Here is a 115343-nt window from a genome sequence, read left to right on the forward strand (position 1 = left end):
TCAGCAAAATGCCACGCAAGGCTATGCCACATTGGAGAAAGTGGCCGCGGACCCAGTGGGAGCTTCAGATGCCGCAGACTTGTGGATGGAGACTGTCAAAACCATGACTGTCAGTCCACAAAGCGTGGCGGCGCTGACCCATTTCCTCGACATCTTCTCGTCTGGTCCTCAGGCTAATATCGCCCGTCAAGCATTGGCCAGCCAGCAGGCCATGCTGGCTTCACCGACTTATCAAGCGCGTTTAAGTGGATTGGCAAAAGTAGACAGCGGTGGCGGGGCGGCGGCTATCCCCGCACTAAAACAGGCACTGGCTGCCGCACCTAATGACCCCGAGATACTCGGCGCGCTGGGTCTGGCATATGCCCGTAGTGGTGACCGTGCCCAAGCTCTGCGCTTGTTTGAACTGGCGCAAAAATCAGATAAAGATGGTCTGAAAAGCGACAAGTGGATCAGCCTGATAAAAACCAATCGCTACTGGCTGCTAAATGACGAGGGGGATAAAGCGCTGAAAGCCGGTAATACCGGGGTGGCACAACAGAAATACCAGCAAGCGCGCCATATTGATGGCAGCGACAGCTATGCATTGATTGGTTTAGCTGATGTTGCCGTGGCCCGTCATGATGATAAAACGGCCGAGCAGTATTATCAGCAGGCACTCCGTCTGGACCCATCAAACGGCAGTGCGGTACGAGGGCTAACCCATATCTACCAGCGCGAATCGCCGCAAAAAGCACTGAGTTATCTGAGCAGTTTACCACGCAGTCAACAAGCCAAAATGCATGACACATTAGACAGCCTGCAAGTCGATATGCTGAAACAACAAGCCGAAAATCTGGCGGCGCAGCAACAATGGCATCAAGTAGCGGAAAAATATCGCCAGGCGCTGAAGATGGCCCCGGACGATGTCTGGATAACCTACCGGCTGGCACAAGCGTTAGCGCAAGAGGGGCATTTGGTGGAAGCTGACGCACAGTTCCACCAATTAGCGAGCCGTAAGCCGAAAGATCCCGAGCAGGTATATGCCTATGCGCTGTATCTCTCCAGCACCGGGCGTGATAGTCAGGCATTGGCGCATTTGGCAACACTGCTAACCCTGCACTGGAACGATAATATCCGCGCTTTAGACCAGCGCTTGAAATTTGCTCAGCTACTGACATTAGCTCGCCAACTGCGGGCTAGTGGTGATGAAGTGGGGGCGATAACCCTATTACGTCAACAGCCAGCCAACACTGCCATTGACTTGACGCTTGCTGATTGGGCGTTGGAGCGTGGTGACTATCACACAGCGCTGGTGGGGTATCAGCGAGTTCGGGCGCGCGAGCCACAAAACCCCGATGCTATTCTGGGTGAGATTGAGGCTTATATTGCCGAAGGCCGTCTCAGTGACGCTCGCCAATATTTACAACATGAGCCACTTTCCGGTGACGGGACTAACTCAAGCGCCCAGCGGCGGATAGCCAATGCCTGGTACGGCGTGGGCGAGCCACAAAAAGCGGCAGAGATCTTCCAGCGCTTGAAACCGGCGGCAGCTAAAGGGGGGCCCTCACAGGATAATGCATTGATATTTCGTGATTCAGGTCGATTAGCACAAGCGCAGGGGCAACCCGCTGCGGCACAAGATGATTTCAAACATGCCATGGTAGCCAGTGGTATCACACCGACACTGGCGGCGGATAACGACAGTTATACCTTGCTGACCCGCAATCAGGCCACCGATGACTGGCTTAAGCGGGGCATTCGTTCTGATGCCGCTAACCTTTACCGCCAGCAGGATACCCGTATCACGATTGATCACGACTACCTGCGGTCAAGCGGCACGGAAGGGATCTCTGATCTCCAGGCGCACAACACCATGTTGCAGGTAGATACCTCGCTGGCTGATGGTCGGGCTTTCTTACGAACAGATACGGTGCAGATGGATGCCGGGACCTTTGACAAGAATGCCCGATATAAAGCCGGTACCTGTTACCAGACAGAAAAGCCATGTCAGACTAATCTACATCAACAGGCAACGGGTACCAGTGTTGCCGTGGGCTGGCAAAATGACAGTTGGGAAACTGATCTCGGTACTACACCGATGGGTTTTGATGTCGTTGATGTGGTCGGTGGGCTGGCATACAGCAATAGTTGGAATCATATTGGTTGGACCGCCACGGCGTCACGTCGGCCAATATCCAGCTCGATGCTGGCCTTTGCTGGAGCCAAAGATCCGAATACCAATGTGACCTGGGGGGGCGTGCGTGCCAACGGTGTGAGCCTGGGAGCCAGTTATGACCGAGGTGAGGCTCACGGAGTGTGGAGCGATTTAAGTTATCACTATCTGACCGGGCAGAATGTGGCGGATAACCAGCGGCTGCGCTTTATGACGGGTTATTATTACAAGCTAATCAACGAAGATAACCGCCGTGTTACCGTCGGTTTGAACGGGATGTGGTGGCATTATCAAAAAGACCTCAGCGGTTATACGCTAGGTCAGGGCGGGTATTACAGCCCGCAAAAATATCTGTCACTGGCTATTCCGGTAAATTATCGGCAGCGGACGGCTAACTGGTCGTGGGAGTTGGGTGGGTCGGTGTCTGTTTCACATTCTGCAACTAGCTCACGGGCACGTTATCCACTGCAAAATCTGCTCAACCACAGTATCCAGACTATTCCAGACCGATATGAACCCGATGATGGTGATAGCAGTAATGGGGTGGGTTATACCTTGCGCGCCTTGATCGAGCGCCGGTTGAGTTCGCATTGGACATTGGGAGCTGGGGTTGATATCCAGCAGGCGAAGGACTATACCCCAAGCCATGCGCTTATCTACTTGCGTTACTCTCTGGCTGGATGGCAAGGCTCTCTGGATATGCCACCACAGCCATTGGTGCCATACGCAGATTTTAAGTAATCATTGGGTCGTGATGATTTGCACGAAAAAACAACGTTAGAGTGAGAAATAGCACTCTGACGTTGCGATCCTGATAGGAAAAGACTGAAACCCACGGTATTCTTCCCCTCCGGTTTGGTTTCACCAGATAAAATCTGAACGCGATCGAGTATCATACACCCAAAGTAACTGACTCGCTGTGAGCGAGCCATAAGCTGATGCTGGTTAGTGCTTCGTGAGTGGAGAGCCGCTAACATCGCTGCAACTTCAAGCAAGAAGGGTATACTCAGACAGCATCGACGAGTCGCCATATCACCATGGCACTCTCTTATATTATTCAGTTGGCATTGGCGGAGAGCGAGTTTGCAGGTAAGGCGTTCATTAACGATTAAACAAATGGCGGCAGTGGCAGTTGTGGCACTGGTGACCATCTGTATTTTTATCGTCCTTCAGTTGTTCCACTTTGTGCAGCAGCGCAAAGATGACTACGCCAAGCAGTTGGAGAGCATTGCATATTCGGTTCGCCAACCGTTGTCAGAAGCCATACTAAGTGTCGATGTCCCACAAGCCAAAAAAATCCTCAATAGCTTGTTACCGATTGGTATTCTCAGCCGCGCTGAAGTGATATTACCGAATCAGATTCAGGTATTACATGCTAACTTCCCCACAGAACGGCCTGTTCCACGCTGGGCTAAGCGTATTTTTTCCCTGCCAGTACAGATAACAATACCGCTGTATGCACTGGAGCGGGTATCCGCAAATCCGCAGCCACTGGCACATTTAGTGTTGCGAGCCGACTCATTTCGTATGTATCAGTTCATTCTCAGTGCATTGTCGGCCATGCTATCGACCTATTTGTTACTGGCATTGGTACTTTCGGTCTCTATCGCCTGGTGTATTAATCGCCTGATTATTCATCCATTGCGGGCGATGGCCAAAGAGCTGGAAAAGATTGGTCAGCAAGGTGTGCTTAACCACCAACTGTCCTTACCTGCCCACCATCAGGATGATGAATTAGGCGTACTGGTACACAATTACAACCGTAACCAGCAACTATTAGCCGAAGCTTATACGGATATGACCCGTATAAATACCCGTTTCCCGGTGACTGAACTCCCCAACCGCCCGTTGTTTATGGCTCTACTTGAGCAGGAAATTGCAGCTGGCATGCATGCTGAGAAATTCCACCTGTTAGTCATTGGCATTGAAACATTGCAAGAAGTGTCCGGCGTAATGAGTGAAGAGCAGCACCGGCAGCTCTTGCTGACTATGGCACAGCAACTTGAACAATGCATTGATGAAAACAGCTTGCTGGCGCAACTGAGTAAAACTGAGTTTGCAGTACTTGCCAGAGGGATCAGCCGCCCGTTCCCGGCGATGCAGTTGGCGCGGCGGATTATGCTGCAAATTACTCAACCCTTAGTCTTTGGCAATATGCAACTGCGGCCCAGCGCCAGTATTGGGATTACTGATTACCAATACCAAGATGAAACAGCCGAGTCTCTGATGGGCAATGCCAGCACTGCGATGATGGCCGCTCACCATCAGGGGCGAAACCAGATTATCGTGTTTGAGCCGCATTTGACTGAGAAAACGCAAAAGCGACTGACTCAGGAGCATGACATTTTACAGGCAATTGAAAATCACGACTTCAGGCTGTTTTTACAACCCCAATGGAATATGCAAGATCAGCGGGTTATCGGTGCAGAAGCGTTGTTACGCTGGCCCCAACCGGATGGCAGTTATCGTTCCCCTTCAGAGTTTGTCCCCGGAGCGGAAGAGGGGGGCGTGATGATGCCACTAGGTAACTGGGTACTGGAAGAGGCATGCCGCATTCTGGCTGACTGGAAAGCACAAGGGATTACCCTATCTTTGGCAGTAAATATTTCGGGTTTGCAGGTGCAGAGTGATCAGTTTTTACCGCATCTGAAAACCATCATCGATCAGTATCAAATCGACCCGCGCCAATTATTACTGGAAATAACCGAAACCGCCCGTATTCAGAATCTGGATGAAGCTCTCGGGCTACTGCGCGAATTACAAGGGCTAGGTTTGTCGATCGCTTTGGATGATTTTGGTATGGGATATTCAAGTCTTCAATATCTCAATCATCTGAAAGGCCTACCAATCAGCATGATTAAGCTCGATAAATGCTTTGTGGAGCACCTGCCAGAAGATGATGTAATGGCGCGAATAATCGCCACTATCTCAGAAGTATTAAAGCTGCGAGTGATGGCCGAAGGTGTCGAGACCGATGAGCAACGTCAATGGTTGCTAAACCACGGCATTTACTGCGGGCAGGGTTTTTTGTTTTCGGAGCCGTTACCGCGAGAGGTGTTTGAGGCGCGCTACATCCTTCGTCCTTGACGCCGCAGCGTTGTTAGCTGCACTCGTACGCCAATTCCCAAACGAAATGCAACAAAGTGACCCACCGGTCAGGTACGGATAAAATAGCCGTATTGACCCTGTCGGAGACCCTGTTGCATGAAGGGAAAACATTTGACTCAGCATGAGCGCTTTTACATCGAAAAACGAAAAGCTGAAGGCGTTAATCAGTCCTGCATTGCCAGAGAGCTCGGCGTCTCTCGCTCTACCCTGAGCCGGGAGCTCAGACGTAATACGGACCCCGCCTTCAACGGACTTTACTCCTCCAGACGCGCTGATGCCTTAGCCAGACAACGGCGGGGCGCCACCTCGGCACACAATGCCTGTTTCCCTCTGGGCCAGCAGACACAAGACTTTCTCCGGCAGGCGCTGGCTGTACATACCTCCCCTGAGGTTATCTGTGGGAGACTGAAAATCCAGTTTGATATCGCCGTCAGCAAAAATACCCTCTACCGCTATATCCGTTCGGACAGACAGGCTGGCGGTAAGCTTTACCTTCAGCTCCCTCACCGGGGTAAACGCTATCGCTATGATACGGGTGAGCCCGGACGCACGCCCATCCCGGACAGGGTTGGCATTGAGCACAGGCCTGCTGAGGCTGAACTCAAACAGGTTCCCGGGCATGTTGAAATCGATACGATTTTTGGCAAAGACCAGAAGTCATTCCTGCTGACGGTCGTGGACAAAGCCACAAAGCAGGTCATTATCCGTAAACTCCCCAATAAGTGCGCTGAGAGCGTCGTGGAAGCGTTCAGGGACATCGTGGCGAATACTTTCTGCGAGTTTAAAACCCTGACGGCAGATAACGGACCCGAGTTTGCGAAACATAAGGACATCACTCAGGTAACGGGCGCAAAGGTTTACTTTGCCCGGCCTTATCATTCCTGGGAGCGGGGGTTGAATGAGCATACCAACGGTCTGATACGGCGGTTTTATCCGAAAGGAACCGATTTTAATGGCGTCAGCGATGAAGATATTGCGAGACTGGAGCACATCCTCAACACTCGGGGGCGCAAATCTCTGGAATACAGCTCACCGAATGAGGTATTTTTAGAGTATCTACTCGCTGCATAACGCATGATGGTTTGTTGCGTTTCGTTCGGGAATGGGGCCTTTGGTTGCAAAGAAGGGGGCCTGTTGCTCGAATTTACTTTCCCATAATTTCCCCATTGGTTTGCCATATTCGCCGTGGCGGCTGGTTTCGAGAATACGCCAGTCATAAACATGGGCGTTCCAGAAACCACGAATGAACCGGGCAGTGGCATCACTATCAACACTGAACATCAGGTCATAGTAGGGATAGGCATTTTTCAGTTCATGCACCATCTCTTTTTCACTCGGCCCTTCTGGTTGCAGCGTTTTCAAATCGACAAAGCGATGGCCGCCCCAATAGAGTAAGCCGCTCGGGTCCTGATAATTTTGGAAATGATAACGAACGATATCTTCAGCGCGTTTTTGGTAACGGGCGTCCTGAGTAAGCTGGCTCAGGCCGCTCATGACACGCATCAGATTTTGTTGTGCTGAGAAGTTTGATAACACAGCCCGACGGCCATCGGGGAATATCCATTCCATTTGTTGGCCAGTACGGGGGTCAACACCATCCGCCAATAACGGGCTGGGCTTATCGCCGTGGTAAGTATCTGAAGCTTTGCTTAACACGTTATCGACATACTGTTTCACGACAGTGAGACGATCGGTATCCGCTGCCTGTCCAGCGGGTATATACAGCGTTGCCAGCGCTGCCATACTCAAGAATAACGCTCTTTTTTTCATTACTTGCTACCTGTCAAAAATCGTTATGTGAGGTGTGACCCCCTGAGGTCAGAATCTGATTATTTCAATAATGGATCAGAAGCTGTATTTCACCCCAACGCGATAACGGGTTTGACGTTCGTTGGTATTTTTGCTGCCAGCAACGTTACCCACTGCCATATAAGGAGACCAGTTTTTATCCCACTTGTAAGTCAATTTAAAATCGTGGCTCCAATCGTAGTTCTCGTTATTTGCCAGTATAACCCCAGCTTTATTGGCTTGTTTGTAGTCCAGCTCATAGTCTAATTGATAATCTTTAAAGAATTTATAGCTAACCACGCTCGTCAGATTATAGCCATTTTCAGATGTATCTTTTGGCGTATTAATATTGGCGCTGGTGCGTTTGTAATAAGGACGATAACGGAAGGAAACAGAGAGGTCGTCAACGATATTAGCCTTACCTCGCAGGTAAGGACGATAACTATTGGCTGTGGAGCTTGAATCTAATGAGAAACCTGGTTCAATAGAAAATGTATTATCAATTTTGTATACATAGCTGGCAACGACTTCAGTACCATTGCTGACTGTTTCATTAAATGCTTTATCTTTGTCCTGAGCTCCTTTCCACTTGCCTTCCAGTGACAAACCGAAGCCATTTGCAAAACGATGTGACATTAATAAACGATCTTTGTGGGTGTTACCACTTTGATCTTGCATTTCATGACGATAGTCAATAGTTACCGCCATTGCGCTAGTGCTGATAAGTGATGCCATTGCCAGAGATAGTAATTTAAATTTCATTCCAATTTCCCTTATTTTAATAAAGATAAGTATTATTATGATAAATACAAAAGACATTTATGAAACATAATTCTATTTATTTTGATATTAAGTTCCTAGATCCATGACCGATAGTTTGAAATTAATAAAACCAATATCCATTTATGTGACATGGTTCAAAGTAAATAGTTTTAACCAATGTCTCTCGTCTGTAATAATTCTGCTGTAACGTAGGCATAGCAAGGGATTGTCGCTATTTTAAAGAGGATAATGTGAGGGATAAATAGTCTTGACGTGGTAGGCAATAATATTGTAGGTACAAGCGAATATAAGGCAAATACATCCTAGTCCAATATTTTCATATGGGTATTATTGATAGTTTTAATCACTTTTACACTACAGATGATATTTGCTATTTTCTTGTGGGCAAAGGATTAGTGGATATACACGCCGAACCAAGGTATGACGGATATTTCTTATTAAAAATTAAGGTTAATTAATATAAGAAAAGATAATATCTTGATATTTCCTGCATAGATGAAAGTTCTGATATCTAGCCATATTGCAGTGATTACACCAGCACAATCTGTAGACCAAGAGGAGCAGCCAGCGAATGGCCAATACCACCGGTTACCTCAACCCGTTTTTTGGTAAGCACCAAAACCAACGTTGCAACGGTGCCGCTTTATCTTCAGCGGCACCTCGCCTCCCATAAAGGCCATGTTATTAATTTAATTAAATTTGATACAACAATTTAGTTAATAGTAATTGATCAAGAATACGGCTTTACCATTCGCTTTACCTGGCATGGGGTTCGCTTCTGTTTGAATATAACGAGCCACCAGTGGAACGCGTATCGTAGAACTGCCATCTTTTGGCAGCGTTAACGTTTGTTCTGCGGCAAAGTTAAAGAGTGTTGGCGTCTGGTTGCTCACACCCCAACCGATTTGTATGCCTACACCCGATGCGGCTCCTGATACTGTTGAATCGATAGCCATCACTCCACTTGTCGAATCAATAACATTGCTAGTGGGTGTTAATCGCACACCAATACTGTTACTGGTTGACGTTGCTACAGCACCCGTGCCGGTGCTGTAATCAAACATCAGCGTGCTATTGTTCGCATTATAGAAGCCATAAAAAGTAGGGCAATTTGTCAAGGTAATCGAGGCATCTACCCACGGCGTTGTGGCACCAATAGCCGTAAAGTATTGCCGTTTCTCATAACTCCCCATATTCACATTCACATTCACATTCGGTGTCGTGCAGGTCTGGGCAGAGACCGTTAACTGCCCCTGAAACTTGATCACATTAGCTTTGACCGGAAGCCCTGTTGTTGCAGAGTGAGTCAGTGGGTTAACAATAGAGATACTGGCAGACGGCAGTGTTGACGCATCAAGACTATAATTTCCAGGTGTAATCGTGCCGATTTTGATCAATGAGACATAGACGGTTCTGCCATTCAGGAAAGGTTCATAAGACCCACCCGCTACCGGACTTTGTACATCGGCAGGGAATTGATAGTTAGCCTGGCCCAAAATAGCTGCATCAGCGTTGTTGTTCCGGGATATGGCAATCCCGACACCCGGAATATTGGTCTGATATACCGCACCGCTAAAGGGGCTACCCGTCCAATTAGCCAGTGGCAAAGGGGCTTGCTCAATCCCCCATGCAATATTGAGCCACATAGTGGTATCTACTGGGGATGTGCATTTCATCACGCTAAGGCCAGTGGATCCACTATTCCAGCGCCCCTGATAAATCACCGTTCCGACTGGAATATCTGCACCGGCTGAAATCGCCGGAGGAGTGAGTTGCACCGTATCCGTGCGGGGGGCCCCATTCAGCGGCGCACAAACCACCTCAGCCCAAACGCTATGGCTGGTCATCATGAGTAAAACAAGCCCGGCGATACTTTGTATTATTTTTTTCATTCGTTCACCTTTGGCACAACTACGCATTACGTTCACTATTTTGGCGGTCATCGACAGAACACAAAATTGATTTAAATATACTTTACGCACAGGTTATTCCCCCTTTAGTTCTGTATGCCGTTCTTCTCAGTTTGTGATGGCTCGATGCTCACTGACTTGTCCTTGGGGCACACAGGTCGAGGTAAACCGCATCATCGCGCTGGCTTTACCGTTGGCTAATTGCGGCGGCAGAATATAGTTCAGGTAACATTGCTGCCCGGTACCTTCACCCCAACTGACTTGCAAACGGCCACGCTCTTCGCTCACCCGCGCATAAATCTGACCACCCTGACCGACAGAACCCACTACCTGACCTTTGGTGTCTAATACTTGCGACCCAAACGGCACCGGCTCGCCATCTGACTGGGTGGCATTGACCAATATTGGATAGCCCTTGGTACTTTTATATTTCACCATCACCACCGCACCGGCATTCGGCGCCACTTTCTGACTGGTGGATTCCAGCTCCACGTCATAAGAGGTCCCCTTCGGATCGATGGTTATCTCATTCATCTGATAGGCACTCAGATACGGCACCACGGCATAACCCCGGGAGTCAATTTTCACGCCGGAGTAACCGGACACTTCGGCCCCTTCAGCGCCCTTAGCTTCCACCACCGCAAAGGTCTCACTGCTGTACGGCGTTAATGTCACGCCACCGGGGTGGGCAATCATGCTGCCTGAAATGCCGACCGAGCCACTCTGATAGTCGCGACCGCCACCGTAAGACGCCATACTGGTGGCTTTAGAACCGCGGTACTGACCATTGACACTGCCACTGGCCCCCGAGCCGCCGTTGCTGTTCATGGCGGTTGCCCCATAACTGAACTGGCTTTGCTCGCCAGCACTGCCTGAAACCGATGCCTGTTCGCCCCAGTTGCCCTGACCATTGCGGTTCATTTCCAGTCGCATTTGCGGCACGTTCTGCTGGTCATTACGCCCCAACGGGAAACTCATACTGACCAGATAAGTATTTTGCATCTCGCCAAACCCGGAGCGGCTGCGGTTCACGCTGACGCCGTAGGTCATGCTTTTATAGTTGTTGCTGTAACCCACCTGATACTGCTGGTCACTGCCACCTTTATTCCAGTAATCCTGCAAAGAACCACTGATATACATCTGGCCCCAGCCGTCCGGTAACCCCTGATTGGCGGTCACGGTTAAGCGGTTTTTTGCCCGGTAGATACTGTTGGCGTCATAGCCCTGACGTTCGGCATCAAGGGTTTGCATCGCCGTGGCGAAATCGAGATAGCCCTGAGTCGAAAAGCGGTGCGCCGCCACACTCAGGTTACTGTTGGTTTCAGCAATCACCTTGCTGTAACTGACCTGATAGCTCTGGCCACTTTCATTGCCGTTACGCAGGCGGGTATTGGCCTGGGTCACGTCGACCGCCACCGCCCCAATCGGGGTACTGAACGCAGTCCCGACCTGCACGGCATAGTAGTCTTCACTGGCCTGCGCCCCGGTATAACCGGTAATGCTGTTATTCAGACCACGCTGATAGGTTCCCTGATAAAGACCCGGGGTAAAGGAGAGCGAATCATTGCGCACTTTACCCACCGTCAGGCTGTAGCGCTGCGAACCGGGGCGCAGCAATTGCGCCACTGCCGCAAACGGCACCTGGAAATTCTGTGTGCTGCCGTCGGCTTCACGCACCGTGACATCCAGATTGCCGCCGTAACCGGTCGGATAGAGGTCATCAATGATAAATTCGCCCGGCGAAACCGTGGTTTCATACAATACCTGACCACTCTGGCGCACGGTCACCAGCGCATTGGTGCGGGCAATCCCGCGCACTTCCGGCGCATAGCCACGCAGGGACTCTGGCAACATGCGGTCATCGGTGCTGAATTGTGCTCCAGTGAAAGGCACGGTATCGAATAACTGCCCGGTGGTATTGGATTGTCCCAGCAACACCCGGCCCAGCGCAGCCGGGACATCCCGCTGCACATAACTGTTAATACTGGTGTATTTGCTGTCACCGTCTTCTTGCCAGTTATACGAGCCGTTATGACGGAAATACCATGAGCCGAGGTTTACCCCGGTGTTAATCCCGGCAAAAGCCGAGTTAAATGTCTGTCCGTTGGCGGAGGAGCTGTAGCCATTGAGTGAATAGCCCAACATCCCTGACGTCACGCCGCTGTCCCACAACGCGGGGTTGACGGTGCCACGGGCGGTACGGAGTAACAATGCCTGGGGAATAGCGATATCCAGCCGTTGTTCGCCGCTGTCAAAAGCCACCTGGGCATCGGGGAGCAGCGACGCCAGATCAACACAGCCGTCCTCTTTTTTCAGCGGGGCCAGTGATTCAGGCGGCAATGCTTCTGTCTTGAGATTAAGACTGGCAATGACCGACGAGGATAAGCAGGCATGGACACTTTTATCGTCGCGGGCCTTAAATTCCACATTCTCATTGCCAATCAGGGTATTGTTTAAATAAATGTCAGCCCGGTAAGTGCCGGGTAACACGCTGCCCCCTTTCGAGAAGCGGCTTAAATCAATGCCGGAACCACCGTGTTCGGTATTTAAGTAAATACTGTCAAACTCCACCGCCTGAGGTTTATTAGGCTCAAGTGATACAGTACTCTCTGTTTTTCCAATGCTATCAACAGCAAAAACAGTTGGTGACAAAAAAACGGTAATAACCGCCGCCGCAACGGGTGTTAAACCAACATTGCGGGTACGCCGTTCTGCTGAAAAAGGCATTGCAGGGTGTTTCATTATTCAATTATTCCGTAGTGTACAGACGTATTCCGCCCCCACGAGATAACCAGCGGACGCTGTGTATAACTGCTGTATATAAATTAAATTAAGGTTTAATGGGCTGACTCAGTTTATTGAGTGCGCCATAATCATTAACAAATTCAAAATCAACGTTATTGCCGGTGGTATTTCCCGGTAACGAAAAGGTCAGCGAATTATTAGGGCTAATCATTTGGCCTTCAACCGGCGCTGTTTTACTGCCCGTTATCCCCACCGTGACCAAAGAAACATGAAACGGTGTCGGATTGGTGGCTTTAAGTCCGCCAGGGACTTTGGTCCAGACTAAAGATTGTGCAGCATCATTCGCATTACCCACTAACCCTGCGGGACGGAAAAACAATTTAATACGGGAGCGGTACGCCATCTGCAAATAATTCTGACTGCTACCCGAATCCACTTTCGCGGGAATTTCCAATACGTTCAACCAAAACACCGATTCTTTATCTGTGGGTAAAGAGGCTCCGGTATAACTGATGCGTAATGTCTGGCTTTTATTTGGCTCGACGCGATTGATTGGAGGCGTAAGCACAAAAGGCACTTTCAAGGTTTCCGGGCGGGCATTCACATCCCCATTGTCAATCCAGCTTTGTAATACCACCGGGCCGGTGCCGGTGTTATTAACCTTTACCGTCACTTCTTTTTGTTTTTCCGGATAAATTACCCGGGTGCCGGTAATAACCACACTGGCCTGAACAGAGCGTCCGACAAATAGAATCAAGAACAAGGCTGAAAATACAGTTAATAAAAGACGGTTAGTGCTGTTCATAACAACCTCGACACTTATTGAATGTGTGCATGCTTTAATTTTAGTTATTATCGTCAAAAAGGGCAGATATCTGCCCTTTAAAATTTATATGTTACTCGTTAATACTTATTTGTATTGAATAGAGTAAACCACGTTGCTGATAACTGTACCGGCAGTGGTTGCGCCATCAGCATAATATTGAACCGCATACGGCAGTGAAGCAGAACCCGTAGAAGCATCAATATAAGTCGTGCTGGTCGTCTGGTTGCTGTTACCGGCTTTAATTGGCGTCATGGCGTTAGACGCGTCCAGCAGTTCCAGGCTAACCTGACCGGCAGTACCGCTTACATTTTTCAGGTGACCGGTAACCACATCGACACTTGGGCCTGCTTCAAAGAAAGCAGAAACTGTTTTCAGGGTGCCAGCACAGTCGCTCAGCGCCATGTTAAAGCCTGTGCTACCAGCAACCTGGTTAGCAGAAGTCAACTGGTTGGTACCGACAGTTGGCAGTACCACTGTTGCGTCTGCACCCTGGCCGTCGACGGATACGTCACAAGTAGACGCTGTCAGTTCACCGTTAAAGGTGATGGTACCGGTAGAAGCGGCTTGAGCAGCGTTAACACCCGCGAATGCAGCAACGATTGAGGCAATAATAGCTAACTTTTTCATTTATATTTCCAATTAATAATAGATGTATGAGTTAAATAACTCAGTACTGTTGTGTTAATTTGGTGGTGGTTATTCCACAAGAATCCATTAGATATTTATTTATCGCTGCTGGGCAATAAGACCAGTAATGAGTTTTTTCAACCATCCAATAAATGTCGAAGCTCAATATATATACTAGGTAGCGAAAACGATATTTTAAATATCTTTTAAGAGCGGGAGTAAAGCGGGTTTCTAATATTCACAATGTCCGTGCTGTATATTAAGCGACTTAGAAACCTGAAACACCCTTGTCGCTGTGCTCACTTGCTATGGATTGAAGTATACGCGATCGATTCATCTAGTAAACATCGATATTGCAGATCAATGGTCTGAAAGCAATATTGGTTTGCAGTATATTATACCGAATACTGTCTTTTCCGAAGATTTTTAGATCGTCTACATATAGAAAAGTAATCGTTAATGTGGATTAAGATCATTTTAGCAGATTATTATGTTTTTATTTTAAAGAATAAAATAATCCATTTCCATTTTGGGGGGTAAACAATCCCAAACACCCCGCATTTTAGCCTACAAATAAAAAATAAAATTCCCACAACGGAGTGGGAATTTTATTTTTTATTTGCCTGTGTTAGTACATTTATCCTACATTCATTTAACTTAATTCTCGATAAATACAAACTAACATCATGCTTTTTTTTATAAAAATACAAGGCCCATCTTTTGGTAATTTGCACATAGCCAGTAGTGATAAACTTACCGCTGGCTTCAACGCAATACCCCTGAAATGGAATAACGGCCAGGCAGCCAGCAAACGGCAAATTGGTCGGGAATCTATTTGGACAGCATTTATGCTAGCCCGTAGGATGAGCTGGCTCAAGTCAGTGATTCGGGTGACGAATCTGCCGGGAGCAGATTTGAACGCTGCTTTCAGCGGCGCCAAGGACGAAGGAAACAGCCAAAGTCATTGTCGTTGCAGCCAGGCAGCCAGCAAATGAATCCCGATGAGCTGGCTCAAGTCAGTGATTCGGGTGACAAATCTGCCGGGAGCAGATTTGAACGCTGCTTGCAGCGGCCTCAACGAGGCGAGGCCCAAGGATGGGCCGAGTATACGCCCCATTCCCGAACGAAACGCAACAAACCATCATGCGTTATGCAGCGAGTAGATACTCTAAAAATACCTCATTCGGTGAGCTGTATTCCAGAGATTTGCGCCCCCGAGTGTTGAGGATGTGCTCCAGTCTCGCAATATCTTCATCGCTGACGCCATTAAAATCGGTTCCTTTCGGATAAAACCGCCGTATCAGACCGTTGGTATGCTCATTCAACCCCCGCTCCCAGGAATGATAAGGCCGGGCAAAGTAAACCTTTGCGCCCGTTACCTGAGTGATGTCCTTATGTTTCGCAAACTCGGGTCCGTTATCTGCCGTCAGGGTTTTAAACTCGCAGAAAGTATTCGCCACGATGTCCCTGAACGCTTCCACGACGCTCTCAGCGCACTTATTGGGGAGTTTACGGATAATGACCTGCTTTGTGGCTTTGTCCACGACCGTCAGCAGGAATGACTTCTGGTCTTTGCCAAAAATCGTATCGATTTCAACATGCCCGGGAACCTGTTTGAGTTCAGCCTCAGCAGGCCTGTGCTCAATGCCAACCCTGTCCGGGATGGGCGTGCGTCCGGGCTCACCCGTATCATAGCGATAGCGTTTACCCCGGTGAGGGAGCTGAAGGTAAAGCTTACCGCCAGCCTGTCTGTCCGAACGGATATAGCGGTAGAGGGTATTTTTGCTGACGGCGATATCAAACTGGATTTTCAGTCTCCCACAGATAACCTCAGGGGAGGTATGTACAGCCAGCGCCTGCCGGAGAAAGTCTTGTGTCTGCTGGCCCAGAGGGAAACAGGCATTGTGTGCCGAGGTGGCGCCCCGCCGTTGTCTGGCTAAGGCATCAGCGCGTCTGGAGGAGTAAAGTCCGTTGAAGGCGGGGTCCGTATTACGTCTGAGCTCCCGGCTCAGGGTAGAGCGAGAGACATCCAGTTCTCTGGCAATGCAGGACTGATTAACGCCTTCAGCTTTTCGTTTTTCGATGTAAAAGCGCTCATGCTGAGTCAAATGTTTTCCCTTCATGCAACAGGGTCTCCGACAGGGTCAATACGGCTATTTTATCCGTACCTGACCGGTGGGTCACTTTGTTGCATTTCGTTTGGGAATTGGCGAAGGGCTTAGCTTCCTCAATGCAGGTAATGATCTGATTTATTCCGCCTCTCTGCTTTATAAACATCAGCAGGAGCCAGAGGCATTAGTGTGGGCTAAGCGTTTGGCCTCGCAGTATGTATTGCCACGTGATGCGAAAACCGGTCTTGGTGTTTATCAGTTTACCCAAGCTCTTAAACGGGAAGAGCCAACAGATGACGCAGATACCCACTCCAAGTTCGGTGACCGCGCCCAGCGTCAGTTTGGCCCAGAGTTTGGCCCAGCAGCATTGGAAGGCAACATGATGCTCAAAGGGCGCACCAGCACGCTTTATTCTGAAAATGCGCTGATGCAACTGCAACTGGGTAAAGATCTGGGCAATCAAGGGCAGGATTTATTGAAATGGACCGTGGATGGCCTAAAAGCATTCGCGCAATATGCTTATAACGATAAGGACAACACCTTCCGCCCAATGATTGCTGATGGGCAGGACTTATCCAATTATACACTGCCGCGTGATGGCTATTACGGCAAAAAAGGCACCGTACTCAAGCCGTACAAAGCGGGCAACGAATTCCTGATTTCATATGCCCGTGCTTATGCCATTGATAATGATCCACTGTTGTGGAAAGTGGCTCGCGGTATTGCAAACGATCAGGGGCTGGGTGATCTCGGCACAGCACCGGGTAAAGAGGTGAAGATCAAGTTGGATACCACCAACAGCGATCCTTACGCATTGTTTGCTTTGTTGGATCTCTACCATGCCAGTCAGGTGGCGGAGTATCGGTTATTAGCAGAGAAAATCGGCGATAACATCGTTAAAACCCGCTATATCGATGGTTTCTTTATGGCTTCACCGGATCGTCAATATGCAGATATAGATGCCATTGAGCCTTACGCTTTATTGGCGCTAGAGGCTTCACTACGCAATAAACCACAGGCAGTAGCCCCTTTCCTGAATGGTGCTGGTTTTACTGAAGGTGCTTACCGAATGGACGACGGTTCAGCCCGGATCTCAACCCGTGATAATGAACTGTTCTTGCTCAATGTGGGTGAGAAGCTGCAACCGAACGGCCGTAAATAGTCCCGACAGCGGCCCGTGCTGGGGCCGCTGTTGGTAAAGTGCCGGGCAGTGGCTTCCCAGGGTTGCTTGTCCCGGCGCTTTCCTCTCGGGTTTCTGTGTCGTGATAAAAAGGATAGGTTGATGAAAAAACAGGTTTTAGCCACTCTGGTGTTAGGTTCGTTGTTCTGCGCATCGGGTTATGCCGCGCAGATTGTTGCTGTCACTGCATCGGGTTATGACAGTGAGAAAGGCCATGTTCCGGCGAATATTGCCGACGGCGATGTAAAAACGCGTTGGGCAGCATCGGGAGATAGCTGGATTCAACTGGAATTGGATAAAGCGCAATCCATTGAAAATATTCTCGTGGTTCCATTTAAACCCACCGAACGCAAGCTGAAGTTCTCCATCGCCTATTCCAGTGATGGGAAGAGTTGGCAGCCGCTGGCGCAAGGGCTGGAAACCTCTACGGCGAACAAAAGCGGTGAGAAGCTGACTTTTACACCGGTGACAGCCAAATATATCAAGCTGGACACTTTTGGCACAGATATCAATAAGTGGAGTGCCATTAACGAAGTCGCCATTAACAGTGCTGCCACCGCGCCCACCCGGGCAATTAAATAAGCCTACTGGAAATGGCTAACTCGCCCCCTTGACCAATCATCCTTAAAGGGGGCTATTGCTGCAATACATCGGCTGTTCACGTCGTTCAAAAACCTTCTTTTTCCCCGACACACCATCCCGATTATTTATCTCATTTCTACCCCTTCTGCGGACTAATCATTTTGGTTAATTGTCTGGTTGATCTGTCTGTTTTTCCGTTGTTGCTCTCGCTTGAAGCGTTTCAGTTCTTAATTTCGTGTTAAGGGTGCAATCCAGTGCAACTAATAATTTCCATATTGTTATGAGGGTGTTATTTTCCGCGCAAGCACGGATAAAAAAGAAGTGTCACTCAATCATCACAAAGAGTTAAGCGACAGGCTGCCGTGTATTTACCCAAAAGGACATAGTCATGAAAGTTTCAATATTTAAAAGTCTTTATTTTCAGGTGTTAACGGCGATTACCTTGGGCGTATTGTTAGGGCACTTTTACCCTGACCTCGGCGCTCAGATGAAACCTCTGGGTGATGGATTTGTTAAACTAATTAAAATGATTATCGCACCCGTGATTTTCTGTACCGTGGTTACCGGTATCGCGGGCATGGAAAGTATGAAGGCCGTTGGCCGTACCGGTGCGATTGCACTGCTCTATTTTGAAATTGTCAGCACCATTGCACTATTGATTGGGCTGGTGATTGTTAACGTGGTGCAACCCGGTGCCGGTATGAATATCGACCCGGCAACTTTGGATGCCAAAGCAGTTGCACTTTATGCCGAACAAGCCTCGCAACAAGGGATTGTGCCATTCTTGCTGGATATCATCCCAGGCAGTGTGGTGGGCGCGTTTGCCAGCGGTAATATTCTGCAAGTATTGATGTTTGCTGTTCTGTTCGGTTTTGCCCTGCACCGTTTGGGTGAAAAAGGTCAGCTCATCTTTAATGTTATCGAGAGTTTCTCCCGCGTTATCTTCGGTATCATCAATATGATTATGCGCCTGGCGCCGATTGGTGCTTTCGGTGCGATGGCCTTTACTATCGGTAAGTATGGTGTCGGCAGCTTGGTGCAACTGGGGCAGTTGATTATTTGCTTCTACGCGACCTGTATTCTGTTTGTGGTGGTGGTGCTGGGGTCAATTGCGAGATTCAATGGCTTTAACATCTTCAAATTTATCCGCTATATAAGAGAAGAACTGCTGATCGTATTGGGGACGTCATCTTCTGAGTCCGTGCTCCCGCGCATGCTCGATAAGATGGAGAAAGCAGGGTGTAAGAAATCGGTGGTGGGGTTGGTTATCCCGACCGGTTACTCCTTTAATCTGGACGGCACCTCTATCTACCTGACCATGGCGGCAGTGTTTATTGCGCAGGCGACCAACACCCATATGGATGTTATTCATCAGGTCACATTACTGGTAGTACTGCTGCTCTCCTCAAAAGGTGCGGCCGGTGTGACAGGCAGTGGCTTTATTGTGTTGGCGGCGACCATCTCTGCGGTTGGGCATTTACCACTGGCCGGGTTGGCGCTGATTCTGGGTATCGATCGCTTTATGTCCGAAGCTCGCGCCCTGACTAACCTGATAGGTAACGGTGTGGCAACTATTGTGGTTGCCAAATGGTGTAAACAACTGGATAACGACCAGTTGCAGGCGGTGTTATCAAACAAAACACCACCTAACAGTGAGATAAAAAACGGTCTTTCTTCTTCGTAGCATCAAGTGCGAAAGATATAACCAAGATTCAGTCGATTAGTACGACCAAATCACTACCGGTGGCTTGCTGTCACCGGTAGCACCTCTGCACTATAATCGCGAAAATAATGCCCCGCGATCCATTTTCTGGTGTTAAATACCCTTTAGCTACTATTTTTTACTCTGTTGAGTGACATCGGCAAAAGCATGCGGTCTAACAGAATGGTACACTGCCACCTCCGGTTTTCACGGTGGCGTTGACCGTTGATTTTTCGCCTAATAATGACGGCAGAGCGATCAGTTTGTGATGGCTGGACTGGGGTTATTAAAGCTGGATTGGTTTATGCATGTCTTTATGGCTGCCATATCGATGGCGCTGACAAGTTAAACATGGGCTGTTCGGGTGAAAACACGACTGGCTGGTGTAAATTTGTATCGTTTTAAAATTGGATAGTTTATTAAGTAGGGGTTCACATGCAGGGCACCAGAATTCGTCTCATAGTTGGTGGATTATTGTTGGCTGCCGCCAGCAGTAATGTGCAGGCTGAAGCACTACAACCCGATCCTGCTTGGCAGCAGGGGAAGTTAGAAAACGGGTTCTCATGGCAGTTGCTGGCTACGCCGCAACGCCCAAGCGATCGGATCGAGTTACGTCTGGTTGTTAATACTGGCTCATTATCTGAAAGCGCACAGCAAGTTGGCTTTGCCCATCTGCTACCACGCCTGGCATTAATGAGTAGCGCGAGTTTTACTCCCGCCCAACTTCAGTCGCTGTGGCAACAAGGGGTCGATAACGAGCGCCCGTTGCCACCGGCCATTACATCTTATGATTTCACGTTATACAGCTTAAGTTTGCCCAATAACCGCCCCGACCTGATGAAGGAAGCGCTGGCCTGGTTATCTGATACCAGTGGCAAGCTGGCTGTAAATGAACAAACCGTTAATGCGGCACTGAATGGTGCCACCGATCCTATTGCCACTTTCCCGCAAAATATTCAGGAACCTTGGTGGCGTTATCGGCTTAAAGGCTCTTCTTTGATTGGGCATGATCCGGGTCAACCTGTGGCGAAGCCGGTCGATGTCGAAAAGCTAAAACAGTTTTATGAACAGTGGTACACCCCGGATGCGATGACGTTGTACGTGGTCGGAAACGTGGATAGCCGCAGCATTGCCGCCCAAATTGGTAAAGCGTTCTCTGAGCTGAAAGGGAAACGCGCGACACCTGCACCGATTGCGATGTTAGCGCCATTGCCGCCAGAGCCAGTAAGCCTTATTAATGAACAAGCGGCACAAGATACGCTATCGCTGATGTGGGATACCCCATGGCACCCTATTCAGGATTCCATCGCATTGAGCCGCTACTGGCGCAGTGATTTGGCGCGCGAGGCACTGTTCTGGCATATCCAGCAAGTGTTGGATAAAAGTGATCAGAAGAACCTGAAGCTGGGCTTTGATTGCCGGGTGCAATATCAGCGTGCGCAATGTGCTATCCACTTGAATACGCCGGCTGAAAACCTGACGCCAGGGATGAGTTTTGTCGCCCGTGAACTGGCTAGCTTGCGCGCTAATGGCTTGAGTCAGGCTGAGTTTGATGCGTTGATGGCGCAGAAAAATGATCAGCTAAGTAAGTTGTTTGCAACCTATGCCCGGACTGATACCGACATTTTGATGAGCCAACGTTTGCGTTCACAGCAAAGTGGCGTAGTGGATATCGCCCCGGAACAGTACCAGAAGTTGCGCCAGGCATTCTTGTCGGGTTTGACGCTGGCTGAGCTTAATCAGGAATTGAAACAGCAGTTATCGCAAGATACCACGTTGATTCTGACGCAGCCGAAAGGCGAGCCAGAAGTGAATGTGAAGGCATTACAGGCGGCGTATAACGCAATTATGACACCCCATACGGTGGTGCCAGAGGATGCCACGCCAACAGTAGCGGCAGCGGAAGCAGCACCACCAACACCGACCACTGCGCAGTAATCAAAAAAGCCCGGGCGGTATGTGCCGGGCTTGTCGTTAATGAAATGAATTCATGACGATATGAAGCAGCAGAGGCGGACCGTAGCGACGTCAGTCACCGGCCGCCTGAACCTGTTGGCGAGTATCAAACTGCTGGCATTGCTGCCAGTGGAATGATAGCACCACGATATTGAATCACCGTGCTGGCTGTTAAATGGCCACGTACTGCTGCGTCGTGGGCGCTACCGCCCGTTAAGCGAACCGCCAGATAGCCCGCACTGAAGGAATCCCCCGCAGCAGTGGTATCCACCACTTTCTCTTTCGGCAGTTTGACCGCGGGAACATCATATTGATGGGCTTCAAAACCGTCTTTTACCCAGACGATACACGAGTCCGCACCACGCTTGATGATAATCTCGCTCACGCCCAAAGCCTGAGTGCTTGCAATCACCTGTTCCAGTGGCTTCTCGCCCCACAGCATATCTTCATCATCCAGTGTCAGGAACGCGATATCCGTACAGGCTAACATGTCACGGTAGGCTTCCTGAGTCTCTTGCTTGCTCTGCCACAGGCGTGGGCGGTAGTTGTTATCAAAGATAACTTTGCCGCCGTTGGCACGACAGGCGCGCAGCAATTGCAGCAGACGCTGGCGCGATGCGCTGTCCAGAATGGCCAAACTGATCCCACTAAGGTACAGATAATCAAATTTTTCCAGCCGCTGGCAGATTTCATCGGCTGCCGGGCTGGTCAACCAGAAACGGGCTGCGGCATCATTGCGCCAGTAATAGAAGGTTCGCTCACCGGTGTTGTCGGTTTCGATGAAGTACAGACCCGGCAACTTATTATCCATACGCTGAATAAGATCAGTGTGGATTTGTTCTTGCTGCCAGGCAGCCAGCATCTCTTCACTGAAGTTATCAGTCCCCAATGCGGTCACGTAATGTACATTCAAAGCCTGCTTTGATACCTGACGGGCAACATACACCGCAGTGTTCAGCGTATCACCGCCAAAACCCCGGCTAAGATCGGTACCTTTTTGTGACAGTTCAATCATGCATTCGCCGATAACGGCAATATTTTTGCTGGTCATGGAAAGCGGCCTATTTCTGAATGATGAGTCAGTGATGGGAATGATATTGGGTTATCCCCGGCTAACTTGACGTTGTAGCGTTGTTTGCAGCCGTGCTACAACGCCAATGACTTTGACTATAGTCTCACTGCTGGCTTGGTCGGAGTCAATAGTATTAAAACGACGTTTTAAATTTTTTATGATGTAGGTCGGGAAACTGACAAGTTTCCCGCCACTCAGAACAGAATTATGATGATTTCCGCAGTTCGGTGACGCTTTGACCACCAATACCCCAGTTATCAGTGTCCACTTCATCAATCACGACGACCGTAGTCGCGGGGTTTTTACCTAAGGTATCGACTAATAGTTGGGTGACTCCGGCAATTAGCTGTTTTTTCTGCTCCGCCGTCGCTCCTTCGCGAGTAATTTTAATATTTACATAAGGCATACAGACCTCCATTAACATTAATGGCATTATTGAGTTAACTACTGTAGATGGCTTTAACGTACCGTGCCAGCCCGCTTGGGAGCGATAATCTGTCATGCCGCTATATAAAGTTCTGGTCGCTCGAGTCGATAACATCTCCAGAAAGAAAACCGTTTACCACAGGATGCAATCAGGCTGGCAGCGATATACACTGCCATTACTGTACGGTGTCTTGCAACATGGCGACTAAACTGATGATGACCAATAAAGTATCAGGTTTACTTGCGCCATCCTTTGCCGCTATTGATCGAAATAAAGGACAGAGCTTCTGGCGGCAATGTCAGCGTCGGTACACTTTTCAACCTATCTATCGTACATCTGGTGCGTTGCTGGCAATTGAACTGCTCACGGCTGTTTTTCATCCTTCATCCCCGGATACACGTTTAAATCCAGAGGATTACTTCAGTGCTATTAGTATCCGCGCTCGTTTGGATGTAGTACTGGAGCAGTTGAATATGATTAAGCAGTGGCACGCCATATTTGTTCATCACTCGGTACTGGTTTCGATCAACATTGATGGACAGGCATTGATGGCGATGCAAGATGATCTGCAAGCCAAATTGCTAATCGATGCTATGCCCTATATTCGCTTTGAATTACTCGAGCACGTTGATACCTCCCTTGATACTCCTTTTGCGCGTATTGCTGAAGCTGACCGACTCTGGTTGGATGATTTTGGCAGCGGGCTGGCGAATTTCACTTCATTTATCAGTTGGCGCTATGAGTACATCAAAGTCGCCAGAGATTTATTTATTGTGTTGCAAGAAAGTGAGGTTGGAAACCAACTGTTCTTCACCTTGGTCACCTTAATGGGGCGCTACTGCAAAGGGGTTATAGTTGAAGGGGTTGAGACCTCGCAGGAGTGGGCCATGGTACAACGCTCTGATGCCGCAGCCGCACAGGGTTATTATCTGTCCCGGCCAACTTCATTTGATAGATTACAGACGCTGCCTATGTTGTTTTGTGGTTAATCTTCTCTGAGAAAAAGCACTTCCCTGCCGTGTTGCCTCTGCGCATCACCGGATTCAACTGCCCAAATAATGGATTCTGAACCATCATCGACTATGGTTAGTGTAGTCTTCTGAATCCGCATTATTAATCAGTTAGCTATTTTTATGGCTGATTTTTCGATTAAATTACCGCGAACTGACGTCCATTAAATACGCGCCTGGTGTCGGATTTAGCTTTATCTATTATGAGTACGGGCATGGAGCTGTTATGACAAAAACCGGAAAAGTGCTGACAGGTGTTGGTGGACTTATCGTGCTGCTACTGGCGGCGACGGTGATTTTCGTGATGACTTTTGACTGGAACCGTTTGAAGCCAACCATCAATGAAAAAGTCTCTGCTGAGTTGCAGCGGCCGTTTGCTATCCGTGGCAACTTGGGGGTGGATTGGTCACGTAAAGGGGATGAGCCGGGTTGGCGCGGCTGGATACCATGGCCACATATTCATGCTGAAGATTTGGTGTTGGGTAACCCGTCAGATTTAGTCAGTGATAAAACAGATAATAAAACTAACACGCTAGCCACAGATTTTCCGGCTGGGGAAATGGTCACGTTAAAACGGGTTGATGCCAGTATTGCGCCGTTGGCTTTATTGGCACAGAAAGTGTGGATCCCTCGTATCTGGCTAACACAACCGGATGCCAAGCTGCTTCGTCTGGCTAACGGTAAGAATAACTGGACCTTCAATCTGGCCAATAGCCCTACGCAGGGTGAGGCACCTTCTTCATCTTGGTCAGTGAATATTAACGATATTGTGTTTGATCGCGGTGAAATAACCCTCAGTGATGCCATTCTGAAAGCTGATTTGCACGCCGTGATCGACCCACTGGGTAAGCCATTGCCGTTTGCTGAGGTGACCGGTACTCGTAATGAGACAAAGGATAAACAGGTCACGGATAAGGCGCAGAGCCATACGCCAGATTATGTTTTCGGCTGGAAAATTGACGGTAAGTATCAGAGCCAGCCACTCACCGGCAGCGGAAAAATAGGCGGCATGCTGTCGATGAGTGATGCGAGCGTACCATTCCCGTTGCAGGCTGATGTGCGTTCTGGCTCTACCCGTGTGGTGGTAGCCGGTACCTTAACCGACCCTGGCAATCTGGCGGGATTAGATCTGCAATTGAAATTCTCCGGTGCCAGTCTGGACAACCTCTATCCCCTTATCGGTGTATTGCTGCCCGCGACCCCGCCTTACAATACCGATGGCCGCTTAATTGCCAGCCTAAAGCAAACTGGTGGCGCAGTTTATCGCTATGAAAACTTTAACGGTAAAATCGGTGACAGTGATATTCACGGCAGCCTGACCTATACCGCCAGCCAGCCACGGCCGAAATTAACGGGCAAAATGTCATCAGAAAAATTACGTTTTACTGATTTAGCCCCCTTGATTGGTGCTGACTCCAATCAGGAAAAGGCCAATCGTGGTGAGCGAAACCGGCAGCCTGCAAACAAGGTATTACCGACAGATAAGTTTGATACCAAAAGTTGGGGAGTGATGGATGCAGATGTTACGTATGCGGCTAAGCGTATCGAACGGGATAAATCATTACCTTTGAATAATCTGTCTACCCACGTGGTACTCAATCAGGGTGAGTTACGACTCGATCCACTGCGTTTTGGCATGGCGGGCGGTAACCTTAATGCCACTTTGCGGCTGAATGGCAACAAAGATCCGATGACCGGCAAGGTTGATTTGCATGCCCGTCGCCTGCAATTGAAAGAGCTGTTGCCACAGGTACAGGCGATGCGCAACAGTCTGGGGCAGTTGAATGGCGACGCATCATTTACCGCTACCGGTAACTCAGTGGCTGCGTTGCTGGCAACCAGTAATGGTAACCTGCGCTTGCTACTGAATCAGGGGCTAATCAGCCGTAGCCTGATGGAGTTGTTGGGGCTGAATGTGGGTAACTATCTGGTGGCGAAGCTGTTTGGTGATGATGAGGTGAAAATTAACTGCGCAGTGGCCGATGTGCAGTTGCGCAATGGATTGGCAACACCGCGCCTGTTTGTTATTGATACCGAGAATGCCATTATCAACATTACCGGTAATATCAACTTTGCTACTGAGCGGTTGGACTTATCGGTCAATCCAGAAAGTAAAGGGCTGCGTATTCTGACCCTACGCTCTCCGCTGTATGTGAAAGGAACATTTAAACAGCCTGATGCTGGTGTGAAAGCGGGGCCGTTGATCGCCCGTGGTGCAGTTGCTGCTGTATTGGGTGTCGCACTCACACCTGCTGCGGCCTTGCTGGCACTGATTTCGCCCAGTGAGGCTGATGAAAACCAGTGCACCCCTTTCCTGCAAAAGATAAAGCAAAAGAAATAGAGCAATAAAAGATCTATCGCCAGGCTAATGGGAGCCGGTAAATCAATCAATTTGAACAGGGTAGCGGCTGGGCGGTGAGAGCGAGTAACTAACTGCCCGGCCGTTTTAACTCTACGAAGAAGAGAGCAGCGGCGGCGGCGGTGGAGATAGCAAATTACAGTCGTGATCCTGCAATTCTTCCACGGATGCACGGTGCAGTTTCGTCAGGCTCGCCTGGCTTGCCAGTAGTAAAAATGCCCCATCAGGCAATGCGGTCATGGCTAAACCATAGCGGCCCATACTATCTTTCGCTCCAGCCACCTCATCGGCTAACAGGCGGAATGCACCTGAGTGCTGCAATTCAGCGGCTGTTGTGCGCCGCACCAGATAGTCATGACCTAACAGACCACCTGGCAGGGGCTGCCACTGCTGACGGAAGTTTGCTTCTTGCGCCGCCAGCGCCGCTTTTACCTGTGGTTTCAGGCAAGAAATATGGATATGTAAATGATCCTGACTACGCCCGTATTTTGAATTAATGGTCAGTGAGATATCCGCATCATCAATTGGTGCGCCATATTTATCGGCCATAAAGTGACGGGCTTGCCAGGCATCAAGGAAGTAGTTTGGGCTGCTGCTCGTTAACAACTGTGGGCTTTCCATGCCGCTGATTTTAGCGGTCGGCATCAACAAATACTGCAATGGCCCAACATTCGATTTATACACCACAAAACCAGCCGGTATGTCAGCCGCGACACAAGGCTGCGGGCTATGTTCTGCGACCATATGGGGAACACATTGCTGGCTGACGATTTTCCACAGTGCATCCGCATTGCTAAAACGCAATTTATACACTGTGGCCAGCACCGCAACTGCAAGTAATATCAGTAAAAACCACGGTTTTTTTATATAACGCGACACGGATAGCCCTCTGTTTTTGATAACGGCGGCCAGTGTAGTGATAAGTCAGCGAGGTGAGCAAACGCCATAATGCTTATTTATCATTAATGGGGTATTGACCCTATCTGGTTGGGCTTATTGGGTGGCCTTGTTTCCCCCGCCTTGCGGTAAGGTTTCATCCTCAGCGTAGTGGGCTGTGGCTATCCAGGCGGCACAAAATAACGTTAGCCGGGCAAAAAAGTAGAAAAACGCCATTAAACCAATAACGGAGCCAAAAGCCGCCCCGGACGGCGAACTGGCAAGGCGTGGTAGCATCATCGTCATGACAAACTTAATTATCTCAAAGCCGATAGCGGCAATCAGGGTGCCGCGCAGTAACGCTTTTTTCTTAGGTTTATGGCGCGGCAGAATCCAGAATATCCATAAAAATAACAAATAGTTAGCCGCAATAGAGATCGACAACGCAATCAATGTCATAACGGGCCGTAACCAATCAATTCCCCCCAATCCTAATGCATCAACAATGGCAGATTGTGCAGCACCGGCAATTGACGTCAGTGACAGGGTGATAATCAGTGCGATAACCAACCCGGTCAGCGAGATAAAATCGCGGGCATAACGGTAGTAGAACTTTTCCTGATCCTGTGGATTACGCTCCCACACATCCCGTGATTGAGCACGAATCGCCTCGCGTAAGTTCCCCATCCAACTGATACCGGAATACAGCGCAATCGCTAAGCCAGTCAAGCCGACGGTGGTGCGCTGCTGGATTGCGGTATTTACCGTGTTTTTAAGTGTAGCGGCCAGTGTTGGATCACTGATGGTATTGACAATTTTATTAATTAACTCAGCTAATAAGTCAGGATTAGACGCCAGGACAAAACCGACTGCGGCGAAAGAAACCATCAAAATAGGGATCAGTGACAAAAAAGAAAAATACGTAATAGCTGCACCAAACTGGCTGCCCATCCGGTCATTAAAGCGATCGGTGGCACGGATAATATGAGCAACCACTGGGTAAGCTTTGATGTGGTTACTCAGCTGGGTCATATAGGAAATGGCTTTTTTACCGGTTTCAATCCCCGCCGCCAGTGGGGCTGAGTTGTCTTTCGGTGCGTTCGGCATAATTCTCCTCAGTGGCCTTAATCCATGCCTTATGCAGATGATTATTCTACAAAATATGATACAAAATGGCAGCAACCTGTTGATAATAGCAGAGTCGACGTCTATCACAACCTAACCAATAGTTATGCCAGGGTGTCGGTCGGGATTCTGTATGACCACGGATATCTCGATAGCTTATGTGTGCTCAATCATCATCACCGCAGTGGTATCCACGGCCAGTGCTTCAAAAATATGTTCCACATCAGCAGAATAGCTAATGTAGTCTCCTGCGTTTAACTCAACTGCTTGATCAACTGGGCCGATTCTGGCTTTTCCTGAACTGATAATCACATGTTCAATGGTACCGGGCATATGTGCTCGGGAGCGCCTGAGTTCACCGGGTTGAACATTAATCCGATAGATATCCCGCTGTACCCCTGTGGGGCAGGCAGCCAGCAACGTCGCGGTGTAGTTCGCCTGTTCAGAAACCGCAGTAATCCCTTCATTGGCCCTGATCACCTGAACATGCATGCGCGGCTGGGCGATAAGCCGACTGACCGGAACATCCAGTGCCATGGCTAACGACCACAGTGTTTCCAGACTGGGATTACCGGCTCCACCTTCCAATTGCGATAACGTCGATTTCGCGATACCTGCACGCTTTGCTAATTCCGTTACCGTCAGCCCTAACTTCTCACGTTCCCGGCGAATAGAGGCAGAAAGCAAGCCAATCGGGGTTGCTGCATGGTCTGAGTTATCGGGTATAAAGTGAGTCATTGTTCACCATATCATTCATTTGTTCATCTTGACGAACGACTGATTGTCGTTCACCATAATAGTCACTTGTTCATTTTAATGTATTGTCTGTTGAGTGCCAAGCACTCAAATACAAAAGCATCCTGGCAGCGATTACGGAGAGAGAATGATAAAAATGAAAGCTCGCGGGGCCATGGAAATGGTCGCAGCTATGCTTATTTCCGGTACTGTGGGCTGGCCGGTTATCGCATCAGGGCAACCTGCGGTAACGGTTGTGTTCTGGCGCTGTGTATTTGGTGCATTCGCCATGTTTATCGCTTGTGCCATGCTGGGTTTACTCAAACGCGGTGTGCTCACGCGACAGCATATCGTCATTGCAGTTATCGGTGGTATTACGCTGGTATTGAACTGGGTTCTACTGTTTGGCGCTTACTCTTATGCCTCCATTTCGATGGCAACCGTTACCTACCATACTCAACCCTTTATGCTGGTTGGGCTGGGGGTGCTGTTTTTTGGTGAGAAATTAACAGTAAATGCGCTCTGTTGGTTGCTGGTCGCTTTTGGCGGGATGCTGTTTATCATTATCGGGCAACCGGGGGCCATCACCTCAGGTTCTGACTACCTCTTCGGCATCATTATGGCGCTGGGGGCGGCATTTATGTATGCGGTAACGGCCGCGATTATCAAACGGCTAAAAGGCTTGCCACCACATCTGATTGTACTGATTCAGTTGTTGGTCGGCGCTATTTTGCTGGCACCCTTTGTGTGTTGGTCTGATTTACCGCTATCAGGCAGCACATGGGGATTACTGTTCATTATCGGCGTGGTTCACACTGGGTTAATGTCCGCACTGTTGTACAGCGCGATTCAGAAAATCCCGACCAGTTTGGTTGGCACGTTATCTTTTATTTATCCGGTTGTGGCGATTATTGTCGACTGGTTGGTATTCGATCACCGCTTGAGTCTCGTGCAAATAGCTGGGGCGACCGCCATCCTATTGGCTGCTGCGGGCATGAATTTTGGCTGGAAACTACTAAGGGATCACCCGCGCGAAAGTAAGAAATATTCGCGAGGATAGAATTTAAAACAATAAAAAAGGCTATCAACCCTGCGGTCCATAGCCTTTCTGATCTTTTACCAAACCTTAACGCATGGTTACAAACTCTTCTGCGGCGGTCGGGTGGATAGCGACGGTGTTGTCGAAATCTTTCTTGGTCGCGCCCATTTTCACGGCGACAGCAAACCCTTGCAAGATTTCATCCATACCGAAACCGATACCATGGATACCAACAATCTTCTCTTCCACCCCTACGCAGACTAATTTCATCCGGCATGGCTGGCGGTGCTGAGTCACCGCGCTGTACATTGCAGTGAATGAAGATTTGTACACTTTCACCTGATCGTCGCCAAACTTCTCACGTGCTTGCGGCTCAGTCAGACCAATAGTGCCGATTGGCGGATGGCTGAATACCACGGTTGGGATATTACTGTAATCCAGATGCTCATCCGGCTTGTTATTGAACAAGCGTTCAGACAAACGGCGACCCGCAGCCACGGCTACAGGGGTCAGTTCAACCGCACCGGTGTTGTCCCCGACGGCGTAGATACCTTTGACGTTAGTGTTTTGGAACTTATCAACTTCGATATAGCCTTTGTCATTGGTTTTGACACCGCTGGCAGACAGATTGAGGTTGTCAGTTGACGGTTCACGGCCAATGGCCCAAATCAGGTGGTCAACGGTGACTTCAGTGCCATTTTCCAGTTGCAGCGTTAGGCTACCATCGGCGTTTTTAATCACCGCTTTTGGTACCGCGTCGGTATGCAGTGTTGGCCCTTCGGTGTTCATCACTTCAAGCAGAGTTTCAACAATCAGCGGATCAAAAGTACGCAATGGTGCATGTTTGCGCACAAACAGATGGGTTTCTGTACCTAACCCATTGAGCACCCCGGCGATTTCTACCGCGATATAACCTGCACCTACTACGGCAACTCGCTTTGGCATCTCGTCTAATTCGAAGAAGCCATCGGAGTTAATCCCGTATTCTGCGCCAGGGATATTCGGGTGACTTGGGCGGCCACCGGTGGCGATCAGGATGTGATCAGCAGTGATTTTTTCACCGTTCACTTCCACAGTATGCGCATCAACAAAACGCGCGAAACCATGAATAACATCCACTTTGTTATTGCCTAAACCACGCTCATAAGACTGATGGATACGATCGATGTAAGCAGTACGGTTAGCGATCAGCTTTTTCCAATCGAAATGGTTCACCGTGGTATCGAAACCGTAATCTGGGCCATACAAATGAATCGCTTCTGCAATTTGCGCGGCATGCCACATTACTTTTTTCGGCACACAACCAACGTTGACGCAGGTGCCACCAAGTTGTTTAGCTTCGATCAGCGCACACTTTTTGCCGTACATGGCTGCCCGGTTGATCGACGCGATCCCACCACTGCCACCGCCAATTGCCAGATAGTCGTAATGTTTGGTCATCAGAATCGTTCCCACGTTGTTTAAAATTTGCCTAACAGTTTAACGCTTACCCGAGTTTTGTCGCAAAGGTTGCGTCAATGGCTCTGATTCGCGTGACCAATTGATTTAGGCTGTGTTTATTCTGGCACTACCCACTTCACCAGGGTATGACCATGGCCCGATGGCACCAGCACGTTGTGCAGCCACGGCAACAAGGTATTCATCTGTTGTTCTAGCTTCCACGGCGGGTTAATCACAATCATGCCAGATGCGGTCATACCATGTTGGTCACTGTCCGGGCGCACTGCCAGCTCAATTTGCAAGATACGGCGGATGCCGGTGGCTTCCAGATCCCGTAACATACGTTTGATTTGCTGACGTAAAACTACTGGATACCATAATGCATAGGTACCCGTTGCAAAGCGTTTATAGCCTTCCTGAATACCTTTCACCACATCCTGATAATCCGTTTTCATTTCATACGGCGGATCAATCAGAACAAAACCCCGGCGTGATGATGGGGGCAATTGTGATTTAAGTTGTTGATAACCATCGGCACGTTGAACTTTAGCTCGCTCATCTTTAGCAAACTCATTGCGCAGCAACGGGTAGTCGCTTGGGTGTAGTTCAGTCAGATGAATTTTGTCATCTTCACGCAATAAATGGCGGGCGATTAATGGTGAGCCGGGGTAGTAACGCAGTTTTTCACTACGGTTAAAGTAATTGATAGCACTGATATATGGCGCTAAATCAGCAGGTAAATCATCTCGTTGCCACAGTAGGCCGATACCATCAAGGTATTCACCCGTGCGCTCGGCATGCTCGCCGCTTAACTGGTAGCGACCGGCACCGGCGTGGGTATCCAAATAAAGGAACGGTTTTTCTTTTTCCTTCAAAGACTCAATAATCAGACTTTGAACGGTATGTTTAAGAACGTCGGCATGGTTGCCGGCGTGAAAACTATGGCGATAACTTAACATTTTATTTTAACCAATTGATATTCTAATTTAAATCAAGGATTTAGCGAGAATATATGCTGTAGATTGTGGCAGTGCTTTTTATCTGTGGATGCGACAAACACCCTGGTGAGAAACCGCAGCCAGCACATTATGGCAACTAGTATAAACTGTCTGGTGGATAAAAACTGAATTGCATTAATCTGTGATGAATACCTGATCTCACCTCAATGGATATAATAATGACTAACAAGATAATTGCTGAGCACTACCCAGACGCTTTGCTCTGGTCCTTTGGCGACAGTTCTGAGATGGCAGATGAATTGGCGCAATTGGTCATCAACGGCGCTAAAACAGCGACTTGTTGCTCCTATCGTGCTTATAAATCAGAAGCTTCGCCCAGTGTTGGTGATTACAATGTCATTCTCGATGGCCGAGGCACACCGGTTTGTGTCATTAGAACCATGAGCTTAACGCTGGTCCGCTATTGTGATGTCACCGCAGAAATGGCGGCCAAAGAGGGCGAGGGAGATAAAAGCTTGGTTTATTGGCAGACCGGGCATCGGGCCTTCTTTGAACGAGAGGGTGATTTCTCCCCTGAGATGCTATTGGTCTTTGAGCAATTTAAGCTGGTTGAGGTTTTTGCTACACCAGCAGTGCGAGCTTGATTGCCAAAATCGGTGGGTAATCAATAGTCGTCAGGCCGCCAGCCATTGATTTTCATGTTGATAGACCTCATGTTAATCATACATAGATAATTTATAAGTCGTCGTTGTATTCACCATCGCGGCGGTATTGAAAACGATCATTGATATTCAAAAGAATCATTGATATCCAAAACTATAATCAGGACTGCCCTATGACAAATCCGCTGTTGACCCCGTTCTCCCTGCCGCCATTTTCTGCGATTCGCCCCGAAGATATCGTGCCTGCGGTGAAATCCGCACTGGATGAATGTCGTCAAGCGGTGGAGCGGGTCGTTGCCCAGCCAGGACCTTTCACCTGGGATAACCTGTGTCAGCCATTGGCTGAGTCTGACGATCGCTTATCGCGTATCTGGTCGCCGGTCGGGCATTTAAATTCGGTCAAAAATAGCCCGGAACTGCGCACTGCATATGAACAAAGCCTGCCATTGCTGTCGGAATACGGTACTTGGGTGGGTCAACATAAAGGTTTGTATCAGGCCTATGTCAGTCTGAAGGAAGGCCCGGGGTTTGATGCATTGACAGCCCCACAGCGCAAAGCAGTAGAGAATGCGCTGCGCGATTTCCAGTTATCCGGTATCGGTTTGCAACCCGATCAGCAGAAACGTTATGGCGAAATTGTCGCCCGTTTGTCTGAGCTAGGCTCCACTTACAGCAATAACGTGCTCGATGCCACTATGGGCTGGAGCAAGTTAATTACTGATGTTAACCAATTGCAAGGCTTGCCAGAAAGTGCCTTGGCTGCGGCTAAAGCTATGGCTGAAGCCAAACAGCAGGATGGTTGGTTGCTGACACTGGATATGCCAAGTTATCTGCCGGTTCTGACCTATGCTGATAACGCTAAATTGCGCGAAGAGATGTATCGCGCCTTTGCTACCCGCGCCTCTGATCAGGGGCCAAATGCCGGTAAGTGGGATAACAGTGAAATCATGGCGGAAATTCTGACATTGCGTCATGAATTGGCACAACTGTTAGGTTTTGGCAGCTATGCCGAGAAATCGCTGGCGACCAAAATGGCAGAAAGCCCGCAACAGGTGCTTGGTTTCCTGAACGATTTGGCGAAACGCGCCCGTCCGCAGGCTGAAGAAGAACTGGCACAATTACGTGCTTTTGCTGAAAAACACTACGGCGTCAATGAGTTGGCTGCTTGGGATATCACCTATTATTCAGAGAAGCAGAAGCAGCATCTGTTCTCCATCAGTGACGAGCAATTGCGACCTTACTTCCCGGAACAGCGGGTGGTGGAAGGGTTATTCGAAGTCGTTAAACGTATTTACGGTATTAGCGCCAAAGAGCGCCGAGATGTGGATACCTGGCATCCAGATGTGCGTTTCTTCGAACTCTTTGATGCCAGCGGTGAACTGCGCGGCAGCTTCTATCTTGACTTGTACGCCCGTGAGCACAAACGTGGCGGTGCCTGGATGGATGATTGCGTCGGTAGCCTGCGTCTGGCGAACGGTCAATTGCAAAAGCCGGTGGCTTATCTGACCTGTAACTTTAACGGGCCAGTCGGCGGTAAACCGGCGCTGTTCACCCATAACGAAGTCACCACCTTGTTCCATGAGTTCGGCCATGGTTTGCATCACATGCTGACCAAAATTGATACTGCCGGCGTCTCGGGTATCAATGGTGTCCCTTGGGATGCGGTCGAATTGCCGAGCCAGTTTATGGAAAACTGGTGCTGGGAGCCACATGCGCTGGCGTTTATTTCCGGCCATTACGAAACCCATGAGCCATTACCGCAAGAGATGCTGGATAAACTGTTGGCGGCGAAAAACTATCAGGCGGCGCTATTTATTCTGCGTCAATTAGAGTTCGGCCTGTTCGATTTCCGCATGCATTATGAGTTCGATCCACTGACCGGTGCACAGATCCTGCCGATCCTGTATGAAGTGAAAAAGCAGGTGGCAGTGGTACCGTCACCGACATGGGGCCGCTTCCCACATGCCTTTAGCCATATCTTTGCCGGTGGCTATGCAGCGGGTTACTACAGCTATTTGTGGGCAGAAGTGCTCTCGGCAGATGCATTCTCGCGTTTCGAAGAAGAGGGGATTTTCAATGCTGCGACTGGGCAGTCCTTCCTCGATAATATTCTGTCCCGTGGTGGCTCTGAAGAGCCGATGACGCTGTTCAAGCGCTTCCGTGGCCGTGAACCGCAGTTGGATGCTATGCTGCGCCATTACGGTATTAAGGGCTAGAACGTGTCACAGGTAAGTATCTGTTTATTGTCTGAAGCAGGCGCCGCCCCCGGCGCCTTGTCTATTTTGGCTGAGCGTTGGGGTTTGGTGTCTGACGAGCAGGCCATTATGGCGCTGGTGTTGACACCTGAGCGCCTTGAATTGCGCAAGAGGGATGAGCCGAAGCTCGGCGGCATTTATGTCGATTTTGTCTCCGGCACGTTGGCGCACCGCCGCAAGTTCGGTGGTGGGCGAGGGGAAGCGGTAGCCAAAGCCGTCGGGGTCAAAAAGGGTTATCTTCCCCGCGTGGTCGATGCTACCGCAGGCTTAGGGCGGGATGCGTTTGTTTTGGCGGCGCTGGGTTGCCAGGTGCAAATGCTGGAGCGCAATCCAGTGGTGGCAGCATTGCTCGATGATGGTTTGTGTCGCGGTTATCAGGATGCTGAGATTGGTCCGTGGCTGCGCGAACGGTTGACGCTGTTGCACGCCTCCAGCCTGATAGCACTGGCAGATATTGAACCCCGGCCAGAAGTGGTTTACCTCGATCCGATGTATCCGCACCGGCAGAAAAGTGCACTGGTTAAAAAGGAGATGCGGGTGTTCCAATCGCTGGTGGGTGCGGATGAAGATGCCGATGGTTTATTGGCACCGGCCCGCGCGTTAGCGACCAAACGGGTGGTAGTGAAGCGGCCAGATTATGCCGAGCCGTTGGCAGGAATAGCTGCGCAAGCGGCTGTAACCACTAAAAGTCATCGTTTTGACCTCTATATGCCACTTCCTTGATGTTATTACAGTGTCAGTTTGCCCTATGGCTGTAACACCAATGACTTTGGGTATATTGGTTTCAATCAGGCGGCTGCGCGTTATTGCAGCCACCTGAATCATCGATTCTACCTGGATAAATAGTTATGAAATAAGCGGTGAACTGACAATAAAATCATTGTGGGTGAATTGATGTTTACCGGTGAATTTTATCATCATATCGACTTTGCTTATTTTTGGATCGAAATCAATCATCAGATAGGTAATATTAGCGACATCATCATATTTCTGCATTAATTCTGTTTGACCATTCGCGCTGAATTGATTGACCATAACAATATTATTATTGCCAGCCATAATGAATGATAAATCAATTTTATCTTCACCAGAGGTAAAGTCGATGATGGTATCGGTATATTTTTTGGTGGAATCTCTGCTATTACGGTATTGGAAAATATCATGGCCCTCTCCCCCTTTCATCCGGTCAGCGCCGCGCCCGCCGAATAGCCGGTCATTGCCATTGCCACCGCTGAGCCGGTCATTACCCGCGCCGCCGGATAAGAAGTCATCACCCTTACCACCGGATAGCCTGTCATTACCACGGCCGCCAAATAGCCGGTCATTTCCCACCCGGCCCCATAATCTGTCATCACCACCCCTTCCGTTCAGGGTGTTATTTGATCGGTTACCGTTGATTTCATCATCACCGCTACCCGCGATGGCATTTTCAATCACGACTTTATTTGCGATGGAGACATTGCCTCTCAAGCCACCAATATCAGAGAAACCACGCTTAGTCAGTGTGATTCTTTGGTCTTGATGATAGCCCGAGAAATCAAACGTATCGTTACCACCGGCATCCCACACGCAGAATACCAACTTGTCGTTAGCGTGGGTTGCAGTAAAGTAATCCCTATTACTATTGGAATTGAAACCATAAGTCGTATTACCGATACGGGTACGATTATTGGCTCCGTAAAGGTATTGAAGTGCTAAAATATCATGTAGTTGCGGGGTTGATGCAAAGTTACCCCCGTAGATTGCTCCTGAGTAGAACTCAGATAAATAGCTCATTACGCTGGTTTGTTGTGTTAAGCCTACGGTGTCATGAGTATGTTCCAAGCCGAGTGCATGGCCGAGTTCATGCATAAACACCCGACCACCATAGTTTGATTGCGTGGGGGCTAGATTCTCCTCTATCTTCGCATTAATAAATATGGGGCTGAGGTTACTAGGATTCGGGGGATAGGCATAACCGCCACGTGACCCATCGAGTGAAACATTGGTAATGGGGATGTTAGCTATAACATCATCTTTAGCCTCAATAAATTTAATATTCGCCACATCAGCAATGGCGAGCATAGCGGTTCTTATCTGGTGAATTTGGGCTTCATTAAGGGAATAGGCCGGAACACCCTCAGCTGATTTATAATAATGGTAATCTATTGGTATTCGTTGGCTAAATGAATAAGTGATAATACTTATTCCATTCTTATCTTTATTTTGCCATTTGTTTCTGCTGGTTATCGCTAATAGATTAATCGCCTTTGATTTATTAATATCAATACTATTATTAATACCTACAGTTCTGACATTATTTTTAGTCTGTTCCCTGAGCATTATTATTCCTCATAATTTAAATTATTTACTTTGCTATCGACTCATGCATGGGAAGGATGTTACTGACATCGATAATATTTAAAATAAGCACGTTCTTAAAAAGAACTAAGGATTTTATATATTACTCTGCGGGATATATGATTTTTAAATCTATGAGGATAAAGTTCCCATATTCTTCTGGTATTATTACCTCAAAGAATATGGGAATAGAGTCTTACTTACAACACACCTTGGGCCAGCATTGCGTCTGCCACTTTAACAAAGGCCGCAATATTCGCGCCGTGTACATAGTGGGTTTGCTTGCCTTCGCCACCGTATTCAACACAAGATTGATGAATATCGAGCATGATGTGATGCAGACGGACATCAACTTTCTCTGCCTTCCAGCTCAGGCGGGCCGCGTTCTGCGCCATTTCCAGACCTGATGTGGCAACACCACCGGCATTGGCGGCTTTACCCGGTGCAAACAGCACCCCTGCATCAAGGAAAGCATCAGTTGCCTGAATAGTCGTAGGCATATTAGCGCCTTCGGCAACGGCTTTAACCCCGTTGGCAATCAGTTGACGCGCCGCTGGCAGGTCCAGTTCATTCTGCGTCGCACATGGCAGCGCGATATCAACCGGTACACTCCATGGCTGCTGATCGGCTAAATAGACCAGATTACGTTCACGGGCATAATCTTCAATACGACCATAACGATTGTTCTTAATCTCAGCCAGATGAGCCAGTTTTTCTGGGGTAAAGCCTGTTTCATCAACCACTGTACCACCTGAGTCAGAAGCGGTAATCACTTTGGCACCCAGCTCCATGGCTTTTTCAATAGTGTATTGTGCGACATTTCCGGCGCCGGAAACCGAGACTTTACGACCTTCAAAACCTAAGCCGTGACGTTTTAACATGGCGTCGGTGAAATAGACCAAGCCATAACCGGTGGCTTCCGGGCGAATCAGACTACCGCCGAAGGAGAGACCTTTGCCGGTGAAGACACAAGCGGTGTTATTCGACAGTTTTTTCATCATGCCAGACATAAACGCCACTTCACGGCCACCAACACCAATATCACCCGCCGGAACATCGGTATCCGGGCCGAGATGACGATACAGTTCCATCATCAGTGCCTGGCAAAAACGCATCACTTCAGCCTGACTTTTTCCTTTAGGATTAAAATCAGAACCGCCTTTGCCGCCTCCCATAGGCAGGGTTGTCAGGGCATTTTTAAAGGTCTGTTCAAAACCAAGGAACTTCAGAATTGATAAGTTTACTGATGGGTGGAAACGCATCCCGCCCTTATAAGGACCAATCGCCGAGTTAAATTGAACACGCCAGGCGCGGTTAACCTGAACTTTACCTTGGTCATCAGTCCAGGCAACGCGGAATTGAATAACACGTTCTGGCTCGACTAAGCGCTCGAGTAGGCTTTGTTCACGGTAATGTGGGTTTTGCTCCAGAAAGGGCCAAAGTGACGTGAAGACTTCACGTACTGCTTGGAGATATTCTGGTTGGTTGGCATCACGTTGTTGTAAAGATTCTAAAAACGACTCCAGAGAGGTTAAACCATTCATCACTAATAATTCCTTGTACCAATTAAGACTCTCCCTACACCTTTTTGCGAACTATTATTATTATCCAAATAGTGAGGAGACGATGTTGTGCATCTTCGACTATATCACTGGTTTATATTCATACAGCAAGGGATTTTGACAAAAACTTAGCAGGGTTATCAATGAGTGGCTATCGGGGCTTGGCGGGGGTTGTTGATTAAAAACGCCCGCAAAAGGCGGGCGTTAAAGCTAAACAGGATGACTCTCGCGAAACTTATTCGTCTTCGGCGTCGTCATCGCGCAGTGGCACGATAAGCATATCGACATGTACGGTATTGATCAGTTGGCGTGCTGAAGACATCAATTTGCTCCAGAAATCCTGATGATGACCGCATAATACCAAGTCCATATCATATTTCTTAATGGCATCAACCAGTACCTGGCCCAAATCGCCGCTACCGCTGAGGGTTTGCTCAATTGGGTAGCCCGCATTTTGCGAAAGCTCAGTTAATGCATTATGGGTTTCTTCAGAGATACGTTTTTGCATATCACCAAGATTAACGTCGATCAGACCGGTATAGAGGTCTGAGTAGTTAACATCAACATGGATCAGGGAAACTTTGGCATTGTACGGTCTGGCCATGGAGACCGCCTTTTCCACCAATACCTTACTTTCTGGAGATAGGTCAACCGCAATCAGAATGTGTTTGTAAGCCATAAGTAAACTCCTTCCATAATGTTAATTAATGGGTAAGCAAACATTCAACCTGTTGAACGGGTGCTAACACGGTATCTGCATACTATCATTATGACCCCTAACTGAAGTGTTTCACGGATCACAACGCACTGTTTTGATGATGATCACTAAAGCATCCGTATGTCATTTTGCACCAAATTGCACCAATAAGTGATGAGATTCGCCCGTTAATTGCCTTGGCGCACGGTGAGAATACTTGAATTTAAAGCAGATCATTATCTTAAGTATAGCGCTGATAAATCATCATGATTAACGGAATTTCATATTTGTGATGCAAATATAATTTACAAAAAACAGCAGCCAAATTTATGTAATTCAGTTAAGAGAGATTAATATTTAAGCGGAATTTGTATGGGTTACGAGCATTTATCAGTGACAGATATTCGATATAAGTTAATGCTAATCGATAGTTAACAAATGCCTAAATAGGCTTAATTTAGAGATTATCAGGCTATTTTCCATTTCATTTCCTACACTGATAAAGGGAGTCCTACACGTTCGGATACTGTGTCGAACGAACAACGTATCGAGCATAGTCAGAAAGCGGACGATAGGGGTGTTTTTTGAGGCCCTGGGGGTGTTTGTATCGGCTAGAGTAAGCGATGGCACAGAGGTTCAGGTGATTGACCCAATGTGTGAGATATCGCTGGGAGGATAATTATGATCAGTACCGTCGCGCTTTTTTGGGCTTTATGTGTGGTATGTGTGATTAATATGGCACGTTATTATTCATCTCTGCGTGCTTTGTTAGTGGTATTACGTGGCTGCGACCCGTTGCTGTATCAATATGTTGATGGTGGTGGCTTTTTTACCTCCCACGGTCAGCCGAGCAAACAAATTAGATTAGTGGGTTACATCTTCGCCCAACGTTATCTTGATCACCACGATCCTGAGTTTATTCGCCGCTGTGAGAGGCTACGTGGGCAATTTATACTGACCAGTGCATTATGTGGATTGGTAGTGGTCAGTCTGGTGGGTTTAATGTTGTGGTATTAGTATGAATTATTGGCAGAGAAGCATTTAAAAAGGCGACCTGATAAGGCCGCCTTTTTTATTTACCGTAACCGTTCAATATGTTTACTGCCCGGTCTTATCACAGTGCTAGGTTGAGGCGCACTATGATAGTAATACGTTTCGCTGGGTTTAAATGAATCTTAGAGCCACCCAGTACAACCCACCGGAAAGAAGAATAGATATTGGTAAGGTTAATACCCACGCCAACATAATGTTCTTCACCGTTTTACTCTGAACACCACCGCCATCAACCAACATGGTCCCGGCAACTGCTGAAGAGAGCACTTGCGTTGTCGATACTGGCATACCGGTATAACTCGCAATACCGATGGAAACCGCCGCAGTCATCTGGGCAGAAACCCCTTGCGCGTAAGTCATGCCTTTCTTACCGATTTTCTCACCGATGGTGACTGCCACACGTTTCCAGCCAATCATGGTACCCAAAGAGAGGGCCAGAGCGACGGCAACGATGATCCAGGTCGGTGCATATTCCACAGTTTCCAACAAATCTGTACGCAGATTATTGAGGAAACGGCGGTCTTCAGCACTGGTTTCAGGCAGTTTGGCAACAGTCCCTGCGGTTTCGGCAACACACATCAGCAAGCGACGCATATGGCTGCGTTGATCAACCGTCAGATCGTCATAGCTTTGCAGATTAGCCAGCAACGTTTGGGCATGATCAATGGCAATCATGGCGCGTGAGCTATCACAATGGAACTGTGCCGGTGTATTCGGCAATGTTTCTGGTGCAGGTACCAGCGGTTTCAGCGCGACAGCATGAGGTAACACCTCAACATGTTGCTGATAATATTGTTGCAGATGGGTCACTGCATCGCGGGTGCGGGCAATATCATAACCGGTTGCATTCATATTCACGACGAACCCAGCCGGAGCCACGCCGATTAATACCAGCATGATCAAGCCAATCCCTTTCTGACCATCGTTAGCGCCATGAGAGAAACTCACACCGATAGCCGATAGAATCAGCGCAGTACGGGTCCAGAAGGGCGGTTTACGTTTACCGTCTTTCTTTTCACGTTCAGCAGGTGTCAGGTGAATACGTTGCTGTTTCTTGGACCCGTTCCAGTAACGACGTAGCAGGAACACCATCAAACCGGCAATAACCAGACCCACAATTGGGGATAAGATTAATGACAGGAAGATTTGAATCATCTTAGGAACGTTCAGTGCATCTACAACAGATGTACTGGTCATTAATGCATTGGTTAAACCAATACCGATGATTGCACCAATTAGCGTATGAGAGCTGGAAGCCGGGATACCGAAATACCAAGTGCCCAAATTCCAGATAATCGCCGCCAGTAGCATAGAGAAGACCATAGCCAACCCATGCGCCGAACTGACGTTTAACAGCAGATCAGTAGGCAATAAGTGAACGATAGCATAAGCCACGCTCAAACCGCCCAGCATCACGCCGAGGAAGTTAAACACCCCTGCCATCACAACAGCAACCTGTGAACGCATGGCACGGGTATAGATTACGGTCGCGACCGCATTGGCTGTATCATGAAAACCATTGATGGCTTCGTAAAACAGCACGAACAACAAAGCAAGAACTAACATTAGGCCGGTATGGAAATCCAGGCCAGCGAAAAGATGTAGCATAAGCGTTACGCCAGTTTGTGGACATGAACGCGGCGCATTATCAGTGACAATGGGGGGTGGGGAAAAGGAAAATATGACCTTTTTTTGACATGACCGCAGACGAATTCGTCTTATTGAGCAACATATGCATGTTATATCAGCAGGTTACTTAGTTTTACTGTATGAGACATTTTCTTACTATAGCGATATTCCTGCGAGCGACTTACAATCTCCCGCCGCCAATTTGTCGGTTGAATGCGCTAAATAATATAATAATCAGCCAAAAGCGGGCAATTTTGCAGCGATGATGATTTTACTCAGTGAGGCCAAGTGTGGAACAGTTTGATGTGGTAGTGATAGGTGCAGGTGCTGCGGGGCTATTTTGTGCCGCTCAGGCTGGACAAGCCGGATGTCGGGTGTTGTTGGTCGATAACGGCAAAAAGGCGGGGCGCAAAATACTGATGTCTGGTGGTGGCCGCTGTAATTTTACCAATCTCTTTGCAGAGCCTGCCGCGTATCTGTCACAGAATCCTCACTTCTGTAAATCTGCCTTGGCGCGTTATACCCAATGGGATTTCATCGATCTGATGAATCGCTATGGCATTGCCTGGCATGAGAAAGCGCTAGGGCAGTTGTTCTGCGATGACTCTGCTCAGCAGGTGGTTGAACTATTACTGAAAGAGTGTGAGCTGGGGCAAGTCACGATTCGGTTGCGTAGCGATGTTTTGTCGGTTGAAAAAAGCGGCACCGGTTTCGTATTACAAATTAATAATTTGGAAGTGAGCACTAACTCACTTGTCGTCGCCTCTGGCGGACTCTCTATGCCCGGACTTGGTGCTTCACCGTTCGGCTATAAGTTGGCAGAACAGTTTGGCTTGAAAGTCCTCCCTACCCGTGCGGCATTAGTCCCGTTCACCTTGCACAAACCGCTGCTGGAGCACCTGCAAACATTATCTGGGGTTTCCGTGCCTGCGGTGGTCACCGCCGAAAATGGCGTTAGCTTCCGTGAGAGTATTTTGTTTACTCACCGTGGGCTTTCTGGCCCAGCAATTTTACAACTTTCAAGCTATTGGCAGGCTGGTGAGTATGTGAGCATTAACTTACTTCCTGATACTGATTTAGATGATTTTCTAAACAGTGAGCGAAAAAACCACCCTAATCAGACACTGAAAAATACTCTGGCTCAACGGTTACCTAAGCGGCTGGTGGAGTGCCTTCAGACCTTGGAGCAACTGCCAGACGTTACCCTGAAGCAATTAAACGCGCCGCAGCAGGCCGCGTTAGTCGCCAATCTTCAACAATGGCGAGTGCAGCCCAATGGCACCGAGGGCTACCGTACTGCTGAGGTCACTCTTGGTGGTGTTGACACCCAAGAGCTCTCCTCTAAGACAATGGAGGCCCATAAAGTGCCTGGAATGTACTTTATTGGTGAGGTTGTTGATGTCACTGGCTGGTTGGGTGGCTATAACTTCCAATGGGCCTGGAGCTCTGCCTGGGCCTGTGCGCAGGCATTGGCGGTTGTTCTGGAATAATAAAGTTTGTACACCAAGCTATAGTTAGTCCATCAAGTGGGCTTGTTGCAAATAATGAGCGTCGGTGATTTTACTGATAGATGAGCGGGATAATTAAGCTAAAACCGCCTCAATATGAAAGAGCCGATTCATAAAGGCGGATCTTTCCCGCACTCGATACTCAGGTTCGTCACGGCGTAGCCAAATATCAAATTGACCTTTATTCAGTCGTCGCAATGTTTCAACTCCCTGAAGCGTTGACCCGGCAAGGTTTGGCCGTTTGAAGCCCCCGCCCGCTTTGACTAATTTTTTGATGGGGGCATATTCAATAAACCAACGGTAAATCGTAGAGCGGTGAACGGAAACCCCACGCTCTGCCAGCATATCGCTGACATTGGCATAACTCATCGGGGTTGAGCCGTACCACCGTAAGCACCACAGAATGATCTCGGGTGCAAAATGTTTTCATTTGAAATCGCTAGGGGGCCATGTGGGTTCACTGAAGAAGGGATGAATAGCCTCAGCTTTCATGGTCACTCCATTTTTTGCAACAAGCCCGTCTGAGCGTGGTGAATTATATCACTTACGTGCGACGCAAAAAATCAGCAATGAAACCCTGCAAAAATTGTTGCATGATTTAGATTTGCTGGAAGCGTTATTGATTGAGAAGGAAAGTTAATTTTTCTTCGGTCGGTCATCTTAAGTGATCCGGCTCCTCTCATATTTGGCAGGCAGTTAATATGGCTCTGCTGCGTCTTAATACAACACAACCTTTTCTTGTTATACATGCAACCATCCGCCAGTGTTGGGGCACCTCCTTGTTAATAAAACATCAAGTCATTGGTTCTTATTAATATTATTAAACCTGAATAAGATGGGTTCACTAATTGTTCGGGGCTGTCTGATGCATCATAGGTAATGAAACTGCCGATCAGTGTCGAATCTAGCAATATAGATACGGTAGTTTATCGTTACTCACCTGATTCCGTGGGGGGGGTAGGAAACTAACACTAAAAAATTTTCGTCACTCTACAATATCAAACGAGATTTAGGCAATATTGATTAAATCGCGAGGTTATGTGACGGTTTTTTTACTCGGCTGAGTATAATAAATTGCGTAATTTTTTTTGGACGAAATCACTAAAAACATCCTCGAGTCATGGGTTCACGCGGGCATACGCACTACCACAAACGTTCAGGATTATTGCGTGGATTAATATCCTGTTTCAGTTACTGTTTCCTTTGAGTTTGGCATTTTTACCTGCGGTTGTCGCGTCTTCTTCGTATACTTCGCAAGTCAATACGGTTACAGAGTCTTATATTTTGCAGACCGGTAAAAACATTAATACTGTCGCCAAGTTAGGGGATGAAATTGATGTTTCCGGTAAGCTGCCTTCGTTATCCATTAGTGATGAAAGTTATTCACATGCTGATATTCACATAAATAATAAGCTGGCCGGTTATGCCCAGACCGGTGCTGTCGCATTATCTAATGGCAATGCAGTAAAATCTGGTGAGCGCATGCTCAACTCAGCTGCCAACAATGAATTAAACAACTCCACGCAGCAGTTGCTGAGCCAGTTTGGTACCGCCCGGGTACAAATGAATGTTAATGAAGATTTTAAGCTGGATGGCAGTATGGTCGATGTACTGGTTCCACTTTATGATAATCAGAAATCCCTACTTTTTACCCAATTGGGTGCCCGAAATAAAGACGATCGTAACACCGTTAACGTTGGTGCTGGAGTGCGTACTTTCCAGAATAGCTGGATGTATGGGGCTAATGCGTTTTTTGATAATGATGTTACAGGCAAAAACCGGCGGGTTGGGGTAGGCGCAGAGGCTTGGACCGACTACCTGAAGTTCTCGGGTAACAGTTACTTCGGTACCACCGATTGGCATCATTCACGGGATTTTGCTGACTATAAAGAACGGCCTGCCAACGGCTATGATGTGCGGGCAGAAACTTATTTACCCTCTCATCCCCAACTTGGCGGCAAGGTCATGTATGAAAAATACCGTGGTGATGATGTGGCCTTGTTTGGCAAAGATAACCGCCAGAAAAACCCCTATGCTATTACTGCGGGTGTAAATTACACCCCTATACCATTAGTGACTATTGGGGCTGAACATCGCGCCGGTAAAGGCAGTAAAAACGACAGCAACATTAACTTCCAGCTAAATTACCGACTGGGTGAATCTTGGCAATCTCATATCAGTCCATCAGCCGTGGCAGCAACGCGCACTTTGGCGGGTAGTCGTTATGATTTAGTCGAGCGTAACAACAATATTGTGCTGAATTATCAGGAACAGAAGGTGATACAGCTGATCCTTCCGGCTATGATAAGCGGTGAGGGGGGGACAAGCGTTCCATTGAGTGCAGAGGTATCCACCCGACATGGCCTTGAGCGTATTGAGTGGGACAGTTCTGCCTTGATAGCGGCAGGAGGTTCTCTCACACCGGTATCTGCGCACGCTGTTGTAGTAGGATTACCCTCGCATCGGCTAACGCGGAGTGGTAGTAATGCCCACACGTTAAGTGCAGTGGCTCATGACATCCAAGGTAATGTGTCATTACGTGCGACAGTGCAGATCACTGTTATGCCTAGTACTGTTGCAGCAGTGAACCTGACGGCGACTGCCGATAATGAGGTTGCCAATGGCATTGCCACCAATGCGGTGAAAGCGATAGTGATGGATGCGGGCAATAACCTTGTACCGGGCCAGGTGGTGACATTTACCGCCAGTAACGGGGCGAACGTGACGACGGTGATTGGTACTACTGGCGTAGACGGGGTTGCCACGGCGACACTGACCAATATGAAGAGTGGAATAAGCGCGGTCACCGCCACGGTGAACGGCAGTAGTCAGACAGTCGACACCACTTTTGTGGCGGACGGCAGCACAGCGGAAATCACCGCAGCCAACCTGACGGCGACTGCCAATAATGAGGTTGCCAATGGCATTGCCACCAATGCGGTGAAAGCGATAGTGACGGATGCGGGTAACAACCTTGTACCGGGCCAGGTGGTGACATTTACCGCCAGCAACGGGGCGAAAGTGACGACGGTAATTGGTACTACTGGCGTGGACGGGATTGCTACGGCAACACTGACTAATACTGACTCGGGGATTAGTGTGGTCACCGCCACGGTGAACGGCAGCAGCCAGACGGTGGACACTACCTTTGTGGCGGACGGCAGCACCGCAAAAATCACCGCAGCCAAGGTGACTGCCGATAGAAGGGTGGCCAACGGCACGGCCACCAATGCGGTGGTAGTGATAGTGACGGATGCCGGTAACAATCCTGTCGCAGGCCAGGTGGTGGCATTTACCGCCAGCAACGGGGCGAAAGTGACGGCAGTCATTGGTACTACTGGCGTGGACGGGGTTGCCACGGCGACACTGACCAATATGAAGAGTGGAATAAGCGCGGTCACCGCCACGGTGAACGGCAGTAGTCAGACGGTCGACACCACTTTTGTGGCGGACGGCAGCACAGCGGAAATCACCGCAGCTAACCTAACGGCGACTACTGATAACGAGGTCGCCAATGGCAGAGCCACCAATGCGGTGAAAGCGATAGTGACGGATGCGGGTAACAACCTTGTACCGGGCCAGGTGGTGACATTTACTGCCAGCAACGGGGCGAACGTGACGACGGTGATTGGTACTACTGGCGTGGACGGGGTTGCTACGGCGACACTGACTAATACTGCGCCGGGTGTCAGTGTGGTCACCGCCACGGTGAACGGCAGCAACCAGACGGTCAGCACCACCTTTGTGGAGGATTCGATGTTTACCGGAATAGCCGTTAACGGCCATGTGTTCACTGTAAACGATGAATTTCCAAAAACAGGTTTTACCGCGGCTACCTTCATACTAAATATGAACAGAAATGCGAGCGACTTCACCTGGAGTTCCAACCAGCCAGGGGCCGTAAACGTCAATGGTGACGGTCAAGTGAAGCTCAACAGCAAACCTACTGGGCCAGTGACCATTACGGCGACACCCAAGGATGGAGGAAGTCCACTAAGCTACACATTTGCTGTGCAGAAATGGTTTATACATAACGATAGCACAATGGCTGTTTGGTCAGATGCTGTGAGGTTCTGTAGTCTACAGCTGGCGTCTCAGCCATCACGCACCGACTTGAGTTCTTCCTACTCCTCATTTGGTACCCGTGTGGTGGGTTCATTGTTCGATGAATGGGGGCGAATGGATAACTACACTGGCTCCGGTTTTATCGGCACCACCTACTGGACGGGCGACACTCAGAACCCCAGCACTGGCTTCTACTACCTTGGCGACTCGATCGCGGGCGTTACCAATAGCTTCAGTGACGCCGATATTCCTAGGCATGTAATGTGTCGTCGATAGAGTTTTGAGTTTTTAAATTTGGTTTTGCTTCTCTGGTATTCCCCCGCGTTTAGTGGGGGAAAAGTCAGTGGCTTTGTGGCGCTAAGACCCCGTCGGGTAACATGCTGTTTTTTTGATGATGTTATCGCGCCAATTCCCAAACGAAATGCAACAAAGTGACCCACCGGTCAGGTACGGATAAAATAGCCGTATTGACCCTGTCGGAGACCCTGTTGCATGAAGGGAAAACATTTGACTCAGCATGAGCGCTTTTACATCGAAAAACGAAAAGCTGAAGGCGTTAATCAGTCCTGCATTGCCAGAGAGCTCGGCGTCTCTCGCTCTACCCTGAGCCGGGAGCTCAGGCGTAATACGGACCCCGCCTTCAACGGACTTTACTCCTCCAGACGCGCTGATGCCTTAGCCAGACAACGGCGGGGCGCCACCTCGGCACACAATGCCTGTTTCCCTCTGGGCCAGCAGACACAAGACTTTCTCCGGCAGGCGCTGGCTGTACATACCTCCCCTGAGGTTATCTCTGGGAGACTGAAAATCCAGTTTGATATCGCCGTCAGCAAAAATACCCTCTACCGCTATATCCGTTCGGACAGACAGGCTGGCGGTAAGCTTTACCTTCAGCTCCCTCACCGGGGTAAACGCTATCGCTATGATACGGGTGAGCCCGGACGCACGCCCATCCCGGACAGGGTTGGCATTGAGCACAGGCCTGCTGAGGCTGAACTCAAACAGGTTCCCGGGCATGTTGAAATCGATACGATTTTTGGCAAAGACCAGAAGTCATTCCTGCTGACGGTCGTGGACAAAGCCACAAAGCAGGTCATTATCCGTAAACTCCCCAATAAGTGCGCTGAGAGCGTCGTGGAAGCGTTCAGGGACATCGTGGCGAATACTTTCTGCGAGTTTAAAACCCTGACGGCAGATAACGGACCCGAGTTTGCGAAACATAAGGACATCACTCAGGTAACGGGCGCAAAGGTTTACTTTGCCCGGCCTTATCATTCCTGGGAGCGGGGGTTGAATGAGCATACCAACGGTCTGATACGGCGGTTTTATCCGAAAGGAACCGATTTTAATGGCGTCAGCGATGAAGATATTGCGAGACTGGAGCACATCCTCAACACTCGGGGGCGCAAATCTCTGGAATACAGCTCACCGAATGAGGTATTTTTAGAGTATCTACTCGCTGCATAACGCATGATGGTTTGTTGCGTTTCGTTCGGGAATGGGGCCACACTTTAATAGTGTCACTGATCATACCCTGACGGCTAATAATAATTGGTTCGATGATTTGTCTTAAAGCAAACCGAATTAAATCACTACCACTGTATATAATAACATCTCTCATAAATCACCTTTTACATTTAGATTATCTAACGATTAATCGAATAAACAAACAGTTAAACGCAAATCAAATATCTGGTGTGGATCAAAGAGTATGCGTTGAGACCGTCCCTGGTCTCTTTATCCATCCTGGTTTAATAGTGGTTAATCGTGAAAATAACTACCCTTTAGAACAATAAAAATAACAGTAATGCTCAACGGCCTCAAACCACATGTGTATTAAGTTCAAGGTGATTTATCAATAGTAACTTTTACCTTACGCCATGGAAAATTCATTTCCCCATGGCGAGGCTAATAACACTATTTAACGTAATTTATTAATAATAGTTAATCAAAAATACTACTTTCCCATCGGCTCTTCCTGGCGAGACTGTCGATGCTGTTTGATAATATCGTGCAGATAACGGTATCTTCACTGATTGTTGACTACTGGTGAGAGATACTGTGATATTTTTGGAAAAATCCAAAAGAGACGGTGAACTTGTCGCACCATAACCCAATTGTATTCCGACGCCTTTTGCAGCTGAAGCATTAGAACTGTCGATAGCAAAAATACCATTACTCGAATTCAATATTGCTGTCGCTGGGGTCAATTTGACACTTAACGTATTATTGATAGGCTGACCCACTGTCGTAACACCACTTCCCGGCGAGGTATTGTAGGAGCTATTATTAAAATACCCATGGAAAACGGGACAGTTCGTCAGGTTAATTGATGCATCTTTCCACGGTGTGGTCGATCCAATCCCGGTAAAATATTTACTCACCTCAAAAGACCCCATCGCAACATTCACATCGGGGGTAGTGCAGGTTTGAGACACAATATTCAAGCTACCACCAAAACTGAGGTTATAAATCGGTATCGGTGTACTATTTGTAAGCGTCGGGTCCGTCGAAAGATTTAATCTCACGCGCGGCAAAAGAGCACCGTTAATCGTACCAGGAGAAACAGGGCCTATTTTTATCAGAGACAGTACCGCATTGATTCTGACGTTAAAATTGAAGAAAGAATCTCCGGAATAAGTCGTTGTGTAGGCGACCGTTGGTAATGCTTGGTTGCTCAAATCGCTCGACACAACAACCCCAATACCAGGAACCTGGGTCTGATAAACACGATTAGGGAAAGGAGTACCGCGCCAATTGGCTATCGTGGGTGTACTGGTATATTCAAGAGTTTGAGGCGCGTTAAAAGACCCCGCACCGCAAGTAAACGCATCTGTCGCGGTACCCGGATCTCTGAAATCAAGCCGATACACCACCGTTCCATTCGGCATATCAGGCCCGACAGTAATACTGGCGGGCGACAGGGTGGCAACAAAGGTCCGCGCCGGTGTAATTTTAGTGGTGCACGTCGCCAGTGCCAATGCATATTGGCTGCAACTCAATAACGCACTTAGCAAAATTAATTTATTAAGCTTATTCATATTATTACTCGCTTTGTGATCATCGAAGCAGGTGTAAATTCCAATGTTTACTTATTAACTCATCTCACCGTGATGAAAATAAAGTGAGAATATTTGTAATCGCTTAGGCACTGTTTCTAATAATAATTAATGGTAAACGTTAGCCTTCCATCGGCTCTGCCGGGCTGTACTGTCGCACTGGTTTGGTAATACCGTGCGGATAATGGAATTTTAAACGTCGGTGTACCATCATTCGCTGGTGTAAATCTCGGGGTAGCACCAAAATTAAATGGCACCGGTGTTTCGGTATTATTCCCCGAACCTAATTGAATCCCTACACCTTGAGCTGCGGGCATTTGTGTCGATGAGTTGACCGCCATAATGCCACTGGCAGAATTAATAATAGGGTTTGATGGTGTCAGTGAAACTGTAATGGTATTCGCTTTAGAGGCTCCGGTACCCTGAGTGCCATCGTTTGAGTAAAAGAAATTCCGGCCATCCTCTTTCGTCCCATAAAAATAGGGGCAATCCGTAAATTTAATACTCGCATCTATCCACGGTGTCACACTGCCGACACTTTTAAATTCGGTATTTATATTATGACTGCCCAGTTGAACATTGATATTGCTGGGTGTTGTGCAGGTACGTGAAACTATATTGATAGAACCACCAAAGTTTGCCGTCAATATTGGCATGGTAGGTACACCCTGCACATTATAATCAACCCCAACCGTGAGGAGATTAGACCCAAGCAGAATACCGGGGGTTACCGGTCCTATCTTGACTAAAGAGATGTCGAATTCAGGTGCAAAGCTGCGGGTGACGGAACCAGGGGCAGTTCCCTGGGTTCTTAACCTCGGAAACGGAGTGCCAGAGTACCAGGCAACAAAGCCAATACCTGGAACACCGGTTTCATATATTTGCCCGGGATAAGGGTTTCCATTCCAGGATGATAATGGTCTGGGTGCCAGCCTTATCACATCATTTACCGTAAAAGTATGGCCACCATCGCAATTGATCGCAGGTTGAAACGATGGCTTGAAATATTGTCGGTACAGCACAGTGCCGTCTGGCATGTCAGGGCCTACAGTAATATTGGCACCCTGAAGCTGAATGGTAGTATTTATCGCCTCCCTGCCCGTGATATAGGTGCAAGTCAATGCGTAAACTGATTTTATTGGCATCAAAACCAGACAAACCAACAGGAGCTTTTTCATGATATCACTCACTTTTTATGGTCGTGGCCCGGCGCTCGTCAGCCTGGCCCTGAGGCACACAGGTTGAGGTAAAACGCATCATCGCCGTGACTTTACCGTTGGCTAACTGTGGCGGCAGAATATAGTTCAGGTAACATTGCTGGCCGGTACCTTCACCCCAACTGACTTGCAAACGGCCACGCTCCTCGCTCACCCGCGCATAAATCTGACCACCCTGACCGACAGAACCCACCACCTGGCCTTTGGTGTCTAATACTTGTGCGCCAAACGGCACCGGCTCGCCATCTGACTGGGTGGCATTGACCAAAATTGGATACCCTTTGGTACTTTTATATTTCACCATCACCACCGCACCGGCATTCGGCGCCACTTTCTGACTGGTGGATTCCAGCTCCACGTCATAAGAGGTCCCCTTCGGATCGATGGTTATCTCATTCATCTGATAGGCACTCAGATACGGCACCACGGCATAACCCCGTGAATCAATTTTCACGCCGGAGTAACCGGACACTTCGGCCCCTTCAGCGCCCTTAGCTTCCACCACCGCAAAGGTCTCACTGCTGTACGGCGTTAATGTCACGCCACCGGGGTGGGCAATCATGCTGCCTGAAATGCCGACCGAGCCACTCTGATAGTCGCGACCGCCACCGTAAGACGCCATACTGGTGGCTTTAGAACCGCGGTACTGACCATTGACACTGCCACTGGCCCCCGAGCCGCCGTTGCTGTTCATGGCGGTTGCCCCATAACTGAACTGGCTTTGCTCGCCAGCACTGCCTGAAACCGATGCCTGTTCGCCCCAGTTGCCCTGACCATTGCGGTTCATTTCCAGTCGCATTTGCGGCACGTTCTGCTGGTCATTACGCCCCAACGGGAAACTCATACTGACCAGATAAGTATTTTGCATCTCGCCAAACCCGGAGCGGCTGCGGTTCACGCTGACGCCGTAGGTCATGCTTTTATAGTTGTTGCTGTAACCCACCTGATACTGCTGGTCACTGCCACCTTTATTCCAGTAATCCTGCAAAGAACCACTGATATACATCTGGCCCCAGCCGTCCGGTAACCCCTGATTGGCGGTCACGGTTAAGCGGTTTTTTGCCCGGTAGATACTGTTGGCGTCATAGCCCTGACGTTCGGCATCAAGGGTTTGCATCGCCGTGGCGAAATCGAGATAGCCCTGAGTCGAAAAGCGGTGCGCCGCCACACTCAGGTTACTGTTGGTTTCAGCAATCACCTTGCTGTAACTGACCTGATAGCTCTGGCCACTTTCATTGCCGTTACGCAGGCGGGTATTGGCCTGGGTCACGTCGACCGCCACCGCCCCAATCGGGGTACTGAACGCAGTCCCGACCTGCACGGCATAGTAGTCTTCACTGGCCTGCGCCCCGGTATAACCGGTAATGCTGTTATTCAGACCACGCTGATAGGTTCCCTGATAAAGACCCGGGGTAAAGGAGAGCGAATCATTGCGCACTTTACCCACCGTCAGGCCCCCCCATGTCAGGGTAGTTGTCGCCTCTAACTGAAAACATCCAAGGGGCTGGAGACAACAAGAATGAAAACGTATTCACCTGAGCTTAAAGCCGCTGTGATTGCCAGAATGATGCCACCACACAATCAGCCGGTTGTTCAGATTGCACGCTCTGAGGGGATCCCTGTCAATACGCTTTACACCTGGCGCTCCAAGGCAGGTATTTCGACCGCGAGCACCCACGTTGAGGTAAAAACCCCGCAGCAATGGTCCCGTGAGGCTCGTTTTGCCATCCTGGTTGAAACGGCACCTCTTTCCGCCCATGCTGTTGCTGAGTACTGTCGCCGTAAAGGGCTCTACCCTGAGCAAATTCAGCAGTGGAAGAATGAGATAATGCAGCCAGATCCGCGTGAAGAGAAAGCACTCGTCAAGAAACAGCAAAACGAAATTCATCAGCTTAAGCGTGAAATTGCCCGCAAGGATAAGGCGTTGGCTGAGGCTGCGGCATTGCTGATATTGCAAAAAAAGTTCAAGGCGTTGTTCGTCGAGGAAAACGGGGACGAATGACGCCGACTCCGGACAGGCTGCGATTGATGACAATCGTAAAGGAAGCCGTTGCTGCAGGCGCGAGGCTGAGCGAGGCTTGCCAGTCTATTGGGCTTAGTGAGCGAACATTACAGCGTTGGGGAAAAGGGACGCATGACCGCAGACCCACGGCGTCACGGCCCATCCCGAAGAACAAACTCACTGCCGAAGAGGAACAACAGGTTTTAGCCCTCTGTCATGAACTGCGGTTCGCCAGCCTGCCACCGACGCAAATCGTTCCTTTGTTGGCGGATGAAAAGCGCTATATCGCCAGTGAGTCAACGTTTTATCGGATACTAAGACGTGCTGGCGAAACAACGCACCGTGGTCGGCAGAGGGTAGCGCAAAGCAAGCCGCTATCGACCTGGAGGGCGACGGCACCGAATCAGGTGTGGTCATGGGATATTACCTGGCTGAGGTCGCTGACGGCAGGACACTGGTTCTATCTGTACCTGATAGAAGACGTGTTCAGCCGCAAAATCGTCGGTCACGAGGTTCACTTGGTTGAAAGTGGTGAGCATGCGGCAGAGCTGATGAATCGGACAGTGCTGAGCGAACGCTGTTGGCAGGAGCCGCTGGTACTGCATGCGGATAACGGAGCCCCGATGAAGTCACAGGTGCTGCAGGTAAAGCTTGCGGAACTTAAGATAACCCCGTCGCACAGCCGGCCACGGGTGAGCAACGATAACGCGTATGTTGAATCGCTGTTCAGGACGTTGAAATACGTGCCGAGCTGGCCGGAGAAGGGCTTCGCGACGCTGGAGGATGCGCAGGCGTGGGTAGAAACCTTCGTTGGCTGGTATAACGAAGAACATCGGCACAGTGGTATCCGTTACGTCACACCAGGGCAACGACACAGAGGTGAAGATCGGGCACTACTGGCGCAGCGTAAATCGGTCTATGAAGCGGCGAAAATGCAGAATCCACATCGGTGGTCAGGTTCAACGAGAAACTGGCACCGGCAGGATGAGGTCTGGTTAAATCCGGAACGTGAAACGTTGGCCGCATGAATTAACTGAGGCGACAACTACCTTGACACGCGCCGAGGCTGTAGCGCTGCGAACCGGGGCGCAGCAATTGCGCCACTGCCGCAAACGGCACCTGGAAATTCTGTGTGCTGCCGTCGGCTTCACGCACCGTGACATCCAGATTGCCGCCGTAACCGGTCGGATAGAGGTCATCAATGATAAATTCGCCCGGCGAAACCGTGGTTTCATACAATACCTGACCACTCTGGCGCACGGTCACCAGCGCATTGGTGCGGGCAATCCCGCGCACTTCCGGCGCATAGCCACGCAGGGACTCTGGCAACATGCGGTCATCGGTGCTGAATTGTGCTCCAGTGAAAGGCACGGTATCGAATAACTGCCCGGTGGTATTGGATTGTCCCAGCAACACCCGGCCCAGCGCAGCCGGGACATCCCGCTGCACATAACTGTTAATACTGGTGTATTTGCTGTCACCGTCTTCTTGCCAGTTATACGAGCCGTTATGACGGAAATACCATGAGCCGAGGTTTACCCCGGTGTTAATCCCGGCAAAAGCCGAGTTAAATGTCTGTCCGTTGGCGGAGGAGCTGTAGCCATTGAGTGAATAGCCCAACATCCCTGACGTCACGCCGCTGTCCCACAACGCGGGGTTGACGGTGCCACGGGCGGTACGGAGTAACAATGCCTGGGGAATAGCGATATCCAGCCGTTGTTCGCCGCTGTCAAAAGCCACCTGGGCATCGGGGAGCAGCGACGCCAGATCAACACAGCCGTCCTCTTTTTTCAGCGGGGCCAGTGATTCAGGCGGCAATGCTTCTGTCTTGAGATTAAGACTGGCAATGACCGACGAGGATAAGCAGGCATGGACACTTTTATCGTCGCGGGCCTTAAATTCCACATTCTCATTGCCAATCAGGGTATTGTTTAAATAAATGTCAGCCCGGTAAGTGCCGGGTAACACGCTGCCCCCTTTCGAGAAGCGGCTTAAATCAATGCCGGAACCACCGTGTTCGGTATTGAGAAAGATACTGTCAAACTCGGCCGACTGGGAATGGCCAGTCTGAGGGGAGGCGTTGGCCTCAACGCTCTCAACAGCCAAAACAGTCGGCGATAAAAAAGCAGCAATAAGGGCAGCCGCCACGGGCGTTAAACGACCACTACGGGCAGACAATTCTGCAGAGAATGTGATTGCAGGGTGTTTCATTATTCAATTATTCCGTAGTGTACAGACGTATTCCGCCCCCACGAAATAAATGTGGTCATCAGCGGACGCTATGTAGGGCTGTTATTGATAAATTAAATTAAGGTTTAATGGGCTGACTCAGTTTATTGAGTGCGCCATAATCATTAATAAATTCAAAATCAACGCTATTGCCGGCGGTATTTCCCGGTAACGAAAAGGTCAGCGAATTATTAGGGCTAATCATTTGGCCTTCAACCGGCGCTGTTTTACTGCCCGTTATCCCCACCGTGACCAAAGAAACATGAAACGGTGTCGGATTGGTGGCTTTAAGTCCGCCGGGGACTTTGGTCCAGACTAAAGATTGTGCGGCATCATTAGGATTACCGACCAAACCGGTAGGACGGAAGAACAATTTAATACGGGAGCGGTAGGCCATCTGTAAATAGTTCTGGCTGCTACCCGCATCCGCTTTAGCCGGTATCTCTAATACATTTAACCAAAAAACAGATTCTTTATCTTTTGGTAACGCCGCACCGGTATAACTGATGCGCAGTGTCTGGCTTTTATTCGGCTCAACCCGGTTAATCGGTGGTGTCAGTACAAAAGGCACTTTTAATGTTTCCGGGCGGGCATTCACATCCCCGTTGTCAATCCAGCTTTGTAATACCACCGGGCCGGTGCCGGTGTTATTAACCTTTACCGTCACTTCTTTTTGTTTTTCCGGATAAATTACCCGGGTGCCGGTAATAACCACACTGGCCTGAACAGAGCGTCCGACAAATAGAATCAAGAACAAGGCTGAAAATACTGTTAATAAAAGACGGTTAGTGCTGTTCATAACAACCTCGACACTTAATAAATGTGTGCATGCTTTAATTTTAGTGCTTATCGTCAAAAAGGGCAGATATCTGCCCTTTTATATTTCTGTGTTACTCGTACTTATTTGTATTGAATAGAGTAAACCACGTTGCTGACAACAGTACCGGCAGTGGTTGCGCCATCAGCATAATATTGAACCGCATACGGCAGTGTTGCAGAACCCGTAGAAGCATCAATATAAGTGGTGCTGGTCGTCTGGTTGCTGTTACCGGCTTTAATTGGCGCCATGGCGTTAGAACCGTCCAGCAGTTCCAGGCTAACCTGACCGGCAGTACCGCTTACATTTTTCAGGTGACCGGTAACCACATCGACACTTGGGCCTGCTTCAAAGAAAGCAGAAACTGTTTTCAGGGTGCCAGCACAGTCGCTCAGCGCCATGTTAAAGCCTGTGCTACCAGCAACCTGGTTAGCAGAAGTCAACTGGTTGGTACCGACAGTTGGCAGTACTACTGTTGCGTCTGCACCCTGGCCGTCGACGGATACGTCACAAGTAGACGCTGTCAGTTCACCGTTAAACGTGATGGTACCGGTAGAAGCGGCTTGAGCAGCGTTAACACCCGCGAATGCAGCAACGATTGAGGCAATAATAGCTAACTTTTTCATTTAAATTTCCAATTAGTAATAGATGTATGAGTTAAATAACTCGGTACTGTTGTGTGTTAATTCGATTGTGGTTATCCCACAAGAATCCATTAGATATTTATTTATCGCTGCTGGGCAATAAGACCAGTTGATGAGTTCTTTTAACAATCCAATAAATGTCGAAACTCAATGTGTATGCTTGGTAGCGAAAACGATACTTTAAATATCTTTTAATAGTAGGAGTAAAGCGGGTTTCTAATATTCACAATGTCCGTACTGTATATAAAGCATTTTAGAAACTTGAAATGTCCTTATCGCTGTACTCTCTTGCTATGGATTGAAGTATGCGCGATCGATTCATCTAGTAAACATCGATATCACAGATCAATGGTCTGCAAGCAATGTTTGTTTGTAGTGCATTATGCTAAATACTGTCTTTGCCGAAGATTTTTAGATCGTCTACATATAGAAAAGTAACCGTTAATGTGGATTAAGATCATTTTAGCAGCTTATTATGTTTTTAATTTAAAGAATTAAATAATCCATTTCCATATAGAAATGAAAATAATCTTATTATTTCGGTAATTAAACCTACGAATTAAAAATAAAATTCCTACACCATTGTGGGAATTCGATTGTTTATTGGTCTTTTTTAGTTTAATAACCCCGCAGCCATCTCACTTACTTCTCAGTAAATAAAATCTAACATGCTGTTTTATAATTAATAAGTTCAGATCAACGGGTGAAAACAACTATTAAGAGACATTTTAAAGTAAAGCTCCGATAGGAAACCACGCTGAATCGCTAAATGCACTCTCTTCACAGTACTTATTACACTTAAAAATACAACATTAATAAAATAAAAATCCACAAAATCAAAAAATAAAGAAATTAAAAGCTAGGTAAACTAACCTTGATTTTTAGAATAAATGGCATGCAGATGATAATCATTATCATTCATGGCGAAAGGTCTGGTAATATAGATAATGACGGGGGAATGGCAGTATATAAATTGCTGGCGCTAGACCTATATAAAATGAAACATATAAAAATCACTGCTTACATATAGAAATATGACTCACCACAGAATACGTACTGCAATTTTAATATCATTAAATAATGTGGGTGTTTGTATCTGTGGGGAGTTAATAACTATGTGAAGTTTATATATTCATTAGTGAGTTACGACCAAAATTGCGTCGTATACCCGTATATTAGCCTAATATCAAAGGTAGGAGCTATGCAGTATTGAGCTCATCTGCTATTGCAGCAAAAACATAAATTCAAAAATATTTTCCTTTGAGTGCATCCAAAATGATCACCTGAACGTCTCTATCAGAGTAATCAAACACACAACAAGGATATCAACGATGAAACTCCGCTTGCTACCTGCAATGATCGGCTTACTGGCATTCTCGGCTCTGGCTTCTGATGTCGCAGTAAAAGAGACTACGTTAGGACAAGTTTATACCGACAGTAAAGGTATGACCCTGTATACCTTCGATAATGACAAGCAAGACTTGTCCAATTGCTATAAGGATTGTGCCAAGGCTTGGCCACCGTTGTTGGTAAAAGATAATGCCACTCAACTCCCTGGGCTGGATAAAATTAAACGTGCGGATGGTAGTCTGCAATGGGCACTGAACCATCGCCCACTTTATCTCTGGCATAAAGATCTACAGCCTGGGGATATTACCGGAGCGGGCTTTAAGAATATATGGTCACTTGCCCGTGCAGATAGGGCGCCGGTCAAGGTTTACACCACCGATTCCGGCAAGATTTTAGCCAATAAAGACAATATGTCGCTCTATACCTTCTCTAAAGACAGCAAAGGGATATCGGTATGCTATGAAGATTGCGCCGCAAATTGGCCGCCATTAGCAGCCCAAAAAGATGACAAAGCCAGTGCGCCGTTCAGCGTTGTTGCACGTAAAGATGGTACCTATCAGTGGGCCTATCAGGACCAGCCTTTATATTCTTGGATTAAAGATAAACAACCCGGTGATATCACGGGTGATCAGATAAAAGATGTCTGGCATCTGGTTCATCTTTAAATAACGCGTTTGAGGTTATTGTGGTCACAGCAAATGAAGAACTACAGAAACTTTTCTCTCGGGTCAAGCTGAGAGACAGGCAGGCTTTTGAAACCTTATATAGCCAAACTAATCGCAAGTTATACGGCTTGATCATGAAAATTGTGGCTGATCGAGATATTGCCGCCGAGCTATTACAAGAGGGGTATCTCAAAGTCTGGTTTGCTGCTGACCGCAGCCCAACGACTTATCCCTGGGCCTGGATGTGTCAATTAATGCGTAATCTGGCTATTGACCATGTCCGACAGCATGGCCGTCATCATCCTATTTTTGAAGAGGCAGACATGTTATCGGAAGTGGGGAAAGAAGATGAAACCGATACCGCAGCTCACCTTGCCATTTTAAATCGCTGTATTTTTTCGCTGACACAAGAAAAAAGACAAGCGATAAGGTTGGCTTATATCCATGGTTACTCCCATGAGGAAATTGTTGAACGATTGGCGCGTCCGTTGGGCACGGTCAAATCGTGGATACGGCGCGGTCTAAAGGAGTTAAAACAATGCATGGACACTTAACTCCGGGTCGATATCGCAATTTAGTCATCCGGGAACATCTGGTGAGTCAGTATTTACTTGGCACATTATCCCCCAAAACCAGAAAACGTCTTGAATCTCTGATGGCGGAAGATGAAAGCTGGTATGAGCTGGTTATGCAGTGGCATTCACGTTTAAGTGGACTGGAACCAATGACATCAGATAAGCCCCCTTCATGGGTATGGAAAAATATTCAGACCACATTGGGACAACCAGTAAAACCGGGGTTGTGGGCATGGTTGGGGCCAAGAAAGTGGCCAACATTGTCGCTTGCTTGCGTGGCACTGTTATTGCTGTTTTCCAGCACTATGTTGTTTATGGCCAAGCCGCAAGTCGCCATGCCCAGCTATATCGCAGTTATGTCGTCCGCAGAAAAGGCCGACCACTTTGTCCTGATGGCTTACAAAGGTGACAAACCAGGGGAATCAAGTATTCGCTTGAAATGGAATGCCCGTCATCAGTCAACCGATGCAGGAATGGAAACAGCCATGTTATGGGCACGAAATAAAGATACCGGTCAGACGGTGTTATTAGGGCGATTTACTGATTTAACTGTCCCTAAATTACTCACGCCAACGAAATGGAATACTGTCAAAAACAGCAGTGAGCTTTTCATTACGGCAAATAATAATCCTGCAAGCAAGGTTCTGTTCAAAGGTACCTGTATTGAACTGTCTGCTTCAACGGTATAACGATGAGAATAGTTGATGAAAATTAGAAAGTTAATCATTGGCACACTGAGTATCATGGCATCGGCGCTGTCCTACGCCAGCGGCCAATTTCTCGATACTAATATCATCCATCAACCCAACGATGGCGTGGTTCGCGTCTATGGGCCGGGCGGACCTCACACCGCGTTGATAAAAGCCGCAGAGAGTTTTCAGCAACAGACCGGACAACGTGTGGAAATAATCTACGGGCCAGAGGAGAAATGGTCAAAAGATGCCCAGCAACGTGCTGATATTATTTTCAGTGCTTCAGAGCAATCGATGACGGCGTATCTGGAGAATTATCCTTTTGTGGCCAGCAAGGATGTTGTGCCGATGTTTATTCATCCGGCAGTGATTGCAGTAGCAAAAGGTAATCCTAAAAATATTAAGAGTTTTGAGGATCTGATCAAACAACCGGTCAAAATTGTGGTGACCGAAGGTAAAGGAACCTACAACACCTCAGGTACCGGTTTGTGGGAAGATATTGCCGGGCGTTTGGGCCGGCTGGAAGATATCAAACAAGTACGGTCACATATCGTGGCCTATGAGCAGGGGAGTGGTGCTGCATTTAAGGCCTTCCAACGGTTAAAAGCAGATGCCTGGATCACCTGGAGTGACTGGCCGATTGCTAACGCGGATAAAGTCGATATGGTGACTATTGAGCCGGAAAGACGAATTTACCGCGACTTCAATATGGCAATTTCACCGAAAGCAGATATAGGTGCGGCGCAATTCATGGCTTATTTGACTACAACGGAAGGCGCTAAGTTTTTCACCAATGAAGGATGGCTGCGATAGAATTAATTGCTTTATCTGCACAATCCTTAAAAGGCATCTGTCATTATCAAGAACCAGTCCTCGGGCTGGTTTTTCTATTTTTGCGCTGGGGGTTGCGTGCCAGCCAGACTCGGCATGGCGTGGCGCATAATATCTAAAAATGCCCGTAATCTTGCTGGGTAAAAACTGGCATGGGGATAAACCAGATAGATGGGCAAAGGTAATCCGTGCCAATCGGGAGTTAGATGTACTAACCGCCCTTGTGCAAGATCTTCGCTTACCACCCACGTTGAGGCGATTCCTACCCCGACCCCCGCGAGTGCGGCATTACGTAAGGCATACAGACTGTCGGTACTCAATTGTGGCTGGATAGAAAATCGATGTATGTCACCACTCGTCTGATGATTTAGGACGACTTCATTACGGTAAAAGGAGCTTAATGCCAGCCAGCGTAAATCCTGCAATTGGTCAGGATGTAGCGGTAGCGGCTTATCATTGAGCAATTCAGGCGCGGCGACGACAATACGCGGCACCTCGGCCAGCAGAATCGCAATCACCGAAGGATCGGTGACGGCTCCAACTTGAATGGCGCAATCAATACCTTCCACGATGAAATCCGGGCGGCGATCATTTAGCATCCATTCCACAGACATTTTCGGATAACGGCCTAAATAGTCTTTAAGCGGTTTGATTAATTGATCTTGCCCGAACGCGTGCGGCACTAAAACTCGCAGTACTCCTCTGGGCTCGTCCGTGGCCCCGCGCAGGTCATCCTCCATCCTATGCCAGTTTTCAACCAGTGCTTTAGCATGGGAATAGCAGCGTTCGCCATCGTCGGTGAGCTTCATAACATGCGTAGTGCGCTGCAATAATTTCAGACCAAGCAGGCGTTCCAGTGTCTGTAACCGCCGGCTAATCGTCGGCTGGCTTGTACCCAGGCGTACTGCTGCTGCCGATAAACTACCAGCCTCAACGATGCGGATAAATGTCTGCATTAACTCTATACGATCAATGCCAGTCAAACCGAGTTCTATCATACGTTAAGCGTATAACAGTTTTACTCTTTAGGCGACTACCAACACATGTCTACTCAGGCAAGAATACTGACTCAATATCATTATAGGTAGCCGCCATGTCAGCCATTCAAACCATACCAAGTACTTTAGATAGTCCTGAGAAAACCCTTTCCGGCCGGACAGTTCTTATGTTGGCAACCGGCGCTGGGCTTAGCGTTGCCTCAATTTATTATAGTCAGCCATTATTGGGGGTTATGGGTACCGACCTGCATGCCAGTGTAGGTACGGTTGGTATGGTGCCGACACTGACACAGATTGGTTATGCTTTAGGTATCTTGTTGCTCGCCCCGCTAGGTGATCGCCACGATCGTCGGATTGTTATTTTATTGAAAGGTCTTTTGCTTACCGCAGCGTTGCTGTGCAGTGGTTTTATCTCTGGTATCAATGGGTTGTTAGTCACCAGCTTTGTGGTCGGGATTGCCGCAACCATGGCACAGGACATTGTTCCTGCATCAGCGACGTTGGCTTCAGCAGCACAACGGGGCAAGACCGTCGGAACTGTAATGACGGGCTTATTGCTGGGGATTCTACTGTCGCGGGTGCTGAGTGGTTTTGTCGCCGAATATTTTAGTTGGCGGGTGCTGTATATCGGTGCGGCGCTGTCAGTTATTTTTATAACGCTGGTGATATGGCGCGGTTTACCTCGGGTTCCCGCCGCTTCAACACTGAGTTATCCAGCACTACTTATGTCGATGATTCACTTGTGGCTTCAGTTTAAAACCTTGCGCCGTGCGGCGCTATCACAAGGGTTGTTATCGGTCGGATTCAGTGCTTTTTGGTCAACACTAGCAGTGATGTTACAAGATACTTATCATCTTGGTAGTGCTGTTGCCGGTGCCGCAGGTGCTTTGGCGGCCCCTCTTGCTGGAGCATTGGCGGATCGCCGTGGACCACATAGGGTTACTTTGATTGGTGCAAGTGTGGCAACCCTCTCATTTGCAGCGTTATTTCTTCTGCCGCTATTGCCACTTCAATACCAGATTGGGCTTATGGTCATCAGCGCGATTGGTTTTGATTTCGGCGTTCAGGCGACACTGGTAGCACACCAAACCATTATTTACAGCCTGGAACCTGCAGCTCGTAGCCGGCTCAATGCCTTGTTATTTACCGGTGTGTTTGTTGGGATGGCGGTTGGTTCAGCTTTAGGCAGCCTGATGCTGAAAAAAATGGGATGGACTGCTGTAGTTAGTCTGATTACCCTCGCGGGTGCAGCTAGCCTGGTCGTACGCTGGAGCAATCGTAGCGCCAGGTAGCCGTGATTCTGCTCATAATGAGCAGAGAGGATAGTAATTTTGCCAATACAGTTAGCATGTCGGGATGTCTAAGAAAACAGGCACCCCGAGCCGATGTCTTGAGTTCCGTTTTAAAGTGTTAAGCCCAATAGTCAGTTATCAGCCCCAGTATCAGTAGGGCTGATTAGCTTTGTAAATAAGCCATGCTCTGGCGAATTTCTCTTTCTATATCAGCTTCAGACCAAATATTTAGTTGTGACGAAAACGGTTCAAAAGCATAAATTCCCTGATAACCCAGACGTTCAAGATTTGCGACTTGTTGCTTACTGTTCAACTTATCTTGCTCGCTGAGCATAATGCGGTCTTCATCAGTCAGTGTGGATTTCAACCTGTTCTCTTCGACGCCGGAAAGGTGTACTAAGCCAATTATATTAACGTCAATATGTGCATCAAACTCGGCCTGAACGATATCACTCAGGTAGTAATGGAAAGTATCCAACACCATTTGGTAGGGGGCAGCCGATGTGCGGATCAGTGATTGTGTTACCAGATGAGAACGCAATGAACTGATTCCAAAGCCTAAAGGCTCAACTAATCCAGTGACTTGATATTTCTTAAACAGGGGGGCAAGTAGCCGCAGTGCATCCAGGGTGTCATGCTCTTTTTGCTCGGCTGAACGTTTGTCACTGGCACTACAGTTCGGGCACAGAATGACTCCGTGACAGTTGATATCCCGTGCCAACTTGAGCATGTTTTCCGCTTCTTGTAGTAGCTCGCCTCGCTGCTCTGGCAGATTGAAATATTGCAATGCATTGATAGTAACAATCTCAATTTGATGTTCATCAGCCAGTGCATTGAGTTGGGCTGTGCTTAGCTCGTCAGTCACTTTTCCACCGGGCATATCATTGCGTAGCTCAACCTTATTTAAGCCACATCTCTTAACCAGACGGAAAAAATTCTCAATACTGAGATTCGGGGCGATTTTGCGATTAATACAGAAACGATCTTGCGCGATGGACATGGTGCTCTGCTCCTGCTGTGATAAATGCTATACATAGCTCAAAATAAGAACATTTATTTCATTTTAATTAAATAACGAAACATTAACTTTTAGATGTAGTTCAAAAATTAAGCTAAAAAAGCGATTCAGCTTTCATTAAGAACCAATGAAATCGAGCTATTGCCGTTGTTTTTTTAACCTTAACAATTTATTTATCGCAAAAGAACGAGATTTTTAGCCTTTTTTGCACGTTGCGTGGGCTATCTGGCTTTTTTGATGGTGGTGTTAAAGCCTTGCAGGAACTTGCGATACATCGCACAAAACAAAATTTCTAAAAGAAGTTATTTGAAACTTTTTTTTCAATGGAATAGAGTCTGCATGTCGGCTGGTTTTTCGCCTCTCTGGTGGCAGGTCGCCTTGCTGGCTATTTTGGTCCCACCACAAGATAGCCTTTACTGATTGAGCGTATGGTCCGTTAGGAATGAGTGTCAGGTTAAAGCCACTTTGAGCGAACCTTACGGTAGCAGCTATTGAGAAGAGGGTTAGACATGAAAATCGTGAGTAACTTTATTGGCGGGAAGAATTCCCTGAGTTCCAGCAATCAGACTGCCGAGATTCATAATCCAGCCACCGGTAAAGTCGAAAGCCAGGTTACGCAAAGTACTGCCGAGGAAGTTAATCAGGCTATCGGCGTGGCTCATCAAGCATTTGCCGATTGGTCACGGACTACCCCACTGCGTCGCGCCCGTATTATGTTTAACTTTAAAGCACTGATTGAGCAACATCGTGATGAGTTGGCTGAGTTGATTGTCCGTGAGCACGGCAAGGTTTATTCCGATGCGTTGGGTGAGATCACCCGTGGGCTGGAAGTCGTCGAGTTTGCCTGTGGCATTCCACATCTCTTGAAAGGTGAATATTCCGCAGATGTTGGTACGGGGGTGGATTGTTTTTCCATGATGCAGCCGTTAGGTGTGGTCGCAGGTATAACACCGTTTAACTTTCCTGCTATGGTCCCGATGTGGATGTTCCCCGTCGCCTTAACTTGCGGCAATACCTTTATCCTGAAACCACCGGCATTAGACCCGTCAGCCTCTGTTCGTCTGGCGGAATTGTTGACTGAAGCTGGGTTACCGGATGGTGTATTCAATGTTATTCACTGTTCAAATGAGAGTGCAGCCCAACTCTGCACTGACCCACGAATTCAGGCCGTCAGTTTTGTTGGATCTTCTACCGTAGCTGAACATATTTATACTACTGCCAGTGCACACGGTAAGCGCGTACAAGCATTTGGTGCTGCTAAAAATCAGGCAATTATCATGCCTGATGCTGATTTGGATGCCACAGTAAATGCATTGATGGGTGGTGCATTTGGTTCGGCGGGTGAACGTTGTATGGCTTTGCCGATTGCGGTTGTCGTGGGTGATGACACCGCGGACAAATTAATTGAGAAGTTAAAACCACTCATCACTCACTTGCGAGTCGGCCCTGGCTTGCAGCAAGGTGGTGAAGAAAATGAGATGGGGCCGCTAATCTCAGCCACCCATCAGAAAAAAGTGCTCGGTTATATCGATCAAGGTGTGAAAGAGGGCGCAACGTTAGTCACCGATGGCCGCAATTATAAAGTTGCAGGTTATGAGCAGGGGTATTATGTAGGCGGCACTCTGTTTGACCATGTCACGCCAGAGATGAAAATCTATCGGGAAGAGATTTTTGGGCCGGTACTGGGTATTGTCAGAGTCCCTGATTACCAAACAGCGATTGATACAGTTAATAGTCATGAGTTTGGTAACGGCAGCGCTATTTTTACCAGTAGCGGCCATTATGCGCGGCTATTTGTGCATGAAGTTCAGGCCGGAATGGTTGGCGTCAATGTTCCAGTACCTGTCCCAATGGCATTCCATAGCTTTGGTGGCTGGAAGCGCTCGGTATTCGGTGCGTTAAATGTTCACGGTACCGATGGCGTGCGTTTTTACACCCGGATGAAAACAACCACTGCCCGTTGGCCTACCGGCCAGCAAACGGTTTCAGAGTACAGTATGCCAACACTTGGCTAATGCTATCAGTGGGTGTGCCTTGGGTTAATTTCAGTGTTAACAGGAGAGCTATTATGTCTTCACTGCTTGCCAAATGTCAGTTACCGGATGCGGATGGACGTATTCAACACATTTCACCGCAAAATGCGGGTTGGCGTTTTGTTGGATTTGATGTCTATCGTCTTACTGCGGGTAAAGCATTAGTTCTGGACAGTGGTGACAATGAACTCTGTCTGGTATTGGTTGCTGGTGTTGCTTCAGTTTCAACTCTGCACGCTGAATACCCACATATTGGTAAACGTATGAGTCCGTTCGAACGAACACCGCCTTATTCTGTTTATGTCCCACATCATGATCATGTGAAAGTGGTGGCAGAAACTGACTTGGAATTGGCGGTATGCCGTGCCCCTGCACAGGGGCATTTGCCTTCCCGCCTGATTACGCCGGCTGATGTCGGGGTCGAACGGCGCGGTAAGGGGCGCAACCAGCGGTTAGTGCATAATATTCTGCCTGACAGTGAGCCTGCGGACAGTTTGTTGGTGGTAGAGGTCTACACAGACGAAGGGAACACCAGCTCATATCCAAGTCATAAACACGATCAGGAAAATTCTACCGACGAAACTTATCTTGAAGAAACCTATTATCACCGGTTGAACCCTGAACAGGGTTTCTGTATGCAGCGTGTTTATACTGACGACCGTTCACTGGATGAGTGTATGCCTGTTTATAACCGTGATGTGGTGAAAGTCCCCAAAGGTTATCACCCGGTGGCAACGTTAGCAGGCTACGACAGCTATTATTTGAATGTGATGGCAGGGCCGGTACGGTTATGGAAATTTACCTGGGAGAAAGACCACGCATGGATCAACAGCGATAACTATCCGGTTAATAACAGCTAACTTACTCTGGCTAAAGCATATAATAATGGGGTAGGAGGAATCCTACCCATTCTAGGTGTGAGCAGAAATGACGAAAAACAAACAGAGTCTCCTATTGGAGTGTTTACTCTTTCGCGTTATTCAGTGCCAGTGAAACTGCCAATGTTTGTGCTAGACACATAGAGGCTACTTGCGAACGGAAACCGTCAACTTGAGCTTCTCGCACGACAAAACACACATCGCTAAAAGCCGCTAATGGGCTGACCTGGCTATCTGTAATCGCAATCTGCTGTGCACCACTCTTCGCCCCTAATTCCACCAGTTCTAACGCCTCTTGCGCATAAGGTGAATAACTAATGGCGATCACTACGTCTTTGGGTTTCACCATGCTCAGTTGTTCAGAGAACATTCCCCCTAGCCCATCGATCAGAAAAGCACGACGTTCCAGATGGCGTAACGCATAGGTGAGATAAGAAGCAACACTAAAAGAGCGACGTAGACCAATCACATAGATATTTTCAGCATTTTTCAACAAGTTAACTGCTCTCTCCAACTGTTCTGCGCTGGTTTGTACGGCCAGTTGTTGCAGCGCTTGTGCATTTACCATGGTAAATACATTCAGTATTTCTGCCGGACTTTCTGGTGCCGTACTGCCATCTGTCGATATTTGGCGGAATAACCGTGCTCGCTCAGTATAGTTAACGGTTTCTTCCATCAAATGCTGGCGGAATACCTGTTTCATTTCGTTGAAGCCGCTGAAATTAAAGGCATTAGCAAATCGGATCAATGTTGAAGGTGGTACGTCGGCTTGAGCCGCAATAGAAGCAACCGTATCAAATGCAATGCTATTACTGTTATCCAATATATAACGGGCAACTTGTTTTAAGCGTTTGCTTAACGTCTCATAGCGATGACGAATTTGGTCTTGTAACAATGAAAGTTGAGTAGGGTTATTCATCCATTCGGCCCACGGCAGAGGAAATTTCAGGGGTTATTCCCTTCGTACTTAAAGCTGCAAGGTTGTTAGCTTAGGTTATTCACCCGAATGACTGACATGTGTCAGCTCGTCGAGATGTGTTCGCTTTGGCTGGCTGCAACCCCAAGTTCTTTGAGTCTATCTGACAGTATTCTAACAGGTGGTTGGAAAATTTCATTTATTGATGTCAGTATTTGCTTTTATTTCATCGCAACTTAAATAAATTCACCAAACTATATTAATAGAAATGAATGAAATCTAAAGATATTCCTTTATTAACTTTGATGGAAATCAGGATTTTTTTGGCTTTATGGGGAATAAACAGCGTAGATAGCGGCATAATAGTGGCGCTGAGGCAGTATCACTTCAGCGCCGATAGAGTCGTTTTTAATTCAAATCGCAGGGCGATAGTCACGCCAATAACCGATCAGGGTTTGGTAATTTTGTTTCACTTGTGTCATTAACTCGGCATCATTCAATTCACCTTGTAACCAGTGGCGCGATGCCAGGCCAAAAATGGTCCGGCCGACAGCAAAACCTTTAACCCACGGGGCGTGTGCAGCAGCGGCAAACCCTGCTTTTAATACGGCCTCTGTCGAGTCCAGCCCAAGAATTAATACACCTCGGCAATAGGGATCTTCAGTTTCAATCAGTTTGCCAACCAGTTGCCAGTTTTCTGCCGTTAGCGGCGGCAGCTTCCACCAATCTGGCTGAATGCCTAGTTGATAGAAATGAGCCATAGTTTCAATATAATAGCGCTCATCCTTATCCTTATTATCTTCAGGTAAAATCACTTCCAGTAGCAATTCATGTCCTGATTTACAGCATCCACGATATACATCCACAATCAGCTCATCCTGCTGCTGGCGCAGTTCTGCACGGTCTTGGGGATGATAAAAAACCAGACACTTAACAACATGTTCCAGTGGCCAATCTATTAGCTGGGAACCAATATTACCGTGTTCAAGCCGTAATGGCCTGGAACTGGGTAATTCTATGGGGCGGCCTATCCACCATCCCTGGCCGGTAATGATATTGAGCGCCTCCTGACCATATGTCGTATCAGCCAGAATGCCACTTTTATGCTCCAATCCAGACTCCAAAGCGGCTTGTTGCGCTGCTTGTAGCAACAATGTCTTAAGTTTTGGGATGCGCTCTTCACCAACACCGGCTTCACGGGCCATATCAGCCAATTGTTTGCGGTGGTCAAAGGCAAAAACACAAAGTTCAGGCCACTGTTGCTTACGGGTAGTCACCCGATGTAAATGATTAAGGCGGCTATCCTTGTCAGGGCGTGACACGGAATATTCGCGGCTAAGATAATCATCCAGTTCAATTTTTGTCGGCATCGCTGGAGCACAACCATGACGTGAAACAACTAGCGCCCCACAGGCATTGGCGTAGCGGCAGGCTTGCTCCCAGCCTTCATCATTCAGATAACCGCGCAGCAGGCCAGACATGAAGGCATCGCCAGCCCCTAATACGTTGAGAACCTCGACGCGCACACCAGAATGCAGTTTGATTGACTCCCAACGGGTGGGAATATCCCCTTCAAAAACAGAGCAACCTTGTGCTCCGCGCTTGCAAACCAGTGTCGCTGGCGTGGTTTTACGCACATTTTGCAGGGCTGTCAGCGTATCTGTGCTCCCCCCCGCAATGTGAAATTCTTCTTCTGTACCAACGATTAAATTGAAATGATGCAGTACTTCCTGCAATTCCTGCGTTACTTTTTGCGACTCTATGAAACGCGTTTCACCGTCTCCAAGTGAGGTCAGGCCCCATAATACCGGACGATAATCAATATCGAGCGCTGTGCGCAACCCATACTTATGGGCATATTCCAATGCTTTTAGCACTGCTGCTCGGGTATTCGGATGCGAAAGATGTGTACCCGTGATTGCCAGCGCGCGTGATGAAGCAATATATGTCTCGTCAATATCATCTGGCGTCAGGGCCATATCAGCGCAGTTTTCACGGTAAAAGATCAGTGGAAAAGTCTCTTGATCTTTAATACCCAGAATAACCAGACCTGTCAGCCGTTGTTTATCAGTAATAAGAAAACGGGTATCAGACCCAACACGCTGTAATTCCTCGCGTAGGAAACGGCCCATATGTTCATCGCCAACACGTGCCAGCATGCCTGACTTCAAGCCCTGAATTGCCGTGCCATAAGCAACATTACCTGATGACCCGCCTAAATATTTGGCAAATGTACTGGTATCTTCCAGCCGGGCACCAATCTGCTGCCCATAAAAATCGACGGCAATACGACCGATACATATGACATCCAGTACTTTGTGTTGTGTACCCATCCCCATTTCCTTCTGTATTAAACCAAGCCCCGACAGTGACCGATAAAATAAACCTGTAATGACATTTCTAAAACCAGTATGAGGAATAAAAATTTCAAGTTCAAGATTAAATGAAATTTATTACCCAGTTGTGTGACGAAGATAAAAGCCTCATATCAGGTCTGAAAATGGGACTTACACCAAAAGCTTAGGCCGGTTATTGGCAGGGTTTTCGAGGTGTAATAAAGAAGAGTTAAAATCAAAATAGTATATTAATATCAATTAATTATGCGTTTTTATTGACGATTGGAAATGAACGGTCGATTGCATGGTAAGAGGGGGACGCGTTATTTCAGTGTTTCTGAGAATATTTGATCTTCATCGCAGAATGAAATGTTTCTTCTGTAATTTGATTTTATGAAAAAAATATTTGTTTATAATCCCTGCTATGTTTCCCCTTACTGTCGTCAGCCAGGCGAAAGCTAACAAGTCTGCTGCTTCTCTCCGGCATATGTATCTTCAGGGGCTGAACGTCACTTGGTCACCATGATGTAGCGCAACAGAGCAAAGGATGGGTAAATGAATAAGATTCGGCTAACCACTGCACAGGCATTAGTCCGGTTTTTGGACAACCAATACCTGCAAGTTGATGGTCAGGAAATCAAATTTATCAAAGGGATTTTTGCTATTTTTGGCCACGGTAATGTGCTGGGAATGGGGCAGGCGTTGGAACAAAACTGTGGCGATTTAGTGGTTCATCAGGGGCGGAATGAGCAAGGGATGGCCCATGCCGCTACCGGTTTTGCCAAACAAAAACTGCGCCAGCAAATTTATGCCTGCACCTCATCCGTCGGGCCGGGCAGCGCTAATATGATTACCGCCGCTGCAACGGCAACGGCCAATCGTATTCCTCTACTATTGCTCCCAGGCGACGTATTTGCATCCCGCCAACCGGACCCAGTGTTACAACAAATAGAACAATCTCATGACCTTAGCATCAGCACTAATGATGCATTCAAACCGGTTAGTAAATACTGGGATCGCATTACGCGGCCAGAGCAACTGATGAGCGCCTGTATTAATGCGATGCGGGTTCTGACTGATCCGGCAGAAACGGGGGCTGTGACACTGAGCTTGCCACAAGATGTGCAGGCTGAAGCCTATGACTATCCTGACTATTTCTTCCACAAGCGAGTTCATCGCCTTGACAGACGCCCTGCCAGTGCCGCTATGCTGGCTGATGCCATTGCGTTACTGACCGCCAAACGTAAGCCCATTTTGGTATGTGGGGGAGGGGTGAAATATTCACAAGCCGGCCAGGCATTGCAACGATTTGCTGAATGTTTTGGTTTGCCGTGGGTAGAAACGCAAGCCGGTAAAGGCACTATCAGCTCAGAACATGAATTAAATCTTGGTGGTATTGGTGAAACCGGCTGCCTGGCTGCTAACACATTAGCAAAACAGGCGGATCTGGTGATCGGCGTTGGCACTCGCTATAGCGATTTCACCACGTCCTCTAAATGGTTATTCCAGAATCCAGACGTTTCATTCCTGAATATTAATGTCAGTGCCTTTGATGCCGGCAAATTGGATGGTTTGCAATTGTTGGCTGATGCGCGTGAGGCATTATCAGCATTGCATCAACAGCTTGACACTACCGGTTATCAAGCCGGATGGGGGGATGAAATTGCTCGCATGCGCGCGGAACAATTAGCTGAAACGCGGCGGGTTTATCAAGTGCAATACCGCGCCGACGATTTCGTTCCTGAAATTAATGACCATTTGGACCGTGAACAGGTTTTTGCTGAATTTATCAATAAAACCGGCTCTTTCTTGACGCAAAGCCAAGTGCTGGGAGTACTGAATAACACATTACCTCCTGATGCCATCATTGTTGCGGCTGCGGGTAGTTTGCCCGGCGATTTACAGCGGGTGTGGCGTACCAAAGGGAGTAACGACTATCACGTCGAATACGGTTATTCGTGCATGGGTTATGAGGTGGGTGCCGCACTGGGTGTGAAGTTAGCTGAACCAGACAGGGAGGTCTACTCATTGGTTGGGGACGGCGCATTTATGATGCTGCATTCCGAACTGGTTACCTCTATTCAAGAGCGTAAAAAAATTAACGTTGTGCTGTTCGATAACATGACGAATGGCTGCATCAACAACCTGCAAATGGAACATGGCATGGACAGCTATGCCACAGAATTCCGCTTTCGTAATGAGGACACAGGCCAATTAGATGGCGGTCTTGTTCCGGTTGATTTTGCCATGCTGGCTGCCGCCTATGGCTGTAAAACATATCGTGTTTCTACCGAGCAACAGCTGATCGATGCATTAACCGATGCCCATTCGCAGGCAATTTCTACCTTGATTGACATAAAAGTGCTGCCAAAGACCATGGTGCATAAATACCTGAGTTGGTGGCGGGTAGGGGTTGCTCAGGTTTCTGAAAGTGAACGAACCGATGCAGTGGTTCGTGAGCTGGAAAAAAATATCGCCAAAGCCCGTGATTACTAAGGCTAATTAAGCAGGCAATCAATGCGTTATACCCAATAGCTTTCAACACACAAAATGGCGGTACAGGGATGTGCCGAGTCATGAGGGCTGCCAACGCACCTGCAACTTGCAAGTTGAGCTGGATGTGAAGTCGTAAAACGAGCAGGTATCACCTGCAAACCGAAACTTCATGAGGAAAATAATATGTCGTTAAATATTGGTGTCATCGGAACAGGTGCTATCGGCCAGGATCATATTCGTCGTTGCAGTAAAGTTTTACAGGGCGCTCGTGTGGTTGCTGTAACGGATATCAATCAGCAGCATGCCACTAAAGTTATTCGTGATCTGGGTATTGAGGCGAATATCTATGCCGATGGGCATGAAGTGATTAATGCAAAAGAGGTGGATGCGGTATTAGTCACATCTTGGGGGCCGAGTCACGAAGAGTTTGTTCTGGCAGCCATCGCTGCGGGTAAATATGTATTTTGTGAAAAGCCGTTGGCGGTGACAGCTGAAGGGTGTAAGCGAATTGTAGAGGCTGAAGCCGCCAAGGGTAAACGCTTGGTTCAGGTTGGGTTTATGCGCCCTTATGATCAGGGTTATCGCGCACTGAAAGATGTGATTACTCGTGGGGAAATCGGTGAACCCTTGATGCTGCATTGTGCTCACCGTAACCCGAGAGTCGGCGAAAATTACACCACCAATATGGCTATTACTGACACATTGATCCATGAGATTGATGTACTGCGCTGGCTGCTGGATGATGATTATGTCTCCGTTCAGGTTGTTTTCCCACGTAAAGCCAAACACGCTAAAGCGCATCTGAAAGACCCGCAGGTGGTGTTATTTGAAACGGCGAAAGGAACGCGTATAGATGTTGAAATCTTTGTGAACTGTCAATATGGCTATGATATTCAATGTGAAGTGGTAGGTGATACCGGTATTGCAAAATTACCAGAACCCTCATCCGTGCTGATGCGCAGCCAGGCACGGCTATCGCATGAAATACTGACCGATTGGAAAGACCGCTTTATTGATGCTTATGATGTTGAGTTACAAGCATTTATCAATGACGTTTTAGCTGAAAAACTCACCGGTCCTTCTGCCTGGGATGGTTTTGCTGCCGCCGTTACTGCGGATGCCTGTATTGCGGCACAGAATAGCGGTGAAATTGTTCCTGTGAGTTTGCCGCCACGACCTGATTTTTATAATAAATAACATCAAACTCTGCTGCCTGTGCGCTAGCTAGCCTGCTGCCGCATAGTCAGGTTTTTTGTTGCAAATGGAGTTTATCTCAAGCTTGCATGTATCTTGCGTGAAACGGGGGAGCGATGAAGATTGCATTTGATGTTGATGTCATTAAAGGCCTTGGTATCAGCAATATGGTTCGTCAAGTGGCAGAATGGGGATATGACTATATTGAACAATCACCGCATCCGCAGTTAAACCCATTTTATAAACACCCAAAAGCGGGCCGCGAAGTTGTTGCTGAATATAAGAAAGTACTAAAAGAAACCGGGGTGCAAATATCTTCCTTTATTGTGGTTTATCGTTGGGCTGGGCCACTCGAGGCAAGGCGGCAGGCTGCGGTGACCAACTGGAAGAGAATGATTGAAATTGCAGTTGAAATGGGTGTCTCTGTGATTAATACCGAACTTTCTGGCGATCCAAATGAGCCAGAAGTTTGCGAAGAGATGTGGTATCGCTCAATGGAAGAGTTATTGCCGATTATTGAGCGGGAAGGGATTCGGGTAGAGATTCAATCTCATCCGTGGGATTTTTGTGAAGAAAATAATGAAACCGCAGATTTAGTGAAATCACTCCGCAGCGATAATGTGAAGTATCTGTATAGCGTGCCCCATACCTTTTTCTACGATAAGGGCAAAGGAGACGTTGCCAGCATGCTGAAATATGCGGGTGTTGACCTTTCTCATGTATTGATTGCAGACACCATGAATCACACCAAGCATTGCCGTTATATTGTGAATCCACCAGGTGTTGATGCGGTTATTCATCAACATGTTGGTATTGGTGAAGGGGAAGTCGATTTCTCTGCCTTATTTCAAACTCTGCGCGATATGGATTTCGCTAATCGCACCTTTAAAGTCGGTGGTGAGTCAATTATTGCGACTTCTCTTTTTGGTTATCCAGAAAAAATGGTGCATCAGGCGGTGGCTACTCGCGAACGTATTGAGCGCGAATTGTTGGGGAAATAAAGTCGCCCGGCGGCCTCAGTTGCAAGTTCTCTTTAAGATTTTAAATAAAAACTTAGCCCAACGTTATTGACGTTGCAGTGAACAACGCCGCAGCTTCAAGCGCCAAAGGTATATTTTCCTGCATTAAAGACGGGCAATTAATCACATTTTAATTGTATTCATCTCTATAAATTGGATGTATCGCAGAGGTTTATTATGAATAAAGAACGTGTGAAGTTAGCAATCGCGCCAATTGGCTGGACCAATGATGATATGCCTGACTTAGGCAAAGAAAATACCTTCCAACAATGTATCAGTGAAATGGCTCTTGCCGGATTTACTGGTTGCGAGGTTGGTAGTAAATACCCGCGAGATCCTAACGTACTTAAACCTATGCTTGAGCTGCGCGGTATGCAGATTTGTAATGCATGGTTTAGCACTTTCTTTGCCGATGACCAGCGGACCAAGACCATTGATGAATTTATTAATCATATGAATTTCCTCCATATAATGGGCGCAAAAGTGATTGGTTGCTCAGAACAAAGTAAGAGCATTCAAGGGACGACGAAGGCAGTATTTGAAGAAAAACCACACTTCACTGATGTGCAATGGCAGCGAGTTGCTGATGGTTATAACGAATTAGCCAAGATTGCGGCAACCAAAGGTATGCAAGTCTGTTTGCACCACCATATGGGGACGGGGATCCAAACTACCGAAGAAATAGATCGTTATATGAGTATGGTTAACGACGATGTATATCTGCTCTTTGATACAGGTCATGCCTATGTTTCTGAGGGGAGCCAGGCGGCGATGCTGGCTATTTTGGAGAAATACCTGCCGCGTATTAATCATGTTCATTTAAAAGATGTGCGGGATGAAATAGTGGCTGATGTGAAAGCGAATAAACTCAGTTTCCTCGATGGGGTGAAAAAAGGCATGTTCACTGTACCGGGCGATGGGGTAATTGATTTCCGTCCGGTATTTAAATTGCTGGATGAAAAAGGCTATCAGGGCTGGATGGTAGTAGAGGCAGAGCAGGATCCGGCTATCGCTAATCCATTTGAGTATGCAGTAAAAGCCCGCCACTATATTAAAGAAACCGCGAGCATTTAGTCATATTCAGTTATGGCAGGGGATAGGCTGATACACTATCCCCTGAGGATTAGGCGGATATCTTGATTCGCCCCATATGATACGCATCGATATATTGGCCCTCGCGAAAAGCAAAGCGTGGGCTGGTACCTTCAATTTCAAAGCCAAACTTGCGGTAAAGCGCGATAGCCGCCAGATTATCGACAAACACTGTTAGCTCAATACGTTGTATATTCAACCAGTTATCACATAAATCAATCATGGCAGTCATTAATACACTGCCGATGCCTTGTCCACAGTAATTTGCATCAACAGCAATACCAAAAGTGGCGACATGCTTACGCCGTGCCCGTTGGTTGGCTTCGACAGTCAATTGCCCAACGATCTCCTCGTCAATACATGCCACCAAGCTATGCATCCCGGCGGGAAAATCTTTAATTCTTTTGGCCCACATCTCTTCAGAAGGTAGGGGAAGCTGTAACGTGTCGCGATAAACCTGTGGATGAGAAAATAACTGCCGCAAAGCGGGATAGTCGGTGAACTCCACATGGCGTATCTGCACATTTTCCATAAACATACCCTTACTCTTACTGTTTGAATTACCTAATAAAATAGCGTTTTATTTACCTGAGTCAATAATATTGCAAGTGGTTAGAAAAAACACTTTACAAGTGAGAGTGATAATGATTATCATTGTCGTGCTTTCAGATGAGGCCATCAGTGTTTAGGTGTTCACATTACGAAGGCACGACATTGCTCACATTGCTTCCAGTGTTTACTTAGCCAGCCGGGTGCTGGCTTTTTTTTTGCCTATTTCGCACTGTTTGTTCGCTGCATCATTGGTTCGTAGGCAGTCATATCTCAAGTTCTCTCAACGTTTTCTTTCGCTAATTACTTCAAATTCAAATCATTTGTCTTTCAACTTATTAATCAGTCGAATTTTTTGAACAGAGGAGTGAGTTTTTTACGCTTTCATATTCTCCCGCGACATCTAGACTAAAGAAAACGTTGAGGAGAACTGAACATGATCTATTTACGCAAAGCAGAAGAACGTGGCCATGCTAATCACGGTTGGTTGGACAGTTGGCATACCTTCTCATTCGCTGATTATTACGATCCAGAATTTATGGGGTTTTCAGCACTGCGAGTGATTAACGAAGATGTGATCGATGCAGGTCAGGGGTTTGGTACCCATCCGCATAAAGATATGGAAATCCTGACTTATGTGCTGTCTGGTACTGTCGAGCACAAAGACAGTATGGGTAATAAAGAGCAGATCCATGCCGGTGAATTCCAGATTATGAGCGCAGGTACCGGTATCCGCCATTCAGAATATAATGGCCGTGACGACCAACCGCTGCATTTATACCAGATTTGGATTATCCCCAATAAGACAGGTTTGGAGCCGCGTTATGAACAGCAGATGTTTGATATCCCGCAAGGGCGGCAGTTGGTGTTATCACCGGATGCCCGCGATGGCTCGCTGAAAGTATTCCAGGACATGACTCTCTGGCGCTGGGCACTGAAACGCGAGGAGCAGTCCATTTATCAGATTCAAGCAGAGCGCCGCATCTGGATACAGGTAGTCCGTGGTAAGGTCTCTATCAATGGGCATCATGCTGCGGCCAGCGATGCATTCGCTATCTGGGATGAAGCTGCACTTTCTATTCATGCTGATGAAGACAGTGAAATTTTGTTGTTTGATTTACCGCCAGTTTAAGTTTGACCATCTCATACCCTAATAATTCGAGTTGCAGGAAGGCGGCAATTGAGTGAATCCCGATGAGCTTACTCAGGTAAGTGATTCGGGTGAAAGAAAGCAGCCAACGCATAGGCAGCTTGAAGTATGACGGGTATATGTAAAAAAGGGTATGTGCATCGCGCCATACCCTTTTCTTTGCTAGAATAGCATCCCATTTACCCAGCCTCAGTTCATTGATAATGAAGAAAAAAAGGCCAGTGCTCCAAGACGTCGCCGATATGGTTGGGGTGACAAAAATGACCGTCAGCCGGTATTTGCGTAATCCAGAACAAGTTTCTGCGCTTTTGCAGAAAAAAATCGCGCTGGCATTAGACGAACTGGGCTATATCCCCAACCGCGCCCCCGATATCCTGTCCAACGCGACCAGTCATGCCATCGGTGTATTGTTGCCGTCATTGACCAACCAGGTTTTTGCCGAGGTTTTGCGCGGCATTGAGAGTGTGACGGATGCGCATGGCTATCAGACTATGCTAGCGCACTATGGCTATCAGAAAGAGCGTGAGGAGCAACGGTTAACCTCGTTACTCTCTTATAATATTGACGGCCTAATCCTCTCCGAACGTCACCATACCGCCCGTACATTGAAAATGATTGAGGTCGCGGGGATTCCAGTCATTGAGCTGATGGATTGTATTTCACCGTGTATTGATTTGGCTGTGGGCTTTAATAACTTTGAAGCGGCAAGGCAGATGACGCAGCAAGTTATCGCCAAAGGCCATCGCCATGTTGTCTATTTTGGTGCACGTCAGGATGAGCGTACCGTCATTAAGCAGCAAGGCTATGAGCAGGCGATGCGTGAATCCGGTTTGGTGCCGATGAGCGTGATGACCAGCCGTTCATCGTCATATTCGGCAGGTGCTGAGTTGTTGCGTGAAGCGCAAGCCAGTTATCCACTGATTGACAGTATTTTTTGTACCAATGATGACCTGGCAATTGGTGCTGTATTTGAGTGTCAGCGTCAGGGGTTATCTATCCCTTATGATATGGCAATAGCGGGTTTCCATGGTCACGATATTGGCCAGTCGATGGTACCCAAGCTGGCCAGTGTGCTTACCCCGCGTGAAAGAATGGGGCAAATTGGTGCCGAGCGTTTGCTGGCAAAACTGCGCGGAGAGGCGGTAGCGCCGAGGATGGTTGATGTCGGTTTCACCATCCTCCCCGGCGGCAGTATTTAAATCACAATGGTTTAGCTAAATAACTATTGCTGCCAGATGCTATATCACCATGGCTAATAACAGGCAACCGACCAGGCCGCAGACCGAAATAATGGTTTCCAGCACTGACCATGACTTAAAGGTTTCTACAATGGTCAAGTTGAAGTACTCCTTGAACAACCAAAAGCCTGGGTCGTTGACGTGAGAGAAAATCACGCTACCGGAACCAACGGCAATAACCATTAATTCAGGGCTGGCACCGGTGGTGGCAATGAGCGGCGCTACAATACCGCCAGCCGTAATGGCCGCTACTGTCGCAGAACCTAGCGCAATACGCAGTACGGCTGCGATTGACCATGCCATCAGAATTGGTGATAAGCCGCTGCTATTCATCATATTGGCAATATAATGATCAACGCCACTGTCAACTAAAACCTGTTTGAAAGCACCGCCACCGCCGATAACCAACAACATCATCGCAATGATTTTAATGGAGTCAGTTACCGTATCCATCACCGCTTCCATTGAACGGCCACGGTTTAAGCCAAAGGTGAAAATTGCTATCAATACAGCGATTAAGGTGGCTATCACCGGATCACCGAAGAACTCTGCATAAGAGAGCACTGGGTGGCCTTTTGGCAAAATCATCTCTGCCACTGCCCGCAATGCCATCAAAATCACCGGAACCAGCGCTGTACAGACACTGACGCCAAAGCTTGGCATCTCTTCATCGGTGAAGGTTTTCGGGTTATACAATCCTTCTGGTACCGGTTTATCAATTCCTTTTAGGAAGCGCGCAAACACCGGGCCGGCCAGAATAACGGTCGGAATTGCCAGTAAAGTCCCGTACAGCAGCGTTTTACCCATATCCGCGTGGAAAATGGTCGCAATAGCCGTTGGGCCGGGGTGAGGAGGTAGAAAACCGTGGGTTACCGACAAGGCCGCGGCCATCGGCACACCGACATACAGCAGTGGGATTCGGGCGGACGCGGCGATACTGAATACCAGTGGCAGCAATAGCACAAAACCCACTTCATAAAACAGCGCAAAACCGACAGTAAAACCGGTCAGCACGACCGCCCACTGAATGTGTTTTTTGCCAAATTTATCAATCAGCGTGGTCGCAATTCGTTGAGCGCCCCCACAATCAGCCAGTAATTTACCGAGCATGGCACCAAAGCCCATAATCAGCGCCAGACTGCCTAACGTTCCGCCAACCCCAGCTTTGATTGAGCCGACGACTTTATCGACTGGCATCCCTTGCATGATACCTACCGCCAGCGCGACCAGTATCAACGAGATAAATCCGTTCAGTTTGAAACGGATCATCAGTAACAGCAGCATGGCAACGCCAACCGCGACAATGACTAATGGCATAGTATTTCTCCAATAACTTTGGGTATTTCGTTTTTTGTTATGATTTGCGGTCAGCTTCTTTTTATCGTCAGTAGGGTCGGAAGATGGCCTTTGTGATAAAAATCACATCTTCATTTGTTACCGGTATCATGATACCGGTAACATGGTAAAATACGGAACCATAGAGAGCAGTAAAATTCCCATTCTGAGATAGAGATCAACATTATGGCAGGACATAGCATTATCGTGATGGGTGTATCGGGTAGCGGCAAAACCACGGTAGGAGAGGCTGTAGCCCGCCAAATCCATGCCAAATTTATTGATGGTGACGATCTGCATCCTCGTGCCAATATTCAGAAAATGGGCAGTGGGCATCCACTGAATGATGAAGATCGTATGCCGTGGCTGGAGCGTTTGAGTGATGCTGCCTACAGCCTGAATCATAAAAATGAAACCGGTATTATTGTCTGCTCAGCGCTGAAGCGCCGTTATCGTGATCGTCTGCGGGAAGGTAATCCGGGGATGGTGTTTATATATCTAAAAGGCAGTTTCGACGTCATCATGGAGCGATTAAAAGCCCGCTCCGGCCATTTTATGCCAACTGATCTGCTGAAAAGCCAGTTTGACGCGTTGGAAGAGCCAGGTTCAGATGAGCCAGATGTTCTCTGCGTCGATATTGATGCGGATATTGATAACGTGGTGCAGCGTTGTGTATTAGCACTGAAAAGTCGTAACTAAAGTGAGTTTATACCCAAGAGGGCGCGCCCCTCTTGGATTGCGCAATTGAGGCCAACCCTATTTGGTCAAATATGCCCGCACACCATCTAAAAACATCTGCGTAGATAGCATCACCAAAATTAACCCCATCAACCGTTCCAGCGCACTGACGCCTTTATTACCCAGCAGGCGCAGGAACAGATTCGACATCAGCAAAATCGCCGCAGACAACCCCCACGCAATCATCAACGCCAACACTAAATGGCTAATTTGATTAGGATATTGATGCGACAGTAGCATCAGCGTTGCCAGAATCGACGGACCCGCGACTAAGGGAATAGCCAGTGGTACTAAGAATGGCTCTTCCCCAGCCGATAACCCGGTAACGTTACTTTCTGGGGTGGGGAAAATCATCTTAATTGCGATTAAAAACAGAATAATACCACCCGATATCGACACCGTTTCAGTTCGCAGATTTAGGAACGCCAGAATCTTCTCGCCAGCGAATAGGAAAATCAGCATTAATATCAGCGCAATGAGCAATTCTCGAATCAATACGACTCGCCGGCGCTTAGGTTCCAGATGCTTGAGTACCGACATAAAAATCGGCAGATTTCCCAGTGGGTCCATAATCAAAAACAGCAGCACTGTTGCCGCAATCATCTCAGTCATTATTACCTCTAGGGACTGGCGTTTCCCGCCAATCAAAGCCACATATTAGGAAGATTGCTTTGAATCATTCTGGTATCGAATAAATTCACTTGCCACTTTGTCCATATTTTGTAAGGTGGTATCAGGTCTATCTTAGTCAGTCTGCCGTACCCTTACAGCGCGCAGTTATACAAGACAGGCATCCATTAATCGGTGTCACCTTCCAAGGCAGGACAGTAAACATGAAAAATGTTGGTTTTATCGGCTGGCGCGGTATGGTCGGCTCAGTACTCATGCAACGCATGATTGAAGAACGCGACTTTGACGGTATTCGCCCGGTCTTTTTCTCCACCTCGCAACATGGCCAGGCCGCGCCGACATTTACCGGCCAGCAAGGTACGTTGCAAGATGCTTATGATATTGATGCGCTGAGTGCATTGGATATTATCATCACCTGCCAAGGAGGAGATTATACCAACGAAGTTTATCCAAAGCTGCGAGAAATCGGCTGGAAAGGCTATTGGATCGACGCCGCTTCTTCTCTTCGTATGCAAGATGACGCAATTATTATTCTGGATCCGGTTAACCATAGTGTCATTCAACAGGGTTTAGATAAAGGTATCAAGACCTTTGCGGGGGGTAACTGTACCGTTAGCCTGATGCTGATGTCTTTGGGTGGTTTGTTTGCTAATAATTTGGTTGAGTGGGCATCAGTTGCCACTTATCAGGCAGCATCCGGTGGTGGCGCGCGCCATATGCGTGAGTTGCTGACTCAGATGGGTATGCTACATGCTGGCGTGGCTAAAGAGTTGCAAGACCCGGCCTCTGCCATTTTGGATATTGAACGTAAGGTCACTGCTGCAACCCGTAGTGGTACCTTGCCGACTGATAACTTTGGTGTACCGCTGGCAGGTAGCCTGATCCCGTGGATCGACAAACAACTGGATAATGGTCAGAGCCGCGAAGAGTGGAAAGGCCAGGCTGAAACTAACAAAATTCTGAACACCAGCAGCGTCATTCCAGTAGATGGTCTGTGCGTGCGCATCGGTGCGCTGCGTTGCCATAGCCAAGCCTTTACGCTGAAACTGAAAAAAGACGTGCCATTGCCAGAAATTGAGCAAATGTTGGCAACGCACAATGACTGGGTTCGTGTTATCCCGAACGACCGCGAGCTGAGCATGCGTGAACTGACTCCGGCTGCGGTAACCGGTACATTGAATACCCCGGTTGGCCGCCTGCGTAAATTGAATATGGGGCCGGAGTATCTCTCCGCCTTTACTGTAGGTGACCAGTTGCTATGGGGCGCGGCAGAGCCATTGCGCCGTATGCTGCGCATCTTGATGTGATTGGTTATTAAGAGTAATAACCATAAAGCCCTGATCTTATGGTCAGGGTTTTTTTATATGATTAACACGGCTTTTTTGTATCCCTCGATGTGTCAGCAACTACGTTGCACGCCACCCGATACGGGCTTCGCACTACAGCAATTGGCTGATATTCAGCTCTTCCATTAAACGATAGTTATCTGAATAATCCACTGGGATGGCAATGACTGCCGGGCCTAATACATCCATAGCTTGATGCAATTTATGGGATAATTCGTCAGCAGATTCTACGGCAAAACCTTTCGCACCAAAGGATTCGGCGTACATTTTGAAATCAATCGGGCCAAAGCTAACTCCCGATGGCCGATGGTATTTTTTCTGCTGCTGTATTTCCACCATGTTGTAACCGTTATCGACCCAAATAATATGCAGTAAATTGCTTTTCAGGCGCACCGCAGTTTCTAGCTCCATACTTGATTGCATAAAACCGCCGTCACCTGATACGGATACGACCTTTTGATGTGGGTTCACCAGTGCGGCGGCAATGGCCCATGGCAGTGCAACACCCATAGTCTGTTGACCGTTTGACATCAAAATTTGACGGGTGCGGAAGCTGTAAAGATAGCGGGCAATCCAGATGTGAAAGCTCCCCATATCGACACATAGGGTCACGTCACTATTAACAATATCCTGCATTGCCCGGACTAAACGCAGCGGATGAATAGCGAAACCACTCATATGGTCAGCCCGGAGGGCCAAGTCTCGTCGTTGGCGGCAGCGCTCTTCCAATACCGCCTGTGTTGCCAATGTTAATATTAACGGGCCATGTATCCGGGGGGCTAATGCATCTATGGTAGCGGCAATATCGCCCAATAACTCTTTTTCCGGTTGATAGGCTGCATCTATTTCGGCGGGTAAAATATCCAGATGTATCAGTGTTGCCTGGCCGTTGTTCCATAGCGCTGGGTCATATTCCACAGGGCTATAACCGATGGTGATAATCACATCGGCTTGTTGTAGTAACTTGTCGCCAGCCTGATTATTAAACAAGCCCACCCGCCCGGCAAAATGATCAAAGTGCGCCTGATCAACCACCCCTGCGGCTTGATAGGTGCTGGTGACCGGTATTTTGCTATGGTGAAGTAAACGCCGAATGGCTTGAGCGTTTGCCGGCTGACTGGCCATCAATCCAAGGAGCAAAATGGGATTTTTAGCGTTGTTAATCAACTTAGCCACGGCAGTAATCTCATCCAAGGGTGCACCGCCATTGTGTGGACATGGTTGATGAATCAATGCCTGGCTGGTCACAGGGTTGTTGAGGATATCTTGCGGCAGGCTAACAAAGGCCGCGCCCGGCCGACCAAATTCAGCGGTTCTAAAAGCATTACCCAGGACTTCTGACAGCGCCGCAGAGGCCGTCACCTCCGCACTAAACTTAGTTATCGGGCGAAAAATACTCACAGTATCCATACTCTGGTGAGTTATTTTCAGGCTATCGGCTCGTTTTACCGCGCCGCCCAGTGCCACCACTGGATCCCCTTCAGAGGTTGCTGTTGCCAGCCCGGTGACTAAGTTGGCGCAACCCGGCCCTGAGGTTACCAATGCCACGCCCGCTTTACCGGTTAACCGGCCGATGGCCGCAGCCATGAAAGCTGCATTCGCTTCGTGGCGCACCACAATCGTTTGAATGCTGGAATCTTCCAGTGAATTAAATACTCGATCAATTTTAGCGCCGGGAATACCGAACACCTGCTTTACACCTTGCTGCTCTAAATGATTAACCACCAGATCAGCCCCGCACTGCCAAGCCTGAGTATGCGTTTCATTGGTCATGATGTGTTGTCCTCTATGGTTGATTTAGCCGCTATTAATTGATGTTTTACCGCCGGTTAACTTTCTACCGCGCGGATGGCGTTATTGAGATTTTGCGGGGAGAGATTGGCCTGGAGAAAATCAGCTTCCTGCGGCAGATCGATTACCAGTTTGGCCACGGTGCCGAAGGTCAGAACACCCTTTTCCAATTGGTAGTCGAGCACATGGCCACCGCCATTGCGGGTGTCAGTAATAAAATGCTCGTGGTAGCCAGCAACATTTATTCCTTGGGTATAGTCTGGGCTGCGAAAACCGATGATCACGCCATTTTGATGGGTGAAATCAAACGTCGGTTGCTCGGAGATGGCTTCAAGCATGGGTTTATAGGGGCGCTGTTGGCAGGGAACGGTGCGGGTTTCAACGTGGCTGAAGGTGCCATCAATACGCAGAGCACAAAACAGATTATCTGTTTTGGTAAGGTCATCAATCACATTATGGAGCTGCTTTCTGCTTATTTTATGTTCGAAACTGCGTTTTTCTGTCGGCTGAAAAAACGTCATTACTGCGAAAGGTGTCTTCTGTTCTGGTTGTGCTGAACGGGCGCTGCCATCGGATCGTAATTGATAAATTTTACTGTTTAGTGCGACTAATTCACCATCAAGATTGTTAAATGTTCCTAATCCAAAATCACCGTGTTTCAGTAGTTCTGCCATGGTGATTTGGCCTTCATAAACCCCACTAATTAGCGCGCTCATTAGTGATGTTTGATAAATAATGCACTCAGAATGCTTTTCTCTATAGGCAATAAAGCTTTTTACAATCTCTTGAGTACATGAACAATGCGATGTTATTGATTTAGTCATCTCTCTCTCCGTCTTACCTGTAACATAAATTATATTTATATTTACGTATAAGGTTGACGCTGAAAGAACATAAGTACCAATATAGGAATCCCACTTTTTTGATATCAATAATATATGGAACTACGTTATCTACGATATTTTGCTGCGGTTGCTTCAGCCCGCCATTTCACCCGGGCGGCTGAAAAGCTGGGTATCTCTCAGCCACCACTAAGTCAGCAAATTCAAAAGCTAGAGCGGGAGATCGGGACACCACTGCTACGTCGGCTCACGCGCGGTGTTGAACTGACTGATGCAGGGAAAGCGTTCTATGTGGATGCCTGTCATATATTGACGCTTACGGATGAAGCGATAGAGCGAGCTAAAAGTATCGCGCGCGGGGAGACGGGTAAGTTGCGGGTAGGTTTTGCCAGCTCGACAGCCTTCCAGCCCTTGGTATTGCGCCTACTCCACGCCTATCGGGATAAATATCCTGAGGTGATATTGTCACCCAGTGAAAAGACCATGCCGGTGTTAATGAATGATTTGCATAACGAACGCATTGATGTGGCTTTTATCCGTCAGCCATGTGATGCCAGTAATGAATTCACCTGTAAGGTGCTGGTGGAGGAAGATATGTTGCTGGTACTGCCCCATAACCATCAGTTGCATCGCTGCCCACAAATCAATCTGCAAGCGATACAGCATGAAAAGCTGATTACTTTCCCTCGCGAAGTGGCTCCCGGATTGTTTGATACCATTATCAGCGCTTGCTACCGTGCCGGATTTAAGCCGGAGCTGGGGCAACAATCCCCCCAGTTGGTGTCTGCCATAGGGATGGTGTCGGCAGGCTTTGGTTTTACTATCGTGCCTCGCTCACTGACAACTATTCAGACGAATAATGTTACTTATCATGAGATTGACGATAGTTTGCTAAAAACCAAGATTACACTGGCATGGCGGCGGCATGAGCGCTCTGCCGCGGTACTTAATATGGTGAGTATCATTGCCCGCACGGGTAAGTAATTAACCGTTGTTAACCCTCACTCGCGGTGATAAAGGGCAATTTAAGTGTAATGCGCGTGAATTTATCTGCCTCGCTTAGGGCGGTGACACCATATTCGTTGCCATAGCGGACTTTAATTCGCCGGTCTACCAGATTCATCCCCAGCCCATCGCCGTTTGGTTGCGGTTGATACAAACCAGCATTGTCTTCCACTTCCAGTATCAACGTATTGCCCTCGAGCTTACCGTGCAAGGTGATGCGCCCGTTATTGAACATCTGCGCTATGCCGTGTTTGATGGCATTTTCGACCACGGGTTGCAGGGAAAAAGCCGGTAAACGCGCTTCCATCAATTCATCAGGTAATGAGATCTCAACGGAGAGGCGGTCGGCAAAACGTGCCTTTTCTATTTCCAGATAAGCATTCACATGTTCAATTTCATCGCTCAGCGTGACCACATCATGGCTGCGCTTGAGGTTCTTACGGAAAAATGTCGACAAAGAAAGCACTAGCTTGCGGGCATGGTCTGGATTACGGCGGATTACTACTGACAGGGTATTCAGTGCGTTAAAGAGGAAGTGAGGATTTACTTGCGCGTGCAGTAGCTTGATTTCTGATTGTGCCAATAGCTGTTTCTGTTGTTCAAATTCACCCGCCAGAATCTGGGCGGACAGCAGGTGAGCAATACCTTCACCCAATGTGCGGTTGATACTGGAGAACAATTTACTTTTTGGTTCATACAGCTTGATGCTGCCAATCACCCGATGCTCTTCACCGCGTAGTGGGATAACTAACGTGGAACCCAGTTTGCAATTAGGTGAAATAGAGCAGGTATAAGGGACGGCATTGCCATCGGCATAAACCACCTGATTCAACTCAATCGCCCGGTGGGTATGGTCTGAGGTGATAGCACTCCCCACAAGGTGATGGTCGGCGCCAGTACCGATAAATGCCAGCAGCTTCTCGCGGTCGGTAATTGCCACCGCGCCAACGCCCAGCTCCTCATACAAGATACGCGCCACCCGCATACTGTTTTGTTGGTCAAAACCATGGCGTAGTTGCCCCTCCGCCCGTGCGGCAATTTGTAATGCTTTGGCTGAGAAGGCGGTGGTGTATTTTTCGAAAATAGCCCGCCGGTCCAATAAGATACGCATAAACATGGCAGCACCAATGGTATTGGTGATCATCATCGGCAGGGCAATGTTTCCGACCAACTCGACAGCTTCATGGAATGGGCGAGCAACGGCCAAAATAATTAACATTTGCAGGACTTCAGCGACCAGCGTAATGCCTGCAACCACCAGCGGCTGGAACAGCAAGTCAAGGCGGTTTTTACGTATCAAATAGCTGTGGAGGAAACCACCCAATAGCCCTTCAGCGACGGTAGACAACATACAGGCGGTGGCGGTCATCCCACCCATGGAGTAACGGTGCAACCCACCCGTCAGCCCTACCAGAAAACCGACCGATGGCCCCCCCAAAACACCACCTAACACAGCGCCGATAGCACGAGTATTGGCGATCGCCAATTCCCAAACGAAATGCAACAAAGTGACCCACCGGTCAGGTACGGATAAAATAGCCGTATTGACCCTGTCGGAGACCCTGTTGCATGAAGGGAAAACATTTGACTCAGCATGAGCGCTTTTACATCGAAAAACGAAAAGCTGAAGGCGTTAATCAGTCCTGCATTGCCAGAGAGCTCGGCGTCTCTCGCTCTACCCTGAGCCGGGAGCTCAGACGTAATACGGACCCCGCCTTCAACGGACTTTACTCCTCCAGACGCGCTGATGCCTTAGCCAGACAACGGCGGGGCGACACCTCGGCACACAATGCCTGTGTCCCTCTGGGCCAGCAGACACAAGACTTTCTCCGGCAGGCGCTGGCTGTACATACCTCCCCTGAGGTTATCTGTGGGAGACTGAAAATCCAGTTTGATATCGCCGTCAGCAAAAATACCCTCTACCGCTATATCCGTTCGGACAGACAGGCTGGCGGTAAGCTTTACCTTCAGCTCCCTCACCGGGGTAAACGCTATCGCTATGATACGGGTGAGCCCGGACGCACGCCCATCCCGGACAGGGTTGGCATTGAGCACAGGCCTGCTGAGGCTGAACTCAAACAGGTTCCCGGGCATGTTGAAATCGATACGATTTTTGGCAAAGACCAGAAGTCATTCCTGCTGACGGTCGTGGACAAAGCCACAAAGCAGGTCATTATCCGTAAACTCCCCAATAAGTGCGCTGAGAGCGTCGTGGAAGCGTTCAGGGACATCCCCCCATGTCAGGGTAGTTGTCGCCTCTAACTGAAAACATCCAAGGGGCTGGAGACAACAAGAATGAAAACGTATTCACCTGAGCTTAAAGCCGCTGTGATTGCCAGAATGATGCCACCACACAATCAGCCGGTTGTTCAGATTGCACGCTCTGAGGGGATCCCTGTCAATACGCTTTACACCTGGCGCTCCAAGGCAGGTATTTCGACCGCGAGCACCCACGTTGAGGTAAAAACCCCGCAGCAATGGTCCCGTGAGGCTCGTTTTGCCATCCTGGTTGAAACGGCACCTCTTTCCGCCCATGCTGTTGCTGAGTACTGTCGCCGTAAAGGGCTCTACCCTGAGCAAATTCAGCAGTGGAAGAATGAGATAATGCAGCCAGATCCGCGTGAAGAGAAAGCACTCGTCAAGAAACAGCAAAACGAAATTCATCAGCTTAAGCGTGAAATTGCCCGCAAGGATAAGGCGTTGGCTGAGGCTGCGGCATTGCTGATATTGCAAAAAAAGTTCAAGGCGTTGTTCGTCGAGGAAAACGGGGACGAATGACGCCGACTCCGGACAGGCTGCGATTGATGACAATCGTAAAGGAAGCCGTTGCTGCAGGCGCGAGGCTGAGCGAGGCTTGCCAGTCTATTGGGCTTAGTGAGCGAACATTACAGCGTTGGGGAAAAGGGACGCATGACCGCAGACCCACGGCGTCACGGCCCATCCCGAAGAACAAACTCACTGCCGAAGAGGAACAACAGGTTTTAGCCCTCTGTCATGAACTGCGGTTCGCCAGCCTGCCACCGACGCAAATCGTTCCTTTGTTGGCGGATGAAAAGCGCTATATCGCCAGTGAGTCAACGTTTTATCGGATACTAAGACGTGCTGGCGAAACAACGCACCGTGGTCGGCAGAGGGTAGCGCAAAGCAAGCCGCTATCGACCTGGAGGGCGACGGCACCGAATCAGGTGTGGTCATGGGATATTACCTGGCTGAGGTCGCTGACGGCAGGACACTGGTTCTATCTGTACCTGATAGAAGACGTGTTCAGCCGCAAAATCGTCGGTCACGAGGTTCACTTGGTTGAAAGTGGTGAGCATGCGGCAGAGCTGATGAATCGGACAGTGCTGAGCGAACGCTGTTGGCAGGAGCCGCTGGTACTGCATGCGGATAACGGAGCCCCGATGAAGTCACAGGTGCTGCAGGTAAAGCTTGCGGAACTTAAGATAACCCCGTCGCACAGCCGGCCACGGGTGAGCAACGATAACGCGTATGTTGAATCGCTGTTCAGGACGTTGAAATACGTGCCGAGCTGGCCGGAGAAGGGCTTCGCGACGCTGGAGGATGCGCAGGCGTGGGTAGAAACCTTCGTTGGCTGGTATAACGAAGAACATCGGCACAGTGGTATCCGTTACGTCACACCAGGGCAACGACACAGAGGTGAAGATCGGGCACTACTGGCGCAGCGTAAATCGGTCTATGAAGCGGCGAAAATGCAGAATCCACATCGGTGGTCAGGTTCAACGAGAAACTGGCACCGGCAGGATGAGGTCTGGTTAAATCCGGAACGTGAAACGTTGGCCGCATGAATTAACTGAGGCGACAACTACCTTGACACGCGCCGACATCGTGGCGAATACTTTCTGTGAGTTTAAAACCCTGACGGCAGATAACGGACCCGAGTTTGCGAAACATAAGGACATCACTCAGGTAACGGGCGCAAAGGTTTACTTTGCCCGGCCTTATCATTCCTGGGAGCGGGGGTTGAATGAGCATACCAACGGTCTGATACGGCGGTTTTATCCGAAAGGAACCGATTTTAATGGCGTCAGCGATGAAGATATTGCGAGACTGGAGCACATCCTCAACACTCGGGGGCGCAAATCTCTGGAATACAGCTCACCGAATGAGGTATTTTTAGAGTATCTACTCGCTGCATAACGCATGATGGTTTGTTGCGTTTCGTTCGGGAATGGGGCGATGGAGTCCTCAATATGCAGACCAAAATAGGTGCCCATGATGCAAAACATGGAAAACGTGAGATAGCACACCAGTTTGTGGGGCAGCCGAATGGTAACCTGCATTAACGGAATAAACAGTGGTGTTTTACTTAACAGATAGGCGATCACCAGATACACACACATCTGTTGTAGCAGGGAGAAAATCAGTTCGGCTTGGCTTACGCCCATATTGATAACCACAAATGCTAATTCTTGCCGCTATTGTAACCACATTTAGCCGCAGAAAGTTTTAACCGTCACCCCTTTTAAGCAAAAAGGGCCTTATATGGGCAAACGTCAGCTCAGTTCCCTGTTTTGGGCATTTCTACTGGCCGATGTTATCCGCACTGTTTTTACGTCTTAACTTAGGGTTTTACGTCATTCACGCACGCCTTACGCCGTTTAAACACTGTTTTTTTTGCTAATTCATATGAGAAAAAATTTCATTAATAGTAAGCCGATTTTTTTGGCGGCCTTTGACTATGCTTATAGTTTGGGTAAGAAAAGTTAACTGACGAGCTTTTACTGTCAGAAAATGAGTATTAGGGCATTAAATCAACTAATTGGTTAATCATTGACCTTAGTCACTCTTTAAACGCTAAATGGATTGCATGATGAAAAGGTCGGTTCTGCTGTCAGAGTTCAGAATTCGGCTCAAAATCATGCCGTTAATCATAGGAAGAAATCATGCCAGTACTTCCCGATCGTCAGGTGATTAATCAGATTATTTCCGGCCATTATGCCGATCCCTTTTCCATTTTGGGTATGCACCAAACTGCGCAAGGGTTACAGATATGCGCTTTGCTGCCAGATGCAAAAGAAGTCTGGCTGGTCGAAACGGAAAGTGGGCGCAACATTGCTCAGTTGACCAGTGAAGACCCGCGCGGTTTTTTCATTGCGAAGCTTCCTCGTCGTAAAAGCCCGTTTCGTTATCAATTAGCGGTTACTTGGCAAGACAGTCCCCAAATCATCGAAGATCCTTATCGATTCGGGACGTTATTGCAGGATATTGACAGTTGGTTATTGGCCGAAGGCACCCATCTACGCCCTTATGAACGTCTGGGCGGGCATTTAATGAGCCTTGATGGAGTCGCGGGGGTCAGTTTTGCCGTTTGGGCACCTAATGCCAAACGAGTGTCTGTGGTGGGGGAGTTTAACTTTTGGGATGGTCGCCGCCACCCGATGCGGTTACGGCGCGAAAATGGTATTTGGGAGCTATTCCTGCCCGGTGTACAAGCCGGCCAGTTGTACAAATTTGAGATAATAGACAGTAATGATCAGGTGCGCTTAAAAGCGGACCCTTATGCATTTGAAGCTCAGATGCGGCCAGAAACTGCCTCGTTGGTCAGCCCGTTACCTGAAGTGGTACAAAATACGCCAGCAAGACAGAAAGCCAATGATTTGCGCTCACCGGTTTCTATCTATGAAGTCCATCTCGGTTCATGGCGCCGCCATACCGATAATAACTATTGGCTCAGTTATGGCGAGTTGGCTGAGCAATTGGTTGAATACGTTAAATACATGGGGTTTACCCATGTCGAGCTGCTGCCGATTAACGAACATCCATTTGATGGCAGCTGGGGTTATCAGCCGCTCGGGTTATATGCACCGACCCGCCGCTTTGGTACTCCGCAGGATTTCAAAGATTTTGTTGCCGCATTCCATACCGCGGGGATTAACGTCATCCTTGATTGGGTTCCCGGCCACTTCCCGAGTGATGAACACGGGCTCATGCAGTTTGATGGCACCTCGTTGTATGAATATGCCGATCCGCGCGAAGGCTATCACCAGGATTGGAATACCCTGATTTATAACTATGGTCGTAATGAGGTCCGTAATTATTTGGCTGGCAATGCGTTTTACTGGATGGAACGTTTTGGTATCGATGCATTGCGTATTGATGCCGTGGCTTCGATGATTTATCGCGATTATAGCCGTGCTGAAGGGCAGTGGGTGCCTAACTATTATGGCGGGCGTGAAAATCTGGAAGCGATTGCTTTCCTGCGTTACACCAATCACACCATCGGCGTTGAGCGCCCTGGCGGTGTGACGATGGCGGAGGAATCGACCGATTTTCCTGGCGTGACATTACCGCCCGATGCCGGTGGATTAGGGTTTAACTATAAATGGAATATGGGTTGGATGCATGACACGCTCAATTACATGCAGTGTGATCCGATTCATCGCAAGTACCACCATAATCTGATGACTTTCGGGATGTTGTACGCCTATACCGAGAACTTTATCTTGCCTATCTCCCACGATGAAGTGGTGCACGGTAAGCGCTCGGTGCTCGATCGTATGCCGGGGGATGCCTGGCAGAAATTCGCCAACCTGCGTGCCTATTACGCGTTTATGTGGGCGCATCCCGGTAAAAAACTGCTGTTTATGGGCTGCGAGTTTGCGCAGGGGCGCGAGTGGAATTTCGATACCAGCCTGGACTGGCATTTACTGGATGATGAAAATGGCTGGCACCGTGGCGTGCAGCGTTTTGTTCGTGACCTGAACCACTGCTATCAACAACATGCGCCACTCTATGAATTGGATTATCAGCCCGATGGCTTTGAATGGCTGGTGGTAGATGACCACGAAAACTCAGTGTTTGCTTTCTTGCGCCGTGATGCGAATGGTGGCGAACTGATTGCCATCAGTAATTTCACACCGGTGCCGCGTTATGACTACCGTGTGGGCATTCCGCAGGCAGGGCATTATCGGGAAGTACTTAATTCTGACTCTGAGTTTTACCGTGGCAGCAATCTGGGTAATCAGGGGGGGATCCATAGCCAGCATGTCGGTAGCCATAACCACGCGCACTCATTGTTGTTAACACTACCGCCACTGTCGACTATTTACCTGTTACGGGAGGGGTAGGATGACTGGCCTTACCCGTGGTTCCCCGACACCGATTGGTGCCCATTTTGATGGGGCTGGGATAAATTTCACGCTGTTTTCAGCCCATGCTGAACAGGTCGAACTGTGTCTGTTTGATGACAATAACCAAGAGTTGAGGATTGCCTTGCCCGCCCGCAGTGGTGATATCTGGCATGGCTATCTGCCTGGAGGTAAACCGGGGCAGCGCTATGGTTATCGGGTCAGCGGGCCATTTGACCCACAACAAGGACATCGTTTTAACCCACATAAATTATTGATAGACCCCGGTGCCCATGCATTAGATCGCAAAGTGGCGGATGATCCAAGCTTGGAGGGGGGGGTTAATCAGCCCGATGAGCGCGACAGTGCTGCCGCCTTACCTAAGTGCATTGTGGTACATGAAGAATATGACTGGCAGGAGGATAAGTCACCGGCTATTCCTTGGGGCAATACCGTGATTTATGAAGCCCATGTACGCGGCTTAACCAAACTGCACCCTGATATTCCGGCTGACCTGCGTGGTAGCTATGCGGCGTTAGCTCATCCCGTCATGATTACCTATTTGCAAGACATGGGCATTACCACACTGGAGTTGTTACCGGTGCAATTCCACGTCGATGAACCTCGTTTACAGAAGATGGGACTGGGTAATTATTGGGGCTATAACGTGCTAGCGCCTTATGCCGTTGATCCTGATTATGCCTCGGGCCGTGACGGCATATCTCCGCTGCGAGAGCTACGGGATGCGGTCAAAGCGTTACATAAAGCGGGTATCGAAGTGATTCTCGATGTGGTGTTCAATCACAGCGCCGAATTGGATATTTTTGGCCCAACCCTGTGCCAGCGCGGTATCGACAATGCTAGCTATTACTGGCTCACTCCTGACGGTGAATACGACAACATGACTGGCTGCGGCAATACGCTGCGGCTTAATCATCCTAATGTCATGCAGTGGGTTATCGACTGCCTGCATCATTGGCTCGATAGCTGCCATGTTGACGGCTTCCGCTTTGATCTGGGTACCGTTCTGGGCCGCACGCCGGCTTTTGACCAACATGCCCCTTTATTTACCGCGCTGGCTGCCGATGAGCGGCTGCGTGCCTGCAAAATGATTGCCGAGCCTTGGGATATTGGTCTGGGAGGCTATCAATTGGGTAACTTCCCTACCGGTTTTAGTGAATGGAATGACCAGTATCGTGATGCGATGCGCCGTTTCTGGTTAAGGGATGACTTACCGCTGGGACTATTTGCTCAGCACTTTGCCGCTTCAAGCAATCTTTTCCAACAGCGGGGGCGTTTGCCTTCCGCCAGTATCAATCAAATTACCGCCCATGATGGTTTTACTTTGCAGGATTTGCTGTGTTTTAACCAAAAGCACAATCAAATCAATGGTGAGGAAAACCGTGATGGCAGTGATAACAATCTTAGTAATAATTTTGGTAGCGAAGGGTTGGTGGCTGATGAGGCTATCTGGCAACGGCGTAAGTCTTGTCAGCGGGCATTGTTGGCCAGCTTATTACTCTCGCAGGGAACGCCAATGTTACTGGCCGGTGACGAGCATGGTCACAGCCAGCAAGGTAATAACAATGCATATTGTCAGAACAACATCCTCACCTGGCTCGACTGGGGCAGTGCGGATCGTTCATTAATGACATTTACCGCCGATCTTATCCGGTTACGCCAGCAAATTCCGGCCCTGATTAAGGACGCATGGTGGCAGGAGGGTGATGGCAATGTGCAATGGCTGGATAGTCAGGGGCAAGTGCTGAGTGATGCAGCTTGGGAACATGGCTGCCAGAAACAGCTGCAAATTCTGTTGTCTCAGCGCTGGCTGGTGGTGATTAACGCCACTGGTCAAGAATGTGAAATACAGTTACCTGCGGGGGAATGGGAGGTTATCCCTCCTTTTGGGCCGTCAGATCAGATGGAATCATTCACCGTATGGAACGGAGCCGTGCATGACATTTGCGTGCTCGTACTGAAATCTTAAGGAGTCAGCCATGGTTAAATTCGAAAATAAAGACCCATTGATGTTAGCCAGACAATTACCGAATAAATCTGTAGCGCTGATTCTGGCCGGAGGTCGTGGTTCTCGTCTGAAAGATTTGACCGCCACCCGTGCCAAACCGGCGGTACATTTTGGCGGCAAGTTCCGTATCATCGATTTTGCGCTATCTAACTGCCTGAATTCAGGTATCCGCCGTATCGGTGTCATCACCCAGTACCAGTCTCATACTCTGGTGCAGCATATTCAACGTGGCTGGTCATTCCTCAACGAGGAGATGAACGAGTTTGTTGATTTATTGCCTGCCCAACAACGTTTGAGCACCGAGCATTGGTACAAAGGTACTGCGGATGCGGTTTATCAAAACCTGGATATTATCCGCCGCTATGAGGCGGAATATGTGGTCATTCTGGCCGGTGACCACATCTACAAGATGGATTACTCGCGCATGCTCATCGACCACGTAGAGAAAGGCGCTGAGTGCACCGTTGCTTGTATCCCGGTACCCATTAACGAGGCCAATGAATTTGGGGTAATGGAGGTGGACGAGGATTACCAGATAACGGCTTTCTTTGAAAAACCTGCGAACCCGCCTTCAATGCCTGGACGGCCTGATATGGCGTTAGCCAGTATGGGGATCTATATTTTTAATGCCAATTATCTGTTCAAGTTATTAGAAGAAGATATGAATACCCCTGGCTCTACCCATGATTTTGGTAAAGATTTGATTCCCAAACTTACCGAACAGAAGGCGGCTTGGGCACATCCGTTTGATCTCTCCTGCGTGACCTCCAATGCCGAATTGCCACCTTATTGGCGTGATGTTGGGACATTGGATGCCTACTGGCGGGCCAACCTGGATTTGGCATCGGTCACACCAGAGCTGGATATGTATGACCGTGCCTGGCCAATCCGTACCCATATGGAGCCGTTGCCGCCGGCTAAGTTTGTTCAGGATCGCTCCGGTAGCCATGGCATGACCATGAACTCGCTGGTCTCCGGTGGCTGTATTGTTTCTGGCTCGGTAGTGGTGCATTCGGTGTTGTTCCCTCGGGTTCGGGTGAACTCGTTCTGTACCATTGATTCCACGGTATTGCTGCCTGATGTCAATGTTGGTCGCTCGTGCCGTTTACGCCGCTGCATTATTGATCGCGCCTGTCACATACCTGAAGGGATGGTTATCGGGGAGAACGCCGATGAAGATAGCGCCCGTTTTTATCGTTCGGAGGGCGGGGTGGTGCTAGTGACCCGTGCGATGCTGGCGAAATTAGCCGTCAACGTCAAATAGGGCTATTTTATTTATCCGATAGGTGTCAGGAGTCACGATGCGGGTCTTACACGTATGTTCTGAGCTATTTCCTTTGTTGAAAACAGGGGGATTGGCTGATGTTGTTGGCGCTTTACCTGCCGCACAAATTGCTGAAGGGGCCGATGTTCGGGTCATGCTACCGGGCTTCCCTGATTTGCGTCGTGGAATACCAGACACCGTGCTGGTTAGGGAGATAGACACCTTTGCCGGACGGGTTTCTCTGCGCTACGGCCATTATCAGGGCATTGGTATCTATCTTATTGATGCTCCGGGGTTATATGACCGCGCTGGCAGCCCTTATCACGACCAGTCGTTGCATGCTTACGCCGATAACTATCGCCGCTTTGCCTTGCTGGGATGGATGGCGTGTGAGCTGGCCTGCGGGCTGGATGGTTTCTGGCGTCCCGATGTGGTGCATGCCCATGATTGGCACGCTGGGCTGGCCTGTGCTTATCTGGCGGCGCGTGGTAGACCGGCACGATCAGTATTTACCGTCCATAATCTGGCCTATCAGGGGCTATTTGCCGGGTACCATTTGGCTGAGTTACAACTCCCCGCCGCATTTTTCCAAATGTACGGGTTGGAGTTCTACGGTCAAATTTCCTATCTGAAAGCTGGGCTGTTCTTTGCTGATCATGTCACTACTGTCAGCCCGACCTATGCCAAAGAAATTACCCAACCTGCTTTTGGTTACGGCATGGAAGGGCTGCTGCAAGAACGAGCCAGTCAGGGGCGTTTGACCGGCATCCTCAATGGGGTGGATAGCGCCATTTGGGACCCACAGAGCGATACCTTGCTGCACGCCTGCTATGACATAGAGAACCTGCAGCAGAAAGCGGTGAATAAAGTGCATCTGCAAACCACGATGGGGTTGGAGGTGACGGATAAGAAACCTATTTTTGCCGTGGTCAGTAGATTGACCGAGCAAAAAGGGTTGGATTTGGTGCTGGAAGCTTTGCCTGAATTACTGAAACTAGGTGGGCAACTGGCGGTCTTGGGGGCGGGGGATGCCATTCTACAAGAGGAGTTTTTGGCGGCAGCGGCAGACTATTCCGGCCAGGTTGGGGTACAAATTGGTTATCACGAGGCATTTTCTCACCGAATTATTGCCGGTGCGGATGTGATTCTGGTGCCTAGCCGTTTTGAACCTTGTGGGTTAACGCAGTTGTATGGTTTGAAATATGGCACTTTGCCACTGGTCCGGCATACGGGCGGGTTGGCAGATACCGTGGTGGATTGCGCGCTGGAAAATCTGGCGGATGGCAGCGCCTCGGGGTTTGTGTTTGATGAATGCGATGCGCAGGCATTGGTGCGGGCAATTCGCCGTGCTTTTGTTCTGTGGAGCCGGCCAAAACATTGGCGTCATGTTCAGCGCCATGCAATGGGGTTGGACTTTGGTTGGCAAGTAGCTGCTGGTCAATATCTGTCACTTTATCGGCGTCTCTAGTTGTCGATTTGTTGTAACCACGAATTGGGAAAACCGTTATGACATCACTGTTCAGTTATACCTCACCCGTTGTCAGTGTGGATGCGCTGAAACACTCGATTGCCTACAAATTGATGTTTATTGTCGGCAAAGATCCCTCGATTGCGACTCAGCACGATTGGCTGAATGCGACATTATTTGCGGTACGGGATCGGATGGTAGAACGCTGGCTACGCTCTAACCGCGCACAATTATCACAAGACGTTCGTCAGGTTTACTATCTGTCGATGGAGTTTTTATTGGGGCGAACCCTCTCTAATGCACTGTTATCGATGGGTATTTATGAAGATATCGAACAGGCGCTGGATGAGATGGGCCTCAATCTGTCAGAGCTGTTGCAAGAAGAAAACGACCCTGGGCTTGGCAATGGTGGCTTAGGCCGTCTGGCGGCGTGTTTTCTGGACTCACTGGCAACACTGGCACTACCGGGCCGTGGCTACGGCATCCGCTACGAATATGGCATGTTCAGCCAGAAAATAGTGGATGGCCAACAGATGGAGTCGCCAGATAACTGGCTGGAATATGGTAATGCCTGGGAATTCCCACGCCATAATACCCGCTATAAAGTGCGCTTCGGTGGCCGAATTCAGCAGGAAGGCAGCAAAACTCGCTGGCTGGAAACCGAAGAAATCCTCGCCTGTGCTTATGATCAAATCATCCCTGGCTTTGATACGGATGCAACTAATACACTGCGCTTATGGTCTGCGCAGGCCAGTAATGAAATCAATTTGGGCAAATTCAATCAGGGTGATTACTTTGCTGCGGTTGAAGATAAAAACCATTCAGAAAACGTATCACGAGTGTTGTATCCCGATGATTCTACCTATTCCGGCCGTGAATTACGTTTGCGACAAGAGTACTTTTTAGTGTCGGCGACGGTACAGGATATCCTCAGCCGCCACTGGACCATGCATCAGACGTTCGATAATCTGGCAGATAAGATTGCTATTCATCTCAATGATACTCACCCGGTCCTTTCCATTCCTGAAATGATGCGTCTGTTGATCGACGAACATAAGTTCAATTGGATGGATGCGTGGGACGTGGTGCAGCAGGTGTTCTCATACACCAATCACACGCTGATGACCGAAGCGCTGGAAACTTGGCCAATTGACATGATTGGCAAAATCTTACCGCGCCATCTGCAAATCATTTTTGATATCAATGATCACTTCCTCAAACTGGTGCAGGAACAATATCCGTCTGAACCAGAACTGTTGCCACGAGTCTCTATTATTGATGAAACCCATGGGCGGAAGGTCCGTATGGCATGGCTTGCGGTGATCGCCAGCCATAAAGTTAACGGTGTGTCTGCTTTGCACTCTGAACTCATGGTGCAGTCACTGTTTGCCGATTTCGCTCACATTTTCCCTAATCGCTTCTGCAATAAAACCAATGGGGTGACGCCACGGCGCTGGCTGGGGTTGGCTAACCGACCACTGGCTACGGTATTGGATGAGAGTATTGGTCACAATTGGCGGACTGATCTGAGCCAACTCAGTGAGCTGGAAAAAAACCTCGATTACCCCAGCTTCTTGCAGGCATTGCAAAAGGCCAAGCTGGAGAACAAAAAACGGCTGGCGGCTTATATTGCTGAAAAATTGAATATTGTGGTCAATCCGGGCGCGTTGTTTGATGTGCAAATCAAACGTATTCATGAGTACAAACGACAATTGCTGAATGTGTTGCATGTTATCACCCGCTATAACCGTATTCTCGAAGCACCGAATGAGAAGTGGGTGCCGCGCGTGGTAATTTTTGCCGGTAAAGCGGCATCAGCGTATTACAATGCTAAGCAAATCATTCGATTGATCAACGATGTAGCGAAGGTAATCAACAATGACCCTCGGATTAATAACCTACTGAAAGTAGTATTTATTCCAAACTATAGCGTGAGTCTGGCGCAGTTGATCATTCCGGCGGCTGACCTATCGGAACAGATTTCTCTGGCGGGAACCGAGGCTTCGGGTACCAGTAATATGAAGTTTGCCCTCAACGGGGCGCTGACCATTGGCACACTGGATGGGGCTAACGTCGAGATCCGCGAACATGTGGGTGAGGAGAATATCTTTATCTTCGGCAATACCACCGAACAGGTCGAGGTGCTGCGTAACAATGGTTATAACCCACGGAAATATTACGATGAAGATCCTGAATTGCATCTGGCATTGACGCAAATGGCGACGGGCACCTTTAGTCCCGAAGACCCTAAACGCTATACCACCCTGTTCGATTCACTGGTTAATTTTGGTGATCACTACCAGCTATTGGCTGATTATCGCAGCTATGTGGATACTCAGGAGCAGGTTGATACGCTATATCGCCATTCGGACGAATGGACGCGCAAGACGTTACTCAATATTGCCAATATGGGTTACTTCTCTTCAGATCGTACCATTGAAGAATATGCCGACGAGATTTGGCATATTAAACCTATCAGGCTGTAGTTATATCCACTGAGCTAATAATAAAAACCCTCTTCAACAGTCAACTGTGAAGAGGGTTTTTTTAAGCAGATCGATGAACTGGATGGGTAATCAGGAAACCAGCGATAATGTCTGTTGTTTCCCGGCCTGCACCTGTGCCAACCATTCGGCAACGCGCTGTTTCTGCGCATCGTCCAGAGCCATACCTAACTTGGTACGACGCCAAATCGCATCATCTAGTTCTACAACCCATTCTTTTTCAACTAGATAGCGTAATTCTGCTTCGTACAAGCCATGGCCGAAATGTTCACCCAAGCTTTCGATACTGGTCGCTTCTGCCAAAATTATCTCGCTATGGCTACCATAAGTACGGGTATAGCGGCGGGCCAGCCCTTCAGGTAACCAGTTATAGCGATGGCGCAACTGAACAGTATAGTTATCACGGCTGCCGCCAATATCACCACCCGGCAATGCGCCAGTCTTGGTCCATGCTGGGCCGACATTCTGATAGTAGCCAGACAGTTTTTCCAGCGCGTGTTCTGCCAGTTTGCGATAGGTGGTCAGTTTGCCGCCAAATACAGAAAGCAGTGGTGCTTTACCGTCTTCATCGGCTACATCCAACGTGTAGTCGCGGGTAACAGCTTGCGGTGAATCTGATTCGTCGTCACATAGCGGCCGTACACCAGAGTAGGTCCACACGATATCGTCGCGACCCAACTGTTTTTTAAAGTGATCGTTATACACTTTCAGCAGGTAATCGATCTCTTGTGAGTCGATCTTCACCTCTTTCGGATCGCCGTGGTACTCCACGTCAGTAGTGCCGATGATGGAATATTCATCCAACCACGGAATGACGAAAACAATACGATGGTCTTCGTTTTGCAGAATATAGGCTTGTGGCTGATTATGAACCCGTGGCACGACGATATGGCTGCCTTTAATCAAGCGGATGCCATAAGGCGATTTCAGCTTCAGGCCGTCGTCGAAGAATTGCTTAACCCATGGTCCGGTCGCATTTACCAAGCCTTTGGCACGCCAGGTAAAGGTTTTGCCGGTATTCACATCAATGGCTTCAACCATCCATAGACCTTGTTCACGCCAGGCACGGGTCACTTTGGTACGGGTGCGGACTTCACCACCGCGCTCGACCACTTCTTGGGCATTCAGCACCACCAGGCGAGCATCATCGACCCAGCAGTCAGAATATTCGAAACCGCGCACCAATTCTGGTTTCAATATCGATTCTGGTCCAAAACGCAACCCTTTACTGGCAGGCAGACTGGTACGTTTGCCCAAGTGATCGTACAGGAACAAACCAGTGCGGATCATCCAGGCTGGGCGCAGGTGGGGTTGATGCGGCAGACGAAAACGCATTGGGAATGCGATATGCGGTGCCAGTTTCAATAATACTTCACGTTCGGCCAGTGCTTCACTTACCAGACGGAATTCATAGTGTTCCAGATAGCGCAGGCCACCGTGGATAAGTTTGGAGCTGGCGGAAGACGTAGCACAGGCCAAGTCTTGCGCTTCCAGCAGCAGAACGGACAGGCCACGCCCTGCCGCATCCGCAGCGATACCGGCACCATTAATGCCGCCACCGATCACGATCAAGTCTTTGGTTTCCATGCTTCCTCTCTCCAGATGTTCGAAACAGCTCTTTAATGTTCGTTTTCGCTCATGATTGTAATCAAAAACCAACAAACAAGCCAAGAGTTAACCAAAAAAAAACATTCCCCCGTGATGGAGGTAACAGTTTTGTTATCAAAATGTGGGGAAAGTTTGGATTTGGATTTGGATTTGGATTTGGATTTGGATTTGGATTTGGATTTGGATTTGGATTTGGATTTGGATTTGGTGATTAGGTTTGGTTGTTCGGTGTTCTGTGGTCCGATTCGGTTGTTAAAGCACTTGAGTTGACTTAACAACCGCACCGGATCACCAAAACCAAAATTTAACGACTAACACAACTCCAATTGAACCTGATGCTGCTCAATAATCTTCATCACACTGGGAGGAGGCATCTGATCGGTAAACAGATAATCAATCAAATTCATATTCCCCAAATTCACCATTGCGTTACGACCAAACTTCGAGTGGTCGGTTACCAGCATCACACAACGGGAGTTCTCGATAATTGCTCGCTTGGTGCGCACTTCATGGTAATCAAACTCTAATAGTGAGCCGTCCATATCAATACCACTGATACCAAGGATGCCGTAATCAAGACGGAACTGAGAAATGAAATCCAGTGTGGCCTCACCAATAATCCCACCATCGCGGGTGCGAACTTCACCACCAGCCAGAATCAGCCGGAAATCCTCTTTAGCCGTCAGCAAGGTAGCAACGTTAAGATTATTGGTCACCACCCGCAGCCCCTTATGGTTCATCAGCGCGTGGGCGACAGCTTCTGGCGTGGTACCTATATCGATAAACAGTGTTGCACCATCGGGGATCTGGCTGGCAACACGCTGTGCAATACGGGCCTTTTCTTCCGACCACATCACTTTACGATCGTTATAGGCGGCGTTAACTGAGCTGGAAGGGAGTGCTGCACCACCATGATGACGATGAATTTTGTTTTGGTCAGCCAAATCATTCAAATCACGCCGGATGGTTTGCGGGCTAACGGCAAAATGTTCTACTAACTCTTCAGTGCTGACGTAGCCTTGTTGGCGTACCAATTCAATAATCGCATCATGCCGCTGCGTTTGCTTCACTATAATCCCCTAATGCGCCTGGTTGCTCAGGCAGTTATTGTGTGGTTCTTACGCTGTTGCGCGTATCCCAAAATGCCATTAATAACCCAATAATCAAACCTGAAACGTGAGCCGCATTGGCAATCGACAAACCTAAAACATCGAAATAACCGGCAATCAGCCAGAGGACAGAAAAAGCCATTAAACCTCGGGGCAACGAGATACCGCGCTCGGGTGCGCGCTCGCCGGTCAGCCAGACATAACCCATTAAGGCATACACCACACCAGACAGACCACCAAAATTCACACCGCTAAATAGCGATTGCCCCCAGCCACTGAACAGGGCAGATACCACAGTTAATACCAGCAATTTACCGGTGCCAAGCCGTTTTTCCATTTGTCCTGCCAGATACCACCACCACATCAGGTTAAATAAGATATGCAGTAGCGAAAAGTGTAAAAAGCCATGGCTGACCCAGCGCCAGAGTTGTAGATATTGGCTCTCGTCGCGGGGCCAGGCAAGCCATGACATAACGGCCGCATCGCCGACAATTTGCATCAGAATATAGATGGCGATGCACAGTACCATGACACTCAATGTCAGTGGGCCGGCCTGACTGCGCAGCGTCTGCAGGTAGGAAAAGCGCTGATAGGATAAATTTGAGTGTAAATTACCCGATTGCCAACTTGCGGCCTGATAGCGTGGATTGAGGGGATCGAGCAAAAACTGTTCCAGCTCCTGCTGCACCAACGGCAATTGCTCATCATCGGCAAGCCAGATCTCTGCACCCTGAGTATCAGGCCGAACTTCCAGTACCACATTGCGAGTGGCCATATAATCCACAAAGGCCTGTGCCAGACGCGGATTAGAGATTGCTATTACACGAATCATATTGCCCATTACCGTCTATACCTTTTGTATTTGAGGCCGCAGGGTTGTGAGCTGCCTACCTGCAACGCCAATGATTTTGAGTATAGATATTATGAATGTGATTAAAGTGCTTAAAAATATCACAATCTGGTCGGTTGTGGCGAATGACAAGCTACAAACGGGTAACAAAGTCAGACATTTTCACGAATGATTTCTTGTGGATAGCTTTTGGCCCATGCCTCAAAACCACCATCAATGCTGTAAACCGCCTCAAAGCCCTGCTGGAGCAAATACTGCGCCGCCCCTTTGCTGCTATTGCCGTGGTAGCACATCACCATGACGGGCTGTTCAAAATCTGTTTGCTGCATAAAGGTATGCAGGCTGCTATTGGTCAAATGGAACGCGATGGGTGCATGGCCCGCTTCATAACTCTGTGGATCGCGGATATCGACCAATACGGCGGTATTCTCTTTCAGGCGGCTATGAGCCTGCTCAACACTGATTGTTTCAAACTGTTCCATCTTGCTCTACCTTACAAAAATGCATTTAGAGAGAAAATGCCAAAACATGATTATAATCATTTTTTAGCTGATAAATACCAGACTAACTGTAATGTTATTTTTGTCTCTGATTCCAATTTAATATGTTGTTTTTTATAGAATTAATAAATTAAATCTATCGTTATTAATATAGGGCACATGGTGGTTTAAAATAAAGGCATTATCTATGCTTAACCGATTATCAAGTGCACAATATCAATCTCAGGCTACTATTTATAATGATAATATTAAGGTGGAGAAAAGGAATGCCAGTTTGAATGCTAATCCGACATTAAAGTCATTGCTGGAATTCATTAAATATTTCAATGAAGTGGGAATTTTACAGTAAAAACGAAATGAAAAAATTATATAGGCTATATAGTTGTACTTAACTTGTCTTTTCAATCAGTAGGATTGTTGCTTCAATCCCCCAAAGATATTAAAGAGCTAACAGTTATAGCCGATAATATTATTAATATAAAAATATTATCGCCAAAGACCACTGACTGCAATAACATTGGTTTAATGTAAATTGCAGTACAGTGGTAACTTATTGCCATAACAATAAAAATAATCAAACATAACCCATCATCTGTAATAAACGCTGTGCCTGTTGTACGGCTTCCTGGCGGTGAGCAACCCCCAGTTTTTGATATAAATTACGGATATGGGTTTTAATCGTAGTGGCTGCCACTTCCAGCTCACCGGCGATCTGTTCATTACTGTAGCCGGAGTAAATCAGCCCTAATACCTGCCATTCGCGCTGGGTTAGCGGGCTGGTACGGATCAGTTCTGGTACTTGCGGGTGAGTTAGCAGTTTATCGACAAATATCTCATCAAAATGGGCGAATTTATGCCGATGGTGCTGGTTAATATCCTTCAGTATTCGCTGAGCACGATGCTGTTCCAATTCCGGTAACGCGTTAAGTTGAATCAGTTGGCGCAACTGCTGTGCCATAGCTTCACCTTCAATCACGAAATGGCTGATAAAACCGGTGCGGTTAGCCAATGACAGTGATTCAATCAGCGCTTTCTGGGCCTCACTTTTACGTTCGGTTTGCCAATAAAGGATATTACTTAACAATAGATTACGGTTGAGGTCACTGGTTAAACGAAGGCGGCGGGCATTTTCGTTCAGTTCGTCCAATACCACTTCGGCTTCATTAAACCGCCCTAGCATGATCTGTATCCGCGCGATATTACGCCACTGCCCCTGTAAAAAGTGATTATCCGCCATCCCCGGTTTTTCTGCCTGGCGCAGCCAACTTGCGGCGGCGACTTTATCCCCGGTCATCTGCCAGTGAATAACCCGTGGCTTATCGGCATTGGTTATCCAGTCGAGATGATATTGGCTGCCGTGTTGCAGGGCCTCACAACGCTGAATATACATATTGGCGTTATCCAGATCACCACGCGCCAGTGAGCATTTTGCCAGCATCGCCAAACACTGCAATTGCTGTTGGGGTTGGTAATTGACCAGAATCTCAATGCCTTTGCGTGCCGCTTCTTCCGCTTCATCCAGCCGTGACCACGACCATAAAATTTGGGAGCGAATACGCAGCAGGAATTCATGCAACGGCAACTGCTCAAGATGTTGTTCATGAATTAAATCAAAGGCTTTATCTTGCGTTTCATAAGCGGCTTGCAAGAAACCTTGTGCAATCAGGATTTCGCTCTGTTGTAGCAATGCCCATAAGGCATAGTGATAGGCTTCGTGGCGACGTGCCATTTGCTCGGTTTGCTGCATCATGGGCAGCGCACGGCTTAGCTCCCCTTTACAATGATGAACTTCACCAGTTACGGAGGTTGCCACAATACGGCTATAAAAGTTCGCCATCGGCAGATATTTCAGCGCATCAGTTGCCAGTTTTTCGGCTTCATCTGGCTTACCATCATTGATAGCCACCTGAGCACGCAGGGCATCAAATTCAGCGCGTAAAATCTCATCAACAGGGATTTTGCGTTCTTGCATTGCCGATTCAGCGCGCTCGAGCAAGGTATTCACCTCACCATAACGGTGTTGGCTTTGCGCCAGCCAGGCTTGTAGCAGTGCCAGTTCTGGATTCTGCACCAATAAAGAGTAAGGCAGGGCGACTAGACATTGTTCCAGCAGCGCCAACTCACTGTGGTTAAACAGCGTCCAGGCATGTTGCAGCAAGATATCACGTAACATGCCAACATCACCTGCGGCCAATGCATGGTGGATTGCTTCAGCCGGGTAGCCCAACGCCATCCAACCTTCAGCGGCTGCGTGATGCAATTCCGGTAACTCCAACGCCAATTCCCACTGGCAGCGCTGGCGCAAGAAGGTGGCAAATAGCGGGTGGAAGCAGAACCATTCACCACTGTCATCCATACGATGAATAAATAACCCTTGGCGCTCCAACTCTTCCAGCCGTTGCTGACCGTTATCTTCCCCAGTCAGGCGCACAATCAGGGCATCATTCATGGAACGTAATACTGAGCAACGCAGCAGAAAAACGCGGGAATTGCTATCCACCTGATCTAATACTTCATCCACCAGATAGTCTGACAAATGGCTGGCATTTAACCCTGCCAGGCGTTTTGCCGATTTTTGCGCGGATGAGTTTGGCTGACGCGATGACAGTGCTATCAGTTGCAGCGCGGTAGCCCAGCCTTCAACTTCATCACACAAGCGGCTGCTATCACCTTGTTCCAGTGGCACTGACAGGCGGCAATCAAAAAATTGCTGTGCTTCCTGATGATTAAATGCCAGTTGCTGCATGCCTAATTCCAGCAACTGATCGCGCACCCGCAGGTTAGCAATTCCCAGCGGTGGCAAGGTGCGGGATAGCAGGATCAGCGTCATATTTTCCGGCTGGTGACGCAGAAAGAAGCGCACAGCTTCATGAACAGCGTCATTGGTAATCAGATGATAGTCATCGATGACCAGATAAAGCGGGCCGTCCCAATCGGACAACTCGATAAATAATTGAGCAAACAGCGCTGAAAGGCTGGCGTATTGATGCTTTTGGCTGAGCGCTTCACTTTTACTGCAATGGCCGCCAGTCGCCAACTGTACCGCAGCAATCAGATAAGAGGCGAAACGCTCTGGTTGATTGTCACTTTCATCCAGTGAATACCACCCGAGATTGGATTGGTCGGCAGCCCATTGGGCGATCAACGTGGTCTTACCATAACCGGCTGGGCAATTGATCAAAGTCAGGCGATAGTTTGCTACACCTGATAACTTAACCAATAGACGGTCGCGTATCACGGTATTTTGCAGCCGTACCGGGCGGCTCAGTTTTGAGGGGATCAGCATGCTGTGTCCGGTTTAACCAATATCCGGTGAGAAGACGTCCTGGCGAGTGATATGTCCATTTGTAATGAAATGTTACAGGCATTCATAAGAGTAATTATTTTTAGCCTCGTAATTAATCAGCACTGCTAAGGTCTGATAACGGCCATGTTATTGCAATAGAGTTAATGTTTCATATGGCTGTAAGTTGCACCGGATCACAATTTTAGCTACGCCCTGCGACTCATCCCCAGCTAATCCCCCGGCAGGATGATGCCCTTGTCAGTTCTCATTGGCAGGATAAGGGTAAAATTACCCCACTCACAGGATAGAGACCCCCTATGTCACAGCCTACGCTTAAAAAGGACGATTTCCTGGCCGCACTGACCCGCCAGTGGCAGCGCTTTGGCCTAACCTCCGCTCAGCAAATGACTCAACACCAATGGTGGGAAGCTGTCAGCGCGGCGTTAGCCGAACAATTGGCGGCTCAGCCTGCACCAGGTAAAACCCAAAAAGTCCAACGGCATGTTAACTACATTTCAATGGAGTTTTTGATTGGTCGTTTAACGGCAAACAACCTGATTAATCTGGGTTGGTATGACCAAGTGGAGGCGTTGCTGGCCGAGCAGCAAATTAACCTGTGTGATTTGCTGGAGCAGGAGACTGACCCTGCATTGGGTAATGGCGGTCTTGGGCGTTTGGCGGCCTGTTTCCTTGATTCGATGGCAACCGTTGAGCAACCCGCCACCGGTTATGGTCTGAATTATCAATATGGTCTATTCCGTCAATCTTTCAGTGAATGTAAACAACAGGAAGCCCCGGACAACTGGCAGCGCGAGAGTTATCCGTGGTTTCGCCATAATGCGGCGTTGGCGGTTGATGTCGGCTTTGCTGGCAAGTTAGAAAAACTCGCTGATGGCCGCCAGGTGTGGCGTCCGGCCTTCACCTTGCGCGGTGAAGCTTGGGATTTACCGGTGCTGGGTTTTCGCAATGGTGTAACACAGCCGTTGCGCCTGTGGCAGGCTACTCATCAACATCCATTTGATTTAACTAATTTTAATGATGGGAAGTTCCTGCTGGCAGAACAAAATGGCGTTGAAGCAGAAAAACTGACCAAAGTATTGTATCCAAACGATAACCATCTGGCCGGCAAACGTCTGCGCCTGATGCAGCAATACTTCCAATGCGCCTGCTCGGTGGCGGATATTTTACGTAAGCATCATCTGGCTGGTCGTAAACTGGCTGAATTGCCTGACTATGAAGTTATTCAACTGAATGATACCCACCCGACTATCGCTATTCCTGAAATGCTGCGAGTACTGCTGGATGAGCATCAGCTAAGCTGGGATGCGGCGTGGGCGATCACCAGTAAAACCTTCGCCTATACCAACCACACGTTGATGCCTGAAGCACTTGAATGTTGGGATGAAAAATTGGTGCGTAGTTTGTTGCCACGCCATTTTGTCATCATCAAGCAGATCAATGCGCAGTTTAAAAAGGTGGTGGATAAGCAATGGCCTGGGGATGAAGCGGTGTGGGCCAAGCTGGCGGTTCATCATAATAAGCAAGTGAGAATGGCCAATCTGTGTGTGGTCAGCGGCTTTGCCGTCAACGGCGTAGCGCAACTGCATTCTGATCTGGTTATCAAAGACTTATTCCCTGAATACTATCAATTATGGCCAAATAAATTCCATAATGTTACTAATGGTATTACGCCGCGCCGTTGGTTGAAGCAATGTAATCCGGCATTATCTGGCCTGATTGATGAAACGCTGAAAGTGGAATGGGCGAATAATCTGGATGCATTAGCTGGGCTTGAGTCTTATGCCGAAGATAAGGCTTTCAGGGGCCGTTATCAGCAGATCAAATATGATAACAAAGTTAAGTTAGCTGAATACGTTAAGCGAACTATGGGGTTGGTGATTAATCCAGACGCTATCTTCGATGTGCAGATTAAGCGGTTGCATGAATATAAGCGTCAGCATTTGAATCTGTTACATATTCTGTCGCTCTACCGCCAGATCCGTGACAACCCGAATCTGGATATTGCGCCTCGGGTGTTCTTGTTTGGTGCCAAAGCTGCACCTGGTTATTATTTAGCTAAGAATATTATTTATGCGATCAATCAGGCCGCCGATAAGATCAACAATGATCCGATCGTCAAAGATCGCCTAAAAGTGGTCTTTATCCCCGATTATCGGGTTTCAGTCGCGGAATTGATGATTCCTGCGGCGGATGTATCGGAGCAGATTTCAACTGCCGGTAAAGAAGCCTCTGGTACTGGCAACATGAAACTGGCACTGAATGGTGCATTGACTGTGGGCACTCTCGATGGGGCTAACGTTGAGATTGCCGAGCAGGTGGGTGACGAGAATATCTTTATTTTCGGTAACACCGTGGAGCAGGTAAAAGCCATTTTGGCGAAAGGCTATAAGCCGCATAAGTATCTTAAAGCTGACTCGCACCTGAAAAGCATTCTGGATGAGCTGGCCAGTGGTGCGTTCAGCCAAGGTGATAAGCACGCATTTGACATGATGTTGCATAGCCTGTTGGAAGGGGGTGACCCTTATCTGGTATTGGCTGATTTTGCCTCATACTGTCAGGCACAGAAGCAAATTGATGCCCTGTACCGCGATAAGGATGAATGGACCCGCCGTACCATTCTTAACACTGCCCGGGTAGGGATGTTCAGTTCTGACCGTTCAATTCGTGATTACCAATCACGGATTTGGCAAGCCAAACGTTAAGGAGAAGACTGCATGGATCGTAAATCGCTCGATCAAGCAGCGACACTGGCAGGGATAGCCGCCAGCTACATTAATGCTCATGGTAAGCCGCAGGCTATTTTGCCGGAAACCAAGCAGCAGTTGTTGGCGGCCATGGGGCGCACTCAGGTGCCTCAGGACACCTCGACAGAAAATACACCACTACCGGTGGTGAAAGTATTTACTTTTGGTAGCCCAATGCAGCTACCAATGGCGGGTTCAGGCGATTATCACTGGCAATTGCAGACAGAAAAAGGTGAGTTGCACCAGGGGCGTATCAGTGCAAAGAAGACGCTGACATTGCCATCTTCTCTGCCGCAGGGTTATCACCGTTTGATTCTCGAACAAGGGTTACAGCAGTGGCAGTGTTCAATTATTGTGGCACCGAAACGTTGCTATGAGCCAGATGCGTTGCTGGCAGGGAAAAAGTTGTGGGGCGCTTGTGTACAGCTCTATACCCTGCGTTCCGAACGCAACTGGGGGATTGGTGATTTTGGTGATCTCAGCCAAATGTTGGAACAGGTGGGCGAGCGTGGTGGTGCCTTTATCGGTTTGAATCCAATTCATGCGCTGTATCCGGCTAACCCACAGAGTGCTAGCCCCTATAGCCCCTCTTCAAGACGCTGGTTGAATGTGGTTTATATCGACGTGAACCGCGTGGATGAGTTTCAGCACAGTGAAGCGGCGCAGCTCTGGTGGCATCAACCAGCAACGCAACAGACGCTGGCTGAAATTCGGGCTAATGAGTGGGTTGATTATCCGCAAGTTATGCAACTGAAATTGATGGCGCTGCGTTTGGCCTTCCCGTTGTTTACTGCTCGTAAAGTAAAAGATGCGCGGATGCAGGCGTTCCACCAGTTTGTGGAACAAGGCGGTCGTAGTCTGCATCAACAAGCAGCTTTTGATGCGCTACATGCTCATTTAAGTGCGCAAGACCCAATGATGTGGGGCTGGCCGGTGTGGCCAGAAAAATATCGTGATGGGCACAGCAGTGCTGTAGCTGATTTTTGCCGCGAATACGCGAGTGATGTGACCTTCTATCTATGGTTACAGTGGTTGGCCGCCACTCAGTTTGATAACTGTTTTCGCAACAGCCAGACACGAAAAATGCCGATTGGTTTGTACCGTGATTTAGCTGTTGGTGTGGCTGAAGGTGGCGCTGAAACCTGGTGTGACCGCGAGTTATATTGTCTGAAAGCTTCAGTAGGGGCTCCGCCTGATATTTTAGGGCCGCTGGGCCAGAACTGGGGGTTGCCACCAATGGACCCGCACGTCATGGTTGCGCGTGCCTACCAGCCTTTTATCGATTTGCTGCGCGCTAATATGACCAGTTGTGGTGCTCTGCGTATTGATCATGTGATGGCCTTATTGCGTCTGTGGTGGATTCCCTACGGGCAGACTGCCGCCCAGGGGGCTTATGTTAAATATCCGGTCGATGATCTATTGGCGATATTGGCGCTGGAAAGTCAGCGTCATCACTGCATGGTGATTGGCGAGGATTTAGGCACGGTACCGGTAGAGATTGTGGCTAAGCTGCGTGACAGCGGGGTGTATTCCTATAAGGTGCTCTATTTTGAGCATGACAGTGAGAATACCTTCCGTGCGCCACAATCTTATCCGGCACAGGCGATGGCCACCATTACGACCCATGACTTGCCGACCTTACGGGGCTATTGGCAAAGTGACGATCTGACGTTGGGGAATAAGCTGGGGTTATATCCAGACCAACAGATATTGAAGCAGCTTTATCTTGATCGGGAACGGGCCAAGCAAGGATTATTGGAAGGGTTACATCACTATGACTGTGTGCCAAAGAAGGTAGGCCATAAAGCGTCACTCCTCTCGATGAGCCCAGTCCTTAACCGGGGATTACAGCGTTATGTTGCTGACAGCGCCAGCGCATTACTGGGTTTGCAACCGGAAGATTGGTTAGATATGGCGACACCGGTAAACATCCCCGGAACCAGTGAGGAATATCCGAACTGGCGGCGTAAATTGACCTCGACCTTGGAAGAGATGTTTGCTGACAGTCAGGTTAATCGTTTATTGAAGGATTTGGATAAGCGGCGCAAGAATGTGTCGGCGGGATGATAAGGGAGGGAATCTCTCAGTAGGCTGCCAATAAAGTGCTCGTGGCGGAGAGAACAGGCAGATCGTAAAGACGCCATCAATACGTCGATGTAGGCTCGTGCCGCGCCATCCCTGGCGCGGACGCTTTACTCTTCTACCTATCCTCGCCGCTCCAGATTGAGTCATCTGGTTTTGTCAGCATTAAGAACAATATTATTCATTGGTGTTACAGCAAGGCAGCAAGCGAACAAATCCCGATGAGCTGACATCAGTCAGTGATTCGGGTGAGCGAGCGAAGCTAACACCGCTGTAGCACCAAGGGCGCAGGACAATTAGTAATAGCAGCGCTCAATTATTAGCCAAAGTTATTGGTGTTACAGCAAGGCAGCAAGCGAACAAATCCCGATGAGCTGACATCAGTCAGTTATTCGGGTGAGCGAGCGAAGCTAACACCGCTGTAGCGCCAAGGACGCAGGATAATTAGTAATAGGAATGCTCGCCGCGCTGATGCTCGGTCAAATCCCTCACGCCTTTCAATTCTGGGAATTTCTGCAACAGCTCTTTTT

At 48.4% G+C, this 115343-nt stretch carries 84 protein-coding genes and 4 pseudogenes (2 of these 88 running past the window's edge); 46 read left to right on the plus strand and 42 right to left on the minus strand.

The window, feature by feature from the left end; translation table 11 throughout:
• From bcsC to ACWJJO_RS00470, 3 genes are all read left to right on the plus strand, one after another.
• Positions 1-2893 carry the 3' portion of a cellulose synthase complex outer membrane protein BcsC gene (bcsC, locus tag ACWJJO_RS00460; protein WP_420073017.1) on the plus strand. 590 nt of this gene lie to the left of the window's left edge, so 2893 of the gene's 3483 nt are visible here — the last part of the coding sequence; the start codon falls outside the window, past its left edge; the stop codon is at positions 2891-2893.
• A gap of 342 nt (positions 2894-3235) precedes the next feature.
• Positions 3236-5239: a biofilm formation regulator HmsP gene (hmsP, locus tag ACWJJO_RS00465; RefSeq protein WP_227746572.1), complete on the plus strand. Its 2004-nt coding sequence runs from the start codon at positions 3236-3238 to the stop codon at positions 5237-5239.
• A 117-nt stretch (positions 5240-5356) separates the two neighbouring features.
• Positions 5357-6331: an IS30 family transposase gene (locus ACWJJO_RS00470; protein WP_481090511.1), complete on the plus strand. Its 975-nt coding sequence runs from the start codon at positions 5357-5359 to the stop codon at positions 6329-6331.
• A 36-nt stretch (positions 6332-6367) separates the two neighbouring features.
• Here ACWJJO_RS00470 and ACWJJO_RS00475 read toward each other — a convergent pair.
• The 7 genes and pseudogenes from ACWJJO_RS00475 to ACWJJO_RS00505 form a co-directional block, all read right to left on the minus strand.
• Positions 6368-7030: pseudogene (locus ACWJJO_RS00475) on the minus strand (pectate lyase); the annotation flags it as partial.
• 75 nt (positions 7031-7105) lie between these two features.
• The gene (locus ACWJJO_RS00480; protein WP_083161368.1) at positions 7106-7810 is read right to left on the minus strand and encodes an oligogalacturonate-specific porin KdgM family protein; all 705 of its coding nucleotides are present in this window, start codon (positions 7808-7810) and stop codon (positions 7106-7108) included.
• A 737-nt stretch (positions 7811-8547) separates the two neighbouring features.
• On the minus strand, positions 8548-9723 hold the full coding sequence (locus ACWJJO_RS00485) for a fimbrial protein (protein WP_481090512.1): 1176 nt from the start codon (positions 9721-9723) through the stop codon (positions 8548-8550).
• Between the two features lie 126 nt (positions 9724-9849).
• Positions 9850-12483 carry a fimbria/pilus outer membrane usher protein gene (locus tag ACWJJO_RS00490; protein ID WP_481090513.1) on the minus strand — a complete coding sequence of 878 codons (2634 nt, stop codon included), beginning with the start codon at positions 12481-12483 and terminating at the stop codon, positions 9850-9852.
• Between the two features lie 88 nt (positions 12484-12571).
• Positions 12572-13291: a fimbrial biogenesis chaperone gene (locus tag ACWJJO_RS00495; protein ID WP_442849010.1), complete on the minus strand. Its 720-nt coding sequence runs from the start codon at positions 13289-13291 to the stop codon at positions 12572-12574.
• Between the two features lie 105 nt (positions 13292-13396).
• Entirely contained in the window at positions 13397-13939 is a 543-nt protein-coding gene (locus tag ACWJJO_RS00500) for a fimbrial protein (protein ID WP_083161376.1), read from the minus strand.
• A 1148-nt stretch (positions 13940-15087) separates the two neighbouring features.
• Positions 15088-16062 carry an IS30 family transposase gene (locus ACWJJO_RS00505; protein ID WP_481090514.1) on the minus strand — a complete coding sequence of 325 codons (975 nt, stop codon included), beginning with the start codon at positions 16060-16062 and terminating at the stop codon, positions 15088-15090.
• Between the two features lie 88 nt (positions 16063-16150).
• Between ACWJJO_RS00505 and ACWJJO_RS00510 the strand changes: the two are divergent.
• The 4 genes and pseudogenes from ACWJJO_RS00510 to ACWJJO_RS00525 form a co-directional block, all read left to right on the plus strand.
• Positions 16151-17212, plus strand: a pseudogene (locus ACWJJO_RS00510) (pectate lyase); the annotation flags it as partial.
• Positions 17213-17332: 120 nt separating this feature from the next.
• On the plus strand, positions 17333-17812 hold the full coding sequence (locus ACWJJO_RS00515) for a discoidin domain-containing protein (protein ID WP_372568467.1): 480 nt from the start codon (positions 17333-17335) through the stop codon (positions 17810-17812).
• 388 nt (positions 17813-18200) lie between these two features.
• On the plus strand, positions 18201-19496 hold the full coding sequence (locus ACWJJO_RS00520) for a dicarboxylate/amino acid:cation symporter (protein WP_372560264.1): 1296 nt from the start codon (positions 18201-18203) through the stop codon (positions 19494-19496).
• A 453-nt stretch (positions 19497-19949) separates the two neighbouring features.
• Positions 19950-21452: a M16 family metallopeptidase gene (locus ACWJJO_RS00525; RefSeq protein ID WP_083161360.1), complete on the plus strand. Its 1503-nt coding sequence runs from the start codon at positions 19950-19952 to the stop codon at positions 21450-21452.
• 124 nt (positions 21453-21576) lie between these two features.
• Here the strand turns inward: ACWJJO_RS00525 and kdgK are convergent, their stop codons facing one another.
• Together kdgK and ACWJJO_RS00535 are read right to left on the minus strand one after the other, a co-directional pair.
• Positions 21577-22521, minus strand: coding sequence for a 2-dehydro-3-deoxygluconokinase (kdgK, locus tag ACWJJO_RS00530; RefSeq protein ID WP_083161358.1), 945 nt, complete (start codon positions 22519-22521; stop codon positions 21577-21579).
• 226 nt (positions 22522-22747) lie between these two features.
• Positions 22748-22948 carry a 2-hydroxymuconate tautomerase family protein gene (locus ACWJJO_RS00535; RefSeq protein WP_050086806.1) on the minus strand — a complete coding sequence of 67 codons (201 nt, stop codon included), beginning with the start codon at positions 22946-22948 and terminating at the stop codon, positions 22748-22750.
• Between the two features lie 218 nt (positions 22949-23166).
• Between ACWJJO_RS00535 and pdeH the strand changes: the two genes are divergently transcribed.
• On the plus strand, positions 23167-23958 hold the full coding sequence (pdeH, locus tag ACWJJO_RS00540; RefSeq protein WP_193784750.1) for a cyclic-guanylate-specific phosphodiesterase: 792 nt from the start codon (positions 23167-23169) through the stop codon (positions 23956-23958).
• 247 nt (positions 23959-24205) lie between these two features.
• Entirely contained in the window at positions 24206-26320 is a 2115-nt protein-coding gene (locus ACWJJO_RS00545) for an AsmA family protein (protein WP_442820420.1), read from the plus strand.
• 111 nt (positions 26321-26431) lie between these two features.
• On the opposite strand, the gene ACWJJO_RS00550 is transcribed toward ACWJJO_RS00545, so the two are convergent.
• The 3 genes from ACWJJO_RS00550 to ACWJJO_RS00560 all read right to left on the minus strand — a co-directional run bounded on the left by ACWJJO_RS00550 (position 26432) and on the right by ACWJJO_RS00560 (position 29077).
• On the minus strand, positions 26432-27217 hold the full coding sequence (locus tag ACWJJO_RS00550) for a CDP-diacylglycerol diphosphatase (RefSeq protein WP_083161352.1): 786 nt from the start codon (positions 27215-27217) through the stop codon (positions 26432-26434).
• Between the two features lie 114 nt (positions 27218-27331).
• Complete coding sequence (gene yhjD, locus ACWJJO_RS00555; RefSeq protein ID WP_372568470.1) at positions 27332-28321, minus strand: inner membrane protein YhjD; 990 nt, start codon at positions 28319-28321, stop codon at positions 27332-27334.
• Between the two features lie 174 nt (positions 28322-28495).
• Complete coding sequence (locus ACWJJO_RS00560; RefSeq protein WP_083161348.1) at positions 28496-29077, minus strand: helix-turn-helix domain-containing protein; 582 nt, start codon at positions 29075-29077, stop codon at positions 28496-28498.
• Positions 29078-29225: 148 nt separating this feature from the next.
• Between ACWJJO_RS00560 and ACWJJO_RS00565 the strand changes: the two genes are divergently transcribed.
• Positions 29226-30134, plus strand: a complete 909-nt coding sequence (locus ACWJJO_RS00565) for a DMT family transporter (RefSeq protein ID WP_372569836.1) — start codon at positions 29226-29228, stop codon at positions 30132-30134.
• Between the two features lie 66 nt (positions 30135-30200).
• On the opposite strand, the gene gorA is transcribed toward ACWJJO_RS00565, so the two are convergent.
• Positions 30201-31553 (minus strand): glutathione-disulfide reductase, encoded by a 1353-nt coding sequence (gene gorA / locus ACWJJO_RS00570; protein WP_372560271.1) that lies wholly within the window; start codon positions 31551-31553, stop codon positions 30201-30203.
• Positions 31554-31669: 116 nt separating this feature from the next.
• A complete protein-coding gene (locus ACWJJO_RS00575) occupies positions 31670-32512 on the minus strand; it encodes a 23S rRNA (adenine(2030)-N(6))-methyltransferase RlmJ (RefSeq protein ID WP_083161346.1) in 843 nt (280 codons plus the stop codon).
• 218 nt (positions 32513-32730) lie between these two features.
• Here ACWJJO_RS00575 and ACWJJO_RS00580 point away from each other — a divergent pair, with 218 nt between their 5' ends.
• The 3 genes from ACWJJO_RS00580 (at position 32731) to rsmJ (ending at position 36152) form a co-directional block, all read left to right on the plus strand.
• Positions 32731-33156, plus strand: coding sequence for an ASCH domain-containing protein (locus ACWJJO_RS00580; protein WP_083161344.1), 426 nt, complete (start codon positions 32731-32733; stop codon positions 33154-33156).
• A gap of 191 nt (positions 33157-33347) precedes the next feature.
• A complete protein-coding gene (gene prlC / locus ACWJJO_RS00585) occupies positions 33348-35390 on the plus strand; it encodes an oligopeptidase A (RefSeq protein ID WP_481090515.1) in 2043 nt (680 codons plus the stop codon).
• Positions 35391-35393: 3 nt separating this feature from the next.
• Positions 35394-36152: a 16S rRNA (guanine(1516)-N(2))-methyltransferase RsmJ gene (gene rsmJ, locus ACWJJO_RS00590; RefSeq protein ID WP_083161340.1), complete on the plus strand. Its 759-nt coding sequence runs from the start codon at positions 35394-35396 to the stop codon at positions 36150-36152.
• A gap of 123 nt (positions 36153-36275) precedes the next feature.
• Here the strand turns inward: rsmJ and ACWJJO_RS00595 are convergent, their stop codons facing one another.
• From ACWJJO_RS00595 to uspA, 3 genes are all read right to left on the minus strand, one after another.
• Complete coding sequence (locus ACWJJO_RS00595; protein WP_481090516.1) at positions 36276-37751, minus strand: M10 family metallopeptidase C-terminal domain-containing protein; 1476 nt, start codon at positions 37749-37751, stop codon at positions 36276-36278.
• 218 nt (positions 37752-37969) lie between these two features.
• Positions 37970-39313: an NADP-specific glutamate dehydrogenase gene (gene gdhA, locus ACWJJO_RS00600; protein WP_083161335.1), complete on the minus strand. Its 1344-nt coding sequence runs from the start codon at positions 39311-39313 to the stop codon at positions 37970-37972.
• 253 nt (positions 39314-39566) lie between these two features.
• Entirely contained in the window at positions 39567-40010 is a 444-nt protein-coding gene (uspA, locus tag ACWJJO_RS00605) for a universal stress protein UspA (protein WP_083161333.1), read from the minus strand.
• A gap of 699 nt (positions 40011-40709) precedes the next feature.
• On the opposite strand from uspA, the gene uspB reads away from it, so the two are divergent.
• On the plus strand, positions 40710-41045 hold the full coding sequence (gene uspB, locus ACWJJO_RS00610) for a universal stress protein UspB (RefSeq protein WP_005187112.1): 336 nt from the start codon (positions 40710-40712) through the stop codon (positions 41043-41045).
• A 147-nt stretch (positions 41046-41192) separates the two neighbouring features.
• Here uspB and pitA read toward each other — a convergent pair whose 3' ends face one another.
• Positions 41193-42689 carry an inorganic phosphate transporter PitA gene (gene pitA, locus ACWJJO_RS00615; RefSeq protein WP_083161331.1) on the minus strand — a complete coding sequence of 499 codons (1497 nt, stop codon included), beginning with the start codon at positions 42687-42689 and terminating at the stop codon, positions 41193-41195.
• Between the two features lie 311 nt (positions 42690-43000).
• On the opposite strand from pitA, the gene ACWJJO_RS00620 reads away from it, so the two are divergent.
• Positions 43001-44200 (plus strand): BaiN/RdsA family NAD(P)/FAD-dependent oxidoreductase, encoded by a 1200-nt coding sequence (locus ACWJJO_RS00620; protein ID WP_372568472.1) that lies wholly within the window; start codon positions 43001-43003, stop codon positions 44198-44200.
• 93 nt (positions 44201-44293) lie between these two features.
• On the opposite strand, the gene ACWJJO_RS00625 is transcribed toward ACWJJO_RS00620, so the two are convergent.
• Positions 44294-44626 (minus strand): hypothetical protein, encoded by a 333-nt coding sequence (locus tag ACWJJO_RS00625; RefSeq protein WP_227746606.1) that lies wholly within the window; start codon positions 44624-44626, stop codon positions 44294-44296.
• Positions 44627-44708: 82 nt separating this feature from the next.
• Here ACWJJO_RS00625 and ACWJJO_RS00630 point away from each other — a divergent pair, with 82 nt between their 5' ends.
• From ACWJJO_RS00630 to ACWJJO_RS00640, 3 genes are all read left to right on the plus strand, one after another.
• Entirely contained in the window at positions 44709-44858 is a 150-nt protein-coding gene (locus ACWJJO_RS00630; protein WP_193784877.1) for a hypothetical protein, read from the plus strand.
• 563 nt (positions 44859-45421) lie between these two features.
• Positions 45422-48559: an inverse autotransporter beta domain-containing protein gene (locus tag ACWJJO_RS00635; protein WP_481090517.1), complete on the plus strand. Its 3138-nt coding sequence runs from the start codon at positions 45422-45424 to the stop codon at positions 48557-48559.
• A gap of 216 nt (positions 48560-48775) precedes the next feature.
• On the plus strand, positions 48776-49750 hold the full coding sequence (locus ACWJJO_RS00640; protein ID WP_481090518.1) for an IS30 family transposase: 975 nt from the start codon (positions 48776-48778) through the stop codon (positions 49748-49750).
• Positions 49751-50217: 467 nt separating this feature from the next.
• On the opposite strand, the gene ACWJJO_RS00645 is transcribed toward ACWJJO_RS00640, so the two are convergent.
• The 3 genes from ACWJJO_RS00645 to ACWJJO_RS00655 all read right to left on the minus strand — a co-directional run bounded on the left by ACWJJO_RS00645 (position 50218) and on the right by ACWJJO_RS00655 (position 54006).
• On the minus strand, positions 50218-51324 hold the full coding sequence (locus tag ACWJJO_RS00645) for a fimbrial protein (protein WP_481090519.1): 1107 nt from the start codon (positions 51322-51324) through the stop codon (positions 50218-50220).
• 116 nt (positions 51325-51440) lie between these two features.
• Positions 51441-52532, minus strand: a complete 1092-nt coding sequence (locus ACWJJO_RS00650) for a fimbrial protein (RefSeq protein ID WP_481090520.1) — start codon at positions 52530-52532, stop codon at positions 51441-51443.
• Positions 52525-54006 (minus strand): fimbria/pilus outer membrane usher protein, encoded by a 1482-nt coding sequence (locus ACWJJO_RS00655; protein ID WP_481090521.1) that lies wholly within the window; start codon positions 54004-54006, stop codon positions 52525-52527. Before ACWJJO_RS00655 ends, ACWJJO_RS00650 begins: the two co-directional genes overlap by 8 nt.
• Positions 54007-54078: 72 nt before the next feature.
• Here ACWJJO_RS00655 and ACWJJO_RS00660 point away from each other — a divergent pair.
• A protein-coding gene (locus tag ACWJJO_RS00660) for an IS3 family transposase (RefSeq protein ID WP_481090522.1) occupies positions 54079-55589 on the plus strand; the annotation gives its coding sequence in 2 pieces (ribosomal slippage) (positions 54079-54514 and positions 54514-55589; 1512 coding nt in all).
• 1 nt (position 55590) lies between these two features.
• Here ACWJJO_RS00660 and ACWJJO_RS00665 read toward each other — a convergent pair.
• From ACWJJO_RS00665 to ACWJJO_RS00675, 3 genes are all read right to left on the minus strand, one after another.
• On the minus strand, positions 55591-56772 hold the full coding sequence (locus tag ACWJJO_RS00665; RefSeq protein WP_481090523.1) for a fimbria/pilus outer membrane usher protein: 1182 nt from the start codon (positions 56770-56772) through the stop codon (positions 55591-55593).
• Between the two features lie 97 nt (positions 56773-56869).
• A complete protein-coding gene (locus ACWJJO_RS00670) occupies positions 56870-57589 on the minus strand; it encodes a fimbrial biogenesis chaperone (RefSeq protein ID WP_442847457.1) in 720 nt (239 codons plus the stop codon).
• Between the two features lie 101 nt (positions 57590-57690).
• Entirely contained in the window at positions 57691-58233 is a 543-nt protein-coding gene (locus ACWJJO_RS00675) for a fimbrial protein (RefSeq protein ID WP_442850563.1), read from the minus strand.
• 1349 nt (positions 58234-59582) lie between these two features.
• Between ACWJJO_RS00675 and ACWJJO_RS00680 the strand changes: the two genes are divergently transcribed.
• The 4 genes from ACWJJO_RS00680 to ACWJJO_RS00695 are packed head-to-tail and all read left to right on the plus strand — an operon-like array spanning position 59583 to position 62346.
• Entirely contained in the window at positions 59583-60266 is a 684-nt protein-coding gene (locus ACWJJO_RS00680) for a hypothetical protein (protein WP_083161315.1), read from the plus strand.
• A gap of 20 nt (positions 60267-60286) precedes the next feature.
• The gene (locus ACWJJO_RS00685; RefSeq protein ID WP_083161313.1) at positions 60287-60820 is read left to right on the plus strand and encodes an RNA polymerase sigma factor; all 534 of its coding nucleotides are present in this window, start codon (positions 60287-60289) and stop codon (positions 60818-60820) included.
• On the plus strand, positions 60805-61530 hold the full coding sequence (locus ACWJJO_RS00690) for a hypothetical protein (protein WP_481090524.1): 726 nt from the start codon (positions 60805-60807) through the stop codon (positions 61528-61530). Before ACWJJO_RS00685 ends, ACWJJO_RS00690 begins: the two co-directional genes overlap by 16 nt.
• A gap of 15 nt (positions 61531-61545) precedes the next feature.
• Positions 61546-62346 (plus strand): substrate-binding domain-containing protein, encoded by an 801-nt coding sequence (locus tag ACWJJO_RS00695; protein ID WP_420073515.1) that lies wholly within the window; start codon positions 61546-61548, stop codon positions 62344-62346.
• Positions 62347-62420: 74 nt separating this feature from the next.
• Here the strand turns inward: ACWJJO_RS00695 and ACWJJO_RS00700 are convergent, their stop codons facing one another.
• Entirely contained in the window at positions 62421-63362 is a 942-nt protein-coding gene (locus ACWJJO_RS00700; RefSeq protein ID WP_372568476.1) for a LysR family transcriptional regulator, read from the minus strand.
• Between the two features lie 95 nt (positions 63363-63457).
• Between ACWJJO_RS00700 and ACWJJO_RS00705 the strand changes: the two genes are divergently transcribed.
• Positions 63458-64654, plus strand: coding sequence for an MFS transporter (locus ACWJJO_RS00705; RefSeq protein ID WP_481090525.1), 1197 nt, complete (start codon positions 63458-63460; stop codon positions 64652-64654).
• Between the two features lie 163 nt (positions 64655-64817).
• Here the strand turns inward: ACWJJO_RS00705 and ACWJJO_RS00710 are convergent, their stop codons facing one another.
• The gene (locus tag ACWJJO_RS00710; protein ID WP_481090526.1) at positions 64818-65654 is read right to left on the minus strand and encodes a TIM barrel protein; all 837 of its coding nucleotides are present in this window, start codon (positions 65652-65654) and stop codon (positions 64818-64820) included.
• A 527-nt stretch (positions 65655-66181) separates the two neighbouring features.
• On the opposite strand from ACWJJO_RS00710, the gene ACWJJO_RS00715 reads away from it, so the two are divergent.
• Together ACWJJO_RS00715 and iolB are read left to right on the plus strand one after the other, a co-directional pair.
• Positions 66182-67687 (plus strand): CoA-acylating methylmalonate-semialdehyde dehydrogenase, encoded by a 1506-nt coding sequence (locus ACWJJO_RS00715; RefSeq protein WP_372560287.1) that lies wholly within the window; start codon positions 66182-66184, stop codon positions 67685-67687.
• Between the two features lie 53 nt (positions 67688-67740).
• A complete protein-coding gene (iolB, locus tag ACWJJO_RS00720) occupies positions 67741-68565 on the plus strand; it encodes a 5-deoxy-glucuronate isomerase (RefSeq protein WP_442847459.1) in 825 nt (274 codons plus the stop codon).
• A 103-nt stretch (positions 68566-68668) separates the two neighbouring features.
• On the opposite strand, the gene ACWJJO_RS00725 is transcribed toward iolB, so the two are convergent.
• The gene (locus ACWJJO_RS00725) at positions 68669-69502 is read right to left on the minus strand and encodes a MurR/RpiR family transcriptional regulator (RefSeq protein ID WP_083161297.1); all 834 of its coding nucleotides are present in this window, start codon (positions 69500-69502) and stop codon (positions 68669-68671) included.
• 410 nt (positions 69503-69912) lie between these two features.
• Positions 69913-71832 (minus strand): bifunctional 5-dehydro-2-deoxygluconokinase/5-dehydro-2-deoxyphosphogluconate aldolase, encoded by a 1920-nt coding sequence (locus ACWJJO_RS00730; protein WP_083161295.1) that lies wholly within the window; start codon positions 71830-71832, stop codon positions 69913-69915.
• Between the two features lie 558 nt (positions 71833-72390).
• Between ACWJJO_RS00730 and iolD the strand changes: the two genes are divergently transcribed.
• The 4 genes from iolD (at position 72391) to iolE (ending at position 77618) form a co-directional block, all read left to right on the plus strand.
• Entirely contained in the window at positions 72391-74331 is a 1941-nt protein-coding gene (gene iolD / locus ACWJJO_RS00735; RefSeq protein WP_481090527.1) for a 3D-(3,5/4)-trihydroxycyclohexane-1,2-dione acylhydrolase (decyclizing), read from the plus strand.
• Between the two features lie 183 nt (positions 74332-74514).
• Entirely contained in the window at positions 74515-75528 is a 1014-nt protein-coding gene (gene iolG, locus ACWJJO_RS00740; RefSeq protein ID WP_083161291.1) for a bifunctional inositol 2-dehydrogenase/D-chiro-inositol 1-dehydrogenase, read from the plus strand.
• A 113-nt stretch (positions 75529-75641) separates the two neighbouring features.
• The gene (locus tag ACWJJO_RS00745; protein ID WP_083161289.1) at positions 75642-76526 is read left to right on the plus strand and encodes a sugar phosphate isomerase/epimerase family protein; all 885 of its coding nucleotides are present in this window, start codon (positions 75642-75644) and stop codon (positions 76524-76526) included.
• A 195-nt stretch (positions 76527-76721) separates the two neighbouring features.
• The gene (gene iolE / locus ACWJJO_RS00750; RefSeq protein ID WP_083161287.1) at positions 76722-77618 is read left to right on the plus strand and encodes a myo-inosose-2 dehydratase; all 897 of its coding nucleotides are present in this window, start codon (positions 76722-76724) and stop codon (positions 77616-77618) included.
• Between the two features lie 49 nt (positions 77619-77667).
• On the opposite strand, the gene ACWJJO_RS00755 is transcribed toward iolE, so the two are convergent.
• Complete coding sequence (locus ACWJJO_RS00755; protein WP_083161285.1) at positions 77668-78168, minus strand: GNAT family N-acetyltransferase; 501 nt, start codon at positions 78166-78168, stop codon at positions 77668-77670.
• 453 nt (positions 78169-78621) lie between these two features.
• On the opposite strand from ACWJJO_RS00755, the gene ACWJJO_RS00760 reads away from it, so the two are divergent.
• The gene (locus tag ACWJJO_RS00760) at positions 78622-79317 is read left to right on the plus strand and encodes a pirin family protein (RefSeq protein ID WP_372568482.1); all 696 of its coding nucleotides are present in this window, start codon (positions 78622-78624) and stop codon (positions 79315-79317) included.
• A gap of 221 nt (positions 79318-79538) precedes the next feature.
• Positions 79539-80534 (plus strand): gluconate operon transcriptional repressor GntR, encoded by a 996-nt coding sequence (gene gntR, locus ACWJJO_RS00765; RefSeq protein WP_372560295.1) that lies wholly within the window; start codon positions 79539-79541, stop codon positions 80532-80534.
• 39 nt (positions 80535-80573) lie between these two features.
• Here the strand turns inward: gntR and gntT are convergent, their stop codons facing one another.
• The gene (gene gntT / locus ACWJJO_RS00770; protein ID WP_083161279.1) at positions 80574-81890 is read right to left on the minus strand and encodes a gluconate transporter; all 1317 of its coding nucleotides are present in this window, start codon (positions 81888-81890) and stop codon (positions 80574-80576) included.
• A 204-nt stretch (positions 81891-82094) separates the two neighbouring features.
• Between gntT and ACWJJO_RS00775 the strand changes: the two genes are divergently transcribed.
• Positions 82095-82607 carry a gluconokinase gene (locus tag ACWJJO_RS00775; protein WP_083161277.1) on the plus strand — a complete coding sequence of 171 codons (513 nt, stop codon included), beginning with the start codon at positions 82095-82097 and terminating at the stop codon, positions 82605-82607.
• 57 nt (positions 82608-82664) lie between these two features.
• On the opposite strand, the gene ACWJJO_RS00780 is transcribed toward ACWJJO_RS00775, so the two are convergent.
• Positions 82665-83258, minus strand: a complete 594-nt coding sequence (locus ACWJJO_RS00780) for a YhgN family NAAT transporter (protein WP_005186017.1) — start codon at positions 83256-83258, stop codon at positions 82665-82667.
• A 221-nt stretch (positions 83259-83479) separates the two neighbouring features.
• Between ACWJJO_RS00780 and asd the strand changes: the two genes are divergently transcribed.
• The gene (gene asd, locus ACWJJO_RS00785) at positions 83480-84583 is read left to right on the plus strand and encodes an aspartate-semialdehyde dehydrogenase (RefSeq protein ID WP_083161275.1); all 1104 of its coding nucleotides are present in this window, start codon (positions 83480-83482) and stop codon (positions 84581-84583) included.
• A 132-nt stretch (positions 84584-84715) separates the two neighbouring features.
• Here asd and alsS read toward each other — a convergent pair whose 3' ends face one another.
• Both alsS and budA read right to left on the minus strand, forming a co-directional pair.
• Positions 84716-86395 (minus strand): acetolactate synthase AlsS, encoded by a 1680-nt coding sequence (gene alsS / locus ACWJJO_RS00790; protein ID WP_083161273.1) that lies wholly within the window; start codon positions 86393-86395, stop codon positions 84716-84718.
• Between the two features lie 56 nt (positions 86396-86451).
• Complete coding sequence (gene budA / locus ACWJJO_RS00795; RefSeq protein WP_083161271.1) at positions 86452-87237, minus strand: acetolactate decarboxylase; 786 nt, start codon at positions 87235-87237, stop codon at positions 86452-86454.
• Between the two features lie 114 nt (positions 87238-87351).
• On the opposite strand from budA, the gene ACWJJO_RS00800 reads away from it, so the two are divergent.
• A complete protein-coding gene (locus ACWJJO_RS00800) occupies positions 87352-88239 on the plus strand; it encodes a LysR family transcriptional regulator (protein ID WP_083161269.1) in 888 nt (295 codons plus the stop codon).
• Between the two features lie 10 nt (positions 88240-88249).
• Here ACWJJO_RS00800 and ACWJJO_RS00805 read toward each other — a convergent pair.
• Positions 88250-89743 (minus strand): annotated as a pseudogene (locus ACWJJO_RS00805) (LytS/YhcK type 5TM receptor domain-containing protein); the annotation flags it as partial.
• An 86-nt stretch (positions 89744-89829) separates the two neighbouring features.
• Here ACWJJO_RS00805 and ACWJJO_RS00810 point away from each other — a divergent pair.
• From ACWJJO_RS00810 to ACWJJO_RS00820, 3 genes are all read left to right on the plus strand, one after another.
• Positions 89830-90522, plus strand: coding sequence for an IS30 family transposase (locus tag ACWJJO_RS00810; protein ID WP_481090528.1), 693 nt, complete (start codon positions 89830-89832; stop codon positions 90520-90522).
• Between the two features lie 33 nt (positions 90523-90555).
• A protein-coding gene (locus ACWJJO_RS00815) for an IS3 family transposase (protein ID WP_481090522.1) occupies positions 90556-92066 on the plus strand; the annotation gives its coding sequence in 2 pieces (ribosomal slippage) (positions 90556-90991 and positions 90991-92066; 1512 coding nt in all).
• 22 nt (positions 92067-92088) lie between these two features.
• Positions 92089-92418 (plus strand): IS30 family transposase, encoded by a 330-nt coding sequence (locus ACWJJO_RS00820; protein WP_481090529.1) that lies wholly within the window; start codon positions 92089-92091, stop codon positions 92416-92418.
• Positions 92419-92453: 35 nt separating this feature from the next.
• Here ACWJJO_RS00820 and ACWJJO_RS00825 read toward each other — a convergent pair.
• Positions 92454-92666 (minus strand): annotated as a pseudogene (locus ACWJJO_RS00825) (LytS/YhcK type 5TM receptor domain-containing protein); the annotation flags it as partial.
• A 498-nt stretch (positions 92667-93164) separates the two neighbouring features.
• On the opposite strand from ACWJJO_RS00825, the gene glgB reads away from it, so the two are divergent.
• Genes glgB through glgP form a run of 5 tightly spaced genes read left to right on the plus strand, consistent with a single transcriptional unit; the run spans position 93165 to position 102595 of the window.
• A complete protein-coding gene (gene glgB / locus ACWJJO_RS00830; RefSeq protein WP_102970495.1) occupies positions 93165-95348 on the plus strand; it encodes a 1,4-alpha-glucan branching protein GlgB in 2184 nt (727 codons plus the stop codon).
• Between the two features lies 1 nt (position 95349).
• On the plus strand, positions 95350-97338 hold the full coding sequence (glgX, locus tag ACWJJO_RS00835) for a glycogen debranching protein GlgX (protein ID WP_481090530.1): 1989 nt from the start codon (positions 95350-95352) through the stop codon (positions 97336-97338).
• A 10-nt stretch (positions 97339-97348) separates the two neighbouring features.
• Positions 97349-98641: a glucose-1-phosphate adenylyltransferase gene (glgC, locus tag ACWJJO_RS00840; RefSeq protein WP_083161267.1), complete on the plus strand. Its 1293-nt coding sequence runs from the start codon at positions 97349-97351 to the stop codon at positions 98639-98641.
• 37 nt (positions 98642-98678) lie between these two features.
• Positions 98679-100109 (plus strand): glycogen synthase GlgA, encoded by a 1431-nt coding sequence (gene glgA, locus ACWJJO_RS00845; protein ID WP_083161265.1) that lies wholly within the window; start codon positions 98679-98681, stop codon positions 100107-100109.
• Positions 100110-100147: 38 nt separating this feature from the next.
• Positions 100148-102595 carry a glycogen phosphorylase gene (gene glgP, locus ACWJJO_RS00850; protein WP_481090531.1) on the plus strand — a complete coding sequence of 816 codons (2448 nt, stop codon included), beginning with the start codon at positions 100148-100150 and terminating at the stop codon, positions 102593-102595.
• Between the two features lie 90 nt (positions 102596-102685).
• On the opposite strand, the gene glpD is transcribed toward glgP, so the two are convergent.
• Positions 102686-104200 (minus strand): glycerol-3-phosphate dehydrogenase, encoded by a 1515-nt coding sequence (gene glpD, locus ACWJJO_RS00855; protein WP_083161261.1) that lies wholly within the window; start codon positions 104198-104200, stop codon positions 102686-102688.
• 35 nt (positions 104201-104235) lie between these two features.
• On the opposite strand from glpD, the gene ACWJJO_RS00860 reads away from it, so the two are divergent.
• Complete coding sequence (locus ACWJJO_RS00860) at positions 104236-104436, plus strand: hypothetical protein (RefSeq protein ID WP_420073633.1); 201 nt, start codon at positions 104236-104238, stop codon at positions 104434-104436.
• A 96-nt stretch (positions 104437-104532) separates the two neighbouring features.
• On the opposite strand, the gene ACWJJO_RS00865 is transcribed toward ACWJJO_RS00860, so the two are convergent.
• From ACWJJO_RS00865 to malT, 4 genes are all read right to left on the minus strand, one after another.
• A complete protein-coding gene (locus ACWJJO_RS00865; RefSeq protein WP_083161259.1) occupies positions 104533-105291 on the minus strand; it encodes a DeoR/GlpR family transcriptional regulator in 759 nt (252 codons plus the stop codon).
• A 34-nt stretch (positions 105292-105325) separates the two neighbouring features.
• Positions 105326-106162 carry a rhomboid family intramembrane serine protease GlpG gene (glpG, locus tag ACWJJO_RS00870; RefSeq protein WP_083163953.1) on the minus strand — a complete coding sequence of 279 codons (837 nt, stop codon included), beginning with the start codon at positions 106160-106162 and terminating at the stop codon, positions 105326-105328.
• A 170-nt stretch (positions 106163-106332) separates the two neighbouring features.
• On the minus strand, positions 106333-106662 hold the full coding sequence (glpE, locus tag ACWJJO_RS00875; protein ID WP_083161257.1) for a thiosulfate sulfurtransferase GlpE: 330 nt from the start codon (positions 106660-106662) through the stop codon (positions 106333-106335).
• A gap of 592 nt (positions 106663-107254) precedes the next feature.
• Positions 107255-109966 carry an HTH-type transcriptional regulator MalT gene (gene malT / locus ACWJJO_RS00880; protein WP_083161255.1) on the minus strand — a complete coding sequence of 904 codons (2712 nt, stop codon included), beginning with the start codon at positions 109964-109966 and terminating at the stop codon, positions 107255-107257.
• A gap of 317 nt (positions 109967-110283) precedes the next feature.
• Here malT and malP point away from each other — a divergent pair, with 317 nt between their 5' ends.
• Together malP and malQ are read left to right on the plus strand one after the other, a co-directional pair.
• Positions 110284-112689, plus strand: a complete 2406-nt coding sequence (malP, locus tag ACWJJO_RS00885) for a maltodextrin phosphorylase (protein WP_481090532.1) — start codon at positions 110284-110286, stop codon at positions 112687-112689.
• A 12-nt stretch (positions 112690-112701) separates the two neighbouring features.
• Positions 112702-114798, plus strand: a complete 2097-nt coding sequence (gene malQ, locus ACWJJO_RS00890; RefSeq protein ID WP_372568489.1) for a 4-alpha-glucanotransferase — start codon at positions 112702-112704, stop codon at positions 114796-114798.
• A 459-nt stretch (positions 114799-115257) separates the two neighbouring features.
• Here the strand turns inward: malQ and nfuA are convergent, their stop codons facing one another.
• On the minus strand, positions 115258-115343 hold the end of the coding sequence (gene nfuA, locus ACWJJO_RS00895; protein WP_083161247.1) for a Fe-S biogenesis protein NfuA. 490 nt of this gene lie beyond the right edge of the window; 86 of the gene's 576 nt are visible here — the last part of the coding sequence; its start codon lies beyond the right edge, outside the window; the stop codon is at positions 115258-115260.

The sequence above is a fragment of the Yersinia antarctica genome (genome assembly GCF_056636475.1).

Coding starts and splice junctions, on each gene's coding strand:
- ACWJJO_RS00470 (WP_481090511.1), top strand. CDS start 5,357: ATGAAGGGAAAACATTTGACTCAGCATGAGCGCTTTTACATCGAAAAA.
- ACWJJO_RS00480 (WP_083161368.1), bottom strand. CDS start 7,810: ATGAAATTTAAATTACTATCTCTGGCAATGGCATCACTTATCAGCACT.
- ACWJJO_RS00485 (WP_481090512.1), bottom strand. CDS start 9,723: ATGAAAAAAATAATACAAAGTATCGCCGGGCTTGTTTTACTCATGATG.
- ACWJJO_RS00490 (WP_481090513.1), bottom strand. CDS start 12,483: ATGAAACACCCTGCAATGCCTTTTTCAGCAGAACGGCGTACCCGCAAT.
- ACWJJO_RS00495 (WP_442849010.1), bottom strand. CDS start 13,291: ATGAACAGCACTAACCGTCTTTTATTAACTGTATTTTCAGCCTTGTTC.
- ACWJJO_RS00500 (WP_083161376.1), bottom strand. CDS start 13,939: ATGAAAAAGTTAGCTATTATTGCCTCAATCGTTGCTGCATTCGCGGGT.
- ACWJJO_RS00505 (WP_481090514.1), bottom strand. CDS start 16,062: ATGAAGGGAAAACATTTGACTCAGCATGAGCGCTTTTACATCGAAAAA.
- ACWJJO_RS00515 (WP_372568467.1), top strand. CDS start 17,333: ATGAAAAAACAGGTTTTAGCCACTCTGGTGTTAGGTTCGTTGTTCTGC.
- ACWJJO_RS00520 (WP_372560264.1), top strand. CDS start 18,201: ATGAAAGTTTCAATATTTAAAAGTCTTTATTTTCAGGTGTTAACGGCG.
- ACWJJO_RS00525 (WP_083161360.1), top strand. CDS start 19,950: ATGCAGGGCACCAGAATTCGTCTCATAGTTGGTGGATTATTGTTGGCT.
- kdgK (WP_083161358.1), bottom strand. CDS start 22,521: ATGACCAGCAAAAATATTGCCGTTATCGGCGAATGCATGATTGAACTG.
- ACWJJO_RS00535 (WP_050086806.1), bottom strand. CDS start 22,948: ATGCCTTATGTAAATATTAAAATTACTCGCGAAGGAGCGACGGCGGAG.
- pdeH (WP_193784750.1), top strand. CDS start 23,167: ATGGCGACTAAACTGATGATGACCAATAAAGTATCAGGTTTACTTGCG.
- ACWJJO_RS00545 (WP_442820420.1), top strand. CDS start 24,206: ATGACAAAAACCGGAAAAGTGCTGACAGGTGTTGGTGGACTTATCGTG.
- yhjD (WP_372568470.1), bottom strand. CDS start 28,321: ATGCCGAACGCACCGAAAGACAACTCAGCCCCACTGGCGGCGGGGATT.
- ACWJJO_RS00560 (WP_083161348.1), bottom strand. CDS start 29,077: ATGACTCACTTTATACCCGATAACTCAGACCATGCAGCAACCCCGATT.
- gorA (WP_372560271.1), bottom strand. CDS start 31,553: ATGACCAAACATTACGACTATCTGGCAATTGGCGGTGGCAGTGGTGGG.
- ACWJJO_RS00575 (WP_083161346.1), bottom strand. CDS start 32,512: ATGTTAAGTTATCGCCATAGTTTTCACGCCGGCAACCATGCCGACGTT.
- ACWJJO_RS00580 (WP_083161344.1), top strand. CDS start 32,731: ATGACTAACAAGATAATTGCTGAGCACTACCCAGACGCTTTGCTCTGG.
- prlC (WP_481090515.1), top strand. CDS start 33,348: ATGACAAATCCGCTGTTGACCCCGTTCTCCCTGCCGCCATTTTCTGCG.
- ACWJJO_RS00595 (WP_481090516.1), bottom strand. CDS start 37,751: ATGCTCAGGGAACAGACTAAAAATAATGTCAGAACTGTAGGTATTAAT.
- gdhA (WP_083161335.1), bottom strand. CDS start 39,313: ATGAATGGTTTAACCTCTCTGGAGTCGTTTTTAGAATCTTTACAACAA.
- uspA (WP_083161333.1), bottom strand. CDS start 40,010: ATGGCTTACAAACACATTCTGATTGCGGTTGACCTATCTCCAGAAAGT.
- uspB (WP_005187112.1), top strand. CDS start 40,710: ATGATCAGTACCGTCGCGCTTTTTTGGGCTTTATGTGTGGTATGTGTG.
- pitA (WP_083161331.1), bottom strand. CDS start 42,689: ATGCTACATCTTTTCGCTGGCCTGGATTTCCATACCGGCCTAATGTTA.
- ACWJJO_RS00630 (WP_193784877.1), top strand. CDS start 44,709: ATGGTCACTCCATTTTTTGCAACAAGCCCGTCTGAGCGTGGTGAATTA.
- ACWJJO_RS00640 (WP_481090518.1), top strand. CDS start 48,776: ATGAAGGGAAAACATTTGACTCAGCATGAGCGCTTTTACATCGAAAAA.
- ACWJJO_RS00645 (WP_481090519.1), bottom strand. CDS start 51,324: ATGAATAAGCTTAATAAATTAATTTTGCTAAGTGCGTTATTGAGTTGC.
- ACWJJO_RS00665 (WP_481090523.1), bottom strand. CDS start 56,772: ATGAAACACCCTGCAATCACATTCTCTGCAGAATTGTCTGCCCGTAGT.
- ACWJJO_RS00670 (WP_442847457.1), bottom strand. CDS start 57,589: ATGAACAGCACTAACCGTCTTTTATTAACAGTATTTTCAGCCTTGTTC.
- ACWJJO_RS00675 (WP_442850563.1), bottom strand. CDS start 58,233: ATGAAAAAGTTAGCTATTATTGCCTCAATCGTTGCTGCATTCGCGGGT.
- ACWJJO_RS00680 (WP_083161315.1), top strand. CDS start 59,583: ATGAAACTCCGCTTGCTACCTGCAATGATCGGCTTACTGGCATTCTCG.
- ACWJJO_RS00690 (WP_481090524.1), top strand. CDS start 60,805: ATGCATGGACACTTAACTCCGGGTCGATATCGCAATTTAGTCATCCGG.
- ACWJJO_RS00695 (WP_420073515.1), top strand. CDS start 61,546: ATGAAAATTAGAAAGTTAATCATTGGCACACTGAGTATCATGGCATCG.
- ACWJJO_RS00700 (WP_372568476.1), bottom strand. CDS start 63,362: ATGATAGAACTCGGTTTGACTGGCATTGATCGTATAGAGTTAATGCAG.
- ACWJJO_RS00705 (WP_481090525.1), top strand. CDS start 63,458: ATGTCAGCCATTCAAACCATACCAAGTACTTTAGATAGTCCTGAGAAA.
- ACWJJO_RS00710 (WP_481090526.1), bottom strand. CDS start 65,654: ATGTCCATCGCGCAAGATCGTTTCTGTATTAATCGCAAAATCGCCCCG.
- ACWJJO_RS00715 (WP_372560287.1), top strand. CDS start 66,182: ATGAAAATCGTGAGTAACTTTATTGGCGGGAAGAATTCCCTGAGTTCC.
- iolB (WP_442847459.1), top strand. CDS start 67,741: ATGTCTTCACTGCTTGCCAAATGTCAGTTACCGGATGCGGATGGACGT.
- ACWJJO_RS00725 (WP_083161297.1), bottom strand. CDS start 69,502: ATGAATAACCCTACTCAACTTTCATTGTTACAAGACCAAATTCGTCAT.
- ACWJJO_RS00730 (WP_083161295.1), bottom strand. CDS start 71,832: ATGGGTACACAACACAAAGTACTGGATGTCATATGTATCGGTCGTATT.
- iolD (WP_481090527.1), top strand. CDS start 72,391: ATGAATAAGATTCGGCTAACCACTGCACAGGCATTAGTCCGGTTTTTG.
- iolG (WP_083161291.1), top strand. CDS start 74,515: ATGTCGTTAAATATTGGTGTCATCGGAACAGGTGCTATCGGCCAGGAT.
- ACWJJO_RS00745 (WP_083161289.1), top strand. CDS start 75,642: ATGAAGATTGCATTTGATGTTGATGTCATTAAAGGCCTTGGTATCAGC.
- iolE (WP_083161287.1), top strand. CDS start 76,722: ATGAATAAAGAACGTGTGAAGTTAGCAATCGCGCCAATTGGCTGGACC.
- ACWJJO_RS00755 (WP_083161285.1), bottom strand. CDS start 78,168: ATGGAAAATGTGCAGATACGCCATGTGGAGTTCACCGACTATCCCGCT.
- ACWJJO_RS00760 (WP_372568482.1), top strand. CDS start 78,622: ATGATCTATTTACGCAAAGCAGAAGAACGTGGCCATGCTAATCACGGT.
- gntR (WP_372560295.1), top strand. CDS start 79,539: ATGAAGAAAAAAAGGCCAGTGCTCCAAGACGTCGCCGATATGGTTGGG.
- gntT (WP_083161279.1), bottom strand. CDS start 81,890: ATGCCATTAGTCATTGTCGCGGTTGGCGTTGCCATGCTGCTGTTACTG.
- ACWJJO_RS00775 (WP_083161277.1), top strand. CDS start 82,095: ATGGCAGGACATAGCATTATCGTGATGGGTGTATCGGGTAGCGGCAAA.
- ACWJJO_RS00780 (WP_005186017.1), bottom strand. CDS start 83,258: ATGACTGAGATGATTGCGGCAACAGTGCTGCTGTTTTTGATTATGGAC.
- asd (WP_083161275.1), top strand. CDS start 83,480: ATGAAAAATGTTGGTTTTATCGGCTGGCGCGGTATGGTCGGCTCAGTA.
- alsS (WP_083161273.1), bottom strand. CDS start 86,395: ATGACCAATGAAACGCATACTCAGGCTTGGCAGTGCGGGGCTGATCTG.
- budA (WP_083161271.1), bottom strand. CDS start 87,237: ATGACTAAATCAATAACATCGCATTGTTCATGTACTCAAGAGATTGTA.
- ACWJJO_RS00800 (WP_083161269.1), top strand. CDS start 87,352: ATGGAACTACGTTATCTACGATATTTTGCTGCGGTTGCTTCAGCCCGC.
- ACWJJO_RS00810 (WP_481090528.1), top strand. CDS start 89,830: ATGAAGGGAAAACATTTGACTCAGCATGAGCGCTTTTACATCGAAAAA.
- glgB (WP_102970495.1), top strand. CDS start 93,165: ATGCCAGTACTTCCCGATCGTCAGGTGATTAATCAGATTATTTCCGGC.
- glgX (WP_481090530.1), top strand. CDS start 95,350: ATGACTGGCCTTACCCGTGGTTCCCCGACACCGATTGGTGCCCATTTT.
- glgC (WP_083161267.1), top strand. CDS start 97,349: ATGGTTAAATTCGAAAATAAAGACCCATTGATGTTAGCCAGACAATTA.
- glgA (WP_083161265.1), top strand. CDS start 98,679: ATGCGGGTCTTACACGTATGTTCTGAGCTATTTCCTTTGTTGAAAACA.
- glgP (WP_481090531.1), top strand. CDS start 100,148: ATGACATCACTGTTCAGTTATACCTCACCCGTTGTCAGTGTGGATGCG.
- glpD (WP_083161261.1), bottom strand. CDS start 104,200: ATGGAAACCAAAGACTTGATCGTGATCGGTGGCGGCATTAATGGTGCC.
- ACWJJO_RS00860 (WP_420073633.1), top strand. CDS start 104,236: ATGTTCGTTTTCGCTCATGATTGTAATCAAAAACCAACAAACAAGCCA.
- glpG (WP_083163953.1), bottom strand. CDS start 106,162: ATGATTCGTGTAATAGCAATCTCTAATCCGCGTCTGGCACAGGCCTTT.
- glpE (WP_083161257.1), bottom strand. CDS start 106,662: ATGGAACAGTTTGAAACAATCAGTGTTGAGCAGGCTCATAGCCGCCTG.
- malT (WP_083161255.1), bottom strand. CDS start 109,966: ATGCTGATCCCCTCAAAACTGAGCCGCCCGGTACGGCTGCAAAATACC.
- malP (WP_481090532.1), top strand. CDS start 110,284: ATGTCACAGCCTACGCTTAAAAAGGACGATTTCCTGGCCGCACTGACC.
- malQ (WP_372568489.1), top strand. CDS start 112,702: ATGGATCGTAAATCGCTCGATCAAGCAGCGACACTGGCAGGGATAGCC.